This is a genomic window from Streptomyces polyasparticus (assembly GCF_014493765.1).
Lineage (GTDB): Bacteria > Actinomycetota > Actinomycetes > Streptomycetales > Streptomycetaceae > Streptomyces > Streptomyces polyasparticus.
Genome location: NZ_JACTVJ010000010.1, coordinates 276,965 through 391,028, shown reverse-complemented (window position 1 = coordinate 391,028; position 114,064 = coordinate 276,965). Strand labels below are relative to the sequence as shown.

96 protein-coding genes (2 of these 96 cut by a window edge) are annotated in these 114,064 nt (G+C 70.8%); 35 read left to right on the top strand and 61 right to left on the bottom strand.

Going from position 1 to position 114,064, the window contains the following annotated elements:
• Both H9Y04_RS21230 and H9Y04_RS21225 read left to right on the top strand, forming a co-directional pair.
• Positions 1-79, top strand: partial view of a hypothetical protein gene (locus H9Y04_RS21230; RefSeq protein ID WP_187815523.1) — the end only. Its footprint begins 1,088 nt before the window's first position; the window shows 79 of its 1,167 coding nt (coding positions 1,089-1,167); its start codon lies off the left edge, out of view; its stop codon occupies positions 77-79.
• 185 nt (positions 80-264) lie between these two features.
• Complete coding sequence (locus H9Y04_RS21225) at positions 265-2,331, top strand: MDR family MFS transporter (protein ID WP_308801054.1); 2,067 nt, start codon at positions 265-267, stop codon at positions 2,329-2,331.
• A gap of 26 nt (positions 2,332-2,357) precedes the next feature.
• On the opposite strand, the gene H9Y04_RS21220 is transcribed toward H9Y04_RS21225, so the two are convergent.
• On the bottom strand, positions 2,358-3,425 hold the full coding sequence (locus H9Y04_RS21220; protein WP_187815521.1) for a hypothetical protein: 1,068 nt from the start codon (positions 3,423-3,425) through the stop codon (positions 2,358-2,360).
• A 97-nt stretch (positions 3,426-3,522) separates the two neighbouring features.
• Entirely contained in the window at positions 3,523-4,410 is an 888-nt protein-coding gene (locus H9Y04_RS21215; protein ID WP_187815520.1) for a bifunctional helix-turn-helix transcriptional regulator/GNAT family N-acetyltransferase, read from the bottom strand.
• A 91-nt stretch (positions 4,411-4,501) separates the two neighbouring features.
• Between H9Y04_RS21215 and H9Y04_RS21210 the strand changes: the two genes are divergently transcribed.
• Positions 4,502-5,359, top strand: a complete 858-nt coding sequence (locus H9Y04_RS21210) for a hypothetical protein (protein ID WP_187815519.1) — start codon at positions 4,502-4,504, stop codon at positions 5,357-5,359.
• 62 nt (positions 5,360-5,421) lie between these two features.
• Here the strand turns inward: H9Y04_RS21210 and H9Y04_RS21205 are convergent, their stop codons facing one another.
• Both H9Y04_RS21205 and H9Y04_RS21200 read right to left on the bottom strand, forming a co-directional pair.
• Positions 5,422-6,069 (bottom strand): thioredoxin-like domain-containing protein, encoded by a 648-nt coding sequence (locus H9Y04_RS21205; protein ID WP_187815518.1) that lies wholly within the window; start codon positions 6,067-6,069, stop codon positions 5,422-5,424.
• 135 nt (positions 6,070-6,204) lie between these two features.
• Entirely contained in the window at positions 6,205-6,657 is a 453-nt protein-coding gene (locus tag H9Y04_RS21200) for a hypothetical protein (protein WP_187815517.1), read from the bottom strand.
• Between the two features lie 188 nt (positions 6,658-6,845).
• Here H9Y04_RS21200 and H9Y04_RS21195 point away from each other — a divergent pair, with 188 nt between their 5' ends.
• On the top strand, positions 6,846-7,976 hold the full coding sequence (locus tag H9Y04_RS21195; protein WP_187815516.1) for a PP2C family protein-serine/threonine phosphatase: 1,131 nt from the start codon (positions 6,846-6,848) through the stop codon (positions 7,974-7,976).
• 41 nt (positions 7,977-8,017) lie between these two features.
• Here the strand turns inward: H9Y04_RS21195 and H9Y04_RS21190 are convergent, their stop codons facing one another.
• Positions 8,018-8,380, bottom strand: coding sequence for an ArsR/SmtB family transcription factor (locus tag H9Y04_RS21190; RefSeq protein WP_187815515.1), 363 nt, complete (start codon positions 8,378-8,380; stop codon positions 8,018-8,020).
• An 80-nt stretch (positions 8,381-8,460) separates the two neighbouring features.
• On the opposite strand from H9Y04_RS21190, the gene H9Y04_RS21185 reads away from it, so the two are divergent.
• Positions 8,461-9,621: a cation diffusion facilitator family transporter gene (locus tag H9Y04_RS21185; RefSeq protein ID WP_187815514.1), complete on the top strand. Its 1,161-nt coding sequence runs from the start codon at positions 8,461-8,463 to the stop codon at positions 9,619-9,621.
• Between the two features lie 22 nt (positions 9,622-9,643).
• Here H9Y04_RS21185 and H9Y04_RS21180 read toward each other — a convergent pair whose 3' ends face one another.
• Complete coding sequence (locus tag H9Y04_RS21180; RefSeq protein ID WP_187815513.1) at positions 9,644-10,123, bottom strand: nitroreductase family deazaflavin-dependent oxidoreductase; 480 nt, start codon at positions 10,121-10,123, stop codon at positions 9,644-9,646.
• Between the two features lie 12 nt (positions 10,124-10,135).
• Positions 10,136-11,350 carry a cytochrome P450 gene (locus H9Y04_RS21175; RefSeq protein ID WP_187815512.1) on the bottom strand — a complete coding sequence of 405 codons (1,215 nt, stop codon included), beginning with the start codon at positions 11,348-11,350 and terminating at the stop codon, positions 10,136-10,138.
• A gap of 169 nt (positions 11,351-11,519) precedes the next feature.
• On the opposite strand from H9Y04_RS21175, the gene H9Y04_RS21170 reads away from it, so the two are divergent.
• Together H9Y04_RS21170 and H9Y04_RS21165 are read left to right on the top strand one after the other, a co-directional pair.
• A complete protein-coding gene (locus tag H9Y04_RS21170; protein WP_187815511.1) occupies positions 11,520-11,837 on the top strand; it encodes an ArsR/SmtB family transcription factor in 318 nt (105 codons plus the stop codon).
• The gene (locus tag H9Y04_RS21165; protein ID WP_187815510.1) at positions 11,834-12,673 is read left to right on the top strand and encodes an SRPBCC family protein; all 840 of its coding nucleotides are present in this window, start codon (positions 11,834-11,836) and stop codon (positions 12,671-12,673) included. Before H9Y04_RS21170 ends, H9Y04_RS21165 begins: the two co-directional genes overlap by 4 nt.
• A gap of 16 nt (positions 12,674-12,689) precedes the next feature.
• On the opposite strand, the gene H9Y04_RS21160 is transcribed toward H9Y04_RS21165, so the two are convergent.
• Positions 12,690-13,526 (bottom strand): helix-turn-helix transcriptional regulator, encoded by an 837-nt coding sequence (locus H9Y04_RS21160; RefSeq protein WP_187815509.1) that lies wholly within the window; start codon positions 13,524-13,526, stop codon positions 12,690-12,692.
• Between the two features lie 49 nt (positions 13,527-13,575).
• Between H9Y04_RS21160 and H9Y04_RS21155 the strand changes: the two genes are divergently transcribed.
• Entirely contained in the window at positions 13,576-14,010 is a 435-nt protein-coding gene (locus H9Y04_RS21155; RefSeq protein WP_236071139.1) for a DUF2000 domain-containing protein, read from the top strand.
• A 12-nt stretch (positions 14,011-14,022) separates the two neighbouring features.
• Here the strand turns inward: H9Y04_RS21155 and H9Y04_RS21150 are convergent, their stop codons facing one another.
• Together H9Y04_RS21150 and H9Y04_RS21145 are read right to left on the bottom strand one after the other, a co-directional pair.
• Positions 14,023-14,262, bottom strand: a complete 240-nt coding sequence (locus H9Y04_RS21150; protein WP_187815507.1) for a hypothetical protein — start codon at positions 14,260-14,262, stop codon at positions 14,023-14,025.
• Positions 14,263-14,558: 296 nt separating this feature from the next.
• Positions 14,559-15,098, bottom strand: coding sequence for a CchlQ (locus H9Y04_RS21145; protein WP_187815506.1), 540 nt, complete (start codon positions 15,096-15,098; stop codon positions 14,559-14,561).
• 196 nt (positions 15,099-15,294) lie between these two features.
• On the opposite strand from H9Y04_RS21145, the gene H9Y04_RS21140 reads away from it, so the two are divergent.
• Complete coding sequence (locus H9Y04_RS21140) at positions 15,295-16,245, top strand: esterase/lipase family protein (RefSeq protein WP_187815505.1); 951 nt, start codon at positions 15,295-15,297, stop codon at positions 16,243-16,245.
• 133 nt (positions 16,246-16,378) lie between these two features.
• Complete coding sequence (locus H9Y04_RS21135; RefSeq protein WP_187815504.1) at positions 16,379-17,422, top strand: hypothetical protein; 1,044 nt, start codon at positions 16,379-16,381, stop codon at positions 17,420-17,422.
• 46 nt (positions 17,423-17,468) lie between these two features.
• On the opposite strand, the gene H9Y04_RS21130 is transcribed toward H9Y04_RS21135, so the two are convergent.
• The 5 genes from H9Y04_RS21130 to H9Y04_RS21110 form a co-directional block, all read right to left on the bottom strand.
• Positions 17,469-19,424 (bottom strand): ABC transporter permease, encoded by a 1,956-nt coding sequence (locus tag H9Y04_RS21130; protein ID WP_187815503.1) that lies wholly within the window; start codon positions 19,422-19,424, stop codon positions 17,469-17,471.
• A complete protein-coding gene (gene modA / locus H9Y04_RS21125; protein ID WP_187815502.1) occupies positions 19,421-20,209 on the bottom strand; it encodes a molybdate ABC transporter substrate-binding protein in 789 nt (262 codons plus the stop codon). Before modA ends, H9Y04_RS21130 begins: the two co-directional genes overlap by 4 nt.
• 82 nt (positions 20,210-20,291) lie before the next feature.
• Complete coding sequence (locus H9Y04_RS21120) at positions 20,292-20,687, bottom strand: TOBE domain-containing protein (protein ID WP_187815501.1); 396 nt, start codon at positions 20,685-20,687, stop codon at positions 20,292-20,294.
• 125 nt (positions 20,688-20,812) lie between these two features.
• Entirely contained in the window at positions 20,813-21,316 is a 504-nt protein-coding gene (locus tag H9Y04_RS21115; RefSeq protein ID WP_187815500.1) for a DUF6328 family protein, read from the bottom strand.
• A gap of 88 nt (positions 21,317-21,404) precedes the next feature.
• Positions 21,405-22,292: a hypothetical protein gene (locus H9Y04_RS21110; RefSeq protein WP_187815499.1), complete on the bottom strand. Its 888-nt coding sequence runs from the start codon at positions 22,290-22,292 to the stop codon at positions 21,405-21,407.
• Between the two features lie 143 nt (positions 22,293-22,435).
• On the opposite strand from H9Y04_RS21110, the gene H9Y04_RS21105 reads away from it, so the two are divergent.
• Complete coding sequence (locus H9Y04_RS21105; RefSeq protein WP_187815498.1) at positions 22,436-22,831, top strand: hypothetical protein; 396 nt, start codon at positions 22,436-22,438, stop codon at positions 22,829-22,831.
• A gap of 7 nt (positions 22,832-22,838) precedes the next feature.
• On the opposite strand, the gene H9Y04_RS21100 is transcribed toward H9Y04_RS21105, so the two are convergent.
• From H9Y04_RS21100 to crcB, 4 genes are all read right to left on the bottom strand, one after another.
• Complete coding sequence (locus H9Y04_RS21100; RefSeq protein WP_187815497.1) at positions 22,839-24,170, bottom strand: M1 family metallopeptidase; 1,332 nt, start codon at positions 24,168-24,170, stop codon at positions 22,839-22,841.
• Between the two features lie 67 nt (positions 24,171-24,237).
• Positions 24,238-28,125 carry a Pls/PosA family non-ribosomal peptide synthetase gene (locus H9Y04_RS21095; RefSeq protein WP_187815496.1) on the bottom strand — a complete coding sequence of 1,296 codons (3,888 nt, stop codon included), beginning with the start codon at positions 28,123-28,125 and terminating at the stop codon, positions 24,238-24,240.
• 781 nt (positions 28,126-28,906) lie between these two features.
• Entirely contained in the window at positions 28,907-29,269 is a 363-nt protein-coding gene (locus H9Y04_RS21090; RefSeq protein WP_187815495.1) for a fluoride efflux transporter FluC, read from the bottom strand.
• Positions 29,266-29,703 (bottom strand): fluoride efflux transporter CrcB, encoded by a 438-nt coding sequence (crcB, locus tag H9Y04_RS21085; protein ID WP_214661448.1) that lies wholly within the window; start codon positions 29,701-29,703, stop codon positions 29,266-29,268. Before crcB ends, H9Y04_RS21090 begins: the two co-directional genes overlap by 4 nt.
• 257 nt (positions 29,704-29,960) lie before the next feature.
• Here crcB and H9Y04_RS21080 point away from each other — a divergent pair, with 257 nt between their 5' ends.
• From H9Y04_RS21080 to H9Y04_RS21070, 3 genes are all read left to right on the top strand, one after another.
• Positions 29,961-30,347, top strand: a complete 387-nt coding sequence (locus H9Y04_RS21080) for an STAS domain-containing protein (RefSeq protein WP_187815493.1) — start codon at positions 29,961-29,963, stop codon at positions 30,345-30,347.
• Positions 30,348-30,404: 57 nt separating this feature from the next.
• Positions 30,405-31,607 carry a low temperature requirement protein A gene (locus H9Y04_RS21075; protein ID WP_187815492.1) on the top strand — a complete coding sequence of 401 codons (1,203 nt, stop codon included), beginning with the start codon at positions 30,405-30,407 and terminating at the stop codon, positions 31,605-31,607.
• Between the two features lie 108 nt (positions 31,608-31,715).
• Complete coding sequence (locus H9Y04_RS21070; RefSeq protein ID WP_187815491.1) at positions 31,716-33,230, top strand: right-handed parallel beta-helix repeat-containing protein; 1,515 nt, start codon at positions 31,716-31,718, stop codon at positions 33,228-33,230.
• A gap of 83 nt (positions 33,231-33,313) precedes the next feature.
• Here H9Y04_RS21070 and H9Y04_RS21065 read toward each other — a convergent pair whose 3' ends face one another.
• The 8 genes from H9Y04_RS21065 to H9Y04_RS21030 all read right to left on the bottom strand — a co-directional run bounded on the left by H9Y04_RS21065 (position 33,314) and on the right by H9Y04_RS21030 (position 44,242).
• A complete protein-coding gene (locus tag H9Y04_RS21065) occupies positions 33,314-34,183 on the bottom strand; it encodes an alpha/beta fold hydrolase (RefSeq protein WP_187815490.1) in 870 nt (289 codons plus the stop codon).
• 73 nt (positions 34,184-34,256) lie between these two features.
• The gene (locus H9Y04_RS21060; RefSeq protein ID WP_187815489.1) at positions 34,257-35,879 is read right to left on the bottom strand and encodes a glycoside hydrolase family 13 protein; all 1,623 of its coding nucleotides are present in this window, start codon (positions 35,877-35,879) and stop codon (positions 34,257-34,259) included.
• Positions 35,880-35,948: 69 nt separating this feature from the next.
• Positions 35,949-38,462, bottom strand: coding sequence for a carbohydrate-binding protein (locus H9Y04_RS21055; protein ID WP_187815488.1), 2,514 nt, complete (start codon positions 38,460-38,462; stop codon positions 35,949-35,951).
• A 60-nt stretch (positions 38,463-38,522) separates the two neighbouring features.
• On the bottom strand, positions 38,523-39,407 hold the full coding sequence (locus H9Y04_RS21050) for a carbohydrate ABC transporter permease (protein WP_187815487.1): 885 nt from the start codon (positions 39,405-39,407) through the stop codon (positions 38,523-38,525).
• 11 nt (positions 39,408-39,418) lie between these two features.
• Positions 39,419-40,387 carry a carbohydrate ABC transporter permease gene (locus tag H9Y04_RS21045; protein WP_187815486.1) on the bottom strand — a complete coding sequence of 323 codons (969 nt, stop codon included), beginning with the start codon at positions 40,385-40,387 and terminating at the stop codon, positions 39,419-39,421.
• A gap of 3 nt (positions 40,388-40,390) precedes the next feature.
• The gene (locus H9Y04_RS21040) at positions 40,391-41,758 is read right to left on the bottom strand and encodes an ABC transporter substrate-binding protein (protein WP_187815485.1); all 1,368 of its coding nucleotides are present in this window, start codon (positions 41,756-41,758) and stop codon (positions 40,391-40,393) included.
• Positions 41,759-41,874: 116 nt separating this feature from the next.
• Complete coding sequence (locus H9Y04_RS21035) at positions 41,875-42,882, bottom strand: LacI family DNA-binding transcriptional regulator (protein ID WP_187815484.1); 1,008 nt, start codon at positions 42,880-42,882, stop codon at positions 41,875-41,877.
• Positions 42,883-43,024: 142 nt separating this feature from the next.
• Positions 43,025-44,242 (bottom strand): beta-ketoacyl-[acyl-carrier-protein] synthase family protein, encoded by a 1,218-nt coding sequence (locus tag H9Y04_RS21030; RefSeq protein WP_187815483.1) that lies wholly within the window; start codon positions 44,240-44,242, stop codon positions 43,025-43,027.
• A gap of 467 nt (positions 44,243-44,709) precedes the next feature.
• On the opposite strand from H9Y04_RS21030, the gene H9Y04_RS21025 reads away from it, so the two are divergent.
• Positions 44,710-46,149: a PP2C family protein-serine/threonine phosphatase gene (locus H9Y04_RS21025; protein ID WP_187815482.1), complete on the top strand. Its 1,440-nt coding sequence runs from the start codon at positions 44,710-44,712 to the stop codon at positions 46,147-46,149.
• A 117-nt stretch (positions 46,150-46,266) separates the two neighbouring features.
• On the opposite strand, the gene H9Y04_RS21020 is transcribed toward H9Y04_RS21025, so the two are convergent.
• Entirely contained in the window at positions 46,267-47,760 is a 1,494-nt protein-coding gene (locus tag H9Y04_RS21020) for a DNA-binding protein NsdB (protein ID WP_187815481.1), read from the bottom strand.
• Between the two features lie 232 nt (positions 47,761-47,992).
• On the opposite strand from H9Y04_RS21020, the gene H9Y04_RS21015 reads away from it, so the two are divergent.
• Entirely contained in the window at positions 47,993-49,147 is a 1,155-nt protein-coding gene (locus tag H9Y04_RS21015; protein WP_187815480.1) for an aminoglycoside phosphotransferase family protein, read from the top strand.
• Between the two features lie 138 nt (positions 49,148-49,285).
• Here H9Y04_RS21015 and H9Y04_RS21010 read toward each other — a convergent pair whose 3' ends face one another.
• The 6 genes from H9Y04_RS21010 to H9Y04_RS20985 all read right to left on the bottom strand — a co-directional run bounded on the left by H9Y04_RS21010 (position 49,286) and on the right by H9Y04_RS20985 (position 58,123).
• On the bottom strand, positions 49,286-52,417 hold the full coding sequence (locus H9Y04_RS21010; protein ID WP_187815479.1) for a ThuA domain-containing protein: 3,132 nt from the start codon (positions 52,415-52,417) through the stop codon (positions 49,286-49,288).
• A gap of 145 nt (positions 52,418-52,562) precedes the next feature.
• The gene (locus tag H9Y04_RS21005; protein ID WP_187815478.1) at positions 52,563-53,438 is read right to left on the bottom strand and encodes a sugar phosphate isomerase/epimerase family protein; all 876 of its coding nucleotides are present in this window, start codon (positions 53,436-53,438) and stop codon (positions 52,563-52,565) included.
• Entirely contained in the window at positions 53,435-54,634 is a 1,200-nt protein-coding gene (locus H9Y04_RS21000) for an ABC transporter substrate-binding protein (RefSeq protein ID WP_187815477.1), read from the bottom strand. Before H9Y04_RS21000 ends, H9Y04_RS21005 begins: the two co-directional genes overlap by 4 nt.
• Positions 54,631-55,641, bottom strand: coding sequence for an ABC transporter permease (locus H9Y04_RS20995; protein ID WP_187815476.1), 1,011 nt, complete (start codon positions 55,639-55,641; stop codon positions 54,631-54,633). Before H9Y04_RS20995 ends, H9Y04_RS21000 begins: the two co-directional genes overlap by 4 nt.
• Complete coding sequence (locus H9Y04_RS20990) at positions 55,638-56,636, bottom strand: ABC transporter permease (RefSeq protein WP_187815475.1); 999 nt, start codon at positions 56,634-56,636, stop codon at positions 55,638-55,640. The genes H9Y04_RS20995 and H9Y04_RS20990 overlap by 4 nt, the downstream gene beginning before the upstream one ends.
• Positions 56,633-58,123 (bottom strand): sugar ABC transporter ATP-binding protein, encoded by a 1,491-nt coding sequence (locus H9Y04_RS20985; protein ID WP_187815712.1) that lies wholly within the window; start codon positions 58,121-58,123, stop codon positions 56,633-56,635. Before H9Y04_RS20985 ends, H9Y04_RS20990 begins: the two co-directional genes overlap by 4 nt.
• Before the next feature lie 241 nt (positions 58,124-58,364).
• Here H9Y04_RS20985 and H9Y04_RS20980 point away from each other — a divergent pair, with 241 nt between their 5' ends.
• Entirely contained in the window at positions 58,365-59,552 is a 1,188-nt protein-coding gene (locus H9Y04_RS20980; RefSeq protein ID WP_187815474.1) for an ROK family transcriptional regulator, read from the top strand.
• A gap of 254 nt (positions 59,553-59,806) precedes the next feature.
• On the top strand, positions 59,807-61,786 hold the full coding sequence (locus H9Y04_RS20975; protein ID WP_438818125.1) for an N-acetylmuramoyl-L-alanine amidase: 1,980 nt from the start codon (positions 59,807-59,809) through the stop codon (positions 61,784-61,786).
• Positions 61,787-61,833: 47 nt separating this feature from the next.
• Here the strand turns inward: H9Y04_RS20975 and H9Y04_RS20970 are convergent, their stop codons facing one another.
• The 9 genes from H9Y04_RS20970 to H9Y04_RS20930 all read right to left on the bottom strand — a co-directional run bounded on the left by H9Y04_RS20970 (position 61,834) and on the right by H9Y04_RS20930 (position 73,823).
• Positions 61,834-64,176 carry a glycoside hydrolase family 95 protein gene (locus tag H9Y04_RS20970; protein ID WP_187815473.1) on the bottom strand — a complete coding sequence of 781 codons (2,343 nt, stop codon included), beginning with the start codon at positions 64,174-64,176 and terminating at the stop codon, positions 61,834-61,836.
• A gap of 221 nt (positions 64,177-64,397) precedes the next feature.
• Positions 64,398-64,898 (bottom strand): hypothetical protein, encoded by a 501-nt coding sequence (locus tag H9Y04_RS20965; RefSeq protein WP_187815472.1) that lies wholly within the window; start codon positions 64,896-64,898, stop codon positions 64,398-64,400.
• A 96-nt stretch (positions 64,899-64,994) separates the two neighbouring features.
• A complete protein-coding gene (locus H9Y04_RS20960) occupies positions 64,995-67,925 on the bottom strand; it encodes an ATP-binding protein (RefSeq protein WP_187815471.1) in 2,931 nt (976 codons plus the stop codon).
• 157 nt (positions 67,926-68,082) lie between these two features.
• Positions 68,083-70,074, bottom strand: a complete 1,992-nt coding sequence (locus tag H9Y04_RS20955) for an alkyl/aryl-sulfatase (protein ID WP_187815470.1) — start codon at positions 70,072-70,074, stop codon at positions 68,083-68,085.
• 161 nt (positions 70,075-70,235) lie between these two features.
• Entirely contained in the window at positions 70,236-70,805 is a 570-nt protein-coding gene (locus H9Y04_RS20950; protein WP_187815469.1) for a hypothetical protein, read from the bottom strand.
• A gap of 64 nt (positions 70,806-70,869) precedes the next feature.
• Positions 70,870-71,499 carry a TetR/AcrR family transcriptional regulator gene (locus tag H9Y04_RS20945; protein ID WP_187815468.1) on the bottom strand — a complete coding sequence of 210 codons (630 nt, stop codon included), beginning with the start codon at positions 71,497-71,499 and terminating at the stop codon, positions 70,870-70,872.
• Between the two features lie 133 nt (positions 71,500-71,632).
• Positions 71,633-72,235, bottom strand: coding sequence for a dihydrofolate reductase family protein (locus H9Y04_RS20940; protein ID WP_187815467.1), 603 nt, complete (start codon positions 72,233-72,235; stop codon positions 71,633-71,635).
• A gap of 20 nt (positions 72,236-72,255) precedes the next feature.
• Positions 72,256-73,104, bottom strand: a complete 849-nt coding sequence (locus H9Y04_RS20935; protein ID WP_187815466.1) for an SRPBCC domain-containing protein — start codon at positions 73,102-73,104, stop codon at positions 72,256-72,258.
• 140 nt (positions 73,105-73,244) lie between these two features.
• The gene (locus tag H9Y04_RS20930; RefSeq protein WP_187815465.1) at positions 73,245-73,823 is read right to left on the bottom strand and encodes a CGNR zinc finger domain-containing protein; all 579 of its coding nucleotides are present in this window, start codon (positions 73,821-73,823) and stop codon (positions 73,245-73,247) included.
• Positions 73,824-73,870: 47 nt separating this feature from the next.
• Between H9Y04_RS20930 and H9Y04_RS20925 the strand changes: the two genes are divergently transcribed.
• Positions 73,871-74,530, top strand: a complete 660-nt coding sequence (locus tag H9Y04_RS20925; protein ID WP_308801053.1) for a pyridoxine/pyridoxamine 5'-phosphate oxidase — start codon at positions 73,871-73,873, stop codon at positions 74,528-74,530.
• Between the two features lie 75 nt (positions 74,531-74,605).
• On the opposite strand, the gene H9Y04_RS20920 is transcribed toward H9Y04_RS20925, so the two are convergent.
• The 7 genes from H9Y04_RS20920 to H9Y04_RS20890 all read right to left on the bottom strand — a co-directional run bounded on the left by H9Y04_RS20920 (position 74,606) and on the right by H9Y04_RS20890 (position 80,532).
• Positions 74,606-75,067: a DUF6281 family protein gene (locus tag H9Y04_RS20920; RefSeq protein ID WP_308801052.1), complete on the bottom strand. Its 462-nt coding sequence runs from the start codon at positions 75,065-75,067 to the stop codon at positions 74,606-74,608.
• Between the two features lie 113 nt (positions 75,068-75,180).
• Positions 75,181-75,951, bottom strand: coding sequence for a class I SAM-dependent methyltransferase (locus H9Y04_RS20915; RefSeq protein WP_187815463.1), 771 nt, complete (start codon positions 75,949-75,951; stop codon positions 75,181-75,183).
• Positions 75,952-76,108: 157 nt separating this feature from the next.
• Positions 76,109-76,357, bottom strand: a complete 249-nt coding sequence (locus H9Y04_RS20910; RefSeq protein ID WP_187815462.1) for a DUF397 domain-containing protein — start codon at positions 76,355-76,357, stop codon at positions 76,109-76,111.
• 171 nt (positions 76,358-76,528) lie between these two features.
• A complete protein-coding gene (locus tag H9Y04_RS20905) occupies positions 76,529-77,701 on the bottom strand; it encodes a thiolase family protein (protein ID WP_187815461.1) in 1,173 nt (390 codons plus the stop codon).
• A complete protein-coding gene (locus tag H9Y04_RS20900) occupies positions 77,698-78,744 on the bottom strand; it encodes a thiolase family protein (protein ID WP_187815460.1) in 1,047 nt (348 codons plus the stop codon). The genes H9Y04_RS20905 and H9Y04_RS20900 overlap by 4 nt, the downstream gene beginning before the upstream one ends.
• Complete coding sequence (locus H9Y04_RS20895; protein WP_187815459.1) at positions 78,745-79,689, bottom strand: Zn-ribbon domain-containing OB-fold protein; 945 nt, start codon at positions 79,687-79,689, stop codon at positions 78,745-78,747.
• Positions 79,690-79,731: 42 nt separating this feature from the next.
• The gene (locus H9Y04_RS20890) at positions 79,732-80,532 is read right to left on the bottom strand and encodes a crotonase/enoyl-CoA hydratase family protein (RefSeq protein ID WP_187815458.1); all 801 of its coding nucleotides are present in this window, start codon (positions 80,530-80,532) and stop codon (positions 79,732-79,734) included.
• Between the two features lie 191 nt (positions 80,533-80,723).
• Between H9Y04_RS20890 and H9Y04_RS20885 the strand changes: the two genes are divergently transcribed.
• From H9Y04_RS20885 to H9Y04_RS20875, 3 genes are all read left to right on the top strand, one after another.
• The gene (locus H9Y04_RS20885; RefSeq protein WP_187815457.1) at positions 80,724-82,346 is read left to right on the top strand and encodes an acyl-CoA synthetase; all 1,623 of its coding nucleotides are present in this window, start codon (positions 80,724-80,726) and stop codon (positions 82,344-82,346) included.
• 98 nt (positions 82,347-82,444) lie between these two features.
• Positions 82,445-83,779: a HEAT repeat domain-containing protein gene (locus H9Y04_RS20880; RefSeq protein ID WP_187815456.1), complete on the top strand. Its 1,335-nt coding sequence runs from the start codon at positions 82,445-82,447 to the stop codon at positions 83,777-83,779.
• On the top strand, positions 83,761-84,525 hold the full coding sequence (locus tag H9Y04_RS20875) for an NAD(P)-binding domain-containing protein (RefSeq protein WP_187815455.1): 765 nt from the start codon (positions 83,761-83,763) through the stop codon (positions 84,523-84,525). The genes H9Y04_RS20880 and H9Y04_RS20875 overlap by 19 nt, the downstream gene beginning before the upstream one ends.
• A 99-nt stretch (positions 84,526-84,624) precedes the next feature.
• On the opposite strand, the gene H9Y04_RS20870 is transcribed toward H9Y04_RS20875, so the two are convergent.
• The 3 genes from H9Y04_RS20870 to H9Y04_RS20860 form a co-directional block, all read right to left on the bottom strand.
• On the bottom strand, positions 84,625-85,224 hold the full coding sequence (locus tag H9Y04_RS20870; RefSeq protein WP_187815454.1) for a hypothetical protein: 600 nt from the start codon (positions 85,222-85,224) through the stop codon (positions 84,625-84,627).
• 102 nt (positions 85,225-85,326) lie between these two features.
• Complete coding sequence (locus H9Y04_RS20865) at positions 85,327-86,757, bottom strand: MFS transporter (RefSeq protein ID WP_308801051.1); 1,431 nt, start codon at positions 86,755-86,757, stop codon at positions 85,327-85,329.
• A gap of 206 nt (positions 86,758-86,963) precedes the next feature.
• Positions 86,964-88,475, bottom strand: a complete 1,512-nt coding sequence (locus H9Y04_RS20860; RefSeq protein ID WP_187815453.1) for an alpha/beta fold hydrolase — start codon at positions 88,473-88,475, stop codon at positions 86,964-86,966.
• Between the two features lie 137 nt (positions 88,476-88,612).
• Here H9Y04_RS20860 and H9Y04_RS20855 point away from each other — a divergent pair, with 137 nt between their 5' ends.
• Both H9Y04_RS20855 and H9Y04_RS20850 read left to right on the top strand, forming a co-directional pair.
• Positions 88,613-89,113 carry a GNAT family N-acetyltransferase gene (locus H9Y04_RS20855; RefSeq protein ID WP_438818128.1) on the top strand — a complete coding sequence of 167 codons (501 nt, stop codon included), beginning with the start codon at positions 88,613-88,615 and terminating at the stop codon, positions 89,111-89,113.
• A 12-nt stretch (positions 89,114-89,125) separates the two neighbouring features.
• Entirely contained in the window at positions 89,126-89,749 is a 624-nt protein-coding gene (locus tag H9Y04_RS20850; RefSeq protein ID WP_187815452.1) for a hypothetical protein, read from the top strand.
• 10 nt (positions 89,750-89,759) lie between these two features.
• Here the strand turns inward: H9Y04_RS20850 and H9Y04_RS20845 are convergent, their stop codons facing one another.
• On the bottom strand, positions 89,760-90,488 hold the full coding sequence (locus H9Y04_RS20845) for a GntR family transcriptional regulator (RefSeq protein ID WP_187815451.1): 729 nt from the start codon (positions 90,486-90,488) through the stop codon (positions 89,760-89,762).
• A 338-nt stretch (positions 90,489-90,826) separates the two neighbouring features.
• On the opposite strand from H9Y04_RS20845, the gene H9Y04_RS20840 reads away from it, so the two are divergent.
• The 3 genes from H9Y04_RS20840 to paaK all read left to right on the top strand — a co-directional run bounded on the left by H9Y04_RS20840 (position 90,827) and on the right by paaK (position 94,427).
• Entirely contained in the window at positions 90,827-92,185 is a 1,359-nt protein-coding gene (locus H9Y04_RS20840; protein ID WP_236071136.1) for an NCS1 family nucleobase:cation symporter-1, read from the top strand.
• A gap of 4 nt (positions 92,186-92,189) precedes the next feature.
• Positions 92,190-92,906 (top strand): aspartate/glutamate racemase family protein, encoded by a 717-nt coding sequence (locus H9Y04_RS20835; RefSeq protein ID WP_187815450.1) that lies wholly within the window; start codon positions 92,190-92,192, stop codon positions 92,904-92,906.
• 216 nt (positions 92,907-93,122) lie between these two features.
• Complete coding sequence (gene paaK, locus H9Y04_RS20830; RefSeq protein WP_187815449.1) at positions 93,123-94,427, top strand: phenylacetate--CoA ligase PaaK; 1,305 nt, start codon at positions 93,123-93,125, stop codon at positions 94,425-94,427.
• Here paaK and H9Y04_RS20825 read toward each other — a convergent pair.
• Complete coding sequence (locus tag H9Y04_RS20825) at positions 94,378-95,460, bottom strand: LysR family transcriptional regulator (protein ID WP_187815448.1); 1,083 nt, start codon at positions 95,458-95,460, stop codon at positions 94,378-94,380. The two genes, paaK and H9Y04_RS20825, sit on opposite strands and share 50 nt — an antisense overlap.
• Before the next feature lie 148 nt (positions 95,461-95,608).
• On the opposite strand from H9Y04_RS20825, the gene H9Y04_RS20820 reads away from it, so the two are divergent.
• Both H9Y04_RS20820 and H9Y04_RS20815 read left to right on the top strand, forming a co-directional pair.
• Positions 95,609-97,096, top strand: coding sequence for an MFS transporter (locus H9Y04_RS20820; RefSeq protein WP_438818124.1), 1,488 nt, complete (start codon positions 95,609-95,611; stop codon positions 97,094-97,096).
• A 21-nt stretch (positions 97,097-97,117) separates the two neighbouring features.
• The gene (locus H9Y04_RS20815) at positions 97,118-97,636 is read left to right on the top strand and encodes a pyridoxamine 5'-phosphate oxidase family protein (RefSeq protein WP_187815447.1); all 519 of its coding nucleotides are present in this window, start codon (positions 97,118-97,120) and stop codon (positions 97,634-97,636) included.
• Positions 97,637-97,950: 314 nt separating this feature from the next.
• Here H9Y04_RS20815 and H9Y04_RS20810 read toward each other — a convergent pair whose 3' ends face one another.
• Positions 97,951-98,481 (bottom strand): SMI1/KNR4 family protein, encoded by a 531-nt coding sequence (locus tag H9Y04_RS20810; RefSeq protein WP_236071134.1) that lies wholly within the window; start codon positions 98,479-98,481, stop codon positions 97,951-97,953.
• Positions 98,482-98,591: 110 nt separating this feature from the next.
• Between H9Y04_RS20810 and H9Y04_RS20805 the strand changes: the two genes are divergently transcribed.
• Positions 98,592-99,194, top strand: a complete 603-nt coding sequence (locus tag H9Y04_RS20805) for a hypothetical protein (protein WP_187815446.1) — start codon at positions 98,592-98,594, stop codon at positions 99,192-99,194.
• Between the two features lie 115 nt (positions 99,195-99,309).
• Here the strand turns inward: H9Y04_RS20805 and H9Y04_RS20800 are convergent, their stop codons facing one another.
• Positions 99,310-100,005, bottom strand: coding sequence for a TetR/AcrR family transcriptional regulator (locus H9Y04_RS20800; RefSeq protein WP_187815445.1), 696 nt, complete (start codon positions 100,003-100,005; stop codon positions 99,310-99,312).
• 134 nt (positions 100,006-100,139) lie between these two features.
• Here H9Y04_RS20800 and H9Y04_RS20795 point away from each other — a divergent pair, with 134 nt between their 5' ends.
• Together H9Y04_RS20795 and H9Y04_RS20790 are read left to right on the top strand one after the other, a co-directional pair.
• Positions 100,140-101,618, top strand: a complete 1,479-nt coding sequence (locus H9Y04_RS20795) for an APC family permease (RefSeq protein WP_187815444.1) — start codon at positions 100,140-100,142, stop codon at positions 101,616-101,618.
• Between the two features lie 97 nt (positions 101,619-101,715).
• Entirely contained in the window at positions 101,716-103,353 is a 1,638-nt protein-coding gene (locus H9Y04_RS20790) for an amidohydrolase (RefSeq protein ID WP_187815443.1), read from the top strand.
• Positions 103,354-103,800: 447 nt separating this feature from the next.
• Here the strand turns inward: H9Y04_RS20790 and H9Y04_RS20785 are convergent, their stop codons facing one another.
• The gene (locus H9Y04_RS20785; RefSeq protein ID WP_187815442.1) at positions 103,801-104,787 is read right to left on the bottom strand and encodes an ArsR/SmtB family transcription factor; all 987 of its coding nucleotides are present in this window, start codon (positions 104,785-104,787) and stop codon (positions 103,801-103,803) included.
• Between the two features lie 131 nt (positions 104,788-104,918).
• Here H9Y04_RS20785 and H9Y04_RS20780 point away from each other — a divergent pair, with 131 nt between their 5' ends.
• On the top strand, positions 104,919-106,145 hold the full coding sequence (locus tag H9Y04_RS20780; protein ID WP_187815441.1) for an MFS transporter: 1,227 nt from the start codon (positions 104,919-104,921) through the stop codon (positions 106,143-106,145).
• 29 nt (positions 106,146-106,174) lie between these two features.
• Here H9Y04_RS20780 and H9Y04_RS20775 read toward each other — a convergent pair whose 3' ends face one another.
• The 3 genes from H9Y04_RS20775 to H9Y04_RS20765 form a co-directional block, all read right to left on the bottom strand.
• A complete protein-coding gene (locus H9Y04_RS20775; RefSeq protein ID WP_187815440.1) occupies positions 106,175-106,705 on the bottom strand; it encodes a GNAT family N-acetyltransferase in 531 nt (176 codons plus the stop codon).
• A 52-nt stretch (positions 106,706-106,757) separates the two neighbouring features.
• Positions 106,758-107,117, bottom strand: coding sequence for an SAV_915 family protein (locus H9Y04_RS20770; RefSeq protein ID WP_187815439.1), 360 nt, complete (start codon positions 107,115-107,117; stop codon positions 106,758-106,760).
• A gap of 185 nt (positions 107,118-107,302) precedes the next feature.
• Entirely contained in the window at positions 107,303-108,802 is a 1,500-nt protein-coding gene (locus H9Y04_RS20765) for an acyl-CoA synthetase (protein WP_187815438.1), read from the bottom strand.
• Between the two features lie 190 nt (positions 108,803-108,992).
• Here H9Y04_RS20765 and H9Y04_RS20760 point away from each other — a divergent pair, with 190 nt between their 5' ends.
• Together H9Y04_RS20760 and H9Y04_RS20755 are read left to right on the top strand one after the other, a co-directional pair.
• Entirely contained in the window at positions 108,993-111,407 is a 2,415-nt protein-coding gene (locus H9Y04_RS20760) for a penicillin acylase family protein (RefSeq protein ID WP_187815437.1), read from the top strand.
• Positions 111,408-111,638: 231 nt separating this feature from the next.
• Positions 111,639-114,064, top strand: partial view of a carbohydrate binding domain-containing protein gene (locus tag H9Y04_RS20755; protein ID WP_187815436.1) — the 5' portion only. It continues 574 nt past the right edge of the window; the window shows 2,426 of its 3,000 coding nt (coding positions 1-2,426); the start codon lies at positions 111,639-111,641; its stop codon lies beyond the right edge, outside the window.

Genomic DNA, 114,064 nt, shown 5'->3' with positions numbered 1-114,064 from the left:
CCTCGGCGGCGGCATGGCCGCGGCCGGGCTCGCGGGAGTCGGCTTCACGGTGATCCGCCGCAACCGCGCCAAGGACTGACGAAGCCGCCACGAGGGGCCGACGGGCGACCGACCCGCCGGCCCCTTCGCCGTATGCGCGCACGAACCCGTAGGCCCGCACGGACCCGGGTGCCCGCATGGACCCAGTTGCCGGCACGACCCCCGTATCGCCTGATCGGCCTACCACGCATGCACCCGCCTGCCGCCGCAACGACAGTGACAGGTGTGACCACAACGACCGAGACCCCGGCCCCCGCCCCGGCATCAGCGCCCCCGGTGCTCGACAACCGGACCAAGAACATCGTCTTCGTGACGATCATGCTGGGCGTCCTGCTCGCCGCGCTCGACCAGACCATCGTGGGCACCGCGCTGCCGACGATCGTCTCGGACCTCGGCGGCGGCGCGCACATGTCGTGGGTGGTCACCGCGTATCTGCTCGCGGAGACCGTCTCGACGGTCCTGGTCGGCAAGTTCGGCGATCTCTTCGGCCGCAAGATCGTCTTCCAGGTCTCGGCGATCGTCTTCATCCTCGGCTCGTTCCTGTGCGGCCTGGCCGGGAACATGCTGATGCTGGTGCTCTTCCGCGGCATCCAGGGCATCGGCGCGGGCGGCCTGATGGTGACCGCGATGGCGCTGATCGCCGATGTGATCCCGCTGCGCGAACGCGGCAAGTACCAGGGCGCGATCGGTGCGGTCTTCGGCGTCTCGACCGTCATCGGACCGCTGCTCGGCGGCCTGTTCACGGACCACCTGTCCTGGCGCTGGGCCTTCTACGTGAACGTCCCCATCGCGATCGCCGTGGTGGTCGCCGCCGCCCGCACCATCCCCAGCGTCCGCTCCGCGGCCAAACCGGCGATCGACTACCTCGGCATCGGCCTGGTCGCGGCCGGCGCGAGCGCGCTGATCCTGGCCACGAGCTGGGGCGGCAACGAGTACGCGTGGACCTCCGGCGTCATCATCGGCCTGTTCGTGGGCGGCGCGCTGGCGCTCGCGCTGTTCGCCGTGGTGGAGACGCGGGCGGCCGAACCGATGCTGCCCATGCGCCTGTTCGCGAATCCCGTCTTCACCGTCTGCTCGGTGCTCAGCTTCATCGTGGGCTTCGCGATGCTCGGCGCGATGACGTTCCTGCCGATCTATCTGCAGTACGTGGACGGGGATTCGGCGACCGTGTCGGGTGTGCGCACCCTGCCGCTCGTGCTCGGCCTGCTGATCGCGTCGATCTTCAGCGGCAACGTGGTGAGCAAGTCCGGCCGGTACCGGATCTTCCCCATCGTCGGCTCGGCGGTCATGTCGCTCGGCCTGTTCCTGATGTCACGGATGTCGGCCGACACCAGCGCGTGGCTGGAGTCCCTGTACATGTTCGTGCTCGGCGTCGGCATCGGTCTGTGCATGCAGGTCCTGACCATCGCGGTCCAGAACACGGTCGATTACGCGGACCTCGGCACCGCCACCTCGGGCGTGACCTTCTTCCGTACGCTCGGCAGCGCCTTCGGCACGGCGGTGTTCGGCACGATCTACGCCAACACCCTGGGCCCGAACCTCGAGGAAGGCATCACGACCGCGGCGCAGTTGGGCGCCGACCCCGCCGTGGCCGCCAAGGCGGCCGAGAGTCCACAGGGCCTGCACCGGCTGCCGCCCGACCAGGCGGCACCGATCATCCAGAGCTACGCGGAGACCGTGCAGTCGGTGTTCCTGTGGACCGTGCCGGTCGCGCTGCTCAGCTTCGTGGTCGCGCTGTTCCTCAAGGAGGTCAAGCTGCGGGACTCCGCACGCTCCTCCTCCGCCGACATGGGCGAGGGCTTCTCCTCCCCGGCCGCCAACGCGGACTCCCAACGGCTGCTCGAACTCGCCGTCGGCAAGGTCTTCAAGACGAAGGGCCTCGCGGACGCCCGCCAGGTCGTCGCCTCCTCGGACACCCGCCTCGACATGGCGGGCGCCTGGGCGGTCATGCAGGTGTCGCTGCTGCACCGGATGGTGGGCCACGCGAGCCTGGGCCTCATCGGCCGGACGAAGAAGGTGCCGCCGGAGGTGCTGCTCCCGGTGTACGACCGCATGGTCGACGAGGGATTCCTGACCCGCGACGGCAGTCTGCTCTCGCTCACCGCGGCCGGCGAACGCGAGGCCGAGACCATCGGCAAGGCCTGGTCGGACTGGCTCGGCGACCAGGTGGAGGCCGACATCGGCCGCCCGGCGGGCCCCGAACTGCGCGCCGCCGTCGACACGATCGCCAAGCGGATGCTCGCCGAGGACCTGCAGAAGGGCCTGATGGAGCAGCAGCCGGCGGCCCCCTAGGCCCGCCCGCCGGCACCCGCCGCACCTCACTGGATCAGGTCGGTGTGCGGATGCTCCGGTGATGCCGGGCAGACGTACAGCTGCATGGTGTCGGCGCTGCCCACTTGGATCCCCGTCGGCGCCGCGGGGTCCCACGCGCCGAAGCGCCCGGCGGATGCGACGCCTTGGTCCTCGTACGGTATCCAGCTGCCCGACTCGCCGTCCCATTCCGACGAGGCGATGGCCAGCAGAGGCGCCATCGGGGCATCGCACACGCTGCAGTAGCGCGGATTCGAGTCGGTACGGCCCCACGGGGGCCAGCCGCCGACCTTCCAGCCGGGCGCGTCGGCCAGCTCGGCGTCGTAGAACTCGTGGGGCCACTCCTCGTACGAGCTGTCCAGGCCGGCGTCGGCTGCCTGCCATCTGCTCCAGTCCTCGACGAGTGTCCTCAACTCCGGACTCAGATCGAAGGTGTTGGGGTATTCCGTGATCTGTTCCGGTGCCAGCACGCAGGGTTCCGGCACATAGCTGGCTCCCCAGTCCGCCTCATAGGGCTCCGGCGGCACAGCGAGAACATCGCCGACCTCCGCGGCGCACCGCCAGATCAGCGCGGCCGACGGTTTGGCTTCCGGCTCATGGTCGTACGGGCACCACAACACCTGGAGCACATCGGCCTGTCCGGGCGGCCGCAACAGCGGTACGTCACGCACATACAGCTGAGCCACGGGCAGCAGGGGCACAGGGCACTCCGCGGGCGCGGGACCCGAGTCGAGCCGCTCCCTGAGCATCGCGTCATTGCGCTTCTTGGCTGCCGCCTCCTCCTGTGTGTACGCGGGGCCGTCCGGGTCCTGCGCCAGGCGCACCAGTCTGCGTCTTTCGAGGCGAGCCGCTGCCGGGTACTCGCGGAAGCCACTGTCCCAGTGCCCTGTGCTCTCGCAGTGCGGCCACGGCTCGTCCGCGGGCCACAGCAACGGTCCCCCGACCGAACTGTCCCGTACCGACGGCGCCCCGGGACGCGGGTGCAGCCGTATCGCGGTGCGCGCCAGCGGAGCGATCTCGGGAAAGACCACGGCGACGTCCAACGGCCTTGGCGGAGTGGTGCGTACGAGATCCATGCCGCCGATCCTGTCACCCGCCACTGACAATTCCCCCGCGGGCCTCGGGCGTCGCAGCCCGCCGCACCCGAGGCGTCACGGCCGAGGCGGAGAGAATCTAGCCGTGCAGGCGTTTCTCGAACCAATGGTGGGCATAGTGCTCGTCGTTGAAGGCCGGGACCTCCTCGTAGCCCGCCGAGCGGTACAGCGTGATGGCCTCCGTCAACTCCCTGTTGGTCTCCAGGCGTACGCTCCGTGCGCCCGAGCGCACCGCGTGGTCCTCCAGTTCGGCCAGGAGCCGCCGGCCGAGCCCGAGGCCGCGCGCGGACTTCGCCACCCACATGCGCTTGATGTACGGCGGTTCGCCCTCGTGGAACTGAATGCCGCCGCAGCCCACGGGCTCGCCGTGCAGCCGGGCCACCACGAACACCCCGTGTGGGGGCCCGAGTTCCCCGGCGTCGGGCACCAGGCTGAGCGAGGCGTCGAAGCCCTCCTCGAAGCGGTCGCCGAGTTCGTCGAAGTACGCCTGCAGGCAGGCCGCGGAGTCCGGGTGGCGCGGGTCGAGCTCCTCCACGCTCACCGTGCCCGCGGTGAGCAGCCGGTCGACCTCGGACATGGCGGCGGTGAGCCGGGCGCGCTGCTTCTCGTTGAGCGAAGTGAGAATCAACTCGGCGAGCTCGTCGCTGCGTTCGTCGAGCAGAGCCCGCTCCTTGCGCCCGGCCGCCGTGAGCCGCACGGTGCGCACGCGCCGGTCGTGGCGCTGCGGCTCCACGGTGACAAGGCCGTCCCGTTCCAGTGAGCGCAGCAGCCGGCTCACATATCCGGAGTCCAGCCCGAGCCGGTCCCTCAGCCGCCGCACGTCCCGCCCTTCCTCGCCGACCTCCCACAGGAGCCGCGCCTCGCCGACGGGACGGTCCGTACCGAGGAAGTGGTCGTGCAGCACACCGATGCGTTCGCCGACGGTGCGGTTGAAGCGACGGACTTGGGCGATCGAATCTGCATCCATTCTCTGACTCTAGTCAGGCAATGCCGCGCACGGCAGCCCGATCACGGGAATCCGGGTCACACTTGGCCGACCGATCACAACGGGGTGGGGAATGGGACGACGTCTGCTGTGCGCTGCCGTGACGCTTCTGACGCTGGCACTCGCCTCGTGCGGTGCCGGCACGGACGACCTGGTCGTCGAGGGTTCGCCACCGCCCTCGCCGTATGACGGTCCGCTGAACCTGCTGCCCGACGACGTCACCGACGAGGACGAGGACGACGCGTTCACGCCGGTCGAGGCGCTCGGCTCGGCGGGCCGCGCGCTCGAGTGCGACTGGGAGGTCAGGTCGGGCGGCCGGGCCGAGACCTGGGGCGACGCCGGCGGCGACACCCCCGAGGAAGGGCTCGCCCTCTACTTCGAGATGGACCAGCCGGGCCTGCCGCAGACGGGATACCGGGTGGAACGCAAGGCACAGGGCCGCGTCCTGTACTCGTACGACGTGGAGGGCCGCACGAAGATCGCGGTGGTCGTCGCGAAGGACCAGCCGAAGCGTCCTGGCTGGGGTCCGGAGACGACGGCCCACTGCGATGTCGCCGAGCTCCCGGAGAGCTTCACCGACGGCCGGGGCGAGGAGATCTGGCAGGACCGCGACGGCCGGCGCGTCCCCCTCGCGTTCATCAGCAGCAGCAAGGGCGCGGAGCACTGCGACTGGCAGCGGGCTCACTTCCTGCAGCTGGACTCGGGCCAGAAGCGCTCCCTGTACATCCGCGATCCGCACCGCGTCCTGCCCGGGTCCATGCTCACCTCCCCGTACGACGGGGACACCGTGCTGCCGGCCGACGCGAAGGACAGCGGATACCGTCTGGACGACTGGCAGTTGTGGCGCACCGCCGACCCGTCCGCGGTGTACGTGCGCACGTCGGAGGGTGTGGAGCGGTGGCCGGCGGCCGGTCCCGAGGGTTGCCTGTAGGGCGCCTTCCCGCCCGCGGCGTGAGGCGCCCCGGCCGCATCCGCGACCGGGGCCACCGGCACTTACGCGGACTTCCCCCCAGTGCACGCGGCACCCGGCTCAGGAGTCTGTTCGCCCTGTACGTACCGGTCGAGGAACGTCCGTATCCGCGGATCGTCGGCCGAATCGACCTGCAGCTGCTTGCCCCAGGCGGACAGAGTGACCGGTGAGGCCTGGTCGGCGTAAGGGCTCATCAGCGTGTACGGGGTGTTCTCGACCATGCCCTCGAGGGCGCTGATGTCCTTGGGTGCGGCCTTGTCGTTGTAGGTGATCCAGACCGCGCCGTGCTCCAGGGAGTGGACCGCGTTCGCCTCGCCGATCTCCTGCGTGTAGACGTCGCCGTTGCAGTTCATCCACGCCTGGTCGTGGTCGCCGCCGACCGCCGGGGACATCTTGTAGGCGACCGGAGTGGTGACGTGGTTCCGGCTGAGGTCCTTGAAGGTCTTCTCGCCCTTCACCGGCTGGGCGGCCGCCCGCTCCTCGGCCCTGTCCTGTTCTTGCGCGGCGGTCACCATGTACCAGCCGCCGCCGATGAGCACGGCGACGACGACCCCGCTGAGGGTCACGGTGATGAGGCGGTTGCGGCGCTCGCGGGCCGCTTGGGCGCGGCGCAGTTCCTCGAGCTTGGCGCGACGGTCGGCGCGCTGCGCCTTGGCGTTGCTGGATCCCATGGCAAGTCCTTCTCCCCGCCGGGCATTTCGGGCACGGCGGTGGTGTCCTCCCACCGTCCGCCGAGGACAGCAGGAGCAATACGGATCGGAGGCACGGCGGTACGCGGCCGGGGCGTGGCACACGTACAGGGCCGTCTAGATCCGCTGGACCTGCAGCTGATGGATACCGGGAGTGGGCGCATCCGCTCCTGGCGAGCCGCGTACGGGATGGACGAGGAGGGCCTCGCCGGCCGGCAGCGCCACCGCGTCGTGGGCCGCTGCGGACGGGACCGGGGTGGCGGTGGTGGCGAGCGCCCCGGCCGACGCACGGCAGTGGGCGTCGCCGCCACCGTGCTCCAGGTCCGGGCAGACATGGCCGAGAGCCGGTACGGAGGTGCTCGGATCGACCGCGGAGCCCGGCATGCTCCCGGAGACGGAGACGGACATGGAGACGGACTCGGCCGCGGCCGCCTCACGGAGGGCATGAGCGGGATGCGCGCACAGAGGCAGCGCCCACAGCACCACCGCGAGCAACGCGGCGCACCGCAGCACGAACAGCGCGGACACCTGTCGTGCCGCGCAGCGCACCTCGTACCGCCGTTCGCTCATCGCGGGGATCGTAGCCGTGCCGACGCACGGCCTGGCACGGACCCCGGGCCCGGAGAAACGCAGCAGGCGTCCACCAGCTGGTGGACGCCTGCATCAACCCGCCCTCAAGAAGTCCCAACTCCCCTTACCGCAGATGGTGTTCTCGATACGATGCGCGCACTGCGTATACGCGAGGGAGGTGTGTGCAAGTGGCACCGCACCCCCCGACAGGCGGAGGCGATGTCAGAGGCCATCTCACCGCGGCGGCCGTGGCGATCACGGTCTGCACGCTCGGGGCACTCGATGTGAGATACAGCGGGACACACCGCGGCATCATGGTCGGCCTGGCCGTCATCCCCGCCTTCGGCCTGCTGCTCCCCCGGCGCGGGCTCTACCCTCTGCTCCCTGGCACGCTCGCCCTCTGCACCGCCCTGCTTCTCGGCATCGCCGAGTGGCACAGCCGGCCCCTCGTGGTGCTGTTCACCCTGGTGGACATCGTCGTTCTCACCTACGTCGTCCGGCGCATCGGTTCCTGGCAACTCGCGCGCCCCGCCGCAGACTCCGCGGACACATCCGAGCCCGGGAAGCGGGAGCGCAAACCGGCCGAGCCCGGGTCCTGGCAGGCGATCGGCCTGCGGGGCGAATACCGCCGCCTGCCGGATGCGTCCGCCGACCGGACGCCGACGGACTTCCACGATGTCCGGCAAAGCCCTTACGGCGTACGCCTGCTGGTGGCCGACCTCGCGGGCAAGTCGGACGAGACCCGGGCCGCCGCCGACGACCTCCGCCACGGCTGGCGGCGGCACGCGGTCGAGGCAGCAGGCCTCGCGGAGCTGGCGGCCCGCCTCGACGCGGAGTTCGCCGGGCACTCCGAGACGTTCGCCAAGGTCCTGCTGATGAACGTCTCGCACGACGGCAAGGAGGTGGACATCGTCTCCTGCGGACACGAGCCGCCGTACCTGCTGTCCGGAGGATCGGTGAACGCGGTCGAGTTCCTGTCGGCCGTGCCGCCGGTCGGACTGTTCTCGCTGGCCGCGGGCGGGGTGCCCGTCTACGTGACGAAGGTGTCGCTGACACCCGGCCGCCGGCTGCTCGTGCTCACCGACGGAGTGACCGGCGCGCTCGACCCGCAGGGCAGACCCTTCCCCCTCGCCGACCACGTGCTCGCCCTCGACGGCCGTGAACCGAGCACGTTCGTCGACGAGTTGACCGAGCGGCTGCACCGGCACAGGGGTGACGCGCCACGGGACGAGGCGCTGCTGCTCCTCGTGGAGAGCGACGAGGCCCTCGGCGGTCGGCACACCGATGCGCGGACACGTGAGGACGCTGCTGCGGCCTGACGCGCACGATGCAGCGGGAGGCGTGAGGCGTCCCGTAGGTCTCAGTCGTGGCTCGGCCGGTCGGTGAGGCGGTGGTCGGCCAGGCTCAGTGCCTCGTCGACGACGCGGCGCAGATGACCGTCGCGCAGGGTGTAGACAACGCGGCGGCCCTCCTTGCGGGTGGCGACAAGACCGGCAAGCCGCAGCCGCGCCAGGTGCTGGCTCACGGCGGGCCGGGCGGCGCCGCACCTCTCCGTCAGCGTGGTGACGTCGGCCTCGCCGTCCTGCGCCAGGTGGTGCAGCAGCGCCAGGCGGGTGCGGTCGCCGAGGAGTGCCAGGAGTTCGGCGGCGAGGGCGAACTGCTCCTCGCCCGGGGTGCGCGGATGCGCATCATGCGCAGATGACAGGTGCATGCGTGCGCTCATACGCACATAATGGTCCGCGGGCACCCCCGTGTCCACTTCGACCTCGCCGCAGCCGCGCACAGGAACCGGAAGGGACCGACGTGAGCGCACACGCACACGGCCACCCGCACGCATCCGACAACCATGGGCACGGGCACTCACACGGGCACGATCACGGCCATGATCACGTCGACACGGGCCCGCACGGTCACGGTCACGCAGCCGGCCACGCGCCCGCCCCGGGGGGCCGTCTCGCCCGCTCGCGCCACGCGCTCCGCCACCTGCTGAAGCCGCACTCGCACGCGACCGCGGACAAGGTGGACTCGGCGCTCGAGTCCTCCGCGCGGGGGATGCGGGCGCTGTGGACATCGCTGGCCGTGCTCGGGATCACGGCGGTGGTCCAGGCGGTGATCGTGGTGATCTCCGGTTCGGTCGCGCTGCTCGGCGACACGGTGCACAACGCGGCGGACGCACTGACGGCGGTGCCGCTCGGGATCGCGTTCGTCCTCGGGCGCCGCGCCGCCAACCGGCGCTTCACCTACGGCTTCGGGCGCGCCGAGGATCTGGCGGGCATCGTCATCCTGCTCACCATCGCCGGGTCCGCCGCGTTCGCCGCGTGGGCGGCCATCGACCGGTTCCTCCATCCGCGGGCGATGGATCACGTCGGAGTGGTCGCCGCCGCCGCGGTCATCGGTTTCCTCGGCAACGAGTGGGTGGCCCGCTACCGCATCCGCGTCGGCCGCGACATCGGCTCGGCCGCCCTCGTCGCCGACGGCCTGCACGCCCGCACCGACGGATTCACCTCGCTCGCCGTCCTGTTGAGCGCGGGAGGCGCGGCGCTCGGCTGGCAACTCGCCGACCCCGTCGTGGGGTTGGCGATCACCGCAGCGATCCTGATGGTGCTGCGGGACGCGGCTCGCGAGGTGTTCCGGCGCGTCATGGACGCCGTCGACCCGGCCGTGGTCGATACGGCGGAACAGGCCCTGCTCGCGGCCGACGGAGTACGCGCGGTGAGCGAGCTGCGGCTGCGCTGGATCGGGCACAGGCTGCGCGCGGAGGTGGCGGTCGTCGTGGACGGCGACCTGTCCGTACGCGAGGCGCATGACGTCGCGGTCAGGGCCGAACACGCGCTTCTGCACGCGGTACCGAAGCTGGTGGCCGCACTGGTGCACGCCGACCCGGCGCCGGTCGAGGGCGCCGACGACCCGCATCTGCCCCTGGCCCATCACCGCCCGAGCCTCGCCCGTCACCGGGCGGCGTGACCCGCCGCGCCGCGTCCAACCGTCAGGACCGCGGCCGCAGCCGTACGAACGGCAACTCCCTCCCCGGCGCCCGGTAGTCGGCGAGGGAGCCGTCCACACGGAAGCCCATGAACTTCGCCAGCTTCCGTGCGGCCCTCGGATGGCGGGCCGCATAGCCCGCCATGAACGCGCCGCCCTCCTCCGCGTCCAGCGGCTCGGCATGGACCGCCAGTCGGCGGGCGCCGACCTGAATGGTGACGTCGGGGTGGGCGCGCAGATTGCGGTACCACTGCGCACGCGGGCCGAAGCCCGAGCACACGATGTACGCACCGGTGGACCGCTCGTGCTCGACGACCTCGACGACCACCTGCCGCGCTTGCCCGGAGACACGGCCGATGTGGTTCAGGAGGAGCAGCCGGCCGGGCACCAGGGCGCCGAGTCCCATGCGGTACAGACGGATCGGGGCACGGAACAGGGCCCGGCGCAGCCCGGTCGGCGGCGCGGGACGGCGGACGGTCTCCATGGCGTACGGACCCTAATGCTGCCAGGCGACCGGCAAAGTCTCCGGTCCGCGGATCAAGGCGTTGCGACGCCAGGTGACCTCCTGCGGCGGGACCGCCAGGTGCAGCCCGGGCAGGCGGTCGAGGACCGTGTTCATCAGGAGGTCGATCTGGAGGCGGGCCAGGAGGCCGCCGGTGCAGTAGTGGGTGCCGAAGCCGAAGGAGATGTGCGGGTTGGGGCTGCGGTCGAAGTCGATCTCTTCGGGGTCGGGGAAGACATCCGGGTCCCGGTTCGCGGCCAGGTAGGAGACATAGACCGGGTCGCCGGCCTTGATGCGGTGGCCGCGCAGGTCCAGGTCCTCGGTGGCGATCCGGGCCAGACCGACCGCGCTGCGGTGCGGGATGTAGCGCAGGAGTTCGTCGAGGGCCGCCGGGCGCAGCGACGCGTCGTCGGCGAGACGGGCCAGCAAGGCCGGGCGGGTCATCAGGAGATAGAGCATCTGGCCGGTGTTGTTCGTGACGGCCTCCCCGCCGATCTGCAGCGGCCCGGCCACCCCCGCCGCCTCCTCGGCGGTGAGCTCCCCGCGGGCCACGGCGGCGCCGAGCAGGGACAGGATGTCCTCGCCTCCGGTGTCCTGGCGCGCACGGATGGCCTCGGCGAGCCAGGCGTACAGCTGCTCCTTTACCTGCCCGGTGGTACGGGGATCCGCGGACGGGAACACGATCCGGTCGGTCCACTCGGTGAGTTGGGCCCGGTCAGCCGGCGGCACCCCCATGGCCTCGCACACCACCGCGACGGGAAAGGGCCCGAGCACCCGTGCCACGAGGTCGGCGGGCGGGCCTTCGTCGAGCAGGGCGTCCATCAGTCCGTCGAGCATCGGCTGCGCCTTCAGCCGTACGCGCTCGACACCCGCCGCCGTGAACGCGGGCGCCACGACCCGGCGCAGCCGGTGGTGGTCGGCTCCGTCCGCGAACGCGAGCGATCCCGGCTTGGGCTTGAAGTGCGGGGCCAGCCGCGTGATCTGACGCTCGGTCACGGGCCCGCGGACGAACCGCGCGTCGTTGGTGACCATCCGCACGTCCTCGTACCGCGTCACGAGCCACGCCCAGCCCTCGCCGTGGGGCAGCCGGATGCGGTGCACGGGCCCGGCGTCCATGAGCTCCCCCAGCACCGGATCGAAGTCCATGCCGGTGAGGTTCTGCGCGGGCCACTCGCGTACCGGGGGTGCTGCGGGGGCGTCGTCGATCATGGCGGGCTCCGTCCGTTCAACCGTGGTCCCCTCACGCTCCCGCGCGCCCCGGGCCGCGCTCGCGCTGGATTACGCCGGATGGGCCTCGCGACGCCCGCCCGGATGGCGGGGGCCATGGGCCCTCGTACATACCGTTGCGGTTATATAACCCAAGAGGTACGTTCGATATATGCCCATACCGTTCGATGTGCTCGCCGAGCCCCAGCGCCGCCGCATTCTGGATCTGCTTCTGGAGCGGCCCCGGCTGGTCGGCGAACTGACCGCGGAGCTCGGCCTCAGCCAGCCCGGCACCTCCAAGCATCTACGGGTGCTGCGCGAGGCCGGCCTGGTGCGCGTACGGCAGGACGCGCAGCGCCGCTGGTACGAGCTGCGCCCCGAGCCGCTCGCCGAACTCGACGCCTGGCTCGCGCACTACCGGCACCTGTGGTCGGCGAGCTTCGACCGCCTCGAACACCATCTCGACCAGCTGAAGGACGATTCCTCATGAACCCCGAAGCCGACACCCTCACCACCGCCGACGGCCGCACCGCCCTGGTGATGCGGCGCAGGCTCGCCCATCCGCCGGCCGCGGTGTGGGCCGCGATCACGGAACCCAAGCAGCTCGCCCAGTGGTTCCCCTCCGAGGTCTCCGTGGAGCTGCGGCCCGGCGGCACGATGGGCTTCCACTTCCCCGGCGAGGAAGGCCCCGGCATGACGGGCCGCGTGACGGACGCCGACGCGCCGCATGTGTTCGCCTTCGCCTGGGGCGAGGACCATCTGCGCTGGGAGATCACCCCCGACGGCGACGGCTCGCTGCTCACCCTCACCCACACCTTCGGCGACCGCTTCGGCGGCGCGAGCTTCGCCTCCGGCTGGCATCTGTGCCTCACGGCGCTCGGTCAGCTCCTCGACGGGGAACGGATCGACGTCGAGGCGGACCGGGGCGAGCTGCACGAGGCCTATCTGGAGCAGTTCGACCTGGGCCGCGGCGAGATCGAGGGCACGACCGTGCGCTTCGAGCGCCAGCTGCTCCGCCCCGCGGATGCCGTGTGGTCCGAACTGGCCGGTGGCGCCTCGGTGTCGGAGGGGGCCACCGTTCCGCCGGGTTTCACGGCACCCTCGTACGAGGAAGGCTATGTGACCGAGGTGCGCGAGCCCGAGGTGCTCGCGTATCGGGCGCCGCTGGGTGAGCTCGTGCGCTGGAAGCTGGGCGAGGGCACGGGCCACGGGGCCCGACTCGTGCTCACCGTGGAGGGGTCCGGGGATCCCCGGCGCGCCCGTGACGCCTGGCACGAGCGGATCGAGCACCTCGCGGCCCGGATGCTCGAACTGGCCTCGTCCTGACGGGAGTACAGCCACTTCAGCGCGACCGCGCGTAGCGCCCCGGTGTCGTGCCCACCACCCGCTTGAAGTGGCGCGTGAGGTGGGGCTGGTCGTAGAAGCCGGCCGCCGCGGCCGTCTCGCCCGGCGGGTGCCCGGCGAGCAGCAGCCGGCGGGCGTGCTCGATCCGGCGGGACATCAGGTACTGATGCGGGGCGATACCGAACGCGCCGCTGAACGCCCGTATGAGATGCGTGGAGTGGACCCCGAACTGCCGCGCCGCCTCTTCCAGCGCGATGCCCTCCACCTGCCGGGCATCGAGGAGCTCGCGCAGCCGGTGGGCCAGCGTGCGATCGGCCGGAGCGGCGGCGGGCCCCAGCCGCGGGCGCAGCTGCTCGCGCAGGCGCTCACCGATCAGGGCGAGCCGGCTCGCGGCCTCCAGTTCGTCGCCAGGGTGCGCGAGCGCGGTGTGCAACTGGCCGATACGGCGGCGCAGTACGGGGTCGCGCAGGTCAGGACTGTCGACCGCGGCGCCGATCAGCGAGCGGTCCAGATGGGACTCGTCGAGGTAGAGGACCCTCTTGCGAAAGCCCTGCGGGGTGGCGGCGGAGCCGTTGTGCGGCACGTCGGGGGGCAGCAGCGAGACGGTGTCGCCGGGGGTGCCGTGCTCATGCCGGTCGAGGTCGTAGCGGACCGCGCCCTCGTCGACGATCAGGACGGTCCACGCGTCGTGCACATGCATCGGATACGCGTGCTCGGTGAAGCGCGCGTGAAAGACCTCGACCACGCCTGCGACCTGGGGGCGCCATGCGGTGATGTGCTGACCGGACGCCGCGCCTGGCCGCGGCGCCGCCGAGCGCTGCGGTTCGGACGCCATGCAAGGAACGTACAAGACCCGTCCAGCGGCTGTTCGGCAGTCTCACCGCATGGACAACAACACCGACGCCCCCGTGCGTTTCGACACGAAGATCGCCGTAGTGCTGCGGGACGACCTGGAGACCTGGCAGCGCCTGAACGTGACCGCGTTCCTGGTGAGCGGGCTCGGCACCGAGGCCGCCGAGGTGATCGGAGAGCCGTACGAGGACGCCGACGACACCGCGTATCTGCCGATGTTCCGCCAGCCGGTCATGGTCTTCGAGGGCAGCAAGGAGGTGGTGACCGCCGCGCCCGCCAAGGCGCTCGCGCGGGGTCTCAAGGTCGCGGTCTTCACCTCGGATCTGTTCGCCACCGGCAACGACGGCGACAATCGCGCGGCCGTCCGCGCCGTCCCGCGTGATCAGCTCGATCTGGTGGGGATCGCGGTGTACGGGCCGCGGGGTGCGGTGGACAAGGCCCTCAAGGGTGCGCGCATGCACCCTTGAGGGCGGATCCCGTCAGTCCTGCCGGTGCCACTCGGCCACCAGGTGGGGGCGGCCGTCGGCGCCGGTGACCGTGTGCCAGTGGGCGTGGGGCTTGCCGAAGCCGCGGCGGGTGGCCGCGGGCGCGGACCGTACGACGCTCTGCTCGAGCGGCGCATCGGCGAGCCGGGCGATGACGCGGGCCAGAGCACGCCGCCAGGCGCCGGTGGTGAACAGGGAGTTGACGCGGACGCTGGTGTGGAAGATGGCTGCCATGACGGCACCTCCGTGGGTACGTTCGGCTCACGGCCGGGCGCACGCGCAGGTGCTGTTGCTCAGGGGAGCTGCTCGGCCGGGAGCGGGGTGTTGAGGACGCTGGGGAGTCGATGCCGACTCGGACCGCTGGAGTCCATGACCGCCCCCTTTCCCGGGCCTGGCACGACGGGCTGTTTCTGCCGTGCGGGTACGTCGCTGCCGCCCGGCGGTGAGCGCCGGGCACTCCGCAATACTTGCACATCTACGCAATAAAGCGCAAAGAGCTGTGGTTGTGCCGGGCAGCACCCGCGCGGTGGCTACGCCTGCCCGGTGGCAGCGCACAGCTCGCAGCGGTCGCGCCCGTCCCAGCGCCGCCACCCGAACTCGGCCGGGGCGAGCGGCTTGCCGTCCAACTCGCCGCGGACCGCGACCCGGTAGTCCCAGACGGCGCCGATGTACGAGTGATACGCGTCGTGGTACGCCGCCGATTCCGGTGCGTGTCCCTCCCCCACCGTCCGCTGGAACCGGCGCAGTTGCTCGAACATGGCCTGCCCCGCGCTCGCCGCCCCGGTGCTCGCGTCGATGAAGAGCCGTTCGCGTGCCTCGTATATCCCCGAAGCGGCCAGCGCCGCGCGTGACTCCGCCGCCAGGTCGGTGTCCGCGCCGGCGTCGCGCAGGGCGCGCAGCCGGGTGTGGCAGACCTCGGCCGCCGCGATGAAGTCCAGGTAGATCGCCCGGCGCCGCTCCCCCAACCCCCGGTCCTGCTCGTGCCGGTGGCGCAGATGATCGGCCAGTACGGTGCCGGCCATGGCCAGCGAGCCGCCGCTGACGGCGGCGACGAGCGTGCCCCAGTCCACGTTTCCCCCCCCGCTTCGCGATCGCCGGATCCGTGCGTGGCGCGCGTGATCCGGGGGCCGAATCTACCGCCAGTCGGAGCAGCCCTGGGGGCCGGAGTGCGGCTGCCGCGGGCGACGCGGACATAGATGTGCGGTGATCACGCCGATGCCGGCTGGTCATGGTCACGTCCGTCCCCGCGCTGCACCTGGAGCTCTGATGCGACTCCCCCGGATCGCCACCGTCCTGCTCACCGCTCTCACCCTGTCCCTGCCGACTGCCGCACCCGCCGCCGTGTCCGGTCCCGACAGGGAGCCCGGCGCCGCCGCGGCACCGCTCAGGGAGCCCGCCGGTCAGCGGCTGGACGCGATCGCCGACGCCAAGAAGCTCGCGACCGTCGGCCTCTCCGGCGCCAACGACTGGGCCTGTCGCCCCTCCGCGGCCCATCCGCGGCCGCTGATCCTCGCGCACGGCACGCTCGCGAACGGTCATGTGTGGGCCAAGACCGCGCCCCAGTACAAGGCGGCCGGCTACTGCGTCTTCTCGCTCGACTACGGCAAGGGCGGCGGCCTGCTCACGCTGATCGGCGGCGGTACCGCCCCGGTCGCGCAGTCCGCCAAGCAGCTCGCGGTCTTCGTGAACGGGGTGCTCGCCGCCACCGGCGCCCAGCAGGTGGACATCGTGGGCCACTCGCAGGGCGGCATGATGCCGCGCCAGTACATGAGGTTCGAGGGCGGCCAGGCCAAGGTGCACACGCTGGTCGGCCTCGGCCCGTCCAACCACGGTTCGCAGTCCCCGATCGTCGAAGGCCTGCTCAGGGACCAGCCGTGGCTCGGCGCGCTGCTCAATCTGATCGGCGGGGTGGTCTCCGAGGTGACCTGCCCGGCGTGCGGGGACCAGATCGCCGGGTCGCCGTTCCTGCAGAAGCTGAACGCGGGCGGTGACACGCTGCCGGGTGTCTCGTACACGGTGATCGCCTCGCGCTACGACACCGGCGTCACCCCGTACAACGGGCAGTACCTGAAGGGTCCGGGTGTCTCCAACATCCTGATGCAGGACATCTGCCCGTGGAACTTCGCCTCGCACAGCAACCTGGACGAGGACCCGCTCGCGCTGCGGCTCGCGCTCAACGCACTGGATCCGGCGCACGCGGTGAAGCCCACCTGCTGAGCCGGTGGCCGGCTGAGCGGGGACGGGGCACGCGGCGCGGGCTGCGCTGTGTGCCCCGTCCGCCCGATATGCTGCGGGTTTGCCCGCCTCGACGGCGGGTGTCCGACCCTCGCGATCCTCAGGAGAAGCACCGGTGACCCTTGCCATTCCTGCCCCCGAAGTGCCCGCACAGACCGTCGAGGCCGCTGCCGTACCCGAGACGATCGCGCAGGACGCCCGGGAGTTCGGCGCCTATGCGCGGACCGGCGGCTGGACCTTCGCGCTGAAGGTGGCGCGCAGCGTGCGCCCGGGCGGTCAGAGCGCCGAGGAGAGCGAGAAGGTCTCGGCGAAGCGTTTCGCCGAGCTCGCGGGGTGCTCGCCGGAGCGGGTGATGCGGTTCTACAAGGCGTGGGACATCGCCGCGGACGACGGTCTCGTGCCGCAGTTCGAGGCGCTGGCGCCGGGTGTGGACGTGGAACTCCCGGAAGCCGATGTGTGGTTGAGCTACTACAGCTCCCGTTCCTCCGCGACCTCGGTGCGCGGTACCGCGATCACCGCGGCCGCGGAGGCCGAGGGCATCCGCCCCACGAAGGCCCTGGAGGTCGCCGAGAACCCGACCGCGCTGCGGGCCGCCATCCTCGCCGACCCGAGCACCGCGCAGGCCGCCCGCTCTGCGCTGCTCGACCGGATCGAGGAGGACGAGGAGCTGCGCGGCGCCCTGGCCCGCGATGTGGCCTCGCGCGAGGAGCTGAAGAAGGCCGTCGCCGGTGAGTCCAAGGTGTCGGACCGGATCGAGTTCGTGCGCCAGGTCGCCGAGACCGGCCAGGTCAAGACGCCCGCGGGCCAGGTCATCGATGCTCCGGCGCAGCTGCGCCAGGAGGCCGAGCGCCACCTGTCGCTGCTCGACGAGCTGGACGAGGGCGACGAGGCCGGCGAGTGGGCGGCCGAGGCGTACGGCACGGTGAAGACGCTGATCCAGGAGACCGTCGAGGCGGACCCGGAGCTGCGGGTGGCCGAGCGGCGTACGAAGTTCTACTCCAGCCTCAGCAAGGCGACGAAGGTGTTCGAGGAGCTCACCTTCGACGACGCCGACGCCGGTGAGTTCTACGAGGACGACATGGTGCAGCGTCTCGAGGAGCTGCAGGGTGCGCTCGCGGCGTGCATCGAGGCGCTGCGCAAGGCGGCGCCGACCAGCTGATTCCGCTGAAAGAGCGCGGGCCGGTGTGTCACCGGCCCGCGCTTTCTCACGTCGTGACGAGGGTGACCTCGGTGGCCTTCACGCTCGTGTAGACGGACACCCCGTCCGCGAGCCGCAGTTCGGCCGCGGCCTGGGGGGTGATCTCGGCGACCAGGTCCGGTGCCGGGCTCGCGTCGTCCTTGGCGAGGGAGCCGGTCCCCCGGTCCGCCCCGACGAGGACGCGCATCCGGCTGCCGACGACGGTGATCTCGCGGACGGTGCCGTGCCAGACGTTGCGGGGGCTGCCCTCGGGCCGCTCCCGGTGCAGGGAGACGGCCTCGGGGGCGATGATCGCAAGCGCCTCGGTGCCGGCCTCGGCCGGGTCGGCCAGGACAAGGCGGCCGCCGCCGGCCAGCGCGAGGCTGCCGTCCTCGGCGACGGTCCCGGCGAGCGCGTTGCGGCCGAGCATCCGCGCCACCCACGGCGAGCGCGGATGCCGGGAGACCTCGGCGGGCGGCGCGTCCTGCAGCGTGCGGCCCTCTTCCAGTACGAGGACACGGTCGGCCAACGAGACCGCCTCGACCGGATCGTGCGTGACGATCAGGCAGACGCCGCCGAAGCCGGACAGGTGGGTGCGCAGCGTGTGGCGGACGTGTGCGCGGGTGGTCTGGTCGAGTGCGGCCAGGGGTTCGTCGAGCAGCAGCAGCCGCGGGCTCGGCGCCAACGCCCGGGCGAGCGCGACCCGTTGGGCCTGCCCGCCGGAGAGCTGTCCTGGCTTGCGGTGGGCGAGGTGGCCGACGCCGAGGCGGTCGAGCCACTCCTGTGCGATGCGCCGCGCCTCACCGCGCCGCATGCCCTGGGCCCTGAGCCCGTACGCCGTGTTGGCGAGGGCGCTGAGGTGCGGGAAGAGCGCACCGTCCTGCGGCACCCAGGCCACGCCCCGCCGGTGCGGGGGCAGCCCGGTGACGTCGAGGTCGCCCAGACGCAGGTCGGCGCGGGCGCGCGGGGTGAGGCCGAGCAGGGCCCGAAGCAGGGTGGTCTTGCCGGCGCCGTTGGGGCCGACGACGGCGATGGTGGTGCCGGGCCCGGCGTCGAGGCTCAGCCGGGTGTAGCCGGTGACGTCCGCGTGCAGCGGCCACTTGGCCACCGGATCGGGCGGCAGGTCCAGGGGTGTCGGCTCGGCTGCCGCGTCCGGGGACACGGGCTTCCTGGTGCGACTCGACGGCTGCCCGGTGAACCGCCCCCGCAGCGAGACGAGCACGGCCATCGCGACGGCGAGCAGCAGCAGCGATACGGAGGTGGCCGCCTCGGGGTTGTCCTGGAGCAGCAGATACACCTGCAGGGGCAGGGTCTGGGTGGTGCCGGGCAGGTTCCCGGCGAAGGTGATGGTGGCGCCGAACTCGCCGAGCGCCCGCGCCCAGGTGAGGGCGGCGCCCGCGACCAGGCCGGGCGCGACCATCGGCAGGGTGACCGTCCAGAACACCTTCAGCGGTGAGGCGCCGAGCGAGGCCGCCGTCTCCTCGTACGAGGGACGCAGGCCCGCCAGGGCACCCTCCAGGCTGATGACGAGGAACGGCATGGAGACGAAGGTGGCCGCGACGACGGCGCCCGACGTGTGGAACGGCAGCGTGACCCCGAACCAGTCCTCCAGCCACGGTCCGAGCAGGCCGCGCCGGCCGAACCCGAGCAGCAGCGCCACACCGCCCACGGTCGGCGGCAGCACCATCGGCAGCAGCACCAGGGAGCGGACAAAGGCCTTGCCGCGGAAGTCGACCCGGGCGAGCAGCCAGGCCAGCGGAACACCCATGACGAGCGAGAGCGCGAGGGACCACAGGGAGACGACGAGCGAGAGCCGCAGCGCCTCGGTGACCCCGGGGCTGCTCAGGTGCGTGCCGAGGTCGCCCCACGAGGTGCGCACCAGGATCCCGATCAGCGGGATCAGCAGGAACGCGATCGCGAGCAGGGCGGGCACGGCGAGCGCCAGGGGGGCGCGGCGTCCGGGCATGGCGGTACGGCGGCTCATGGCTTCTGGAACCCGGCGTCCGCGAGGATCTTCTGGGCCTCGGCGCCGCCGAGCCACCGCACGAACGCGGCGGCCGCGTCCGCGTGTTCGGAGGTCTTGAGGGTGGCGGCCGGGTAGGCGGCGATGGCGTTCTGCGCGTCGGGGATGTCGATGCCCTCGGCCTTGCCGTCGGCGGCGGCGATATCGGTCTTGTAGACGATGCCGGCGTCGGCCTCGCCGAGTTCGACCTTGCTGAGGACCGCGCGAACGTTGGGCTCCTGCGACACCGGCTGCACGTCGACGTGCTGCTTGTCGAGGATCGCCTTGCTGTAGCGGCCGACGGGGACCTCGGGGGCGGCGAGCACCACCTTGAGATCGCTCTTCGCGAGGTCCCTGAGGTCCTTGATGTGCTGCGGGTTGCCCTTGCCGGTGGCGATGACCAAGCGGTTCTTCGCGATGACGGACGGGGTGCCGGTGTCGCCCTTCAGCCCGTCCATCGTCTTCTCGTCGGCGGTGACCAGGGCGTCGGCGGGGGCACCCTGCTTCACCTGGGCGGCCAGGTCCTGCGAACCGGCGAAGGAGAACGTGACCGTGGTGCCGGGGTGCGCCTTCTCGTACGCGGCTCCGGCGGTCCTGAACACATCGGTGAGCGAGGCCGCGGCGAGGACGGTCAGCTCGGTCTTCGTGCCTTCACCGCCCGCGTTCTTCGTCCCGCCGTCCTCGTCGCCGCACGCGGCGAGCGGGACGAGCAGCGCCGCGGTGAGGAGTCCGGCGGCTGCGCGGCGCGGGGTGAAGGCGATCGTCATGGGGTGTGGCTCTCCTTGTACGGCGGCAGGTGCTGCAGCTGATGCGAAAGCGGGGCGCGGCCGCGGGGCCGGCCCGGTGGGTTCAGGTCCGGTCGATATGAACGTTCGTCGACTTCACGCGGGCGGTGGCCTGCATGCCGACCTCGAGACCGAGTTCCTCGACGGCCTCACGGGTCAGCAGCGAGACGAGGCGATGGGGCCCGGCCTGGATCTCCACCTGCGCGGCGACATCGCCGAGCTTCACCGCGGTGACGATGCCGGGGAAGGCGTTGCGGGCCGAGGTGTACGAGGTCTCCTCGTCGCCGTGTGCGCCCTGGCCGACCTCGACCGAGAAGGCGGCCAGGGCCCGGCCCTCGATGAGCCTCCGCCCGGCCTCGTCGCGATGGGTCTCGACGCGTCCGGCGTCCGCCCAGCGGCGGACGGTGTCGGCGCTGACGCCGAGGAGGCGGGCCGCCTGACCGATGGTGTACGACTGCATGTGCGCCAAAGTAGGCCCGTACGAGTGGCATCTGCAAGCCACAAGCGGATCCCCGGGCCGCAGATGCGAGCTTCCTCCAGGAGTACGGGACGACGTTCTGGAGGATCACCCAATGGGTCGGCGGCTCAGTCCTGGGAGGACGTGTGGCGGCGACGGGCCCACAGCGGCAGGACGAACCAGCACACGAGGTACCAGGTGACGACGCCGGTCACGAGCCACGGGACGACGCCGTCGTGCAGCACCACGCGCAGGATCAGGAGCAGGGCGGCGGCGAGGGTGCCGAGCAGCAGGATCAGCCCGGTGAAGACGAGACGGGAGGCCCAGGTGACGGTCTGCGGCTTGATGCGGCGGCCGGAAACGATCCGGTGGAAGGAGACGGGGCCGATCAGGGCCCCGGTGGCGAGCGAACCGAGCAGGACGGTGGCGAGGTAGATCCCCCGGTCCGTGTCCCCCAGCTCGGCGAAGCGTGGTGTGAAGGCGACGGTCAGGAGGAAGCCGAAGAGGATCTGGACGCCGGTCTGGGCGACCCGTACTTCCTGGAGGAGTTCCGCCCACTGGCGGTCGGCTCGCTCCTCGGGTGTCTCGTTCCGGCCGTTGCGTATCTCCGTACCCTTCTCCTGCGTCGTCACGCTGTGCACTCCCTCCACCGGGTCCGCGGAGTCCCCGCGCGCCGGCTCTGCGAGTACCCTCACCGGCCGAAACGAGACCTGGCCCCGCTCACGGGGAGGACTGGCGGCCCTTCAGCTCCACCGGCACACCGGTGAACGCATCGAGCAGCACGCGCTTCCCCAGCGGCTGCTTCAGCTTCACCGTGACCTTCTCGATCAGCAACTGGTCGGTGCACGGTCCGTCGTTCCTGCCGCGCACCGATGCCGTGAGCACCACATTCTCGTCGGTCTCGAGCACCTGCACCACCGGGCCGTCGTCGCAGGCGCCGTGACCGGCGAGGACGACCAGGGAACGTCCGTCGCCGGAAACCGACCCGAGGCCATCGAGCGGCATCAGATCGTCGGTCTGCTCCTCGACCGGGCCGATCGGTGACCGCGTGATGGCGTCCGCCGCCACGGCCGCGCGGATCAGCGGCTGGTCGTAGCCCTGCACGGTGAAGTACCAGACGGGTACGGAGGCCGGACCGCGGCTGGTCGCCACCCGGTGCAGGTCGAGCTTCGCCTGCGTGATCGTCAGGCCCTGTCCCTCGCCGGACGGTTCCTGGGTCCGGAAGAGCTCTAAGGTCGCCTCGGCCGACAGCACCTGCACGCCGAGCGACTCCCCGCTGTCCTCCCAGCGGATCTTCCCCTGGGTCGCCTTGTCGGACAGCTCACCCGCGACGGTGAACCTGCCCTCCCCGTAGGCGATTTTGTCCTCGCTGCTGTGCCAGGCGTCCGCCGGCAGCCAGACCAGCTCTTCCAGCGGGAAGAAACCTTCGCGCCACTGCTGCGCGGCGTCCGATCCACGCCAGGCGTCCGAGACCTGCCGCGCACGGCCCTTGCCCTCGCCGTCCACGGCGGGGCCGCCCCCTGCGGAGCTCTCGTCCCCGCAGCCCGCGAGGCTCAGCATGCCCGCCAGCAACAGCACAAGGAGACCGGTCAGTTGACGAACGCGCATGCTGCCGCCCTTCGGCAAGGACCCGGTCACGGACGCCGTGTCGACGCTAGGACGCGCGAACGGGCCAGGCAGTTCCCCTCCCGGGATCGGTCCACCGGACCGCACGGCTTCCGCTACCGGTGCGGCTCCTGCATGATCGACCGGTGCTGATCGAGGTGGAGAAGATCGCGAAGTTCCCCTGGAGTCCGTGGCTGGCCCAGATCCAGACGTCCTTCGGGCGAACCGCGGTGCGCTGGTGCGGCGCCGAGGACGCCGCACCCGGTCCGTATCACGTCGAGTGGACGGTCGATGCGGAGATCGACTGGGGACGGAACGCGAAGCCCGCTGCCGGTTGCGGCCCGGGGGGGCGACCGGGCGGACACTGCGTGATCCTGCGCGGACGGCTGAACCCCACGCCGGACGGGGCCGCCGTGCTGGAACTGGGCGACAGCACGATCCTCCTGGACCTCACCGATCCGCTGCCCGAGGAGATCGCCGGTACCTGGGTGGAGCTGTTCCTGGAGCGCGAGAAAATCAGCCTCTACCCCTACACGCTCTGACCTGTGGTCAACGACCGGCCTGCGGCATGGGGGGAAGGCGGCCCTCGTAGAGCCAGGCGTGGAACAGTTCGTCCAGGGGGCGGTCCGCGTGGCGTTCCGCGTGGGAGACGAAGGTCTGCGTGGTGACGATGCCGCCGCGGTGGACGGAGGCCCAGGCGCGCAGCATCGTGAAGAAGGCCGCGTCGCCGAGCGCGCAGCGCACCGCGTGCACCGCGAGGCCGCCGCGTTCGTAAAGCCGGTCGTCGAACATCAGCTTGCGGCCGGGGTCGGCGAGCTTGAGGTCCTGGCTCTGGCCGGCGAGCAACCGGTGGGCGACCGCCGCCAGTTCGTGTGCGGTCCGGCCCCCGGAGCGCTCCGACCAGAGCCACTCCGCGTACTTCGCGAGGCCTTCGTTGAGCCAGATGTGCCGCCAGTCGGCGATGGTGACGCTGTTGCCGAACCACTGGTGGGCGAGCTCGTGCGCGACCAGGCGCTCCGAACCCCGGGCACCGTCCACGTGGTTGGTGCCGAACAGCGAGAGCCCCTGTGCCTCGACCGGTACGTCGAGTTCCTCGTCCGCCACGACCACGGCGTATTCGCCGAAGGGGTAGGCCCCGAAGAGCTCCTCGAAGAGCGCCATCATCTGCGGCTGGCGGGCGAAGTCGCGGGAGAAGTCCGTGAGCAGATGCGCCGGGAAGTGCCCGGTCTGCGGGACGCCGCCGAGGCCCGGGTCACCGAGCAGCGCGGTCTGGTACTTGCCGATGGACAGGCCGACCAGGTAGCTCGGGGTGGGCGCGGACTGCTCGTACACCCAGGTCGTGGTGGAGGACTTGGTGGTACGGGTGAGCAGCTTGCCGCCGACGACCACCTGGTACGCGGACGGCGTGGTGAGCGAGATCTGGTACGCGGCCTTGTCGGCGGGCCGGTCGTTGCACGGGTACCAGGACGGCGCGCCGACCGGCTGGCTGGCGACGAGCGCGCCGTCGGTCAGCTCCTCCCAGCCGATGCCGCCCCAGGGGCTGTTCACGGGCTTGGGGTTGCCCGAGTAGTGCACCTCGACGGTGAAGGCCTTGCCCGCGGGCAGTGCCTTCGCGGGTCTGACCCGCAGGCGGCCGCCGCGGTGCGTGTAGTGGGCGGCCCGGCCGTCGACGCGGATCCGGCCGATACGGAAGTCGCCCAGGTTGAGCTGGAACTCCGCCAGCGGCGCACGGCCCGCGATGGCGCTGATGCGGGCCGTGCCGGCCAGGCGGTTGGGTCCGGGTCGGTAGTCGAGGTCCAGCTCGTAGCGGTGCACCCGGTAGCGGAGGTCGCCGTTGTCCGGGAAGTAGGGGTCCGCTGCCGCCTTCTGGTGCCCGCTCACGTGTGGTCCGCTCCCTGCCCAGTTGCTTGTCCGCGGTGCCGCCCGGGCAGGCCCTTGAAGATCCGTCTCAGGGGCGCCAGGCCTCGATCGGGTTGCCGAGCCATCGGGTGTCCGCCGGCAGCGACTCGCCGGCCATCACCAGCGACGCGGGACCCAGGGTGCTCCGGGCACCGACCTCGCTGCCGGGCAGCACGATTCCGCCCGGGCCCAGGGTGGCGCCCTCGCGGAGGACCACAGTATCCGTCCTCAAGATCCGATCGTGGAAGAGGTGGGTCTGCAGTACACAGCCGCGGTTCACGCTGGTCGCGGCTTCGAGCGTGACCAGATCGGTCTCGGGCAGCCAGTAGCTCTCGCACCACACGCCCCGCCCGATGTGCGCGCCGAGGCCGCGCAGCCACACGTTCAGGACAGGGGTGCCGGGGACCGCTCCGGCCAGCCACGGCACGGCGAGCATCTCGACGAAGGTGTCGGCGAGTTCGTTGCGCCAGACGAAGCCGCACCACAGCGGGTGCTCCCCCGTGCGGTGGCGTCCGACGAGCGCCCACTTGGCGACGATCGACACCAGGCACGCGAGCGCGCCCGCGACGAGCAGCACGGCGCCGCTCAGCAGGGCGGCCAGCCACAGCCCGTACGAGGCGAGGAAGGCGAGCAGTCCGGCGGTGAGGACGAGGAGCGCGGCCGAGCAGAGGACGGGGACGATCCGGCAGGCTTCGACCAGCGCGCGGGCCAGCCGCAGCTTCAGCGGCGGCGCGTAGGTGCGGCTGTCGTCCGAGTCGGCGGCGGCGCGCGGCAGTTTCACCGGCGGCAGACCCAGATACGAGCTGCCCTTCTTGGCCTTCTTCGGCGTGGCGGACAGGACACCCACCAGGCCGTCGTCGGGGACGCTGCGGCCGGGCGCGGTCATGCCCGAGTTGCCGAGGAAGGCCCGCCGGCCGATCTCCGCGCGGCCGATCCGCACCCAGCCGCCGCCCAGTTCGTACGGTGCGGTCAGCGTGTCGTCGGCGAGGAACGCGCCCTCGCCCACCGTGGTCAGGCTGGGCAGCGCGAGGACGGTGGAGACCTCGGCGCCACGGCCGATGCGCATCCCGAGGAGCCGCATCCACACGGGCGTCACGAGCCCCGCGTAGAGCGGGAAGAGGGTCTGCCGGGACAGGTCCATCAGCTGCGTGACGGTCCAGGCCTGCCAGCCGATGCGGCTGTGCGTGGGGCGGGTGCCCGTGCGCAGGCCGAGGCTGAGCAGACGGACGCCGGTCAGGATCAGGACGGCATACGCGAGGCCGAAGGCGAGTGTCGCGGGGACGAGCGCGAGGGCCGCTCCCCGGGCGGCTTCGGCGAGCGAGGCGTCGGCGGGGACGAAGGCCTGGGCCACGCAGAGGGCGGGCACGGCTGCGGCCAGGGGAAGCAGGCTCAGCGCGATGCCGGTCAGGCCGTACATCGCGCGCCAGTGCACGGCACGCGGCGGCCGCTGCCCCGGCCAGTCCCGCTTCGCCTTGCCGAGCTTCTCGGCGGGCGAACCGGCCCAGCGCTGACCGGTGGGCACCTGCCCGCGTACGGCCGAACCCGGGGCGACCTCGGCGCGCTTGCCGATCCGCGCGCCCGGGAACAGGATGCTGCGCGTGCCGACCACCGCGCCGGCGCCGACCTTGACGGTGCCGATGTGCAGGCGGTCGCCGTCCAGCCAGTGTCCGGACAGGTCCACTTCGGTCTCCACGGCGCAGCCGCGGCCGAGCTTGAGCAGTCCGGTGACCGGCGGCAGCGAGTGCAGGTCCACATCGGAGCCGACCTTGGCGCCGAGTGCCCGTGCGTACCGCTCCAGCCAGGAGCCGGTCAGGGAGGTCGCGCCGCTGTACTCGGCGAGACGTTCGGCGGTCCACAGCCGCAGGTGCACGCTGCCGCCACGGGGATACGTGCCGGGCTGGACGCCCCGCAGCAGCAGGCGCGCTCCGCCGGCCGAGAGGAGCAGGCGGCCGGGCGGTGTGAACAGGACCAGGGTGCCGGCGCCAATCAGCCACCAGGAGGCGGTGGGCGCCCAGGGGTAGGCGCCGAACCAGTGCAGCGCATTGCCGAGGGCGGCGAGTGCAACCGTCCAGCGCAGGCCCATCAGGGTGAACAGCGGCAGGATCAGGAGCAGTTGGGCGATCTGCGCGCGGACCGGCACCGGCTTGATCTCGCGTGCCTTGCCGTCGTCCTGTACGGACTTCTCCAGGCGGCGGGCCAGCTTGCGCAGGACGGGCCGCTCGTAGATGTCGAGGACGGCGGCGCTCGGGTAGCGCTCGCGCAGCCGGGTGGTGAGCTGCGCCGCGGCGAGGCTGCTGCCGCCGATGGCGAAGAAGTCGTCGGACGCGCTGGTCACGGGGATGCCGAGGGTCTCGCTCCACTGCTCGGCGAGCCAGGCCTCGGTGCCGTACAACTGCTCGCCCGGGCCCGCGGACTCCACATCGGGCAGCGGCCACGGCAGGGCGTTGCGGTCGACCTTGCCGGAGGTACGGGTGGGCAGATCGGCGACCGGCGCGAGCAACGGGACGAGGGCCGCGGGCAGTTCGGCCCGCAGCTTCTCGACGGCCTTCGCGTGGTCGAAGTCCTCCTGCGTGACGATGTAGCCGACGAGCAGCTGGTTGCCGCTGCGTGCGGTGCGCACGGCGGCGGCCGCGCCCGCGACGCCGGGCAGCGCCTGCAGAGCGGTGTCCACCTCGCCGAGTTCGATACGGCGGCCGCCGAGCTTGATCTGCTCGTCGCCGCGGCCCAGGAAGATCAACCCCTCGGGGTCGGCCTTCACGAGGTCGCCGCTGCGGTAGGCGCGCTGCCAGCCCATCGATTCGAGCGGCGCGTACTTCTCGGCGTCCTTGTCGGGGTCGAGGTAACGGGCAAGGCCCACACCGCCGATGACGAGCTGACCGCTCTCGCCCATTGGTACGGGGCGGCCCTGCTCGTCGACGACCACGAGCTCCCAGCCGCCCAGCGGCAGTCCGATACGGATCGGCTCCTCGCCCGTCATCAGGGCGGCGCAGGCGACCACGGTCGCCTCGGTGGGGCCGTAGGTGTTCCACACCTCGCGGCCCTCGGTGACCAGGCGCTGAGCGAGTTCGGGCGGGCAGGCCTCGCCGCCGAAGATCAGCAGGCGGACGTCGTTGAGGGTTTCGGGCTCCCACAGGGCGGCGAGCGTGGGCACGGTGGAGACGACGCTGATCTCCTGCTCGACCAGCCAGGGGCCGAGGTCGGCGCCGCTGCGTACCTGGGAGCGGGGCACGGGGACGAGGCAGGCGCCGTAGCGCCACGCGAGCCACATCTCCTCGCAGGAGGCGTCGAACGCGACGGAGAGGCCCGCCATCACGCGGTCCCCGGGGCCGATCGGGTCCTCCGTGAGGAACAGGGCGGCCTCGGCGTCGACGAACGCGGCGGCGCTGCGGTGGGTGACGGCTACGCCCTTGGGCTTGCCGGTCGAACCGGATGTGAAGATGATCCACGCGTCGTCGTCGAGGCCGGGGCGGGCGGCGGGGACGTCGGCGGGCTTGTCGACGGTGAAGGTGTGGCCTGCGGTGATGACGGTGCGTACGCCGGCCTCGCCGAACACCAACTCGGCGCGTTCGTCGGGGTCTTCGGCGTCCACGGGCACGTAGGCGGCGCCCGCGGCGAGGACGGCGAGGATCGCGATGTAGAGGTCGTTCGTGCCGCTCGGCACGCGGACGCCCACGCGGTCGCCCAGGCCTACGCCCGCCTCGTCCAGCCGGCGCCGTAGCTGCTCCACCTCCGTGGCCAGGGTGCGGTACGTCAGGCGGCGGGTGCCGTCGTCCAGCGCGAGCTCGTCGGGGTGGGTCCGTGCGGTGGCGTCGAGGAGGTCGACGAGGGTGCGTGGTGGTGCGGCGGGGCCGGCCGTGAAGTGGGCCGGGGCCTCGAACTGTTCGCTCAGCTCCGCTTCGAGCAGGGTGAGCTCGGCGTTCGTACCGGTGGCTTCCATCGGGTCCCATCGTCGAGGCCTCGGCTGCGCAGGGGGATGGTGCCGACTCGGCCCCTGGTTTGCCCGGGGTTGTCCGGGGGTGGTCCGAACAACCGGCTTATCCTAGTCGGCTGCCGGTGGGTGGGCGCTCTGGAGCCGGGCGGTGGGGCCGTGATTGCGGCCACGTCCGGGTTCGACCCTGGGGGCTCTGCCCCCGGACCCCCGCTGGTGGCTTCGCCCCCAGGCCCCCTCTGCTCGGGTGCGGCTTCGTGTCCGGCTCCCCGTCTGCTCGGCTGCGCCTGCGGTTCGTCTCGGGTCGGTGCCGGGGTGGGATACCTGGTTTTCGGGCAATGTGGGCCGGTACCGAGGGACTCGCCTTGTCGTTACGAACCGCCCGAAAACCAGCCACCCCACCCCGTCCCCTCCCGCGACCACAGCCGGGTGGGGCTTCTGCACCAGCACTGCGCGGCTGCGGGCGTGCCGCCTCTGCCAACTGGTGCGTGGCTGCAGGCGGATGCCCCCCCCCGGCCGACCGATGCACGGTTGCGCCACTCCCGCTGCCTGCGCTGAACGGGGCGTCCAACCCCAGCCCGTCCGGCGTTTGAGGACGAGCGCCGTTCAGGCGTGAAAGGGGGCAAGGGGCGAAGCCCCCGTAGGCCCACCCACCGGGGGTCCGGGGGCGCAGCCCTCGGTTTCGGGAAGGGGCGGGTAGGGGAAAAGTTGGCCCGCCGCAGGCGCAGCCGGGCCGCACCCGGGGTGAGACCGAGGCGTTGGGACCGGCCGGGCCCTCGGAGGCCGGCCCTCAGCCGAGGAGTGACTGGGCCAGCGCAAGGCCCACGTATGCCGCGCCCAGGCCCGCCAGGACGCTGCCGAGTGCGTTGGCGATCGTGTGCACGCCCGCGCCGGTGCGGGACAGGGTGAGCGTCTCGTACGAGAACGTCGAGTACGTGGTGAGTGCGCCGCACAGGCCCGTGGCGAGGAACAGCATGGCGTGGGAGGAGAGGGCCGCGCCGGTCAGGAAGCCGAGCAGGAGCGAGCCGGTCATGTTGGCGGTGAACGTGCCCCAGGGGAAGCCCGTGGTGTGGCGGGACTGGACGGCGCGGTCGGTGAGGTAGCGCAGGGGGGCGCCGAGCATGCCGCCGGCGAGAACGAGGAGCCAGTTCACGCGGCGACTCCCAGGGCCTTGCGGGTGCCGGCGGAGGCCAGCCAGACGCCCGTGAGGGCTCCGGCGAGCGTGAGGGCCAGGTAGGTGAGGGCCGTGCCGGCGTGGGCGCGCTCGATGAGGCGCTGGATGTCGACGACGTACGTGGAGAAGGTGGTGAAGCCGCCGAGGACGCCCGTGCCGAGGAACGGGCGCAGGAGCGGGGGTGTGGCGCGGCCCGTCTCGGTGACCGCGACCATCAGGACGCCGATCAGGGCGCAGCCGATGACGTTGACCGTCAAGGTCGTCCACGGGAAGGCGTCGGGGCCGGTCGGCCAGGCGAGGGAGGCGGCATAGCGGGCGGTGGCGCCGAGGCCGCCGCCCAGGGCGACAGCCGCCAGGACGGGGGCCTGCCGGGGCCCGGGCCGGGGGGCGGTGTCCGCTTCTCGATCGTGCAGCACTGCGGCACCTTATCCGGGCTGCCCGCCGAAGCACGGAACCTAACGCACCGTCACCATCGGTTTTCAGGCAGGGTTTGGCCACAACCTTCGCTATTCATCGTACTGTTGGGGGTACAGACCGCCCTGAGCGGGGATGACACGAGTGGCGCCGCACCGCCACGCCTTCCGCTTGTGACGGCCGACGCCCGTACCGATGCAGCCCGCGGAGCGAATTCGTCACTCCGCGTCACAGGATGGGGGCCTCGGGAGTGGCCATGGGGACCGCGGACTTCACGTTCGGCCTGGAGCACCGCACAGCCGGAGCAACCCTCTTCCTGCTGCTCAGCGGAGAGCTCGACATCTGGGCCGATGAGGAACTGGCCCCCCGCGCGGCCCGGTTGATCGGCTCCGTCAGACCCGAGGTCGTCATCGACCTGCACCATGTGACCTTTCTCGACGCGGGCGGGCTGCGCCTGCTGCTCGGGATACGGCAGCGGGTGGCACGCCGTCAGGGCACGGTGCGTCTCATCCGCGCGAACGGCCAGCCGCATCGCGTGCTGCGACTGGCCGGTCTGGCCGGCGAGTTCGATGTGATCCGTGGCGAGCCGGACGACGGGGTGGGACAAGGCCCGGCCGTGCCCGCCGGAGGACCGGCGGCGTAGGGTTCCGGCAAGGCGGTGCGGCGGGGTGCCGCACCACGTGCCAACTGGGGGGAACCAGTGCCGGCGGGCAAGAGTTCATCGCGTCTGATACCGACCGGAGGCGACCACAAGGTCACCCCGGCCGAGCTGTTCTTCGATCTTGTCTTCGTCTATGCCATCACCCAGGTGACGGCGATGATGGCGGACCACACGACCGCGGCCCGTATCGCCGGTTCGCTGGTGGTGCTCGCGCTGTTGTGGTGGTGCTGGACCTGTTTCGCCTGGCTCGGCAATGTGGTGCGCGCCGATGCAGGCGGACTGTTCGCCGTGCTCGTGGCGGTGATGGCCGTGATGCTCGTCGTCTCCTTCGCGCTGCCCGAGGTGTACGCCGACAAGTCGGGCGGCGTGGACGCCCCGTTGGTGTTCGTGCTCTGTTACGGGACCGTACGGCTGCTGCATCTCGTGTCGTACTGGCTGTCCGCGCCCGACGACCCCGCACTGCGGGCCACCCTGGTGCGGATCGTTCTCACCTCGGTGACGCCGCCGTTCGTGCTGCTTCTGGTGGGTGCGGCCTTCGACGGGGCCACGCAGATGGTCATCTGGGGCGGGGCGGTGCTCCTCGACTACGCGATGGTGTTCCTGACCCGGGGCTCGGGGTGGCGGGTCTCCTCGCCGGGGCACTTCGCCGAACGGCACGGCCTGATCGTGATCATCGCGCTCGGCGAGTCGATCGTGGCGATGGGTGTCGGCGTGACCGGTTACCCGCTGACCCTTGCCATGATCGCGGCGGCCGCGCTCGGCATCACGATCTCTGCGGGCATGTGGTGGATGTACTTCCGCAAGGTCAGCGAGCCGGCCGAACACGGCATCTCCCGGGCGGAAGGCGATGAGCGCACCAAGCTCGCCAGCGATGTGTACACGTATCTGCATCTGCCGCTGATCGCGGGGATCGTGCTCGCCGCCCTCGGTATGAAGGTCGCGCTGCACCAGATCGCGGATGCCGAGCACTATGGCCTGTCCGAGCCGTTGCACGGCATCGTCGCGTGGGCGCTGCCGGGCGGGGTGGGGGTCTATCTGCTCGCCTCGGCCGCGATCCTCGCCCGGGTGTCGGGCCGGGGGTCGCTGGTCCTCCTGCTCGGCGGTGGACTCTGCCTGGTCGGCGGCCCGCTGGTGACCGTGGTGCCCGCACTGGTCGCGCTCGCCCTGCTCGGCGCGGCGGTCGCGGGGATGGCGGCGCTGCATTCACGGGTGGCGCGGCCGGCCTTGGGGACGGCCGCGTAGGCGAGGTGACGCACGCGTCGGGCTACGGGGCGCGCCCAGGATCATCCATCCAAGGCGCCCGCACGATAGTCCATGGCCGCGCCTTGGTTGCGCGTTCAAACTCCGTGCATGCCAACACAGTTGACCAAGAGAATCCTGGCCGTCGCCACGGCGGCCACGTTCCTGGCGGGTGTACTGCCGGCCGCCGCAGCTGCCGCGGATGCCCGTGCGGGCGCCGTCTACCACGTGGACTGCGCGGGCGGCAGTGACACGGCGGACGGCACCAGCCCCGCGCGTGCCTGGCGCTCGCTCGCCAAGGCGTCCCGCAGTTATGGACCCGGCGACCGGCTGCTCCTCAAGCGCGGCGTGACCTGCACCGGCAGCCTCGCGCTCAGCGGTGAGGGCAGCGCGGCCGAACCGATTCGCCTCGACGCGTACGGCCGCGGTGCGAAGCCGCATATCGAGGGTGCGGGAGCGCGGGCGGCGGTGCATGTCGCCAACGGCCAGGGCTGGGAGATCCGCAATCTCGACCTGTCCAACACGGGCGCGCCGACCACCACCGATCGCCGCGCGGGCCTCCTGGTGAGCCTGGAGGACTACGGCATCGGCCGGCACTACGTCGTCGAGGGCGTCGACGTCCACGACGTGAACGGCTCCGATCACAAGGATCCGAACCCGAGCGGCGGCATTCTGTTCGCGGTGTGGGGCGCGCAACAGCCGACGCGCTTCGACGGCGTCCGTATCACCGGAAACACGGTGCGGCACGTGGACCGCACCGGCATCGGCACCTCGTCGACGTGGGGACGGCGCGCGGAGCACCCGAACGGGCCGGGAGCGAGCTGGGAGCCGGTCACCGGCCTGCGGATCGCGCGCAACGAGGTCCACGACGCGGGCGGCGACGGGATCGTCGTCCAGACCGCGAAAGGCGCCCGAGTCGAGCACAACTACGTGAACGGCTTCAACCGCCGCTCGGCCGGCTACAACGCCGGGATCTGGGCGTGGAATTCGGACGATGTCCTGTACCAGTACAACGAGGTCACCGGCGGGCTCGGCCACCGCGACTCGATGGCGTTCGACTTCGACGGCGGCAACAACGGGAACGTCTACCAGTACAACTACAGCCACCACAACGACGGCGGCGCGCTGCTCGTCTGCAACGGCGCGGGCATGACCACGAACGGCAATGTCTTCCGGCACAACATCAGCGTCGACGACGGCAGTCCGAACTATCCGTACGGTGTGGTGTCGATCGTCTGCGCCGCGACCACGAACACCGAGGTGTACAGCAACACCTTCGTCACCGACGAACCCGGCCAGGCGATGGTCGTGAGCAACGGTCCGGACGGTGTGACCTTCCGTAACAACATCTTCGCGGCGGCGCCCGGCGGCTCCTCGTTCAAGGACGACCGGAGCCGCTACGAGGGGAACCTGTACTGGAACACCGAGCAGGCCAGGGACGCCTCCGCCGTCGTCGCCGACCCGCTGTTCACCGCGGCAGACCCCGGTGCGCCGCGGGATGTCCGGCTGCGTCCGGGCTCGCCCGCACTCGGCACCGGCATGTCCTTCGATGACGGTGTACGGGTCGACTTCTTCGGCAATCGGATCCCGGATCCCGCCAACAACGGCGCGTACCAGGGCAGTTGACCTCTGGCATCGCGGGCCCTCGGCCGGCCGGAAGCCCGGCGTCACGCGTGTCTGCGTGGCGCCGGGCAGGGTCCGAGGCCGGATTACGAGGCGCCCTCGAGGACCTCCCGCAGTCGCTGGGCGAACTCGTCCGGCTTGCCGGGGTAGCCGAACTCGCCGTCGAGGAAGCCGCCGTGGTGGCTCGGGAACACGGTCGCCTGCTGCCCGAGCAACTTCGCGATCGCGTCCGAGGTACGTCCCGTCTGCACGGTCAGGGACTCCTCCCCCACGGCGATCACCACGCGGGTGGGCGCGGCGACGAGGGCGTCGACATCCGGCTGGTAGCTGCTGATCGCCCAGGACCGGTCGGAAAGCAGCGGGTCCTCGCGTGAACCGTCGTCCTCCGTGGGCATGCCGAACGCGGCGGGGTCGGCGTCCGGCTGGGCGAAGTAGGCGTCCGTGAACTCGCCCTCCCACGAGGTCATGGCCACGAACGCCGCCATACCCGCGCCCCAGCCCCGCTTCTCGTAGGCGTCACGGACCGCGGCGCGCGCCCGTACGGCTGCCGGGCCGTCCGGCGTGAGGGTGATCAGCGGCGGCTCGTGCGCGACCAGGGTGGTCACGTCCTCGGGGTACTTCGCCACGACCGCGAGCGCGGTGACCGCTCCGCCGCTGCTGGCGAACATCTCCACCGGCCCGGCCCCGAGCGCCTCGATGACGGCGTGTACATCGTCGGCCTGGGTCTGCGGCGTGTGGTCGATACGCCCGTCCTTGCGCGTGCTGCGGCCGAGCCCGCGCGGGTCGTAGGTGACGGCGGTCCGGTCGGGGAAACGTGCGGCGAGCGCGGCGAAGCCGGTGGCGTCCATGGGCTGCCCGATCATGAGCAACGGCGGACGGCCGTCGGCGGTCGGCAGGGGGCCGCGGACGTCGTAGACGAGGTCTGCTTCGGCTGTCTTCAGCGTGTGGGTCTTCATACGGGTGCAGACCGCGCCCGGGCCGAAAACTCATCGCTCCCGACCGCTGCCGCGCTGCCACTGCCCACCGCGCTCACTCTCCGGGCGCCAGCCACACCGTCGTGTCCCCCGGCACCCCGTCCTCCTCCAGCGGCCCGCTGGCCAGTACCACCCGCATCCCCGCGGGCAGCGCGACCGGTTCGGTACCCGCATTGACCAGGCACTGCATCCCGGACGGCCGGGCGAAGCAGACGGTGTCCGGGCCGGCGTCGAGCCACTGGAGGGTTTCCGGCTGCGGCGCGAGGAGTGCGCCGCGCAGCCGGAGCGCCTCGCGGTAGAGCCGCAGGAACGAGTCGGGGTCGTCCTCCTGGCGTTGGGCGCTCCAATCGGCCCACTGCGGGGGCTGCGGCAGCCAGGACGCGCCGTTCGCCGAGAAGCCCAGGGACTCCCCTGTCGCCTTCCAGGGCAGCGGCACCCGGCAGCCGTCGCGTCCTCGGTCGCGGCCTTCGGAGCGTACGAAGGTGGGGTCCTGGATGAGGTGGTCGGGGATCGACTGGACCTCGGGCAGGCCGAGCTCGTCGCCTTGGTACAGATAGACGCCGCCGGGAAGGGCCAGCGTCAGGAGTGCGGCCGCCCGGGCACGGCGCCGTCCCAGGGTCACGTCGCTCGGGTCGGCGAGCCGCTTGTCGCCCATGTCGAAGGAGGTGTCGGCGCGGCCGTAGCGCGTCACATGGCGGATGGTGTCGTGGTTGGAGAGCACCCAGGTGGGCGGTGCGCCGACCGGCTCGTGCAGGGCGAACGTGGAGTCGATGACCTGCCGCAGGGCCGAGGCGTCCCAAGGGCAGCACAGGAAGTCGAAGTTGAAGGCGGAGTGGAGTTCGTCGGGGCGAAGGTAGCGCGCCGACTGTTCGGGGCTCGGCAGCCACACCTCGCCGACGAAGGTGCGCTCGCCCTCGTACGAGTCGAGGATCTTGCGCCAGGAGCGGTAGACGTCGTGGACCTCCTCCACGTCCTGGTACGGCAGGTCCGTCGGGTCCGGGTCGTGGCCGACGTCCGGCAGCCCGGGCTTCTTCGCCAGGCCGTGTGCCACGTCGATACGGAAGCCGTCGACGCCGCGGCGGAGCCAGAAGTGCAGGACGTCCTCGAACTCGGCTCGTACGTCCGGGTGTTCCCAGTTCAGGTCGGGCTGCTCGGGCGCGAACATGTGCAGATACCAGAGGCCCGGGGTGCCGTCGGCGTCGGTGACACGAGTCCAGGCGGGGCCGCCGAAGTACGACTGCCAGTCGTTGGGCGGCAGTTCGCCGCGCTCCCCCTTGCCGGGGAGGAACCAGAAGCGGTCGCGTGCCCCTGGTTCGTCCGCCAACGCCTGACGGAACCATGGGTGGTGGTCGGAGCAGTGGTTGGGCACCAGGTCGACGATGACGCGCAGCCCGTGCGCGTGCGCCTCGTCGATCAGCGACTCGGCTTCGGCGAGGGTGCCGAACAGCGGGTCGATGTCCCGGTAGTCGGCCACGTCGTAGCCGCCGTCCGCCATGGGTGAGACGTACCAGGGGTTGAACCACAGGGCGTCCACGCCGAGTTCACGGAGGTACGGCAGCTTCGCGCGCACTCCGGCCAGGTCGCCGATGCCGTCGCCGTTGCCGTCGGCGAAGCTGCGGACGTAGATCTGGTAGATCGCGGCGTGCCGCCACCAGGCGGGCACGGACGTCGAAGTCACAAGTGCTCCTCAGGAGGGGATGGTGCGGGTCCGGCCCGTCCGGCCGGACCCTTCGAGCGAGAAGGACGGCTACCAGCCGGAGTTGCCGGCGCCGCGGGTGATCCGGAAGCCGCCCGCGAGCGAGAGCCCGCCGTCCTTGGTGCCGCTGACGGCGACCCCGGAGAAGGTGCCGGCGCCGGCCGCGTTGATCTCGATGCCGTATGCGCCGGTCCTGTCGATCCTCGTGTCCTCGACGGTGAGATCGCCGACGGTCTTCTGCCAGGACACGAGCAGGCCGCTGTACGTGGAGTCGAGGATGTCGTTGCCGACGATGCGTACCGGTGTCGTGATGTCCGAGTGGTCGGCGTACACCCAGACGGCGCCGAGCTTCGCGCCCCAGTTGGCTTCGTAACCGCCGGTCCGCTCAAGGGTGTTGCGGGCCACGGTCGTGGGGCCGGAGAAGGGCAGCGGCGCGGGCGGGAAGTTGCGGGTGCTGATCGCGATGCCGGCGGAGGCGTTCACGGTGTCGGACAGGAGGTTGTCCTCGATCCGGTTGCCGCTGCCGCCGTAGATCGCGGCGGTGTTGGCGAGCATCGGCAGCTGCACGGTGTTGAAGCGGAACACGCAGTCGGTGACGGCCTGTTCCTCGGAGAACATCGCGAGTCCGTCGTCGCCGGTGCCGCGGACGCTGCTGTGGGACACCTCGCTGTTCTTCGTGCCCTTGTGCAGGTTCACGCCGTCGGCGAAGGTGTCGCGGATCCGCAGCCCGGTGGCGAGCAGCCCGTTGGTCGGGGCGTCGATCCACAGGCCGACCTTGGCGTGCTCGATCCAGACATTCTGCACGGTGGAGCCGTTGCCGAAGTCGCCCTCGATCGCCGTGTGTCCGCCCGCGTCGTCGCGGTGGGTGGCGTCACCGGCGAACATCAGGTCCTGGATCGTGCTGGTGCCGCCGCGGCCGAAGAAGCCGCCCTTGTTGTCCTTGCCGCGCACCACGGTGTGCCACTCCCCCGCGCCGCGGACCGTGGCGCCAATGAGGTCGAGATGGCCGGAGATGTTGTACGTACCCTTCGGCAGCCACAGGCCCTTGCCCTGCGAGGTGGCCGTGCTCACGGCGGAGTTGAGGGCGGCGGTGTCGTCGGTGCCGTCGTCCGCCGTGACACCGAGCCCGGTCGCCGAGACGAAGCCGGACGGCATCGTGTACGCGGCGGGCGCCGTCTCCGTCTCGATCAGGTCGAGGGTGTAGGAGGCCGCGGTGTCGCCGGCGTCCTTCTGCAGCCTGAGTTTCGTACCGGCCGGGAAGTCGCCGATGACGGCGCGCGTCTCGTCGAAGAAGCGGTGCGGGGAGCCGCCGGACGGGTCGTTGTCGTAGGGGTAGGCGCCGTACACCCAGCTGTACTTGGAGGTGAGGCCGAGGTCGCGCAGGTGGGTGCCGTCGGCGTACAGGCTCAGGGACCGGTCGATGCCGGCGCCGTCCGTACTGTCGGGGATCGAGTAGCGCAGGGTCAGGGCGCTGGCGGGCTTCGTGAGCGTGAACTCCACGTACTCGCCGGTCGCGTCGAGCACGACGGCCCTGCGGCCGGAAGCCTCGGAGGGCACTTGGAGGTAGGCGCGGTCGGGTCCGATGGTGGTGGCGTTCGTCGTCCCCGTCTCGGCCTCGTACGCGGTGTACGGAAGGGTCGCGCCGCGCGTGGCGTTGGCCGCGGCGGTCGGGATGTCGAGGCCGTCGAGCTGGAAGGCGCCGTTGTCGCCGGATTCGGTGCGCAGGGTCACGGTGTTGAGGCCGGCGCGCAGCGGCGTGCTGGTGGTGACGGTCTGCCAGGAACCGGAGGTGCCGGGCAGGGTGAGCTGCCGCAGCGGGGAGCCGTTGGCCGTCAGGGAGACGGTGGCATTGCCCGCGTCAGAGGTGCGGTAGCGGACCTGCACGTCGTGCTCGGTTGCCGCGGCGGAGCGTACGGAGAAGACCGCGCGGGAGCCGTTCGTGGTGAAGCGGTCGAGATAGCCGGAGCCTTGGTAGCCACTGGTGGAGGTGGACTTCTCCGGGCCGCCGGAGAAGAAAGCGTCTTCGGCCTCGTGGGTGAGGCTTCCGCCACCGCCCTCGGAGGGGGTGGTCGGGGTGAGGCTGTCCAGGTTGATGTTTCCGCTGTCGTCGGCGGTGAAGACGAGGGCGACGGTGTTGGCGCCCTGCCGGTAGTCGACGGGTGCGTCGAGCGTGGACCAGGTGGCCCAGTTCGCGGTGGCGGGCAGGCTCAGGCGGCCGGTCCTGGTGCCGTTCACGTACAGGCTGAGCGTCATGGTGGCGGTGGTGCCGTTGGCGTACCGGAGCTTGACGGAGCCGGATCCGGCGGTGGGTGCGGTGACGGCGAAGGCGGTGGTGGCGCTGCCCTTGTTGCCGTCGGTGTAGCCGCCGACGTAGCCGCTGCCGGTGTATCCGCTGTGCTCGCTCTCGGCGCGTGTGCCGCCCGTGAGCGTGGCCGCTTCGGCCTGGAGCGGGTCGGCGGCATGGGCCGCCGGAGTCCCGTACAGGAGGAGCGCGGCCATGAGGCTCAGGAGCAGTACGGGGACGAGAAGCAGTGATCTTGGTCGTGCCGGGGTGTTTTCGGGCATGGCGGAGCGTCCTTCCGTGTGGGGGTGCACAGGACGGCTGAGGGGTGGCGCTCGGTGGGCTCAGCCCTTGAGGCTGCCGGCGGTCAGGCCGGCGATGATGTGACGCTGGAAGATCAGGAAGAGCACGAGCAGCGGGATGCTGGCGATGACCATGCCCGCGAGCAGCTGGTTGGCCGGCAGGAACTCCGCGAGCCGGCTGAGTGCCACGGTGATCGGCTGTTTCGCCGGGTCGGGCAGCACGATCAGCGGCCAGAGGAAGTCCTTCCACACGCCGACCACCGCGAAGATCGACACCACGGCGAGCACCGGGCGCGACAGCGGCAGGATCACCGAGACGAGGACGCGGACGGGGCCGGCGCCGTCGATGCGCGCGGAGTCCATCAGCTCCTGCGGGATCTGGTCGAAGAAGCGCTTCAGGATGAAGATGTTGAAGGCGTTGGCGGCGGCCGGGAGCCAGATCGCCCAGGGCGTGTTGATCAGGTTCACATGAATCAACGGCACGTCCGTGACCGTCAGATACGTCGGGACGAGCAGCGCGGAGACCGGTAGCATCAGGGTCGCGAGCATCATGCCGAGCACGACATTGCCGAGAACGGGCCGCAGCTTCGACAGGGCGTAGGCGGCCGCGACGTCGACGATCAGCTGGATCAGCCAGGCGCCGAGCGCCAGGATCAGGGTGTTGAGGAAGTGCCGGCCGAGCCCGGTGTTCGTCCAAGCCTCGGAGTACGCCTCAGGGTGGAAGCTGTGCGGGACCAAGGTCGGGTTGGGGTCGGCCAGTTCGCGCGAGGACTTCAGGGCGCCGCTCGCCATCCAGTAGAGCGGGAAGACGAAGACGACCGTGAAGCCGATGAGGGTGGCGGTGAGCACGAACCGGTAGAGGATCTTTCCCGTACGGCGGTTCAGCTCGGTCGGCGCGATCAGCGTGCGTTCCGCGGTGTCGGACATGGTGGTTCCTCTCAGCCGTTGCTCCGGGTCAGCCGCAGATACACCAGCGAGAACGCTCCGAGCACGACGAAGAGCAGCATGCTCATGGCGCTGGCCAGGCCGAAGTCGTTGTAGACGAAGGCGTAGCGGAACAGGAGCAGAAGGACGGTGACGGTGGCGTCGTTCGGTCCGCCGCCGGTCAGGATGTACGGCTCGATGAACACCTGCATGGTGCCGAGCACTTGGAGCAGCAGCGTGATCATCAGGATGAAGCGCATCTGCGGCAGCGTGACGTGCCACAGGCGCTGCCTGATCGACGCTCCGTCCAGCTCGGCAGCCTCGTACAGCTGGCCGGGGATACCGCCGAGCGCCGCCAGGTAGATCAGCGTGGTGGTGCCCATGTTGGCCCAGGTGGAGACGAGGACCAGGGAGACCATCGCCAGGTGCTCCGACTCCAGCCACTGCTGTGCCGGCAGATGCAGCACTTCGAGCGCGTTGTTGAACAGGCCCGGGCCCGGATCGTAGAACCAGCGCCACAGCAGCATGGTGACGATCGGCGGCAGCATCACCGGCAGATAGACGGTCATCCGCAGATAGCCGCGGGCGCTGCGGAACTCGTTGAGGACGACGGCCGTCGCGAGCGGCGCCGCGAAGCCGAAGACCAGGGCGAGCGCCGTGAACCAGGCGGTGTTCTGCCAGGCGGTGACGAACAGCGGATCGGCGAAGAGGCGGCGGAAGTTGTCCAGGCCCACCCACTGCGCGGGCTGGGCGAAGGTCACCTGCTGGAAGCCGAGCAGCCAGCCCCGGACGATCGGGTACCAGGAGAAGGCGGCGAAGACCGCGATTCCGGCGCCGAGGAAGGCGTAGGCGACGAGGTTCTCGCGGACGCGGCGGGCGAGGCGGGAGCGTGGCGGTGTCCGCCCGGGCTTCCCGGAGGAGGCCGCCGCCTTGACGACGGTGTCCTCCGGGAGTGGCTGGGCCCTCATGTCGGTGGTGGCCATCGGCTACTTGACCGTCGCGAGCAGCGCATCGACCTTCTTGGACGCATCCGCGAGCAGCTGGTCGATGTCCGCGTCCTTCTTGGTCAGCACGGACTGCATCACCCCGTCGAGCACGGTGTAGATCTGCTGGGCGTTCGGCGGCTCGACCTTCTGCTCGAGCGTGCCGTTGCGCTCGACGAACGGACGGAAGTTCTCGGTGGGCACATTGGCGTACTTCGCATGCACCGCATCGACCTTGGCCTGCACATCGTCGGTGTACAGGCGGTCGAGCGGCAGCCCGATGGGAACGTCGTTGCTCGCGATGCGCTTGTCGTTGAACTCGGTGCGGTCCGGGTTGAGGTACTTGAACTGCAGCCACTTCAGACCGGCCTTGATCTTCTCCGGGGAGGCCTTCGGGTTGAACATGAACCCGTTGCCGCCGCCGAGCGTGGCCTGGCCGGGCAGCGCGGCGACCCCGTACTCCTTGCACGCGCGCTCGAACTGCTTGACGATCGTGGGCACGTTGTCGGGCCCGGCCATGTACATCCCGAGCTTGCCGGCGCCCATCATCTTCTGGACGTCGGGGATCTCCAGGAGCTGGCGGCTGCCCATGCTGTTGTCGGTCCAGCGCATGTCGTGCAGCATCCGCAGCGAGTTGCGGGCGGCGTCGCTGTCGATCGCCGACTTCCACTTCCCGCCGTCCTTGACCGCCACGTCCCCGCCCATGGAGTAGATCCATGAGGTGAGGTGCCAGCCGCCCTGGTTGTTCTTGCTGTACTCGGCGTAGCCGGTGGTGCCGTCACCGAGTGCGCTGATCTTCTTGGCGGCGCTGCGGACCTCGTCCCAGGTCGTGGGCGGCTTGTCGGGGTCGAGTCCGGCCTTGGCGAACAGGTCGCGGTTGTAGACCAGGCCGAGCGAGTACTGGCCGTTGGGCAGCCCGTAGATCTTGCCGTCCTTGCCCTTGAACACATCGAGGAACTCGGGCCGGATCTTGTCGAGATACGGGATGTCCTTCATGTACGGGGTGATGTCGGCGCCCTGACGCCGCTCGATGAGTCCGGCGGGGTCGGTGAAGTAGACGTAGTAGACGTCCTCGAGCTGGCCGCCCGCGAGCTTGGCCGCGAAGGTCTTCGGGTCCATCTGGCCTTCGCGCGGATCGATCTTGATCTTGGGGTTGGCCTTCTCGAAGGCCTTCACGTCCTCCTCGAAGATCTTGCGGTCCACCGGCTGGGTCTTGGGCGGCATGTCGTTCACCGTGATGGTGACGACACCGTCCGCGCCCTCCCCTTCACCGGTCGAGGAGCCTCCGCAGGCGGTCAGGCCGAGCGCCATCACGCCCGCCAGGGCTATACCGGCGTGCCGACGCGATCTGGTGCCAGACGTGCGAGTCATGGGTGTGCTGCCTTCCTGCTGCCTGTCGCGGGGAGAGCGGTCCTGCCGGCGGTCCTGGCCGGCGCCCCAGCGTTGACGCAGAACGTAGAACCGCTGCACGCAAGAAGTCAACGTCTCTACGCAATATTTGAAGCAGTGGAGCCTCTGACGATCAACTCGGTCTCGAAGAGGATGGGTTCGTCGTCCACGACATGGCCGTCCATCTGCGCGACAAGCGCGGTCACGGCCGCGTCCGCCATGGCCTGCACGGGCTGGCGCAGGGTGGTCAGCGGCGGATCGGTGGCGACCATGAACAGCGAGTCGTCGAAGCCGACGACCGAGAAGTCCCTGGGCACGGCGAGGCCTTGGCGCCGCGCGCCGCGGATCGCCCCGAGCGCGAGGGTGTCGCTCGCGCACACGACCGCGGTGACGCCCGCATCGACCAGGCGCGGTACGGCAGTCGCCCCGCCTTCCATGGAGAACATGGCGTGCGCCACCCACGGCCGCCAGGTTTTCTGGGGGACGTCCTTTGCTTCCCAGAACGCCGCGTAGCCCGCGAGTTTGCGGGCGCTCGGCACGTGTCCGACGGGGCCGATCAGCAGGCCGATGCGCTCGTGCCCGAGGGCTTCGAGGTGCCGGGCCGCCTGGAGGGCGGCATGGGTGTCGTCGGCGGCGACCTGAGCTACTCCCCTGTTCTCGTCGGCGGCGTTCACGAGCACCATCGGCATCCGACGTTCGCGCAGCTCACTGCCTTGTTCCGCTCCGGCGTCGGCATAGCTGGAGCCGACGAAGACGATGCCGCCGGTGTTCTGTCCGAGCAGCATGTCGATGTAGTGCGATTCGGAGACGCCGTCGGCGGTACGGGTGCACAGAACGGGTATCAGTCCGCGCTTGTTGAGCCGCCCGGCGAGGGCTTCGGCGAAGGCGGGGAAGACCGGGTTCTGCAGCTCGGGCACCACCAGGCCGATCAGCGGTGCGCGCTCCTTGCGGCTGACGGCGGGGCGCTCGAACCCGAACACGTCCAGGGCCGTGAGCACGATGTCCCTGGTGGCCGGTGAAACTTCGGTGCTGCCGTTCAGCACACGGCTGACGGTCACTTCGCTGACGCCGGCGAACGCGGCCACCTTGGCAAGTCGTTTCGTCATGCGCTGACCGTACAGGTTGCTCCGCAAGACTGAATCAGTAGAACGCAAATTTCTTACAAGCGACTTGCCGCGAGGGGGCGCCGTTGGGTGACGCGGGGGCGGCCCCCACATGAGGAGCGCCCCCGCAAGCCCCCTGCGTGCGTCAGTCCCCGCGCGTGAAGACCAGGCTCACGTTGTGCCCGCCGAAGCCGAACGCGTTGGTCAGGGCCGCCTCCCAACCGCCTTCGCGTGGGCCGCCCTTGACGAGGTCGAGGGCGACGGCCGGATCCGGGGTGTCCAGGTTGCGGATGGCGGGGACGAGGCCGTCGCGCAGCCCGAGCACCGTCGCGACCGCGGCCACGGCACCCGACGCCCCGCACAGGTGGCCGATCATCGACTTGGCCGCAGTGACGGCAACGCCGTCGCCGAGCACGGCCGCGACGGCCTCGGCCTCCACCACATCACCGGAGGGCGTGGAGGTGGCATGGGCCTGCACGACGCCGATGTCGGCGGGAGCGAGCCGCGCCGAGCCGAGCGCGGCGCGCATCGCCTGCGCCTGCCCCGCGGCGTCCGACGCCGTGATGTGCGCGGCGCTGGACGAGACCCCCGCGCCGGCCAGCCAGCCGTGCACGCGCGCCGCGCGGGCCCTGGCGAACGAGGCCCGTTCGAGGACGACGATGCCGGCGCCCTCTCCCATCACGAAGCCGCTGCGCGCGGCGTCGAAGGGTCGCGAGACCGCTTCGGGCTCCGCGTCCTGCACCGACAGCGCCTTCATCTGCGCGAAGGCCGACAGGGTGAACGGGTGCAGACAGGTCTCGGCCCCGCCGGCCACCACCACGTCCGCGCGGCCCGACCGGATCAGGTCGAGCCCCTGCGCGATGGCCTCCGAGCCGGAGGCGCACGCGCTCACCGGCGTATGCGCGCCGGCCTTGGCGCCGAGCTCCATGCTCACCCAGGCCGCGGGACCGTTGGGCATCAGCATCGGCACGGCATACGGGGAAAGGCGCCGCGCGCCGGAACGCTCATAGGTGTCGTCCTGGCCGAGCGTGGTGAGTACGCCTCCCGTACCCGTGCCGATGACCACCGCGAGGCGGGTGCCCTCGACCTCGGGCGCGCCCGCGTGCTGCCAGGCCTCGCGGGCGGCGAGCAGGGCGACCTGCTCACAGCGGTCGAGCTTGCGCGCCTGGACCCGCCCGACCAGTTCGGCGGGGTCACCGGGCAGGGGCGCCGCGACCCCGACGGGCACGTCGGCGGCCCACTCCTCCTCGATCCGCCGCACGCCCGAGGCGCCCGCGAGCAGGCCCTGCCAGGTCGTATCGGCGTCCATGCCCAGCGGAGTCAGCGCTCCGAGCCCCGTGACGGCCACCGCGTCCTCGTACATATCGCGCCCCTTGTCGTCTTGAGTAGGAAGTCCACAAGACCCGGCCGCCCGGCGGCGCGGGATCTCGATCACCTGAACTCGACACTTCCAGACAACAAGGGCGCCGAAGGATGCTGTCAGGCGCAGAGCCTCCCGAAGGGATCTTGTAGAGTTACGACAAGTCCACAGGGGCAGACGGGTGGCTTGGGGCGCACGCGCGAAGAGGGATCCGAACCGGCCAGATATGCGGCACGCAGAAGGCGCCACCCCACATACCGGGAGCGGCGCCTTTCAATTCCCTTAAGGAAGAGGCTGATTGACTTTCGGCCACCTGGAAGTCGAGGCCTCCGGGTGGACTTTGACATATGCCAGAAGCACCACCGTATCGTGTCTTGCCAAATCCCTTACGGGGCCCACTGACCTGTGCGAGAGTCATAACCGGCCCTTCCGTCAGACTTGGTCGTACCGCGCCTGTATCGGAGTACGAGATGCCGTCCCATATCTTCGCGGACCGCCCCGCCGCTCAGCCGCCTGAGCGCGGCACGGTCGACGCGCTGATTCAGCAGACGCGCCGGCTCCGCGGAGAGGTCGACGCGGTGCGCAGGGACACGCTGACGGACGAGGACGACCCGCAGGGCCGCTGGCAGCGCGCCCTGTGCGAGCTGGCCGTGCACCAACTCGACGACCTGGACGAGCACTTGGCGCAGCTGCGCGACGGCGCGCCCATGAACGCCGACGAGCAGGAGCTGCTCGAAGGCCTGGAGGCGGAGCTCGTCCCGGGGCCCGAACACGGTTCGCTCCTGAGCAGGGTGGGCAGCGCGGAGTGGAATCTGCTCACCGACGAGGTCGTCTGGTCCGGTGAGCTCTACCAGATCTTCGGCCGCTCCCCCGAGCAGCCGCCGCTCACCCTGGACGAGCTGCCGACCTTCGTGTTCGCGGAGGACAAGGATCTGCTGACGCAGATGGTCACGGACTGTCTGATCGACGGCCGCCCCATCGACGGCGAGTTCCGCATCGTGCGCGACGACGGCAGTGTGCGCACCCTCCACATGATGGGCGAGCCCGTGCTCGACGCCGACGGCAGCACCGCCTCCATGTGGGCGGTGCTCAGAGACGTCAGCGAGCTGCGCCGCAGCCAATTGGCCCTGCGCGAGACCCGTGACTCTCTGCAGCGCCAGCGGCAGATCGCGCAGACCGAGCACCGGCTTGCGGTCGAGCTGCAGGAGGCCGTGCTGCCGCCGTGGCGCGGCCCTCTGCGGTTCCCGCACAGCTCGCCCGACGCACTCGCCCTGGCGGCGCACTACCTGCCCTCCGCGAGCAGCGCCCTCATCGGCGGCGACTGGTACGACGCGCTCGAACTTCCCGACGGCGACACCCTGTTGAGCGTCGGCGACCTCACGGGCCACGGCGTCACCGTCACCTCGGGCATGGCGATGCTGCTCGGCGCGCTGCGCGGCATGGCCGTGGCGGGCGCGGAGCCCGGCAAGCTGATGGGCTGGCTGAACCAGCTCCTCGACGCCTCCGTCCAGCCGGCCCTGGGCAGCGCGGTGTGCTGCCGCTACAACCCGCACAGCCGCGTGCTGACGTGGTCGCAGGCCGGCCACCCGGCGCCCCTGCTCTTCCGCGACGGTACGGGCCGCGCCCTGGACGCCCCCGACGGCGTCCTGCTCGGCGCGACGACGGGCGCGGTGTACGAGCAGGCCAGTGAACAGCTGCTGCCCGGTGACCTGTTGATCCTGCACACCGACGGCCTCGCACCCCACCGCGACGGAGAGGCCTCCCGCAACCGTCTCCTCTCCCTGGCCCCCCGCTTCGCCACCGCCCGTACGGCGCAGGACTGCGTCCGGGCCGTGATGGAGGAGTTCGGGGAGCGCAGGGAACGGGAGGACGACGCTTGCGTGCTGGTGGGGTTGGTGGGCAGCGGCTGAGACCGCCCGCCACGGCTGATTGATTGACTGGGCAGGGGCAGGGACGGCTGGGGACTCACATCCCTGAGCCATCGGCCGAGACCGAGGGCCCCGCCCGACGACGTATCGCCGGGCGCCTCAAGCCCTGGCAGTCCCCCCGCTCCCCTTGACCACCTTCGGCAGTGCCAGCTGGATCTCTTCCCGGAGGTCCTGGATCTTCGGGTACCCCGAGTACTGAGCCGTCAGCCGGTACATCTCGCGCAGCCGGTCCCACGTACGGTGGGACGAGGTCTCGCCCATCGACATGAGCGCCAACCGGGCATAGCGGTCGGCCTGTTCGGGGTCGTCGGCGATGAAGCAGGCCGATGCGAGCGAGATGTAGTCGAAGATCTGGGAGCGCTGACGGCCCTTGGCCCGCAGTTCCAGCGCTTCCTTCGCATGGCGTTGCGCGATCGGCGCGGCGGCCGGATCGTGGTCGGCCAGCGTCCGGTACGCCAGGGCCTGCATCCCGTGCATGTCCGCCTCGTCGAACATCTGCATCCAGCTCGGCGGCGGCACATCGCCCTTGTCCGAGACGAAGAGGTCCTCCGCCTCCCCGAGGGTGCGGCGCATGGCCTGCCCCTTGCCCATGGACGCCTGCGCCCAGGCCTCGATGGTGTAGAGCATCGCCTTCGTGCGCGGCAGGACTTCCTCACCCGAGCCGGACTTCGCCAGCTTCATCAGGTCGAGGGCGTCGTCGGGCCGGCCCAGATGCACCATCTGGCGGGCCGCACGGGACAGCGCCTCGCCGGCGCGTGGCTTGTCCCCGCCCTCGCGGGCCGCATGGGCCGCGATGACGAAGTACTTCTGGGCCGTGGGTTCCAGGCCGACGTCATGCGACATCCAGCCCGCGAGTACGGCGAGATTGGCGGCGACGCCCCACAGGCGGCGCTGCAGATGGTCGGGGTGGCGGTAGGAGAGCATGCCTCCCACCTCGTTGAGCTGCCCCACCACGGCCTTGCGCTGGAGCCCGCCGCCGCGGGCAGCGTCCCAGGCGCGGAATACCTCCACCGAACGTTCCAGCTCTTCGATCTCCTGGGACCCGATGGGGGCGGCCTCGTAGCGGTCGTACCCAGCGGGGTCGGCGTGCAGGGGGTCGTTGAAGCGGGGAGCGTCGTCGGAGAGGGCCGGATCGGTGTGCAGCCAGTCGTGCATGGCGCTGCTGAGTGCGGAGCCCGCGGCAAGCGCGGCGCCCGCGCCCACCAAGCCGCGTCGGTTGAGCATGAGGTCCATTCCCGTGAATTCGGTGAGGACCGCGGCAGTCCGCTCGGGCGCCCACGGCAGTGAGTCGGGATGTTCGACCTCCCGGCCACCCTGCCGCTTCCCCATGCGCCCGTGCCGGACCAGACCGAGATCCTCGATGGTCACGACACGGCCGAGGCGCTCGGTGAACAGTGCCGCAAGTACCCGCGGCACGGGATCGCGCGGGATCTCTCCCATGTCGATCCAGCGACGCACACGCGAGGTGTCGGTCGCCAGCTGCGGATGGCCCATGGCCGCCGCCTGCCGGTTGACCAGCCTCGCGAGCTCACCCTTGGACCAGCCGGCCAGGCCGAACAGGTCGCTGAGTCGGGCGTTTGGTTCGCTGCTCACGTCAAGCCCCCAGGTTCTCGGCTGAGTTGACAGTAACCCTCTGTCAGTTGCTGAGCGACTATTCGCCAGGGTTCGCCAGGGTGCGCTCAATGGTTCGCCATGAGCGCGCGGGTGTCAGGTAGATATGCGCCACCCCGACCCGGCGGCCGACCGCATTCCCCAGGGTGCGAACGGCAGTCGGGCCGGGCCGGCGCACGTGACTCGTCGGCGCACGAAGGGATCTGTCTCGCCCATGTACACAGCATCGTCCTCCGTGTCCGCCCCGCCCCGGCCGTCCACCGCCCGGCAGGCCGGGGGCCCTTATCTCGCCCCCTCCCGCCCGGCGGCCCCCGTCTTGGGCACCGGTCGGACGCGGCGGGCTCCGGGGGCCGCAGGCTCAGCGGGGTTCGGCACCCAACCGCTCAGCGGGAGACTCGACTTGTCCGGCCCCCAGGGCGCCCAGTTGCGTACGGCTGTCGCGTCGGTTCACCGCATCTGCCCGGAGTTCAACCCCGTACAGGTGCTGCGCCGCAGCGGCCGCTCGGTACTGCTCGTCGGTACGACGGGACGCATGACCGCGGTCGCGAAGTGCTTAGTGGACCACTCTCCTGCGTGGTCCGAGCGCAGCCGCCATGAAATAGCCACGTATCGCTCGTTTGTCAGGCACCGTCCTCCGGTACGCGTGCCACGGCTGATCGCCGCCGATCCCGAAAATGGCACTTTGGTGATCGAGCGGATGCCCGGCCGGGTGGCGGCCCTGCAACGCCATCCGGCCGAGGCGCCGCCGCGCGCCGACATAAGGGCCGCGCTCGGGGCGATCTGCCGGCTCAACGCATGGCGGCCGCCGGCCGGCATGTTCGACGCTCCGCTCGACTACGGTGCGCGGATCAACCGCTACCACGAGCTGGGGCTGCTCACCGACCGGGATCTGGGCGATCTGCAGAAGCTGATGCACGGCATCGCGCAGTCCGCGGGCAGCGGCTCGATGGGCCAGTTCTGCCACGGCGACGCGCTGTTGTCGAACGTCCTGCTCTCCCCCGCGGGCCCGGTGCTCGTCGACTGGGAGCACGCCGGCTGGTATCTGCCCGGCTACGACCTCGCCACGCTGTGGGCGGTGCTCGCCGACGCACCGGTCGCGCGGCGCCAGATCAGCCAGCTCGCGCAGTCCGCGGGCCCTGCGGCCCGGGACGCCTTCCTCGTCAACCTGATGCTGGTCCTGACGCGGGAGATAAGGACGTACGAGATGGCCGTGCAGCGCACGATGCGCGAAGCGACCCCGGCGGCACCCGGCCCGGCCCATCCCGGTGCCGCACCGTCCGGCGAGGAACAGCGGCTGCTGCTCAGGCGGTTGCACGACGACTGCGCCCTGGCCCGCAGGGCCGTGAGGGCCGCGGTCGGCACTCGCTGACGGGGAGCGCGAAGGCCCCGCGGCGTGCCAAGGGTTGGGCACACCGCGGGGCTTTCGCCTGCGGTCCCGGCTCCCCTGATGATCAGGGGGAAGCAGGGGAGCCGGGACTGCGCGTCTCCACGCCGATTCGCGGGGGTGCTAATCGGTGTGGAAGGTCACCGAGTCCAGGTCGTACGGACTGGACTGGGGTGAGGTGAACACCAGGTAGAGCTTGTGGGTGCCGCCCAGGGCTGCCACCGGGACCTTGGCCGTGTCCTGGTAGGTGTCCCAACCGCCCGTGTTCTGTACGGGGGTTGTGGCGAGCAGTTGGCCGTCGGGGGCGTCCGCGCGGAGTTCGATCGCGCCGACTCCGTACGGTGAGGACACCTTGTAGGTGACCGAGGCGATGCCCTCGACGCTCATCGGCTCGAAGGCCACCCAGTCGCCATTGCCGATGTCCCCGATGCGCTTGCCGTTCTCGGCGCCGGCCTGCGAGACGACGCGCGTCCCGGACTGGTCGTCGTAGTACTCGGCCTGCTTGTGCTTCGGGTGCATCACCGAACGGCCGTAACCGGTCAGCGCGCTCGCCCCGTTGCCGCCCTTGTCCGTGTACTTGGCGTTGAGGACGTACGTGAGGTCCGCGCCCTCCGGGTGGCCGCCGAGGTCTCCGGTGTCCACGGTGCCTTCGCAGCCGGGGATGTCGGTGGTCGGGTGCTCGTGGTCGTCGTGGCCGAGTGCCGGGTTGACGGTGACCTTGGAGCAGTCGATCTCGCCGTCCTCCGGGTCGGTGACGGTGACCTTGTACGGGATCTGGTCGCCGAACTGGATGAGCTTGCCGTTCACCGGCGTCTCGATCTTCACGACGGGCGCGGTGTTGCCGGCCGTGATCGGGATGTTGGCGAAACCCTCCTTGCCGGTGGAGTCGGTGACCTTCAGCTGGGCGTTGAAGTCACCCGCCTCCGTATAGGTGTACGTGGGGTTCTGGTCGGTGGAGTCGGTGGTGCCGTCGCCGTTGAAGTCCCAGGCAAAACTGAGCGCGTCGCCGTCGGGGTCGTTGGTGCCCGCACTGGAGAAGTCCACCTTCAGCGGAGTGGGTCCATTGGTGACGGAGGCGGTGGCCTTCGCGACAGGGCTGCGCTTGCCCTGCGCGTAGTCGATACGGAAGAGACCGGAGTCGTTGTTGCCGCCGCCGAACTCCGAACCCCATTCGAGGACATAGAGCGAGCCGTCAGGTCCGAACGTCATGTCCATCGGCTTGGCGAACTTCATCGACGAGAACAAGTCGTTGATCTTGAGGAGCTTCTCGTCCCGGTCGAAGCGCATCTCCTTGATGTCGTTGCGCGCCCACTCGTAGAAGAAGCTCGCCCCGTCGTAGTACGCGGGGAACTTGGTCTCGGACTTGCTGTCCGGGTCATAGCGGTAAACGGGGCCGCTCATGGGCGCGGAGCCGCCGGTGCCCATCTCGGGGAACTCGGGGGACGCGCCGTATCCGTACCAGACTTCGGGCAGCTGGATCGGCGGCAGGTCTTTCAGTCCGGTGTTGTTCGGGGACGGGTTGGTGGGCTTGGTGCAGTCGAACTTGGCGCCGACTTCCTGGGTGTCCGGGTTATAGGGCGCGTAGGCCTGGTTGTTGCCGTGACAGAACGGCCAGCCGAAGTTGCCGGGCTTCTTGATGACGTTGTACTCGACGAGGCCCTCGGGCCCGCGCTCCGTGGTGGGGCCGCCGCGGTCGGGGCCGTAGTCGGAGACGTGGACGTAGCCGGTCCTGTGGTCGACGGTGAAGCGGAAGGGGTTGCGGAAACCCATCGCGTAGATCTCGGGGCGGGTCTTGTCGGTGCCCTGCGCGAAGAGGTTGCCCTTGGGGATGGAGTAGCCGCCGCCGTCCTTGGGCTTGATCCGCAGGATCTTGCCGCGCAGGTCGTTGGTGTTGGCGGAGGTGCGTGCGGCGTCCAGGCGCTCCTTGCCGGGCCGCCAGTCGATGGGCGAGTAGCCCTGCCAGTCCGGGTCGAGGTTCGGCGGTACGTCGTCGCCGGTGGACAGGTAGAGCGTGCGGTTCGGGCCGAACTCGACCGCGCCGCCGGTGTGTCCGGGCTCCGGGAAGGAGCGGTCGCGGTACGCGGGGACGTCGAGCAGCTTCTTCTCGCTGGCCGGGTCGAGCTTGCCGTCCTTGACGGTGAAGCGGGAGAGGCGGTTGATGTCCTCGGTGGCCGCGGCGGGTGCGTAGTAGAGGTAGATCCAGTGGTTGGTGGCGAAGGCCGGGTCGAGTTCGAGGCCGACCAGGCCGTCCTCGCCGCCGGTGTAGACGTCGAGCTTGCCGGCCTCGGTGGTGGCGTGGGTGGCCGGGTCGAAGATCTTCACCTCGCCGCTGCGCTGGGCGTAGAAGACCTTGCCGTCCTTGGCGACGTCGAGCTCCATGGGGTCGGCGGTGTTGTCGTCGAGGGTGACCTTCTCGTACCCGTTCCAGACGGTGCCGCCGCAGTCGCCCGCCGCGGTGCCGGAGGCCCACTCGAGGCCGCCGATCACGTGGTCGCGGAAGTACTCCTCGGTGTAGGAGGCCTTGTCGTGGCCCATGGCGGTGGCCCAGACGCGCCCGCCTTCGGTGCCGCGGCACCAGGAGATCGGGTGGTCGGCGCCCATCGCGTCGCCACCGGGGTTGTACGTGGTCTCGTCGGCCGTGACGAGGACATGGACGTCACCGCGGGGGTTCTTGTCGAAGTTGTACCACTCCTCCGGGCGCTCCCAGCGCTCGGGAAGTCCCTTGGTGGAGGGGTGCACGCGGTCGGCGACCTTGGCCGTGCCCTGCAGCACGCCCGGTGAGTGGGAGGGCATGTGCGCACCGGCGTTGATGGTCTCGTCCCACCACGGGAACTCGTTCTCGACACCCATGTCGAGGGTGTTGTGGATGGCGACGATGCCCTTGCCGGAGCGTACGAACTTCTGCAGGCCCTCCTTCTCGGCGTCGGTGTCCCAGACCATGCCGGAGTTCTGCAGCATGACGATCGCATCGAAGTCGTTCAGGGCCGGATCGGCGAAGATCTTGGAGTCGGCGCTCTTGACGAGCTCGAAGTTGTTCTCGGCCGCCTCCTCCTCGAACATCTTGATCCCGTCGGGGATCGAGCCGTGGACATAGCCCACGGCCTCGGTGAACAGGAGGGCGCGGAAGGCGGGGGCTTTCGCGTCCACGATCTCGGCGGCGGCCGCCGGCAGGACGCCGCCGACCAGGAGCAATCCGCTGAGCCCTGCGATCAGGCCGCGGCGGATTCTTCGGGTGTCACGTACATGACATCCCATGAGGGGTCCTCTCTGTCGTATCGGCTGTGCGGTGGGGGTGCCGGATTTCAGAGCGGTGGTGCGATGCCGGATGTCAGGGCGGTGGTGCGATGCCGGATGTCAGGGCGGTGGTGCGGTGCCGGATGTCGGGGCGTGGGGGGGCGGTTCAGGAGCGCTCGGCCAGGAGTCCGCGCAGGAAGCCGAGTCCGTCGGTGGCGATGGTGTCCTGGGTGGGGGCGAGCGGCCGCCACACGGAGGCGGCGACCGCGATGGTCGCGTTGTGCGCGGTGAACGACTCGATGCAGAGCGGACCGTGGAAGTCCACCTCGTCGAGCGCGTCGAGGAAGCCGCCCCAGTCCAGATGGTCGGCGCCGGGCGCGCCCCGGTCGTTGGCGCACACCTGGACGTGGACGATGCGCCCGGCCGAAGTACGGACGGCAGAGGCGAGGGAGCGTTCCTCGATGTTCTGGTGGTACGTGTCGAGCGCGACCCCGATGGACTGCGCCGGAAGTCCCTCGAGGCCCTCCAGGGTCTGCTCGACAGTGTTGAACAGGCTGGTCTCGTACCGGTTCAGCGGTTCGACGCCGATCCGGACCCCGGCCCGCTGGGCGTACTCGACGACGGGTGCGATGTTCTCGCGCCACTCGGCGTATGCGGCGTCGCGTTCGCAGCGGTCCATGCGCCAGGTCCTGCCGACCGCCGCGTAGACGGGCCCGGCCACCACGGGGGCGCTGATGGCGTGGGCCGCGTCGATGCAGCGGCGCAGGTAGTCCTGGGTGGCGCGGACCGTTTCGGCGCTCGCGCGCACGAGGTCGCGGTCGGGCGGCATGACGGCGATCACCGCGGCCGGGCGCAGGCCGGTGGCCTCCAGGAGCTTGACGGCCGCGGCGGGCTCCCAGTCGTCGGCCTGTTCCAGGGGCAGTTCGACGCAGTCGAAGCCCCAGCCGGCCAGGCGGGGCAGCACTTCGGCGAGTGCTGCCTGCCCGACCGGCGAGTGCCAGATCCACGGGTTGGCGCCGATCCTCCGTACAGCGTGCGTCACTTGCCGCCCCACTCCTTCGGGAAGCCGGGCAGGTCCTCGCAGCCGCACATGGCGTAGTGCAGCGGCGGCATGCCCTCCTGGAGGTAGTCGTCCAGGTTCTCCTCGGTGACGGTGGGCTGCGGGAGCTTCCACTCCTTGGGCACCTGCTTGCCCGCGAGGATGTCCAGGGCCGCGATCACCGGGGTGCGCCACTGGAAGGTGGGGTAGGTCGGGGCGATCGCGGTGAGCTTCTTGTCCTTCCATGCCTTGAGGAAGTCCTGCTGGTCCTCGCCGGTGATCGGCGGTACGTCGGCGCCGGCGTCCTCGAAGGCCTCGATGGCGGCGACGGAGGTGGCGCCCGCGTCCATCCAGACGCCGTCGATCTGTCCGTGCCGGGCGATGGCGTCGGCGACGATCGACTTGGTCTTGGCGGTGTCGCCCTCGGTGAACTTGATGTCCACGACGTCGAGTTCGCTCTTGTCGAAGGCGACCTTGGCGGCCGACCAGCGGTTCTCCAGGACATCCACGCCGGGTGAGATGCGCAGGGCAAGGATCTTGCCCTTGGGCTTGACCTTCTCGACGAGGAAGTCGGCGGCGACCGAGCCGTATCCGTATCCGCCGATGGGGTTGATGAAGGTGACGGGGCAGTCGGTCTGCACGCCGCGGTCGAAGACGATCACCGGGACCTTGGTGCAGGCGGCCTCGACGGCGGGGGTGAGGGTGGCGGTGGTGTTGGGCGAGACGATCAGGGCGTCGCAGCCCTTCCCGGTGAGCTCCTCGATGTCGGAGATCTGCTTGTCGTCCTTGCCCTGGGCGTCCAGGACCGTGAACTTGGTGATCTCCTTGTGCAGCTTCACCTCGGCCTGCATGTTCTTCAGACCGACCTGGCGCCACGGGTTGAAGACACCGGCGTTGGAGAAGCACAGGTGCGTGCCGGCGAGGCCGCCTTTCTTCTTGAACTCGGCGGTGTCGCGCATCTCCGGTTCGAGCATCTGTACCCAGGGTTTGTCCGCCGGGCCTTCGGGGGTGACGTCGGCGAGCTTGATCTGCCGGTCGTACTCGGCCTGTTCGAAGAACTTCGACTCCTCGGTCGCCTTGCCGTCCGGACTGTCCGAAGCGGAGGCGCCGGGCGACTCGGGCGGGGCGTCGCTGGAGCAGGACGCGAGCAGCACGCCGGCGAAGACGGCGGCGCCCGATGCCAGGAGCTTGCGTTTCATGAGGGAGTCCCTCCCGAGGAGTGGGAACGGCGGCGGATACGGGACCAGTTGGCGGCGCCGAGACCGACGGCGGCGATGACGATCACGCCCTGGACGGTGGACTCCAGGGCGCCGGAGACGCCCTGGAGGTTGAGCAGGGTGAACAGCGCCTGCAGCGAGAACGCGCCGGCCATCGCGGCGATCACGGAGCCGCGGCCGCCGCCGAGCACCACACCGCCGAGCACGACGGCGGTGATGGCCTCGAACTCCAGGCCGCGGCCGGCCTGCGCGGACACTCCGGAGAAGCCGCCGACGAGGATCGCGGCGAGCGCGGCGGCCACCCCGGAGAGCACGAAGGCGAGGACCCGGACGCGGTGCACCCGTACACCGGAGAGAGCCGCCGTGCGCTCGCTGTCGCCGGTGGCGATGAGGGTGCGGCCGAAGTCGCGGCGCATCAGCCAGACCGCGAACGCACCGACGGCGAGGCAGACGAGCACGGCCCAGGGCAGCCAGCCGAAGGCGGAGTTGCGGCCGAGGGCACGGAAGTCCTCGGGCAGCACGCCCTTCGGGGAGCCGCCGGTCCAGTAGAAGACGGCGCCTTCGAGGATCAGCATCATGCCGAGCGTGGTGATGAACGACGGCACGCGCAGGGCCGTGGTGATCAGCCCGTTGGCCAGGCCCACGATCGCGCCGCCGAGCACCAGGGCGAGGCTGATGACGAGCCAGTGCGCGTCGGCGAAGGAGCCGTACAGTTCGGCCGCGACCACCACACCGGCGGTGACGATGGCGCCGACGGACAGGTCGAACTCGCCGCTGACGATGACGAGATACTGTCCGGCCGCGAGGATCACCAGCGGGGCCGCGCGCTTGACGAAGGCGAGGAACCGGTCGAGCTCGTAGAAGCTCGGGTCGGTGACGGCGAGGGCCACGAGCAGCACCACGAGCAGCGCGTAGACGGGGATGCCGGTGCCGAGCGCGGCGGTGAGGCGCTTGTACGGGGCGGGGGTAGGGGCCGTGGTGGTGGTCATGCGGACCTCCTGCCGCGCCGGGCGTACAGGGCGACCGCGGCGATGATCACGACGCCGCGTACGACGTTCTTGAAGAACGGGTCCACGGAGAGCTGGTTGAAGACGCTGTCCAGGACGGCGAGGATCAGCACGCCGCCGAGGGTGCCCGCCACTCCCCCGCGTCCGCCCGCGAGCGCCGTGCCGCCGAGGACCACGGCGGCGATCGACTCGAGGTCGTAGCGCGCCTCGGTGCCGGCCCAGGGAGCGCCCGCGCCGAGCCGTGAGGCGAGGAACAGGGCGGCGGCGCCCACGCACAGGGAGCAGATGATGTGCGCGATGATCACGGTGCGGCGGGTGCGGACGCCGGACAGGCGGGCCGCGTGTTCGTCGCCGCCGGTCGCGTACATGTGGTGGCCAAGCCGGGTGCGTTTGGTCAGGAACCATGCGGCCGCGGCCACGGCGGCGAGCAGGAAGATCGATACGGGGATGGGTCCGATGCGGTCGTAGCCGAGGTGCCGGAAGGATGCGGGCACCTGTCCGGCCGGTCCGGTGTAGTTGTCCTCGATATAGCCGCGCAGGATGAACGCCGTGCCCAGGGTGGCGATGAAGGCGTTGACCTTGAGCCCTGTGACGATCAGTCCGTTGGCAAGCCCGACGGCGACGGACAGGGCGAGTACGGCGAGGATGCCCGTGATCACGCTGCCGTCCTGCATCGTCTCGGCGGCCACCAGCGTGCCGAGGCTGATCAGGTACGCGACGGACAGGTCGAGCGAGCCGGTGAGGATCACCGCGCTCTGGCCGACGGCGACGAGGCCGAGGGCCACGCAGTTGGACAGGATCGTGGTGAGGTTGGCGCGGGCGAAGAAGCTGCCGCCGTCGATCGTGACGATCAGCCAGCCGAGCACGATCACCACGGCGGCCGCGAGCCATACGCCCACCGCGGGATCGGTGAGCTTCGAGCGGCGCCGGACCGGTTCGGTCGCCCGTACGGGCGGGGCGAGAGCCGTCGGGGTCATGCGGCGTCGCTCCCTTCGACGGCGGGCCCCGTGGCGAGGCGCATGATGTCCTCTTCCGAGGCGCCGGCGGGCAGTTCACCGGCGAGGTGTCCGTCGCTCATGACGAGGATGCGGTCGCTCATGCCGATGAGTTCGGGCAGTTCGGAGGAGATGATCAGGACGGCGAGTCCTTCCTTGGCGAGGTCCCGTACGAGGGTGTGGATCGCGGCCTTGGCCCCGACGTCGACTCCTCGGGTGGGTTCGTCGAAGAGCAGCACCTTGGGGGCGGCGGCCAGCCATTTGGCGATGACGACCTTCTGCTGGTTGCCGCCGGACAGGAACTGCACCTGCTGGTCGGGGCCGCCGCGCGCCTGGAGCCGTACGCGTTCCAGGAGGTCGGCGAGGGCGCGTGCGGCGGTGGCGCGCTGCTGTCCGGGGACGGCGCGGGTGACGAGCAGGGCGTTGTCCCGTACGGACTGGCGCAGCGCGAGCCCTTCGCCCTTGCGGTCCTCGGTGACGAGCGCGATGCCGGCGCGGATGGCTTCACGGGGGCTGCGGGGCCTCAACTTCCGTCCCCCGACGGTCATCTCGCCCTCGCTGAACGGGGCGGCGCCGAACAGGGCGCGGGCCAGTGAGGTCCGCCCCGAGCCCTGCAGCCCGGCGATGCCGGTGATCTCGCCCGCGCGCAGGTCGAGGTCGATGCCCTTGAGCCGCCGGTTGCGGCCGCCGCGCAGCGCGAGCGCGATCTCGCCGCCCTGGTCCGCGGTGGCGCGCGGCGGGTAGTACGCGCTGAGGTCGCGGCCGACCATGGCGCGCACGATCGCGTCCGTGTCGGTGGCGGCGGTGGCGACCGTGGTGATGTGCCGTCCGTCCTTCAACACCGTGATACGGCCGGAGAGTTCGAAGACCTCGCGCAGCCGGTGGGAGATGTACAGGATGCCGAGACCGCGGTCTGCGAGCCGGCGCACCAGGTCGTGCAGGAGGCGGGCCTCGTGGTCGGCGAGCGGGGCGGTGGGCTCGTCCATCACCAGGACGCGGACGTCCGAGGCGAGCGCCTTGACGATCTCGACGGTCTGGCGGCGGGCCACGGACAGCTCGCGTACGTACGTCCGCGGCGAGATACCGGTTTCTCCGAGTTCGGCGAGGAGCTGTCCGGTGCGCCGTTCCATGGCGCGGCGGTCGACCATGCCGTAGCGGGTGGGTTCCCGGCCGAGGAAGACGTTCTCGGCGACGGTGCGGTGCTCCAGGAGCGCGAACTCCTGGTGGATGATGCCGATTCCGGCGGCCTGCGCCTGCTTGGGGTGGGTGAACGCGTGGGCGGTGCCGTCGAGTTCGATCGTGCCGCTGTCCGGGACGTGCTCCCCCGCGAGGACCTTCATGAGCGTGGACTTGCCGGCGCCGTTCTCGCCCACGAGGGCGTGCACCTCTCCGGCGACGAGATCGAGGCCCACGTCGTGCAGCACCCGGACACCGAGAAAGCTCTTCGACACGTTCCGCATGGTCAGCAGCGGTGCTGCTTCCCCTGGTGACTCCTGCGGTGACTCCGGTGGTGCGGGCGTGGCCGGCATTCGCGGGCTCCTTCGGCAGGCAGCGTTTTCTGCACACCATCGCGGAGCAATGTCCTGGCACCGCTTTTTCCTGTCAAGGGTCCAAGCATCGTTCTCTGCAAGGTTTTTGATGGTGACTTATGTCGACGGCCGAACACAGGCGGCCTTGTAACCAGCGGAAGTGGACCTCTATGGTGACCGCATGCCGACGGCCCCCGATGTCTCCTCCGCCTCCGCGGGCGAAGTGCTCGCGCTGATCCGTTCCGGCACGGTGGAGACCCGGGCCGATATCGCCCGGCTCACGGGCCTGGCACGCTCCACGGTCTCGCAGCGCGTGGACGCCCTGATCGCCCATGGCTTCGTCGACGAGGACAACGCGGACGGCGGCTCCACCGGCGGACGCCCGCCGCGCCGCCTTCAGCTGCGCACCGGTGAGCACGCCGTCGCGGGCGTGGACCTCGGCGCCTCCCACTGCCGGGTCGCCCTGCTCGACCTGACCGGCACGACGCTCGCCCAGCGCGAGGACCCGCTGTCCATCGCGGACGGACCGCAGGCGGTGCTCGGCCATGTCGACAAGACCCTGCACGCCCTGCTGAAGGAGGCGGACCACGCCCCGCAGAGCCTGCAGGCGATCGGGGTCGGCGTGCCGGGGCCGGTCGAGTTCACCACGGGCCGGCCGGTGGATCCGCCGATCATGCCGGGCTGGCACCAGTACCCGATCCCGGAGTTCTTCGCCGACCGCTTCGGCGTGCGCGCCCTCGTCGACAACGACGTGAACGTGATGGCGCTCGCCGAGCAGCGCCTCGCCTTCCCCGAGACGCGCTATCTGCTCTACATCAAGGTCGGTACGGGCATCGGCTGCGGCATCATCGCCGACGGCCGGCTGCACCGCGGCGCCCAGGGCAGCGCGGGCGACATCGGCCATATCCGCGTGGCCGACGACACCGAGCCCTGCCGCTGCGGCAATTCCGGCTGCCTGGAGGCCGTCGCGGGCGGCGCCGCGCTCGCCCGCAGACTCGCCGAGCTCGGCCTGGACGCGGCGAGCGGCAGCGATGTCGTGCGCCTGGTGAAGTCCGGCAACCGCGATGCCGTACGGATGGTCCGCGAGGCAGGACGGGCCGTCGGAGAGGTCCTTGCCGGACTGGTGAACTTCTTCAACCCGGACACCGTCGTGGTCGGCGGCGCGCTCGCTGCCGTGCACGACCAGCTGCTCGCCGGGGTGCGCGAGGCGGTCTACCGGCGTTCGCATCCGCTGGCCACTCATGTGCTGCGGATCGAGCCGAGCCGTACGGGTGAGAACGCGGCCGCGGTCGGTGCGGGCATCCTTGCGATCGAACACGCCCTCTCACCCGATCAGGTGGACCGGGCACTCGCCGCCACCGCCGGCTGACCACATGCCGAGACACTGACGGGACCTCGAAGCCCGTCATCACGCCTGCTCACCCGGGTGCATTGGTCCATTCCACTGACGCACCGCAGGCCGCCGTGCCACCGCGCCGGAAACCGCCGAACCCCGCGCTGACATGGGAAATCCCCTGCGCTGTCGCATGATTGACGGATCGTCGGGCAAGCGATACCACTGTCCTCGCCCGGCCCCGTACGCCCCACGCGCGCCCTTGGCGCCCCACCGTCCCGGAGGCTGCTTTGCGACGACGACCCGATGCTGTCCAGGCTTCTGCCGTACGCAGACGACTGACCGGAAGGACGACGGGTGCCTTCGCAACGGCGGCACTGCTGCTGCCGCTCGTGGCGGCGGCACCGTCCGAGACGCAGGCGCCGACCGCGCAGTTGCAAACCGCGTTCTCGGCGGCGGCCGCCGAGTACCAGGTGCCGCAGAGCGTGCTGCTCGGCGTGTCGTATCTGCAGTCCCGCTGGGACGGACACGCCGGAGCGCCGAGCGTGACCGGTGGCTACGGTCCGATGCACCTCACGGACGCCGCCACCGCTCTCAAGGCGGAGGCCCCGCATCACAGCCACGGCGCGGAGGACGCGCGCGGCGACTCCTCCCGGTCGCCGCGCATCCCCGACGCGGAGATCCCCGAGGCCTCCGAACTGCCGGACCGGCTCAAGACCTTGACCCGCGCCGCCGAACTGACCGGCCTGTCCCCCGAGCACCTGCGCACCGACCCGGCCGCCAATCTGCGCGGCGGCGCGGCGCTGCTCGCCGAGGCACAGAAGAAGGCGGGACGGCCGCTCAGCAAGGACCCCGCCGACTGGTACGCGGCCGTCGCGGCCTACTCCGGCGCCGACGACCAGGCCACGGCCGCCTCGTATGCGAACGAGGTCTTCGCAGTGATCCGTGACGGCGCAACGCGCACCACGGACGCCGGCCAGCGCGTCGCCCTGGACGCGACGCCCGCCGCCACACCCGACGCCGAGCAGCTCGAGGCCCTGGGGCTCCGGCGCGCCGCGAAGGGCGAGACCGACTGTCCGCCGACCGTGTCCTGCGAGTGGATCCCGGCCCCGTACGAGGAGTTCGGCGACAACGACTACGGCAACCACGACAAGGCCAACCGGCCGGTGGACCAGTCCATCGACTACATCGTGGTGCACGACACCGAGGGACGCTGGGACGGCGTCCTCAAGCTGGTCCAGGACCCCACGTATGTCTCCTGGCAGTACTCGCTGCGCGCCACCGACGGCCATATCGCGCAGCATCTGAAGCTCAAGGACGTGGGCTGGCACGCGGGTAACTGGTACATCAACAGCAAGTCCATCGGCCTGGAGCACGAGGGTTTCCTGACCAAGCCCGACACCTGGTACACGGAGGCGATGTACCGCAGCTCGGCGCACCTGGTGAAGTACCTGTCCAAGCGTTACGGCATCCCGCTCGACCGCCAGCACATCCTCGGCCACGACACGGTGCCCGGGCCGACCGCGTCCACGATCCCCTCGATGCACACCGACCCCGGCCCGTACTGGGACTGGCAGCACTACTTCACGCTGCTCGGCAAGCCGTTCCACCGCAGCGCGTCGCCGTCCGGCGGTCTGGTGACGATCCTGCCCGAGTACGACGAGCACAGCCCGGAGTTCACCGGCTGCACCAAGGCCGGCGAGACCTGTCCCGCACACGGCTCCAGCGCCGTGCGGGTGTACACGGAACCGCGCGAGGACGCGCCGCTGGTCAAGGACATCGGTCTGCGCCCGGGCGGCGGCCCGTCGACGATCGGCGTGAACGACCTCGGCTCGCGGGTCTCCACCGGTCAGCGCTACGCGGTCGCGGAGCGCAAGGGCGACTGGACGGCGATCTGGTACCTGGGCCAGAAGGCCTGGTTCAAGAACCCGAAGAAGCAGCCGACCGCGGTGGACGCGGAGGGTCGGGTGATCACGCCGAAGGCGGGGCGCGCGGAGGTGCCGGTGTACGGGCGCGCCTACCCGGAGGCGGCGGCCTACGCGGGGACGGGCATCACCCCGCAGCCGGTCTCGGCGCTGCCGTACAAGCTGCTCGCGGGGCAGGAGTACGCGGCGGGCGAGAAGAAGCCCGGCGAGTACTACTTCGCGCCGGTCTTCGACACCAGCGGCCACAAGGTGGTGCGTGGCAAGGACGAGTACTACGAGATCCAGTTCGGGCACCGGGTGGCGTATGTGCGGGCTGCCGATGTGGATGTGAAGTCCAGCAACTGACCTTGCCCGAGGGGGCCGTGGCGTGCGCGCCGCGGCCCCCTTCGCTGTCAGTCCAGTACGTAACGCTGCCCGGCCTGCGCCTTGAAGGTCCGCTCTCCGCCCGCCAACAGGGAGCTGCGGACGGTCAGTTCGCGGGTGCGCGCGGTGTGCAGCACGATGCGGGTCGCCTTGCCGCCCGCCCAGGTGATGTCGACCGTGACGCCGCCGCGTGCCCGCAGGCCCCGTACGGAGCCGTCCGGCCAGGCGGCGGGCAGGGCGGGAAGGATCTCGATCACGTCGTGCTGGCTCTGCAGCAGCATCTCCACCACACCCGAGGTCGCCCCGAAGTTCCCGTCGATCTGGAACGGCGGATGGGTGTCCCAGAGGTTGGGCAGGGTGGAGAGCTTGAGCTGCTCGGCGAGCATGGTGTGCGCGTGGTCGCCGTCCCGCAGCCGCGCCCAAAAGTTGATCTTCCAGGCCTTGGACCAGCCCGTTCCGCCGTCGCCGCGCGCCGTCAGGGACACCTTCGCGGCCTCGGCCCACGCGCTGCCCAGTTCGATCTGGCGGCCGGGGTGCAGGGCGTACAGGTGGGAGACGTGGCGGTGCTGGTCGGCCGGGTCGTCCAGGTCCGTCTTCCACTCCTGCAGCTGCCCCCAGGAGCCGATCCGCAAGCCGGGGTCCAACGCGGCGAGCGCGGCGGTCAGTTCGTCGCGGAAGGCGCGGTCGTCGCCGAGGGTGCGGGCGGCTTCGAGGGTGTTGGTGAACAGCTCGTAGACGATCTGCTGCGACATCGAGGCGCCGGCGGTGAAGTCCCCGTGCTCGGGCGAGTAACTGGGCGACACGACCAGGGTGTTGTCCCGCGGATCGGTGTGCAGATTGGCCAGCCAGAACCGCGCGGCTTCCTTGAGCAGCGGGTAGGCGGTGGTGCGCAGATAGTCGGTGGATCCGCTGAAGCGGTAGTGCTCGTAGAGTTGCGCGGTCAGCCAGGCCGCGGCCTCCGGGAACCAGAAGGAGGTGGCCCAGTCGTGCACGCCCGTGAAGCCGTACGTGTTGGTCTCGTTGTGCACCACCCAGCCTTCCGAGCCGAACATGCTGCGCGCGGTGTTCCGGCCGGGCGGCACGAGCGCCTGCACGAAGCGGTCGTAGGGGGCGGTGGTCTCGGCGAGGTTGGCGGCCTCGGCCGGCCAGTAGTTCATCTGAAGGTTGATGTTGACGTGGTAGTCGGCGTTCCAGGGCGGTGTGGTGCTGTGGTTCCAGACGCCCTGCAGGTTCGCGGGCAGCGAGCCGGGCCGTGAGGACGCGATGAGCAGGTAGCGCCCGTACTGGAAGAACAGCGTCTCCAGGGCGCGGTCGTCCGCCGTGGTGCCGCCCGTGTACTGGCGCAGGAGTTCGTCGGTGGGCCGGTCGGGCAGCGCGGTCGCGAGGTCGAGGGCGACCCGGCCGAAGAGGCCGCGGTGGTCGTCGATGTGGCGGGAGCGCAGGGACGCATGGCCACGGCCGGCCGCACGGTCGACGGTGCGGCGCACGCGCGGCGCCGGGTCCTCGCCGCGGTAGGTGGGGTGCACGTCCGCGTAGTCGGTGCCGGCCGCGAGCACGAACCAGGCGCTGTCCGCGCCCGCGACCGTGATCTTGCCGTCGCTCGTCGCGGTGACGGTGCCGCCCGTCGTACGGACGGTGAGGCGGGCTTCGAACTTCAGGCCGTTGTCCGCGAGCGCGCCGCGCACGGTGAGCGTGCCGCCGGCGGCGCTCGCCGTGTAGTCGGCTCGCGGGGAGGTGTAGCGCAAGGTGAAGCCGACCTCGCCCGGCTGGTCGGCGGCGAGACGTCCGACGATCACTCCGTCGGGGTACGAGGCGAAGAACTCCCGCTCGTGGCGCACCCCTTGATGCGTGTACGTGACGGTCGCCAGGCCCGTGTCCAGGTCGAGCGTCCTGCGGTACGAGGCGTCGGGCGCCGTGGGCGCTTCGGGGAAGTCGAGGTACAGGTCGCCGAAGGTCTGGTAGGCGCCGAAACCCCGGCGCGGCTGCCCCAGCTTCGCGGTGACGGTGTCCGGGTCGAGCCGGCCCTGTGCGTCGAGCAGCCGCTGCACTTCGTCGAGGGCTCCGGGGCGCGGCTCGCGCCAGTCGCCGTGGTCGTATCCCTGGCGGGAGCCGGGGCCGCCGGTCCACAGGGTCTTCTCGTTGAACTGGAGCCGCTCGCTCGCGAGGGTGCCGAAGACCATCGCGCCCAGGGCGCCGTTCCCGATGGGCAGCGCCTCGCGTTCCCAGTCGGCGGCGGATGCCGCATACCAGAGCCGCAATTGATCGGACGAGTGCTCGGCAGCGTGGGCCGCGCCGCCCAGCGCGCCGGTGGCCACCGTCGCCGCCACGCTGCCCAGCGCTAAGGCTCCGGCGCCGCCGATGGCCGACTTCATGGTGGTTCTTCGGGATATGCCGGAGGACGCCGATGAGGACGGGTCAGGAGACGCTGAAGGTGATGCAGGCATGGAAGACATGCCCCCGGACGCTAGAGGTCCGATGACTCGTCTACAAGAGTGCGTGCAGAATCAGCTGAAGGGCACGAACGGATCCGGTCGGAGGGCGGGCCCGGATCCGACCGGACGGCACACCCGGACCGGCCGCGGGCGCGAGGGGCTCAGCCCTGCTGGAACAGCTCCGCGGGCAGCGGCTTGAGCAGCGCGTACAGATCGTCGGTGATGGGGCGGTCCCAGGCGGCGATCGTCACCAGGACGTTGTCGCTGCGGTCGAACTGCACGCAGGAGATACGGCTCTCGGAGAGCTTGAGGCGGCGCACGATCAGGAGGTTGTCCCCCTGCATCACCGGCATGTCCTCGGTCGAGACGACCTCGACCTCCTCCTCGTTCTCCAGCGCGAGCAGCAGCTGGGCGACCTCGAAGGGCACCTGCTTCTCGGCGAGGTCACGGGCCGGGGAGCCCTCGGGGAGATTGCCGATCACCATCGCGGGGCCGCGGCCGCCGAACAGGTCGTAGCGCAGGAACACACCCTGGCAGCTGCCGTCGGGAGCGGGCAGCAGGCCCGCGCCGAGATTGCCCGGCCAGTCCCCCGGGTCCATGGCGAGGACATCGAAGTCCGGCCCGGCGGGAGTGGGAGCGCTGCGGCGGCGGAGGAAGGACATGCGCCCATGGTACGTGGCCGCGCGGCGTTCCCGACGCCGGGTTCCGGGCCGCAGCGGAGCCGGCGAGCGGGTGCCGCCGAACGATCTTGCGCCTGCTCACGGCCGGTCCGGGGACACCTCCCCGAGCGCGGCGCCGAGGCCGCCGAGGTCCGTGCCGACCTTGCGGAACACGGCGGACAGGAGGCGGGTGACAGCGGGCTCGTCCAGACCGAGCTCCTTGGCGATGGACGCGGCCGGCTCGCCCCGGGCGGCCAGTGCGGCGGCCGTGCGCTCGCGGGCGGTGAGGGTGTCGGTCCCGGTGCTGTGCAGCCGCCGGGGCCGCTGTCCCATCGCGGCCAGTTCATCGCGGGCCTGCTCGGCCAGGCCGTCGGCGCCGCAGTGGGCGGCGGCGTCCAGGCCCCGGTAGAGGTGGTCGGCGGCTTCCGCGGGCCGCCCGGTGCGGCGCAGCTCCGCGCCGAGGGCGACGAGCGAGCAGGCGAGTTCGTGTCCTGCCGGTGACCGGTCGAGGTACGCGACGGACTCCTCGAGGAGTTTGGCGCGCTCGGCGGGGAGGCCGACCTCGGCCCGGATGCGCAGCGCATGGCCGACGGCGGACGGAGTCCCGTACTGGCGTGCGCGCTGCACGGCCTCCTGAGCGAGAGCGACGGCGCGGGCCGGCGCCTCATGGGATTCGGCGCGGGCGAGGTGCAGGAGCCAGGGGCACCAGGCGGGGTTGCGCATCCCGCGCGGGTCCAGGCGCCGTCCGGCGGCGGAGAGTTCGACGGCCGCTTCGCGCACCTTGCCGCGCGCGAGCAGCAGTTCACCGAAGACGGTCTGCGAGTCGGGGAAGGTGACGGCGGCCGGGAACGGCGGCCCGAATCCGTGCTCCTCGCCGAGGAGCGCCGCCTCGGTGACCCGGCCGCGCGCGAGCAGCACCTCGATGAGGATGCTGACCGCGTACCAGTGCGCGGGGGTGCGCCGTCCGACGCGTTCGGCGAGCCGCAGTCCGGCGCGGGCGAAGTCCTCGGCCTCGGCCAGCCGGCCGCGGCGCCGGCGGACGTATCCGAGCAGGGTGTAGCCGAAGGAGAGATGGCCGCCGCGCCAGCCCTGCTGCTCGAAGTCGGCGATGCCCGCCGCGAAGAGTTCCTCGGCGCGGCCCGGCCGGTCGGCGTAGAGGAACGCGAGGGCCACGAGGACCGGTACCTCGAAGCCGCGGTCCGCCTCGGCCCAGCCGAGGCCGCCGGCCAGGGCTCTTTCGGCGTGCTGCACGGCGACTTCGGCGGGTTCGCCGCGCAAGGTGGCGTCCCAGGCGCGCAGCCCGATGATGTAGCGCTCGGTCAGGTCGCGGCCGCTCAGCCGGTCGGCGAGCCGGGCCAGTCGCCGGGAGCGGGCCGGTGAGTCGGGTTCGTCGGAGCGGAAGGCGTCCCACATGAACTGCTCGGCCTGCATCCGCAGCCGTACCCGAGCGTCCTGGGTGAGCCGCATCTCGTGGCCGAGTGTCTCGGAGGCCTCGGCGAGGCGGTCGGAGTGGGCGAGGACCTGGGAGAGGCGGTACACGATGCCGTGGCGCATCTCCGGGTCGGCGATCGGTTCGGCGAGGGCGGCTCGCAGGTGGTTGACGGTGCTGGCGGGTTCGGTGAGCAGCGAGGCGCAGCCCAACTCGTAGAGCACACCGGCCCGTTCCTCGCACGGCGGCGGCTCGCGCAGGGCGCGGCCGAGATAGCGGCGGGCGGCGTCGGGGGCGCCGGCGCGCTGTACTTCGCGGGCGGCGGCGCGCAGTTGCTCCACGACCCAGCCGTCGCCGTCGGGGTGGGTCTCCATCAGGTGGCGGGCCGCGACAGCAGCGCCGAGCCCTTCGTTGATCACGGCCCACGCGGCCTGCCCGTGCAGGGCGACGCGGACTCCGCCCGGGATGGCGCGGTAGACGGCGGTGGCGATCAGAGGGTGGACGAATTCGAGGGTGTCGGCGCCGGTGAGGATACGGGCGCCGCGCAGCCGGTCGGCGCAGTCGCCGGCCTCTTCGCCGCCGAGTCCGGCGACGGTGGCGGCCAGGTGCGGGGAGATCTCGGTGCCGAGGACGGCGCAGGCCCAGGCGAAGCGCACGGTGGAGGTGCCGAGCCGCTCCAGGCGGGCGATCAGACCGCTGCCCTTGACGGTGGCGGCGAGGTCGCGCAGCAGATGGGCGCCGGCCTCGTTGGGTTCCAGGCCGCGGTCGCGCACCTTCGCGGTCACCTCGACCGCTTCGAACGGGTTGCCCGCGGTGACGGCCCAGCATTCGCGGCAGAAGGCGTCGTCGGCGTGCGCGCCCACGGACTCGCGCACAAGACCGGCGATCGCGGGTGCGCTGAGCGGTTCGAGATCGATGGGCCGCTGTCCGGCGCGCCCGGGCAGACCCCTGAACTGCTCCGCGTAGTCCGGGAGTTCCTCCGGCCGGTAGGCGACCACGAGCAGCAGCGGCAGCTGTTCGGCGCGCGGCGCGAAGGCGGCGAGCCAGCTCAGGGACTCCCGGTCGGCCCAGTGCGCGTCGTCGAGCACGAGAACCATCGGCGCACGCTGTACGGCGAGGTGGGTGAGCACCCAGTCGAGACCGTCGCGCAGACCCTGAGGGTCGGGCGGTGCGCCCTCGGCGGGGGCGCACAGGCCGAGCGCGGGGCCGACGATGTCGTACCAGCTGCCGAGCGCGGAGCGGATCTCCTCCTGCGAGGCGCCCGCGAGCACCGGCTGCACGAGCTGACGGGCGACGTGGAAGGCCACATGCTGCTCCTGGTCGCCGCCGCGTGCGGCGAGGACGGTGCAGCCCTTGGCGTGCGCACGCCGGCGCACTTCGGTGAGCAGGGTGGTCTTGCCGAGCCCGGCACGCCCGGAGAAGGCGAGCAGGGCGCCGCTGGGACGGTCCAGCGGGTCGATGCCCTCGGGCGCGAGACCGGCGAGTTCACTCAACGCCTCGTCCACGGCGGCGAGTTCGTCCTCGCGCTCGAACAGCCTGCGCCGCTGCCGCGGGACACCGGGCCTGAAGCCCGATGTCTCCGGCGTTTTGTCCTCGTTCATACCGCACCCCCTGCCACGGTGGTACGCGGGCGCGGGGAGCCGGTGCACACCATGGCCTTCAGGCACCTCAGCGTACGCCTGGGCGAGTGCAGGAAACCCTGCGATTACGGGAGTTGTGACGGGACAGGAAGGTGATCGGTGAGGGCCGCCCCGGTGGTCAGGGCGTCACGATCGGAAAGACCGGATCCGGTGCGTCCAGGACGGACAGGAGCTTCTTCAGGAGCGCGGGGTCGCCCGTCATCGTGATGCCGTCCGTGCCCTTCCCCGCGAGCAGGGTGAGGAGTTGCGGTCTGGTCATCGTCATGGTCAGGCCGGCGTCCTTCGCCTGGGCGGAGGATGTGGTCCAGGTGAGCAGGCCGTTCGCGAGGCGCAGGTGCCAGTAGGTGTCGCCGATGCGCCAGTCCACGGCGAGGCGCAGGTCCCAGGCCTTCGGGCCGTTGACGCGTACCGCCATCGAGTCGATCAACTGGCCCACGGTCAGCGCCATATACATGTCCGGGCCGAGGGTGGCGCTGGTGGCGGGCTTGATCCCGTCCCTCAGTTCCTGTGCGGCCATGAGGTAGAAGTTGCGCCACACGGCGTTCTCCATGCCCTCGCCGAGGCGCATGTACAGGCCGGCCAGGTCGCGCTTGGCCGCGCGGTCGTCCGGGTCGTTGAAGACCGCGTGGTTGAGCAGGGTGACGGCGAAGCGCAGGTCGCCGCGTTCGGCATAGCGGCGGGCCTGCCGGCGCACCGCGCGCTGTCCGCCGAGGCACTCCACCCAGCGTCGCGCCTCCTCGACGGGCGGGTGCTGCCACAGGTGGGCGGGATTGGCGTCGAACCAGCCCATGTACCGCTGGTAGATCCCCTTGACGTTGTGGCTGACCGAGCCGTAGTACCCGCGGTTGGCCCACACCTGGTCCAGCTGCGGCGGCAGTTGGAGCGTTTCGGCGATCTCACTGCCGGTCCGCCCCTGATTGATCAGCCGTACGGTCTGGTCGTGCAGGTATCCGTACAGGTCACGCTGGTGGGTGAGGAGTCCGACGATCGCCTCGTTGCCCCAGGTCGGCCAGTGGTGCGAGGCGAAGGCGACCTCGGCCTTCCCCTCGTACAGGCCGATGGACTCGGTGAGATAGCCGGCCCAGGCGTGGGCGTCGCGGACCTGGGCGCCGCGCAGCGTGATGATGTTGTGCATGGTGTGGGTGGCGTTCTCCGCCATGCACACGGCGCGCAGCTCGGGGAAGAGGAAGTTCATCTCCGCCTGGCTCTCGGTGCCGGGCGTCATCTGGAACTCGATCCGCACACCGTCGAGGGTGACTTCCTGACCGGTGGCGGTGATGTAGCGGGTCGGCGGGATCAGACCCACCGTGCCGAGCGAGACGTTGAGGCCTAGTCCGCAGCCCACCTGCGCCTTGACACCGGTGGGGAGTTGGGCCCCGTACATGTACGCCGAGCGGCGGGCCATCGCGGGACCCGCGTACACGTTCTCGCTGACCGCGTGCTCCATGAAGCCCTCCGGGGCGAGGATCTCCACGCCCTCGGTGCTGCCGGGCAGCACACCGCGGCAGCCGCCGAAGTGGTCCACGTGCGGATGGGTGTAGATCATCGCCTTGACCGGGCGCTTGCCCTCGGGATCGCGGTGCTCGCGGTAGAGCCCGAGTGCGGCGGCCGCGGTCTCGGCGGAGATCAGGGGATCGATGACGATGAGACCGGTGTCGCCTTCGACGAGGGTCATGTTGGACAGGTCGAGTCCGCGCACCTGGTAGATCCGGTCCGTCACCCGGTACAGGCCCTGGCGCGAGAGCAGCCGGGCCTGGCGCCACAGGCTCGGGTCGACGGACCGCGGTGTGCCCTTCTGCTCGCCGATGAAGGCGTACGCCTCCGGGTCCCACGCGACCTTTCCCGCCGCGGTCTTGATCGGGCCTCCGGTGAAGGCCGCGATGAATCCGCGGTCGGCGTCGGCGAAGTCGCCCTCGTCCTCGTACGGCAGGTCGCCGGTGTCCGTCGCGGAGGACCCCCGCACGCCCGGGCCGGAAGCCGCCTCCGTCTGCGTGCTGAGCGCGGCCTGCGTCTGCGTGCTGAGCGCTGTGGCGGTCTGCGGGTTGAGTGCGACGGCGGCCGCGGCGGCACCCGCGGTGGCGACGAAACCGCGCCGGTCCATGGGCGTCATGGCGCCTCACCTCTGCTGGTCGGATCGGTGCAGGACGCAGCGGTCGGCGCCCTCGATGTCACTATTGCAGTCGGACTGCAATAGGAGTCAAGGGGTGTGCGGCAGCAGGGAAGGAGGCGACGGGCGAGTCCGGTGGCGCGACCGCCCGTGGCGTCACCGGCTCATATCGCTCTCGGCTCGCCGCTGCGGGCTCGGTTGCGCGCGATGTTGCGTGTCTTCTTCCTGTTGCCCGAGTCGGCGATCAGGGCGAGCACCGCCGGCGATGTCGAACCCTTGGCAAGGACGCGCTGCATCCAGTCCGTGACCTGCGCCAACTCGGCCGGTGTCGGCACATGGCCGGCCTCGACGGACAGATGGAACAGCCAGTCGTCGATGCGGCGGCGGATGAACTCGCGGTGGGCCGCGGTCCCGAGCCGGCCGACCTCCGGCAGCAGCTCCGCCGACCACTGCCCGAACTCGGCTCGACAGGTCGCCTGCCTCGCGACGGCGTCCACGAGAGCGACCACCGCGGTCTTGGCCACCGACTCCAGGGGATCGCGCAGCATCGCGGCCACGGTCGCGCGATCCCCGTCGCGGCTCTGCGAGGCAGCCGCCACCAGGACGACGCGCTGGTACGCGCGGGCGCGCACGTGCTCGTCCGCGACGGCCTGGTCGACGTCCACGTCTACGATGCCTGCTCCCGCGAGCAACTCGGCGACGTCCGCGTGCAACTCGGTGGGCGACTTCGGCATTTCACACCTTCTCGAAGTGACTGGCTGCCGACGGCCTCGCGCACGCCGAGCCGGACGCAGCCGCCTAGGGTTCCAGGAGTGCGCGAAGCGTGCGGGTCAGCGCGCTGCGGGCCGCGGCCGGGGCAAGGCCGCGGCGCGTCCGCAGGTGGTCCCAGGCGGCCCAGCTGGACGCGACCTCCAGTGCGTCGAGGAGTCCGCCCGGGCGGCGCGCCGCGGAGGTCTGCGCCAGTTCGGGGGCGAACACGCGGGCCAGGTCCGTACGGAACCAGTCGTCGCCCTCGGCCATCACCCGGCGCAACCCCGGTGATTCCGGCTCCAGTTGGAGCCCGACCTTGCGGATGGGCGACATCACTTCGTACATCGCGCCGCGCTGGTCGAGCAGGGCCCGCACCTTGCGCTGCACCGGCCACTCCGATGGCACGTGCGCGGCGAGGGCGCGCCAGCGTTCGGCCTGCTGCTCGGCGGCGGTGACATACAGCGCCTCACGGTCCGCGAAGTGCACGAAGACGGTCCGCTCCGAGACACCCGCGCGCTCGGCGATGGCTTTGCGGGTGGGCTCCCGCTCCCCCTCGGCGACGAGGTCGAGCAGGGCCTCCACCAGTACGGCGCGCGTGCGTTCCGGGTCGCGCCACCGGCGTCGCCCGGCGGGCGACGAGCCACCCTTGCTGTCGGCCTCCGCTGCGGTCCCGGGCACCCTGCCCTCTCCTGCGGTCACGAGCCCGTCACCCTCTCCTTCGGCCACGAGTCCCTCGCCTTCTCCCACGGTCACGGCCCATCGTGGCACGCGACCGCGGAACGGCTCCCGGCAGCCGCCACCGGTGCGGGGGTCAGCGGACCCGGTCGTAGACCAGGGCGAGCTCACCGAGCTTTCCGGTCTCCTGATGGGTGAGCGTCCACTGCGAGGCGGGCAGACCGTCCTCGAAGAGGCGCTCGCCGCCGCCCGTGATCTCGGGGGTGATCATCAGGTAGAGCCGGTCGACGAGGTCGGCGGCGAGCAGGGGCTTGAGGACGCTGGGGGCCGTGTTGACGAGGATGTCCCCTTCGCCCGCTTCGGACTTGAGCTCGCGGATGACCTCCTCGGTCGGCCCGTTCACCACGCGGCTCCGCTCCCACGGCGCCTCGGTCAGCGTGGTCGAGAAGACCACCTTCTCCGCCCCGACCAGCCACTGCGCGTACCCACGGTCGCGCGGATCGGCGTGCTCGTCCTCGGCGACCGCCGACCAGTAGCCGACGAAACCGAGGGCGTTGCCGCGCCCGAAGACGGCCGTGCTCTTGCCCTGCCAGATGCGGGCGAGGTGGTCGCGGGCCGTGTCCGTCACGGCGTACGGGACGATCGCGCCCATGTCGCCGGGCCCCGCGGCCCCGTGGTAGCGCCCGTCGAGCGTGAGGCTGATGTTGGCGGTCACCTTGCGTGCGGTCGGGTTGTTCATGAGGTGGTTCCCTTCCCTGGTCACTGTTCGGTGGTGGCGCGTTCCTCGGCGACTCCGGCCCCCGTACGGGGAGTTGAGCCGACGACACGTTCGAGCTGGTCGAGCACCTGACCCCAGCCGGTCTCGATGCCGGCGACGAAGGGCGCCGCATCGACGGCGGTTCCACTGAGGCCGAGGACAAGGCGCAGCCGGGTCCCGCCGTCCGTCGCATCGAGGGTCAGGTCGTAGTGGCCGGTGAACGAGACCGCTCCGTGGGCGTCGTACACCGAGAGGTCGAAGACGAGGCGTTCGTGTTCCCGCGCGGTGTGCACCTGGCCGGCCGAGCGATAAGTCCCCTCGGCATCGCGGAGGTTGAGGACCGCGCGGCCGCCCGCCCGGGGTTCGATGACGCAGTCGGCGACCGCCATGGACGGCGGGGCCCACCACGAGGCGAGCAGCGCGGGTTCGGTCCAGTGCCGCCAGATCCGGGCGGGGTCCGCGGCGAGCCGGCGCTCCAAGACGAAGGTCCGCCCGTCCGCCCAGCGCTCCCCGCCCCGCGCGGCGGCAGCCGACTCCGCCTCGATGGCGGCGCGGTAGCGCGCGAGGACGTCCAGGTCGCCCTGCTGTCCGGCCGCCGCCTCGGCCAGCGACTGGATCCGCTGCCCGAACGCGGCGAGCGGCCCGGCCTCGATCGCGTACACGCGCCGCTGACCGAGCGGATGGACGGAGGCGAGCCCCGCCCGCACGAGGGTCTGCAGGTGCTTGGTGGTCTGCGGTTGGCGCAGCCCGGTCAGCTCGGCCAGTTCACCGACGGACCGGGGACGCCCGGCAAGCAGCTCGACGAGGTGCCAGCGTGCGGCGTCGCCGAGTGCGGATGCGATCTGCTCCATGCCGAGAAGTATTCTCCTACCCGAATATCCTCGTCAAGGAATATTTCTGGAGCGGCATGCGACCGCTCCCGACGAGCCGCGAGCGCCGCGGCGGAGTGCGAGCGGGACGCGGGCGCGCCCGGGCGCCCGAACAGCGACGTTCAGGCGCCCGGACGGTGGCGTTCATGGTGCCTGGCCACCCGCGCGCGGTTGCCGCAGGAGGGTTTGCACCACTCCTGGCGCGGGTGCTCCTTGAGGAAGTAGCGCACGCAGCGCGGGGCGTGGCACGCACGGAGCTTGGCGCGGTCGGGTCCGGCGAGAAAGCCGATCGCCGCGCGCGCCAGAATGGCGGTCAGCAGCACGGCGGGATCGGCCGGGGCCGCGGGACGCAGCTCGGCCACCGGTTCGTCGCCCCAGGTGAAAACCGGCACGACCGGAACCCCGGCCGCCGCCGCGTTCAGGCGGGCCAACGCCTCGGGCTCCGGCAGCAGCCGGCGCGCGTCGGCGGGGCTGGGCTCTCCCGGCCGCACCGCCTTGGCGAAGAGCGCGCGAACGGCCGCCCGCAGTTCCCGTACGGAGGTGAGGGCAGCCTCGCCCGCAGCGAACTCCCCCATTTCCGGAAGGCGTTCACGCACCCACACGGTCAGTCCGGCGGGCTCGGCGAGGTCGTCGGCGACACCGCCGTGTCCGTCGTGGCGGATGGTGAGCGCGAGGTCGAGGACCAGCTGGGAGTCCGGCATGAGGCTAATGCTAGCGTCCGTATAAACCGTTAGGGCTGGAGGTAGGAGTGGCGGAGGATCTGCGCCGGCTGCTGCGAGGCATCGAGGTGTTCGGGGGCGAGATCCCCGCCTTCGACCCCTCGACCGCGCCGCCGGCACCCGAGGAACTCTTCACCGAGTGGCTGCTGCACGCCCTGGACGCGGGGGTGCGCGAGCCACACGCGATGACCCTGTCGACGGCGGGCGCGGACGGCAATCCGACGGCGCGGGTGCTGATTCTGAAGAACGTGGACGCCGAGGGCTGGCAGTTCGCCTCGGACAGCGGGGGCGTCAAGGGCCGCGATCTGGCCGAGCGCCCCTATGCGGCGCTCACCTTCTACTGGCCTCAGCTGGCCCGTCAGGTGCGGGTGCGCGGTCCGGTGGTACCGGCCGGGACGGCTGCCTCCCGCGTGGACTTCCTGGCCCGCGGCATCGGCGCCCGCGCCGAGTCCCTCCTGGGCCGCCAGTCCGAGCCGCTGACGGACCTCGCCGAGCGGGACGCCGCGGTGGCACAGTCCCTGACGCGCGTCGAGCAGGACCCCGGCCTCGTACCCGAGGGCTGGCAACTGCTCACCGTACGGGCGGAGTCGGTGGAGTTCTGGCAGGGCGACAAGGGACGGCGTCACACGCGGCTCACGTATCTGCCGGAGCCGGACGGCAGCTGGCGGCGTCAGCTGCTGTGGCCCTGAACCGGCAGCGCGAGCGAGGCCCCGGACTCTGAGCGCGAGGCCCCGGCCCTCGCGGACCGAAGGGGCGGGGCCTTCTCAGCGGGCTGCTCCCGTCGACGGCCGATCCGCCGTCCGCGCCTCGATCCGCTTCCTCAGCTCCGGCAGGCCCTTCTCGGAGTTCCGCTCGATGTAGAGCGTGCCGCCCGCCGGGTGGTCCACGGTCACCGCGTGGACGGGGTCCACACCGTCGATCGCGTACACGGGCAGCGACCGCGCAGGCACGCCGTCGCCCGCGTCGTTCGGGGTGTCGTCACACCCGGGCTGGATGCCCGTTCCGAGCCGCTTGCCCGCCTTGACGCCCAGACCCTCGCCTTCATCGTCGGGATAGAGCCCATGTCCCAGGTAGGTGTGGCCCCGGTATTCGAGCCGGGCCGCGCACGAGCCCTGCGCCCCACCCTGCGTGGCGGCATCCGTCCCGGCGCAGGCCGTGGACGATCCGATCAACGCGGCCGCGAGCGCCACCCGTACGCCTGCCGCCCGGGCCTTTCGCGCTTTCACGGACCGTTCGACCCTCCGTCTGCCCGACATGCACCGACCTCCCCCAGGTGCCGGCACCTCCGACACCCGCGCCTTGGACGTACGAGTGCCCCAGAAGGTTCGCTCAGCGGCACTTACGCACGGCAGCGCAACAGTTCAAGCGGCGGGTTCACGAACAGGTCGGTCCAGAACTCCTCGCCGTACTCGCTGATTCCGGCCTCCGAGATGTGCAGCGGCACCCACTCCAGATCCGTGAATCCGGCGGCCGTCAGTGCGTTCTCATACACCTCGCGGCGCGGGCGCGGCGTGACGAAGCTGACGGGATGGCCCGGCAGGTGCGCGGTCAAACGGGCGAGCGGACCGGTCTCGGCCTCCTCGCCGGTCAGTTCGCTGCGGAATCCGTACTTGTCGATGGAAGGGCCGTCGAAGCGGAAGTCGGGTGACTGATTGAGGATGAAGAACTCACCGCCGGGCTTGAGGCTCCGGTGGATGTTGCGGCACATGCGCTCCATGGCCGCGATGTCCGGGGCATAGCTGAGCAGCTGCACACCGACACCGATGTCGAACTGCCGCTCCAGCTCCCGGAGTTCAGCGGCGTCGCCCACTTCGTAGCGCACGCCGAGCGGTGCGGCCTCCTCCATGCGCCGGGCCACGGCGACCATCTCGGACGAGATGTCGATGCCGAGGACGTCCGCGGCGCCGCGCCGCTTGAACTCCCGGCTGTAGAAGCCGGTCCCGGACGCGAGGTCCAGGACCGACTTGCCCCGCACGTCACCGACCAGGGCCAGGATGCTCGGCACCTCTCCGTAGCGCGCCAGCGGAAGCGCCTTGAAACCTTCGAAGGCCTCGCCGATCTCGTCGTACAGCTGCGTTCCCTGCGTGCCCTGCGTCCTCTGCGTGCTCATCGCGTTGTGCCCCCGCACATCGTCGTTTCGCGGCGAAGTGCCGCGCGGTGTGAGGAGTACATCGCCCGCCGAGGGCGCTCAGCCAGGAGTCGAAGGCATGAAGAGGGTGGTGGACCCGGATCCGGTATTCGTAGGGATCTACAAGAGGCGGGGCAACCTACGTGAGGTCGAACTCGCCGTCCCGCGCCCCCAGTACGAACGCCCGCCATTCGGCGGGCGTGAAGATCAGGGAGGGGCTCTCCGGGCGGCCGCCGTTGCGCATCGCGATGAAGCCCTCGACGAAGGCGATCTGCACATCTCCCTGATTGCGGGTGCCCGACTGCCAGTCCGCCCGGCTCAAGTCGAGGTCCGGCTTCTCCCAGCCCTCGAAGGGGTGCTGTCGGGTGGTGGTGGTGCTCTCGGCCACGTCCCTGCTCCTCCCGGTATGTCGTCCGCCCGCCAGACTAGCTTTCGGCGGAGGTGCCGGACAGGCCACGGAAGGAGTACGGCCCGTCCGGCACTTCGAGAGTCGGTTCTGCGGCACGGCGAATGTCAGTTCTGCGGCATTGCAGGACTCAGTTCTACGGGATTGCAGGACTCAGCTCTGCGGCGGCTCCGACCCCACCAGCCACATCGCGAAGAACTGCGAACCGCCCCCGTACGCATGGCCGAGCGCCTTGCGCGCACCGTCGACCTGGTGCTCGCCGGCCTGGCCGCGCACCTGGAGCGCGGCCTCGGCGAAGCGGATCATCCCGGAAGCACCGATCGGGTTCGTCGAAAGGACGCCGCCCGACGGGTTGATGGGCAGATCGCCGTCGAGTTCGGTGGCACCGGCCTCGGTGAGCTTCCAGCCCTCGCCCTCGGCGGCGAAGCCCAGGTTTTCCAGCCACATCGGCTCGTACCAGGAGAACGGCACATAGATCTCGGCCAGGTCGATCTCCCGGCGCGGGTCCTTGATGCCGGCCTGCCGGTAGACATCGGCCGCGCAGTCCTTGCCCGCCCGGGGCGAGACGAAGTCCTTGCCGGCGAACATCGTCGGCTCCGACCGCATGGCCCCGCCGTGCATCCACGCCGGCGGCCTCGGCGAACGGGCCGCACCTTCCCGGCCGGTGAGGACCATCGCGCACGCGCCGTCGGAGGACGGGCAGGTCTCGGAGTAGCGGACCGGGTCCCACAGCATCGGGGACGCCTGCACCTTCTCCAGGGTGATGTCCTTCTCATGCAGATGCGCGTACGGGTTCTTCAGGGCGTTGCGCCGGTCCTTGTACGCCACGAGGGAGCCGATGTGGTCCGGTGCTCCCGTACGGCGCATGTAGGCGCGTACGTGCGGGGCGAAGAAGCCGCCGGCGCCCGCGAGCAGCGGCTGCTGGAAGGGGACGGGCAGCGACAGGCCCCACATCGCGTTGGACTCGGACTGCTTCTCGAACGCGAGGGTGAGGACCGTCTTGTGCACACGGGACGCGACGAGGTTGGAGGCGACCAGCGCGGTCGAGCCGCCGACCGACCCGGCCGTGTGCACCCGGAGCATGGGCTTGCCGACCGCGCCGAGCGCGTCGGCGAGGTAGAGCTCCGGCATCATGACGCCCTCGAAGAAGTCGGGCGCCTTGCCTATGACGACGGCGTCGATGTCGGCCCAGGTCAACTCGGCGTCGGCGAGGGCCCGTTTGGCCGCCTCGCGGACGAGTCCGGCGATGGAGACGTCCTTGCGGGCGGCGACGTGCTTGGTCTGGCCGATGCCGACAACGGCCACCGGCTCCTTCGCGACACTCACTGGGCGTCCCCTTCCAGTACGGCGACCAGGTTCTGCTGCAGACAGGGACCGGAGGTCGCGTGGGCGAGCGCGCGGTCGGACTCGCCGCGGTGGATACGGGCCGCGGCCTCGCCGATCCGGAGGAGGCCCGCGGCCATCATCGTGTTGGCGGCGAGCGGGCCGCCCGACGGGTTGACCTTCACCTCGTCGCCGAGCTTCAGCGCCTTGCGGAGCACGACCTCCTGCGAGGTGAACGGAGCGTGCAACTCGGCTGTGTCCACGGGCCGTTCGAAGGCTCCGGCCCGCTCGGCGGCGAGCCGCGCCGACGGTGAGTCGGTGAGATCCCGTACGCCGAGGCTGTGCGCTTCGATGCGGTGGTCCATGCCGCGGATCCACGCGGGCCGCGCGCACAGTTCGCGCGCCTTGTCCCCGGCGGCGAGCACCACGGCCACGGCGCCGTCGCTGATGGGCGGGCAGTCGCCCTTGCGCAGCGGCTGGACCACGTAATCGCCTTGCGGGACCGCGCCCTTGACCTGCGCGCGCGGGTTGTCCGCCGCCGCCTCGCGGCTGCGGGCGGCGATCCCCGCCAGCGCCGGCTCGTCGGTCTCTCCGGAGTCGATGAGCGCCTGCGCCTGAAGTGCGGCGAGGGCTACGGCGTCCGGCCACAGCGGGGCCACGTAGTACGGGTCCAGCTGCCGGGTCAGGACATCGCGGACGGATCCGGGCGAGGACTTCCCGTACGAGTAGACGAGCGCGGTGTCGACCTCGCCGGTGAGGATCTTCACCCAGGCCTCGTACATGGCCCAGGCGCCGTCCATCTCCACATGCGACTCGGAGATGGGCGGCCAGGCTCCGACGCCGTCGAGGGTCATCGTGAAGGAGAAGGCGCGGCCCGCGAGGTAGTCGGAGGAGCCGGAGCAGGTGAAGCCGATGTCGCTGGTCTTCAGGCCCGTCTGCTCCATCACCGAGTGCAGCACGGGCATGAGCATCTCGACCTCGGACTGCTCGTCCGAGCGGCGCACCTGGTCGCTCTGCGCGAAGGCGACGATCGCGACCTCTCGCATCTACACCAGCTCCTTGTACGTGTCGTAGTCGGCGTCCGGCTCGCCGGTGGGCCGGTAGTGGTCGGGGTAGCGCCCGCCCTCGGTCCAGACGGGTTCGACCCGCAGGCCCATGCGCACCTGGTCGTACGGGATGCCGGCGATCCGGCCGTGCAGGGCGAGGTCGGCGCCGTCGAGTGCGATGTGCGCGTAGACGTAGGGCAGTTCGATGTCGAGGTTCTTGGCCTTGACGTTGACGATGCAGAAGGTGGTGACCGTGCCGTACGGACCGACCTCCACCGCCTCACGGGTGGCGACTCCGCAGGTGGGGCAGGCGCCGCGGGGCGGGATGTACACCTTGGAGCAGGAGGGGCAGCGCTCGCCGACCATCTTCCGCTCGGCGACCGAGGTGATGTAGGCGGACTGGGCGCGGCCCGGCGAGTAGGTGTAGTCGAGGCGGGCCTCGGCGACGATGCCGGTCACCGCGTCCTCGAACTGCCCGTCGTGCGGGCTCGTTTCGGAGCTCTCGTCGCCGTCGTACGGTTCGAAGCAGGCGATGTCCGTGATCGCGCCGGACCGTTCCTCGGCCCAGCGGATCCGTACTCGCATGCCGGTGCGGACGGCGTCGGGGCCCTCGACGTCGAGGGCGTGCAGGAGGGCGGTGTCGGCGCCGTCCAGCTTGACCAGGACCCAGGCGAAGGGCTTGCCGAGCGGTTGCCCCCTGCGGTGTTCGGGGTTCCAGGCCCAGGTGGTGACGGTGCCGGTGGTGGCGACCTCGACCATGTCGCGCAGTTCGTCGGCGGTCACCGGGTCGTATTCGACGGGCGGCACGAGGATCTTGTCGTCGGCGGTCTTCACGCCCAGGACGGTGCGCTCGCGCAGTCCGGTGAGGAAGGCGCTCTGCACGGGGCCGAGGGAGCGGGTGAAGGGGAACTCGACGACGAGGGGGGCTTTGAGGAGTTCGGGCACGTGCGTGTCTCCTTGGCTGCGGGGAAGGGGGACGGCCGCCGGTCAGGCGCGCTTGTAGACGGGCGGGCGCTTCTCGGCGAAGGCCTTCGGCCCTTCCTTGGCGTCCTCGGTCGCGAAGATCGGCCAGCCGCGCTCGAGTTCGGACTTGAGGCCCTCGGTCTCGGTCATCTCGGCGGTCTCGTACACAGAGGCCTTGACCGCCTCGACGGCGAGCGGGCCGCAGGCGTTGACCATGTCGGCGATCTCGAGGGCCTTGTCGAGGGCCTTGCCCTCGGGCACGACATTGCCGATCAGGCCGATGGACAGGGCCTCCTGCGCGCTGTAGTGACGGCCGGTGAGCAGCATCTCCAGGGCGTGGGTGCGCGGAATCTGCCGCTGCAGCCGGACCGTGGAGCCGCCGATCGGGAACAGCGCCCGCTTGACCTCGCTCAGGCCGAAGGTCGCGGTCTCGCCCGCCACCCGGATGTCGGTGCCCTGCAGGATCTCCGTACCGCCTGCGACGCAGTAGCCCTCGACGGCGGCGATCACGGGCTTGCGGGGGCGGTGGTGGCGCAGCATCGCCTTCCAGTGCAGATCCGGGTCCTCCTTCATGCGCTCCCGGTACTGCTGGCCGTCCATGCCCTTGCCCGCGAGGGCCTTGAGGTCCATGCCCGCGCAGAAGTCGCCGCCGGCGCCGGTCAGCACGATGGAGCGGATCGAGTCGTCCGCGTCGGCTTCGAGCCATCCGTCGTACAGGCCGACGAGCAGCGGCAGCGACAGTGCGTTCTTGGCCTCGGGCCGGTTCAGCGTGAGCACCAGCGTCGCGCCCTTGCGCTCCACGGTGAGGTGTTCGGTCCCGCCCATGTGCTGCCTCCCATTGCCATGTCGACCTCAAGACCTAGAACAGGTTGCAGTAGGCGGAGGTCCAGTTCAATAGTTTTCTGACAGCCAGTCAGATTTCTTGGTCGGCACCCCTTCCCACTTGTCCGGCGCGAGGGTCTAATGACCGCCGAATCCACAAAATGCCAGGGCGCTTTCCGGGGTCAGGAGGAACGGTGGAGTACAACCTTGCCGACCTGTTCGAGTCGATCGTCGACGTGGTCCCGGACCGCGAGGCGCTGGTCTACGTCGACCACCCCGGCACGGGGGCCGAACGCCGGCTCACGTACCGCGAGCTCGACGACGCGGCGAACCGCATCGCCCACCACTTGATCGCCTCGGGCCTGAAGCCCGGCGAGCACCTGGGTCTGCACCTCTACAACGGCATCGAGTACGTGCAGACCATGCTCGCCGCACTCAAGGCTCGCCTCGTACCGGTGAATGTCAACTACCGCTACGTGGAAGAGGAGTTGGTCTACCTCTACCGGGACGCCGACCTCGCGGCCCTGGTCTTCGACGCGGAGTTCACCGAGCGGGTGGCGGCGGCGCTCCCCAAGGCGGAGAAGCTGCGACACCTCATACGGGTCGGTGCGGCACCCTCGGATGCCCCGGCGCTCGACCTCGTCGAGTTCACGGACGCTGAGGCATCCGGCTCGACCGAGCGGGGCTTCGGTCCGCGCTCGGCGGACGACCTCTTCATCATCTACACCGGCGGCACCACCGGAATGCCCAAGGGCGTGATGTGGCGCCAGGAGGACCTGTTCTTCGCGGGCCTCTTCGGCGGGGCGCCCTCCGGCGAGCCGGTCAAGCGGCCCGAGGAACTGGCCGAGCGGGTGGCGGCCGGCAGCGCGGGCCTGACCTTCTTCCCCACCCCTCCCCTCATGCACGGCACCTCCACGCTCACCACCTTCGTGGCCTTCGACTACGGCCAACGGGTCGTGCTGCACCGCAAGTACGCGCCCGAGGAAGTCCTGCGCACCATCGAGAAGGAGAAGGTCTTCTCCGTCTCCCTCGTCGGCGACGCGATGCTCCGCCCGCTGGTGGACGCGCTGCGCGGCCCGTGCAAGGGCGTGGACATGTCCTCCCTGTTCAGCCTCTCCTCCTCCGGCGCGATCATGTCGGACACGGTGCGCGCGGAGTTCCAGGAGCTGGTCCCGAACGTCATGCTCCTCAACAACTTCGGCTCGTCGGAGTCCGGCTCCAACGGCCGCGCGACCGCCGACTCGGGCCCCGAGAAGGGCTTCCGTATCGAGGTCAACGAGCGCACCCAGGTGGTCGATCCGGCCACGTACGAGCCGGTGGCGGTGGGCGAGGTGGGCCGTCTGGCTCAGCGCGGCCACGTGCCGCTCGGCTACTACAACGACCCGGTGAAGACCGCCGAGACCTTCTTCCAGCGCGAGGGCCAGCGCTGGGTGCTGCTCGGCGACATGGCCACGGTCGACGAGAGCGGCATCGTCACGGTCCTCGGCCGCGGCTCGCAGTGCATCAACACCGGCGGCGAAAAGGTCTATCCGGAAGAGGTCGAGCAGGCCCTCAAGTCCCACCCGGACGTCTACGACGCCCTGGTCGCGGGCGTCCCCGACCCGAAGTGGGGCAACCACGTGGCGGCCGTGGTCCAACTCCGCGAAGGCGCCCAGGCCTTGACCCTGGACGCGATCCAGTCCCACTGCCGCACCCACGTCGCGGGCTACAAGATCCCCCGCCAGCTCGTGGTGACGGACCACATCCAGCGCTCCCCCAGCGGCAAGGCGGACTACCGCTGGGCGAAGGCCCTGGCCGAGAAGGACGCGGGGTTGTAAAGGACGGACGCGGTCGTACGAAGAGGGGGTCCGCCGGGCGGGCTCCCTCTTTCGTGTGCGAAGGTCGTTCCCGGTCCCATGAGACGGGGAGGGCGTGGGTGGACTGGCCGGCTTTCGAGGACGAGCTGACCGCGGGTGTCGTCGCGAAGGTGACGCAGGCCGCGGGCGTCGGGGACCGGCTGTACGCGGCCGTGCTCGGTGAGTTCTACGCCGAGACCGACGGGGTGATCAGGCTGCCGATGCTGGGTGCCAACTCCGAAGAGGCGCTGGCGGCCGACGTGGACGCGCGCTGGAGCCTGCCCGACTGGGACACCGTGTGGCACCCCTGGCTGCCCGAGGCCCGCTGGGAGTTCTGGGAGCGGAGCCTGACCGAGGAGGCCTGCCGAGGCTCGGTTCGGCACTGGGAGCGGACCTTCGACCGCTACCTGACCTCGCTGGTCCACGTGTGCAAGCGTGCCCGCAAGCAGCTGCGTACAGAGGGCGTGACGGATCAGGGCTTCGTCGTGGTCGTGCTGACCGACGACGACACCGAGGACGGGCTGCTGCGACGGATCCTCGGCGTCCGGGAAATGCGCCGGCTGTTTCCCGCGTACGAGGAGGCCGCGGCCTGGACGGCTGAAGTCGGGGCGCTCGATCCGGGCGAGCGCGCCGTGCGTTACGTACAGGTGCTCAGCACGCGGTTCGGAGCAATAGGGCCCGAGGACGCCGAGAAGGCCCTGTGCGTACTGGGGCGCGACGCGGTGCCGGCTCTGCTCGCCGCCTTGTCCCACGGCCCTGACCGATGGTGGGCGGCGAAGCTGCTCGCGGACATCGGGGACGCTTCCGTCGAGGTGATCGCGGCTCTTTCCGCCGCCCTGGAGAACTGCGCGGGGCCCGACCAGAGCTGGAACGCGGCGGCGCTGTCCCGGCTCGGACGTCTCGATGTCGTCCTGTCCGCCGATGCCTTGGCGAATGAGATCGTCGTGTCGGCAGTGGCGGCCCCTTTCACCTCCTTCCGTGACCAGGCCGTCTCGCCACCACCGCTCGACTACCGGCCGCTGGAACGCTTCCTGTCCGACCGGCCCGAGTTGAGCGATGCGTTGCTCGCCGAACTCCGTCCGGGCTCCAGCTACTGCACCCTGCGGGCCGAGGAAGTAAGCACGGCCGTCGACGCCTTGGCCTCACCCCACACGGTGGTGCGCCGTCATGCCGTCTGCGTCCTGGGCGATCGCTCGTTGGGCGCCGCCGTCGGCCGACGCGTCGTTCCGCGTCTGGCCGAGGTCATGACCCAGGATCCGGACGCCACCACACGCCGCCTGGCGGTTCTGTCCCTGCGCTGGTGGAAGCAGCACGCGGCCCTCCGGCCGGCCGTGCACGATCCCCATCCCGAGGTGCGGGCCGCCGCTCAGCACTGTCTCGACGAGAAGGAGCCGTCGTGCAACGCATCGGAGTGATCGGGGTCGGGGAGATCGGGCGGGCCCTCGTCGAGGGGTTGTGCGAGGGTGGCGGTGAGGCGCCCGAGGTGTTTCTGTCGCCGCGTGGCGCCCGTACGGCAGCGGAGCTGGCCGGGCGGTACGCGAGCGTGCGGGTGTGCGCCGACAACCAGGCGGTGGTGGACAGTTCGCAGATCGTCCTGATCGCCGTGCGCCGCGATCAGCGGCACGAAGCCCTGTCCGGGCTGCGGGTGGGCGGGGACAGGATCGTGGTCAACGTGATGGCCGGGGTACGGAACGAGACGCTGCGCGCCACGCTCGACGGCGACTTCCCGGTCGTACGGGCCATTCCGCTGCCCACCGTACGAGAGCGGCGCTCCGTCACCGTGACCTGTCCGTCGCATCCTGTGGTGGACGACCTGTTCGAGCAGTTGGGCGGTGCGCTTCCCGTCCCCGACGAGGCGGCGTTCGACGTCTTCTCCGCACTGACGGGGACGCTCACCGCCCACTACTCCTACCTCGCGACCCTCACGGCCTGGGCCGGCCGTCAGGGCGTTCCGCCGTCCGAGGCCGAACGCTATGTGCGCAGCCTCTTCCAGGGGGTCGGCCGTTCGCTCGGCGACGAGGCCCGGGCGCTGCAGCAGCTCGCAGCCGATCACGAGACACCCGGCGGCAACAACGAGCGCATCCGCACCACTTGGTTCGACGCAGCCAACGCCGATGCCCTGGGCAAGGCGCTGGACGGGCTGCTCGCCGATCTCGGCTGAGGTTCGTGTCGCGGGTGCCCGGAAGTGTTCCGGCGCGCTCTGGGTGCTCGGGGGTGGTTGTCGGGCCGCCCGACCGGCTCCGCGGCTCAGTGCCGCCGCTCAGTCGCCGTCGAAACCGCCGGAGTCCACGGCGGCGCTGTCCCCGCTGTCCCCCGGGCCGGACACACCCTCCGGCCCGGGCGCTTCGCGGCGCGTCTCCTTCACCTTGTCGGCGATGGCCGTCGCGGTGATCAGGCCTGCGATGCAGGCCAGCATGAGTGCGGTCCCTGAGAGGAACACGGCGGACCACGGCGGGCTGTCGACGTCCACGCCGAAGAACGTGAGCAGGAACAAGCCCGGGCACACACCGAAGATCCACGAACCGCAGACGGTGGCCACCGTCAGGCCCTGGTGAGAATCGGCGAATTCGCCGACATCCCGTGCCGTCGCCGTCCTCCCCGGCCATACGACCGGGATCATGGCGACCGCCTGCGAAAACAGACAGGCGAGCTGGACGACTCCATACGCGGCCCACGAGAACGGGCGCGACCAGAGGTACACCGCCCCGGCGAGCGCGCTGAGGAACGTGCCCGCGTTGCCCAGCAGGACCCACGTCGAGCGGGACCACAGGACGCCGGACACCACCTCGAACGCGTACTCCCAGAACCACCTCTGGGTGATCTCCTTCAGCCAAGGGTTGCGCCTGATCCCGTCGAACATGCCCCGCCCCCGCACGTCGTCATGGCCCGCCCACCTGGAACCATGCCCAAGCCGAAGAGACCGCAAAGGGCCGGCTGACGGCGGAACGGAGTACCCCCACCATCAGAGTTCCTGCACGGGCTCCGCTCCGGCCTCACGCGTTGACGCCGGCCCCTTCTCCCCCACGGGCACCACTCCCTGCTTCCCCACAGGCACTGCTCCCGCCTCATGCGCAGGCACCGTTCCCGCCCCGTCCGCAGATACCGCACCCGGATCCTCCGGCACCCTCGCCGCCCACAGCGCCGCCGCGAGGAGCAGCGCCACCGCCCCCACCAGCCACGGCAGCGGCCCCGGTGGCAAGGCGCCGGCGACGAGGGCGGCCAGGGCGCCGACTAGTTGGAGGGCCAGGGACTGCACGGACAGGGCCGTGGCGCGGCGCTCGTTGGTGACGCGGCGGTGCAGGAGGTCGTTCTGGTTCGGGCTCGCCGCGCCCAGGCCTATGTAGACCAGGCAGTACCCGAGGATGGCCAGCACCACGGGGAACGCACCGCTCGCCGCGGCCGTCGCGGCGAGCGCCACGAGCCCGCCGCCCGCAACGGCCAGGCAGAACAGCACGGCTCGCGAACCACTGCCGGCGAGCCGTGCCGCGAGCGGGGCGCACTGGCTGCCGAGACCCGAGCAGACGAACCCCGTACAGGCCAGCGCCGCGAACAGCACGGCGCCCGACTCGGCCGCCCCGGTCACCTCGGCGGCACGGCCCGGCATGAGCAGCTCGATCGCGCACAGGGCCGCACCCACGGCGGCCGCGGTGAGCAGCACGCGGCGGACGATGCGGTCGCTGCCGCCGAGCCGCAGCCCGCCGACGACGGTGGCGGGCACCCCGCGCAGCGTGGCGCCCAGCGTCGTGCGCGGCCGCGGCTTCTCGGGCAGCGCCGTCATCACGTAGACGGCGAAGACCAGCGACATCACGGACGCGAGCAACGCCGGTACGGACAGCGCCACGATCTGTCCGCCGGTCGACTCGCTCAGCCGGTCGCCGAGGTCCGGGCCGAGCCCGAGCAGCCACGGCAGCGCGCCGCCGAGCAGCGTGGCCACCGCGAGCGCGGCCGAGGTCGCAAAGGAGCCGCGGGCGAGTCCGGTGCGCAGATCGGCGTCGGGTCCGGAGTGGGCCTGCACGGTCTCCACGTACCAGGCCTCGGCCGGCCCGCTGTGCAGCGCACGGCCGACCCCCTTGAGCGCCATGCCGAGCGCGAGCATCCACGCACTCGTGCCCAGGCCTATGAGTGCGAACGCCAGGCAGTCGAAGACACCGGCGGCCGCGAGCACGGTACGGCGGCCGATGACGTCGGACAGTCCGCCGGTGGGGAGTTCGAGCAGCGCGACGGTCAGCGAGTGCGCGGCGAAGAAGCCCGCGATCGCGGCGAGACTCATCCCCCGCTCGGTGAACAGCAGGATCCCCGGCGCGATGGCCAGCCCGGCGGGCAGCCAGAACAGCACGCAGACGGTGACGTACCGGCGGCGCGCCGCGGCCGGGCTGAGCAGTTCGGTTGGCACGAGCGTCCCCCGTCGGACTTCGAAGGCGCGCGGGCGCTGTGCGGCGCCCCCGTCGCCGGTGAACGGCAAGGCTAAGCCGGACCGGCCGACCTGGGAAGACGGGGACGCCGGTCGTCTTCCGACGCAACCAGGAAGCTGGCCTGCTTCCCATCAACCGGGACGTCGGCCGTTTCCCGGTTCAGCCTCAACACCTGCCGTCTCCCGGTTCAAACCCCGAACTCCCGCACCGCCGCAAGGAATTCCCGCGGGCGCTCCTCGTGTACGAGATGTCCGGCCTCGATCGTCACCAGGCGGGCATCAGGCATCCGGGCGGCCATCGCGGCGATCTGGTCCTGCGGGACATGGCTCTTGGAGCCGCCCGCGATCACGAGCGTGGGTGTCGTGATGAGTTCGTACGCCGCGCGCCAGGACGGATCGGGGTCGTTGAGGTCGCGGTTGGTGTCCGGGACGACGGGCCAGTCGAAGCCGAGCTCGCCCGGCGGGCGTTCGGCCGGTCCGCGGCGGGGTTCGAGCGGCACCATGGCCGGGGCTTCCTCGATGATCAGGCGCCCGACCAGGTCCGGCCGCTGCTGCGCGAGCAGCCAGGCCGCCGCGCCGCCCATCGAGTGGCCGATCACCGTGGCGCCCGCGAGGCCGCGGTCCTCGATGAACGCCCGCAGGTCGTCACGGAAGCCGGCGAAAGAATACGTACCGGGCCAGTCGCTCAGACCGTGCCCGGTGAGGTCCACCGCGTACACCCGGTGATCGGTGGCCAGTGCGGCGGCGATGCCCGTCCAGTCGCGGCGGTCGGCGCCCCGGCCGTGGACGAGGACGACGGGCGGCGCGCTCTCCGGGCCGCTCACGCTGTACGCGAGCCGGCCGCGCGCAGTACGGGCACTGTGCACCGCGGGGTCGAGAAAAGCGGCCAGCGTCCGGCGGAACGCGCCCGGGTCGTCCAGCCACGGGAAGTGCCCGGCACCGGCCTGTACGTCGAACTGCGCCGCGGGCAGCACCTCGCCCAGCTCGCGGGCGGCCTGCGGGCGCGGCACGCCGTCCAACTCACCGCTCAGAACGAGGACTTCCGCGTCCAGCGCGGAGAGGTCGGCTCGGGTCGCCGGCGGGTCGAAGGCGCCTTCCGAGGTATACAGCCGCGCCGCCTCCATGTTGATCTGCAGCGGGCTTTCGGCCGCGTGCGCCTGGGCCTGCGCGTCCCACCGGCCGTAGAAGAAGGCCTGGAACGGGCCCTCGGCCTCCTCGCCTCGCAGCCGCGCCTCGAAGACGGGCCATGCCTCGTCGAACCACGGCTCACCGCCGCGCAGCAGCGCCGCTTCGCGCCGCTGCTCCGGCGTGACGCGGATGCCCACGGCCCACAGCGTCGGCGTGATCAGCGCGAGCCGCCGGACCCGCGCCGGGTGGGCGGCCGCGTACAGGAGCGCGAGGTTGGCGCCCGCCGAGTGCGCGAGCAGATCGACACGGTCGAGGCCGAGGTGCTCCCGTAGCGCCTCGATGTCCGCCACCTGACGGTCGCAGCGGTACGTGGCCGGGTCGGCGGGCACGTCCGAGGCTCCCGTGCCGCGCAGATCCAGGAACACGAGCTGCCGGTGCGCACCGAGACCGCCGAGGTCACCGAAGTAAGCACTGGCACGCATCGCCCCGCCGGGCACACACAGCAGGGGCTCGCCGGTACCTGTCGTGCGATAGGCGAGGCGGGTTCCGTCCGGGGCGGTGAAGGTGGGCATGGCGTGATCTTCACAGCGGGCTCGGCGCCCCGGCAAGACAATTCTCCATTGGTGAACGCCCCGCCCGCAGCCGCCGCGAGGCCTGCTGGCACACTGCCGCCGTGGATGCATCGACGCAGGTGGACGCGCACATAGCGCTGCGTGCCGCCGAACCGGGGGACCTTGAGACCATCGCCGAGCTGCGGGCCGTCGTGATGCGCCCGGATCTCCAGCGCCTGGGCGTCTTCGATCCCCACCGCGTACGCCAGCGCTTCCGCGAGGCCTACGTCCCCGAGCACACCTTCGTCGTCCTCGCCGACGGCACGTTCGCCGGCTCGGTGGCGATGCGCCCCGCAGAGGACTGCCACTGGCTGGAGCACTTCTACCTCCGCCCGGACCTGCAGGGCCGCGGCCTCGGCTCCGCCGTCCTGCGCACCCTCCTCGCCCGGGCCGACGCGGCGGGCGACACGGTTCGCCTCAACGTGTTGCAGGACAGCCCCGCGCGGCGGTTGTACGAGCGGCACGGGTTCGAGCTGGAGTCCGAGGACCCGGTGGACATCTTCATGATCCGCCGCCCCGGCGCGAGCGACGCCGGACGAAAGCCGACCGATGCCGGACACAAGCCGAGCGACGCCCACCCCAAGCCGAGCGACGCCTGACACGAGGCCGTGATGACCCGAGCACAGGAGCAGCGGCAGGCCGCCGCACTGGACCTGTGGCGATGGCGCGCGCCGCTGTTCGCCTTCGAGACGGATGCGGCCTGGGGCCTGGACCCCTCAGTGCTGCGGTCGCTGTTCCATGTGGCAGCACAGGCTCCGGGCGAACGGTCGGACGGGGCCTGCCGACAGGCCGTCTCCGCGCTGTCCACCGCCGAGTTGTTCTCGTCCGAAGTGCATCCGGATACGGTCCAGCTCGTCCAGCTCGAGACGATCGCCGGCCTGCTCACCTTCGCCGAGTCGGCCGACAGCTCCTATGCCGCCGCCCGAGTGAGCGAGACCTCGACCCGCCTGGCGAGCTACCTCGACGGGCTGATCGAGGACTCGCTCCACTCCCACCCGTCGGAGGAGGCCCACCGCGCGTACCTCGCCGCCCGGGCGGACGGACCCAACGACGTGGGCTACTTCGCCGCCCGGCACGCGGCCGTCGAATCGGCCCGTCTCGGCGCGCTGCGACTCCTGCCGCCCGATGCCGGCTTGCTCGACTCCGCTGCCGGTCGCGCGCTGCTCGCGCAGTGCGAGGAGTTCGGCGCGGAAGCCGTCACCACACTGCGCTGGCTACGCGAGACGGGGTACTAGCAGCCGGGACTTACGCCTCCTTGCCCTGCCCGTCACCCTCGCCCTCGCCCTTCCCCTCGCCCTTCCCCTCACCCTCGCCCTTCCCCTCCCCGAACAACTGCCGCACCGTAGTCCGGTAGTTGGTCCGCACATGCGCCAGCGCACTCGCGCGTGCGCGGTCCCGGTCGCCCGAGGCGAGGGCCTCGTACAGCTCGTGATGTTCCTCCAGGAGCGTGAGCCACTCCTCATTGCGCCGCGTCATCCACCGCATCCGCCCGTCGACCGGCTCCATCACCGACATCAGCAGGCCATTGCCGGCCATCGCGAGGATCCGGTCGTGGAACAGCGTGTTCACGTCCGTGATGGTCTCGGCGTCCTGGGCCTCGGTGGCGACGGCCGCCCGGTCGAGGAGCTCCGCGAGATCGGCCAGCGCCTCCGGTGTGGCGCGCTCGGCCGCGAGGCCCGCGGCGTAGACCTCCAACGCCTCGCGCAGCTCGAAGAGTTCCTGTACGTCGGTGGCGTCCAGGCGCCGCACCAGCGCGCGCCGCGGGGTGTCGAAGTACACGAAGCCCTCGGCGACCAAGGCGCGCACCGCCTCCCGTACGGGCACCCGCGACACCCCGAAGCGCTCGGCGAGCTCCCGTTCGACCAGGCGGTCGCCGGGGCGCAGCCGGCCGGCGACTATGTCCTGCCGCAGCTCGGCGAGCACCTTTTCGCGCACGGCGCCGAGCGCGCGTTCAGCAGTGGTCATACAGCTCATTTAACCTGCCGCAGCCCCAGTTCAGGGCGTCGGGGCGGGAGTTCGGGCCGCCGGGGCCGAACTCCCGCCGGGCACCGCCGACCGCCGTGCGTTTTACCTACTCGTAACCGCCGGGACATTGCCGCGCGTGGGTGGCGGCGGGACGATGACCGCGTCGCGCTTGGTATACCAAACGCGCCGCTCCCTCCTGTCCCCCTTCCCATGGAGGCTCCACGTCCGTCATCGACGGCACGCGCCCTCCGGGTGCCCCCACCACCCCGGACCCCCGCCTCACCAACGAGGACCTCGCGCCCGCCAAGGAGCGCAAGTGGAAGGTCTTCGACCTGTTCGCGCTGTGGATGTCCGACGTCCACAACCTCGGCAACTACACGTTCGCCGCAGGCCTGTTGGTCATCGGCATGAGCGTCTGGCAGGTCTTCACCTCCCTGCTCGTCGGCTTCATCCTGATCTACCTCGGGATGAACCTGATGGGGAAGATGGGCCAGCAGCACGGCGTACCGTTCCCCGTCATCAGCCGGATCAGCTTCGGCGTCTGGGGCGCGAACATCCCCGCCCTGATCCGCGCGGTGATCGCCATCGCCTGGTATGGCATCCAGACCTATCTGGCCTCGGTCGCGGTGAACGTGATGCTGCTCGCCGCCTGGCCCGGCCTGGAGTCCTGGACCGAGCACTCGTTCCTGGGACTTGACGCGCTCGGCTGGGTGTCGTTCCTGTCGCTGTGGGTGCTGCAGGCGCTGATCATGACGCAGGGCATGGAGTCCATCCGCAAGTTCCAGGACTTCTGCGGCCCCGCGATCTGGGTCGTGATGATCGCGCTGGCCATCTGGATCCTCGCCGAGGCCGACTGGACCATCTCGCTCACCGACAGCTTCCACCCGGTGGACACCGGCGAGCAGGTACGGCTCTGGTTCGGGGCGATCGGCCTGATCCTGGCCACCTACGGCACCCTGATGCTCAACTTCTGCGACTTCTCCCGCTTCGCCCCCGACTACCGCACCGTCAAGCGCGGCAACTTCTGGGGACTGCCCATCAACTCCACTGCGTTCGTGGTGCTTTCGGTCGTGGTCACGGCCGGCAGCATGGAGGTGTACGGCGAGGCCATCACCGACCCCGCGCTGCTCGTCGCGAAGGTCGACAACACCCTGGTGCTCTTCCTCGGCGCGCTGACCTTCGCCATCGCCACGATGGGCGTGAACATCGTCGCCAACTTCGTCTCCCCCGCGTACGACCTGGCGAACGTCTGGCCGCAGAAGATCAGCTTCAAGGTCGGCGGATTCATCTCGACCGTCGCGGCACTGCTCGTCACGCCGTGGAACCTGTATTCCAACCCGACCGTCGTGAACTACTTCCTCGGCGGGCTCGGCGCCTTCCTCGGACCGCTGTTCGGCGTGATCATGGTCGACTACTTCTGGGTCAAGCGCGGCCGCATCGACGTGGACCAGCTCTTCAACGCCGGCCCGGACTCGCCGTATCACTACCGCAAGGGCTTCAACCCCAAGGCCCTGTGGGCGTTCGCGCCGAGTGCGGCGATCGCCGCGGTGCTCGCCCTCGTCCCGGCCTTCGACGCTGCGGCCCCGTACTCCTGGTTCATCGGTGTCGCGATCTCGGCGGTCCTGTACGCGGCGATCTGCCGCAGCGAGCGCGCCGCCGCACCAGTGGTGGTCCCGGCGCAGCGGACCGAGCAGCCGGAGGGCTGAACGGATGCGGCTGCTCGTCACCAACTGCAACACCACGGCGGCCATGACCGAGGAGATCGTGGCGGGCGCCCGCGCCGCCGCGAGCCCGGGCACCACGGTCACCGGGCTCACACCCGACTGGGGCCCGGAGTCGGCCGAGGGCTGGCTGGACAGCTACCTTTCTGCGGCCGCGGTACTCGACAGCCTGCGACGGTACGAGGGCGACTGCGACGCCGTGGTCATGGCGGGGTTCGGTGAGCACGGGCGCGAGGGCGCACGCGAACTGCTCGGCGTACCCGTCGTCGACATCACGGAGGCGGCCGCACATCTGGCCTGTCTCATCGGTCGGCGCTACGCGGTGATCACCACCCTCGACCGGGCCCGCGGCCAGATCGAGGACAGCCTTCATGCGGCGGGGGTGCTCGCCAACTGCGCGGCGGTGATCGGCACCGGGCTCGGCGTCCTCGAAATGGGCGATCCCCAGCGGACGACGGAGGCTTTCCTGCAAGCGGCCGAGCGCGCCAAGGGGAAGGGCGCCGAGGTCCTGGTGCTCGGCTGCGCCGGGATGACCGGACTGCAGCAGACCGTGGGCGACAAACTCGGCGTGCCGGTGGTGGACGGCGTCGCGGCCGCGGTGAAACTCGCCGAGTCCCTGGTCGCGCTCGGGCTCACCACCAGCAAGGCGGGCGGATACGCCGATCCGCTGCCGAAGCGGCGCATGTGGGGTCCGCCCCGGCGCTGATCCGCGCGTGCGGACATGGCGACCCGTCCCTGCCATGTCCGCACCGCGCATCCCAACTGCCCGCCGCACACCCCTTGTCCGCGGCCCCCGCCTCCTGAATTACTGATCCCGGGAAGCTCAACCGAATGATCGGTCGTCCGCTACGGGCGTCCGTGGACGGTACGAGCGCCCGCGGACGGTACGGGACAGCAGACGGCACGGACAGGGGTACGGCGGATGGCGGACATGCTCGACGCGGGTGAGCGGCTCAACGCGCAGGAGCTGCGGGAGCTCCAACTGGCGCGGCTGCGCGACGCGTTGGAGCACGCGTACCGCAATGTGCCGCACTACCAGGCCGCCTTCGACAAGGCCGGAGTGCGCCCCGAGGACTGCCGCTCGCTCGCGGATCTGGCCCGGTTCCCCTTCACCACCAAGGCCGATCTGCGGGAGAACTACCCCTTCGGGATGTTCGCCGTCGACCGCTCACAGATCCGCCGGATCCACGCGTCCAGCGGCACGACCGGGCGGCCGACCGTGGTCGGCTACACCGAGGGCGATCTGGACGTCTGGGCCGATGTGGTCGCCCGGTCCATACGGGCGGCGGGCGGGCGCCCGGGGCAGATCGTCCATGTGGCGTACGGATACGGCCTGTTCACAGGCGGGCTCGGCGCGCATTACGGCGCCGAACGGCTCGGCTGCACGGTCGTGCCCGCGTCCGGCGGCATGACCGCACGGCAGGTCCAGCTGATCCAGGACTTCCGCCCCGAGATCATCATGGTGACGCCCTCGTACATGCTCACGCTCCTCGACGAGTTCGAGCGCCAGGGCATCGACCCGCGAAGCACCTCTCTGAAGACGGGCATCTTCGGGGCCGAGCCGTGGACCGAGCAGATGCGCGCGGAGATCGAGGAGCGGTTCGCGATCGACGCCGTGGACATCTACGGGCTCTCCGAGGTGATGGGCCCGGGCGTGGCGCAGGAGTGCGTGGAGACCAAGGACGGGCTGCACATCTGGGAGGACCACTTCTACCCGGAGGTCGTGGACCCGCTCACCGGTGAGGTGCTGCCGGACGGCGAGCAGGGCGAGCTGGTGTTCACCTCGCTCACCAAGCAGGCGATGCCCGTGATCCGTTACCGGACACGGGACTTGACGCGACTGCTCCCGGGGACGGCCCGGAACTTCCGGCGGATGGAGAAGATCACCGGACGCAGCGACGACATGATCATCCTGCGTGGCGTGAACCTCTTCCCGACCCAGATCGAGGAGATCGTGCTGCGCACGCCCGGCGTCGCCCCGCACTTCCAACTGCGGCTCACACGCGAGGGCCGCCTAGACGCACTGACCGTACGGGCGGAGGCACGCGCCGATGCCACCGGCGAGGAGCGGGCCGCTGCGGCTCAGGCCATCGGGCGGGCGGTGAAGGACGGCGTGGGCGTGTCCGTCGGGGTCGAGATCGTGGACCCGGAGACGCTGGAGCGCTCCGTGGGCAAGATCAGGCGGATCGTGGACGAGCGGGCCCGAACGCAGGTGCGGGAGGGCTGAGTGCGGCGCGCGCGGGAGAGCTGCGCTTCGCGCCCGCAGGACGGCTGAGCTCGGGGCGCGCGGGAGAGCCGAGCTCCGGGCCCACCACCCCCGGCACGGAACCGCGCACATCCCCCGGCACCGAACTGCGCGGATCCCCCGCCGACATCTCCCGCGCCACCTCCCGCGCGGTCCTGGCGAAGGCCTCGACCGGCCCGTCCCCCTGCCCCGCCCGCCAGACCAGCGCATACGTGACCGGCGCGGCGTCGGTGAACGGCACATAGGCGACACCGGGCCGGGCGAAGTACGTCGCCGTGTGCGCGGGAGCGAGCAGCGCGCCCTTGCCGCCCGCGATGAGCATCAGGGCTTCTTGCATGTTGGTGACGCCGGGCCCCTGGGCGATCGGGCGGCCGGCCGGGGTGCGGCTCGGGACGTGGTGCTCGCGCCAGTAGTCCGGCAGCTCACCTTCGAACTGGAGCAGCGGCACATCCGCCAGATCCTCCAGGGACACACCGTCCCGCGCAGAGAGCGGATGCGCCGAACCGATCACGAGCACACGCTCCTCGGCGAGCAGCGCGGGCCCACCGCCCAAGTCCTCCTCCTCTACGGGGAGTTCCTGCAGCTGCACGTCGAAGTCTCCCTTGCGCAGCTGCCCGTAGGGGTCGGTGAGCGGCACCTCGCAGATCTCCACCGCAAGGCCGGGGTGGCTGGCCCGCAGCGCCTCCGTGGCCTTCAGAGCGATCTCCCCGGTCAGCGGATTGGCGAAGCCGACATGCAGCACCGCATCGATCCCGCGTGCGGTGGCGGCCGCCCGCGCGAGCGCTTCCTCGATGCCCTGGTGGTGCGGTGCGAGGTCGTCGCGCAACTGACGGCCGAGAGAGGTGAGGGCGACCCGGCGGCTGGTACGGGTGAACAGCGGGGCACCGACGCGGCGTTCGAGCCGCTGCACCAGCTGGCTCACACGGGCCCGCGAGAGGCGCAGCTTGTCGGCGGTGCGGCCGAAGTGCAGCTCGTCGGCGAGCAGCAGAAAGCACTCCAGTTCATCGCGTTCCATCGCGGTCTCCCAGGTCGAGCCGATCGGTAAGCCTGGTTGAACGAACGTTGCGATCATCGCCGTTGTTCCGCCCCCTCGCTCTGACCGAAGGTGAAGGGGCCGCCGGACGGCGGCCCCTTCACCACCCCACTCCCCTTGAGGAATCGTCATGAGCACGCAGGTCACAAACCATCCCAAATCTCCAGGATCGCTGAGCGGCAGAGAGTGGGGCGTCCTGCTCGTCCTGTGCGGTGCGATCTTCCTGGAGGGCATCGACGTGGCGATGCTCAACGTCGCCCTGCCCTCCATCCGCGCGGACCTGGGCCTGTCCACCGGATCGCTGCAGTGGGTGATGAGCGCGTACGTCCTGGGCTACGGCGGCTTCATGCTGCTCGGCGGACGCGCGGCCGATCTCTTCGGACGCCGGCAGATGTTCGTCTTCTGGCTGACGGTCTTCCTGCTCTTCTCCGGGCTCGGCGGGCTCGCCTCGGAAGGCTGGATGCTGATCGTGGCCCGGTTCGTGACCGGTGTCGCGGCCGCCTTCATGACCCCGGCGGGCCTGTCCATCATCACGACCACCTTCGCCGAGGGCCCGCAGCGCAACAAGGCGCTGCTCGTCTACTCCGGCACCGGGGCCGGCGGCTTCTCCACCGGTCTGGTCGTCGGCGGTCTGCTGACCTCGGCCGGCTGGCGCTGGGTCTTCTTCGCCCCGGTGGTGCTCTCCGCGCTGATCCTGCTCGCCGCGCTCGCCTTCGTACCGAAGGCGCCGCGCCCCGAACGCACCGGCGGGAGCGTCGACTTGGCGGGCGGCCTCACGGTCACCGCCTCGATCGTGCTGATCGTCCTCGGCGTGGAGCGCGCCTCGCACACGAGCCTCGCCCAGACCCTGCTCACCCTGGGCGCCGGTCTCGCCGCGCTGCTCGCGTTCCTCGCCATCGAGGCACACTCCGCCAACCCGCTGGTCCGGCTCGGCATCTTCCGCAGCGGTGCCCTCGTCCGCGCCAATCTCGCCGGGCTGCTGTTCGCCGCGGGCTTCTTCGGCTTCCAGTTCCTGGTCGTGCTCTACCTCCAGGAGCTGCGCGGCTGGTCCACCCTGGAGACCAGCTTCGCGATGATCGTCATCGGCATCGACGCGATCCTCTCGCCGCTGCTCGTGCCTGCCCTGGTGGCCCGGTTCGGCAACGCCCGCCTCATCCTGGGCGGCCTGCTCACCGCGTCCCTGGCGTACGCGCTGTTCCTACCGGTCGGCGCCGACTGGGCGTATCTGACAATGCTGCCGAGCCTGCTCCTGCTCGGCATTGCGTTCGCCCTCGCATACGGCCCGCTGACCATCGTCGCCACCGAGGGCGTCAAGGAGGAGGAGCAGGGTCTGGCCGGCGGACTGCTGTACACCTCCTTCCAGTTCGGCGCGGCGCTCGGCCTGTCGGCCACCACGGCCGTGAACGTCGCCGCCACCGCCTCCGACGCTCCGTCCGCACTGCTCGACGGCTACCGGTCCGCGCTGTGGGTGCCGCTCGCCGCGGCCCTGCTCGCCGCACTGATCAGCGCGTTCGGCGTACGGGCCCGTACGCGGGGCCGCACGGTGACCGCCTCCGGCGAGCCGGCCGCCGACACCGCCCCTCGAAGCGGGCAGACCGAACTCCCCGCCTCCCACTGACCGCAGGAAGGAACCTCCACCATGCCCACGACCAAAGTCGACTCCTTCACCGACCTGCAGGACATGTTCTTCACCTACCTTCGCGACATCAGATACGCCACGATGATCACCGTCGACCGGCTGGGCCGCCCCCGCGCCCGCGTACTGCTCCCGGTCTGGGAGGTCGTCGACGGCCGCCCGGTGGGCTGGCTCGCGGTGTACAAGACTCCGGTCAAGACAGCCCACTTGGCCCACAGCCCGCACACCACGTACTCGTACTGGAATCCGCGCCAGAACACCGTCCATGTCGACGCCCTGTCCACCTGGGCCGAGGAAGAGGCCGACCGGCGCCACGCCTGGGACCTCTACCTCAAGGGCGGTCCACCGGGGGTGGGATACGACCCGGTCCACTACTGGCGGGGCGGCCCCGACGACCCGGAGTACCACGTGATCCGTATCGACCCCTGGCGAATCCAGCTCGTACGGGGCTCCGACCTGCGCAGCACGATGTGGCAGCAGGACACGGCACTCATGCCGGGCGCCCAGAGCGTGCCCGCTTGATCTGCTGGTGGGCCGACCGAACGCGTCTGTCCAGCGTGTGATCACTGATGCGAAGCGGGACCGGATCGAGCCGTTGCCGCCGGCCGATCCGGTCCGAGGTCAGCGAGGGGCAACCCATCGTCACACTTCCTCCGTCACATTTCCTCGCACGCCTCCTCCGCCCCGTCCGGCGCGCCGAGCCGGGTCGTGAGCTCACGCGTATTCGCTCCCGTGTGGTGATTTCGGCGAGGCACAGCACCCTTCTCCCCCACGAAGACGTTGCCGTCGGGGCCAGACTGGGTTCGTCCGCGGGAGACGACGGCTTGCGGCGGCGACTACAGGTATCCAGGCTCACCCGTGTCGATAGACCGTGCCACAGACCGCCCGAGCAGCTCCAGGAACTGCCGCAGGCTGTCCGCTGCCCGGTCGAATTCCGGCTCGTCCAGCGTTGCCGTTCGGGTCCGGAACACGGCGCCGTCAGGTTCGATGACGAAGAGCAGGCCGCCACCGTCGGAGGCGATCACCAAGCCCGAAGGATCACGTCCGTCATCAACGCCGACCGGTCCGTACTCCCGGAGATGATCGAGGACCGTTTCAGCCGAGTGAACCCAGTAGCCGTTGCCGACGTCAGCAAGATCGATCTCGCCGATGTGCTCGTAGAAGGTGAGCAGATCGACGTGGGGCAGGCCGGTGTCCGACAGGGTGCTCACCGCATCGGCGTCGTCCTCACCGGCCGACCGGATCTCATTGGGGCCGGGCGGGAATCCGTGCTTGGCCTCGAAGCCCGCCACGAGTTCGCTCAGCAGCGGTGACAGGTTGCTCGCCCACGACGACAGCCAGCCGGACGACAGCGCATGCCCACTCATGACGCCGGATCTTGTCACGGTGAGCCAAGTCCGACCGCACCGGAACAACGCCCTCTCATTGCCGCAGAAAATCGATCTTCGACTGCTGCTCGTTGTGCCAGGGTGCACGCATGTCCAATGACGTCGCGTATCCCGTCTTCCACACTCCCGATCCCGCACTCGCACTGGCTGTGGCACGTCAGCTCCTCAGCGTGGGGGACCAGGAGTACGTGCAGGTGAGCGTGGATGTCGAGCTCCCCCGAGTGCAGGACGTCCTGCATGTCTCGCGGGCCTTGCCCGACGCATGGTTCAGAAAGGAGGGCGACGACTGGGAAAGCGACCCGACTGGACTGAACGCCGGGGTTCACGCTCCCCAACTGCCCTCCGAGGCCGCTTTCCTGTCCGAGCATCTGCCGCTGTGGGCTTCGATGCTGGACCAACCGGCAGGAAGCATCGAGGACACCTTCACAGCGGTCGCCGGCAAGTACGTGGCAGAGATCCGCTGGGACTCCCTGGGGTGGCCAGAAGTTCCAGAGCGTGGCCTGGGCGCGGAGTACAGCCACGCTGTAGTCACCGTGCTGTTCAACACCGGCACCCGCGAGATGGACGAGTGGTCCCACGGGCATACCGTCCTGGTCCACGTTCGCCGGAGCGGTGGTGGGTACGACGAGCGGCATGCGTCTTGGCTGGCCGAGCAGGTTGGCCAAACCGTCATCGGCCCACCGCAGTTCTAGGTCTGGTTCGCCGGGGCAAAGGAGCCAGGAGCCACCGAGAAGCAGGCGGCCGTGCCCCACGCGTTGTCGACCCGGCATGCGGCGCCCCGCGCACAGCGCTTCCAAGGGACAGGCTCTAGCCGGCCCGCGCCTGGCTCTCCAGAGCCGAAAGGAGCAGGTCGAGGGCGTTCTCGAACGAGCTGTGCGCCATGAGGGGCAACTCATGGCGCACTTCGGCCAGTTGAGGGTATGCGGCGTCCGGAAGGTCCTGGTACGCCTCCGTCCACGCCCGGGTGTCCCCGCCCCGCCGCTCGGGCGCGAGGGCCAGGTGCGCCGCGTCCAGGGCGGCGTGGCCGAGGACCGTGTCGATGAACGCCGCGTAGTGCCGTACCGCCGCCTCCTTGCCGAAGCCGCCGCGCCGCATCAGACCGATGCCGATCTCCACCGCGCGGAACTCGTGCGCGCGGCGCGTGACGCGGTACGCGGCCATCGCGGCGATCCGCGGATGGCGGCTGTAGCCGGAGTAGACCCGGTGGGCCATCTCGCGCAGCCCTGACAGCCAGTCCCCTTCGGGCGCGAAGTCGTGCATGGTCTCGCCGATGATCCGGTCGGCCACGGCGAGCAGCAGATCGTCGGTGTCGTGGAAGTACCGGTAGAGCGCGCTCGGATCGCAGCCGAGCGCCGCGCCGAGGCGGCGCACGCTGAGCGCCTCCGCGCCGTGCTCGCCCGCGAGGCGCAGCGCGCAGTCGACGATCAGCTCCTCGGTCAGCACGGTGCCCGTCTTGGTCGGCCGGCGCCTGCGGCGCTCGACCGGAACCCGCCCTGTAGCCATGGCATTCCCTCCCACGCCCCGCCCTCGGCCGTCCTTATGTCAACACCATTGACGCAACTTTGGCAAGGCTGTTTGCTCATCGCCTCCGCTCGGCTCGTGCATCACTCCTTGTCCCCGGCCTGAGGAGCTCAACGATGAACAGCACCACCACCTCCGGCACGCCGCCACGGCTGCGCCGTTCTCTCGGCGTCGTCGACGGCGTCGCCCTCGCGGCGTCCAGCACCGCCGCGACCACCAGCATCGGCATCGGCATGGGCGCGCTCGCCGCGACCGTCGGCCTGCAGGCCCCGGCGATCCTGCTCGTCGCCTTCCTGCCGATCCTCGGCATCGCCACCGCGTACGCCCGCCTCAACCGCTCCGAGCCCAACATGGGCAGCGGCTATGTGTGGGTCGGCAAGTCGATCGGCCCCTGGCTCGGCTTCCTGACCGGCTGGGTGACGCTCGTCGGCACCATCATCTTCATGGCGTACACGAGCGCGGTGACCGGCTCCGTGGTCCTGATCTTCGCGAACAAGGCCGGACTGCACGAGCTCCTCGGACTGCAGCTCGACCCCAACTCCACCGCTCTCAGTACGGTGCTGGGCCTGTTCGTGCTGGCCGCCGTGACGGTCACGGCGATCACCGGCGTCCGGCACGCGACCCGCTTCCAGACCTGGCTGCTCGTCTTCGAGTACGGGGTGCTCCTGGCCTTCTGCGGCTGGGCGATCGTCGGCGGTACGCAGGGCTTCGACTGGTCCTGGTTCGACCCGTTCGCGATCGGGGACGGCACCGCCTTCGCACAGGGTCTGGTGCTCGCGGTGTTCTTCTTCTGGGGCTGGGACGCGGCGTTCAGCGTCACCGAGGAGACCAAGGACACCCGCGACGTGGGACGCGGCGGGTTCATCGCCCTGTTCACGATGCTGGCGATGTTCCTGTACGGATCGGTCGCCTTCCAGCGCGAGATGTCGCTGCCCGAACTGATCGAGCAGGGTCCGCAGGGCCTGACGTATCTCGGCGAGAAGCTGGCCTCCGAACCCTGGGCGACGCTCCCTCTGCTCGCGCTGATGTGCTCGGCCGTGGCCTCCCTGCAGTCCAGCGTCATCCCGACCGCGCGCGGCCTGCACGCGATGGGGCGCGACCGCACGATGGGACCGCTGTGGACGAAGATCAGCCCGCGGTACGGGTCCCCGGCCGCCGGCACCGTCGCGGTGATGACCGTCGCCGCCGGAGTCTCCCTGCTTGCCCTCGCGATCCCGAAGCTCAACGAGATGATCCTCGCGGCCGTCAACTCCATCGGCCTGATCGTGGCCCTCTACTACGGCCTGACCGCACTCGCCTGCGCCGTCCGTTTCCGCTCCGATCTGCGCACCGCACCCAGGCAGGCCGTCCGCTCGGTGCTCGCGCCCGCCCTGTCCGGCATCGCGCTGATCGGCATCGGCTGCTATCTCGGGCACGATTACTACACGATGAGCGATCACTTCGAACTCAGCCCGGACAACGGCTGGTTCATGCTCGCCGTGCCCTCCGCGATCATTGTGTCCGGCTTCGTGATGGCCGCCGTGGCGAAGTACGGGCGGCGCTCTCCCTACTTCCAGAAGCAGGGCTTCTCGCTCGCCGCGCCCGAGACCGACTGAACCTCCGGCTGATCCACCGGCCGAACCGATGGCCGGTCCACCGACCGACCACCGACTTGATCCACCGTTTGCTGTCACCACCGCAAGGAGCACATGAATGCACGCCGATCTGGTCTTCACCGGCGGCCCTGTCCACACCGTCTCCCCCGCCCGTACGAGGGCCACGTCCGTGGCGGTACGCGGGGAGCGCATCGTGGCCGTGGGCCATGACGAAGTACGCGAACTGATCGGGCCGCGTACCGAAGTCGTGGATCTCAAGGGCAAGTTGCTGATACCGGGCTTCCAGGACGCCCATGTGCACCCGGTCGGCGGCGGGATCGAGCTCGGCCAGTGCGATCTGAGCGGTGCGACCACGCTCGACGAGTACCGGCTGCGGATCCGCGCGTACGCCGACGCGCACCCGGAGGCCGAGTGGATCACGGGCGGCGGCTGGTCGATGGAGTCCTTCCCCGGCGGGCTGCCGACGGCCGCCGAGCTGGACTCCCTCGTCCCCGACCGGCCCGTCTACCTCACCAACCGGGACCACCACGGCGCGTGGGTCAACTCCCTCGCGCTGCGGCATGCGGGGCTCGACGCACACACCCCCGACCCGGCCGACGGCCGCATCGAGCGGGACGCCGACGGAGCGCCCACGGGCATGCTGCAGGAGGGCGCGGCGAACCTGGTCGGCAGACTGCTGCCCGAACTCACCCTGGCCGAGACCGTCGAGGGCCTGCTGCGCGCGCAGGAGCTGCTGCACTCGCTCGGCATCACGGCCTGGCAGGACGCGCTGCTCGGCGAACTCGGCAACCTCAAGGACCCGACGGCCGCCTATCTCGCCGCGGCCGGCGACGGCCGCCTGACCGCACGCGTCGTGGGCGCACTGTGGTGGGACCGGGCGCGCGGCACCGAGCAGATCGACGAACTCCTCGCGCGGCGCGAGGCGGGCAGCGTGGGCCGGCTGCGCTGCACGAGCGTCAAGATCATGCAGGACGGTATCGCCGAGAACCACACGGCAGCCCTGCTCACCCCGTATCTGGACGCCTGTGGCTGCACCTCGGACAACAGCGGCATCAGCTTCGTGCCGCCCGAGGACCTGCGGAAGTACGTGACCGCGCTGGACTCGCACGGGTTCCAGGTGCACTTCCACGCGCTCGGCGACCGGGCCGTGCGCGAGGCGCTGGACGCGGTGCAGGCGGCCCGGCGCGCGAACGGATTCTCCGATACGCGGCCGCACCTGGCCCACCTGCAGGTCGTCCACCCCGATGACATCGGCCGCTTCCGTGCGCTCGGCGCGAGCGCGAACCTCCAGGCACTGTGGGCCGCGCACGAACCGCAGATGGACGACCTGACGATCCCGTTCCTCGGCACCGAGCGCTCGGCGACGCAATATCCGTTCGGCGCGCTGCTGCGGGCCGGCGCCACGCTCGCGGCGGGCAGCGACTGGCCGGTCAGCAGCCCGGACCCGGTCCAGGCGCTGCACGTGGCGGTGAACCGCCGGCTCCCCGAAGCGCCGGAGGGGACGGAGGTGTTCCTGCCGGAGCAGCGCATCGACCTGGGGGCCGCGCTGGCCGCGTACACGGCGGGCAGCGCCCATGTGAACCATCTCGACGACGAGACGGGGACGATCGCGCCCGGATATCTGGCGGATCTGGCGGTCCTCGACCGCGATCCGTTCGACGGCCCCGCGGAGGAGATCTGCTCGACGGGGGTGGAGCAGACGTTCGTCGGGGGTGTGCGGGTGTTCGCCAGGTAGGGGCACGGTCGCACGCGCGGCGGCCCGTCCTTCCGGAGCTTCCGGACGGACGGGCCGCAGGCATTTCGTGACACGTCCCCGAGCAGGACGCCTCGCGCACCGGCCGCTCCTCGACTCCGGTCGCCCTCACCCGGTGAGGACAGCGGCGTGACCGGAGCCCACGCCTATCTCCTGCTGGTACATCCGCTCCTCCACGGGCCACGGGGCGGAGCCTTCTCCGCAACATAGGCAGCACCATGTCCCGCCCACGAGCAGAACCCCGCCGCAGCCGCACCGCCGCCCGACGGGGTCCAATCGGATGACGCACCGTCAGCCAGCTCCGCCGAATGTTTGACATTGCGTCAGGATCCGGCGGAACAGGCGCCAGGGCGGCATCCCGGTCCGCGATCTTGACACAGCGTCAGGGCGGGTGGCCCGACCGTCAGAAACCCATCCGGGACGGCGGGTTCACCCCGCCCCGGTGTCACCGGCAGCGGCGCTGACCAGCACCTCGCCCGCGGCCGACCGGAGGTAGAGCACGGAACGGCCCGCTCTGCGGCGCACCGCGAGACCCGAGTCGAGCAGCACCTTCAGATGGCGGCCGACCGAGCCGAGCGCCTGACCGGTGAGGGCCACGAGCTGCGTGGTGCTCTTCGGCGTGTCGAGCAGCACCAGAATCCGCGCCCGGGCCGGACCGAGCAGCGCCCCGAGCGACTCCGGCACATGGGCCCGACCGGCCTCCGCCAGCACACCGGAGCATGTGTAGACCAGCGCGTACCGGCTGCCGTCATCGCGCCAGGCGACCCATCCGCTCTTCATGGTCACGGGCACGAACAACAGCTGGGCATCGCCGAGTTGGCGCGGCGGATACTCGTACGCGTTGATCCGCAGCCGGCCGTCGCCGAGCCAACGCGTCCCGGGTCGGAGCCCGTCGAGCGCGGCGCTCCAGCCGCCCCGGCCGAGCTGCGCGGTGCGGGCGGCGATATCGGCCTCGAGGATCCGGCGCCGGCGTTCCCAGTACGGCCGCACGGTGTGGGTCCAGACCCACGCGAGCAGGTCGGCGGTGCGCTCGGGCAGATCGTCGCGTTCGAGGGCGGACGGCAACGGGCCGCCGAGCGAGACCGTCAGATGCCGGCGGGCTTCCGCGGGCGGAGTGGCGCGCAGCTCGGCGAGTTCCTGGTCGAAGGACTGCCCGCCCTCGGGGTCCGGGGGGCGGGTCAGATAGTCGGCGGTCCAGGTGGCGCCGAAGGCGGCTTTGACCGTCTGTGCGGTGAGCGGGTCGGCGGCGAGGCGTTCGCGGTAGGCGGGCAGATGGGTGGCGAGCCAGGGTTGTTCGCCGGGGTGGTGCGGCGTGCCGCGTTCGAGGGCCCTGAGTGCGGCGGTGGTCTCGGCGAGCGGGGAGATCACGAACCGGCTGTCGGCGAGCGTGTCGGTACTGATCAGCCACAGACCCATGACCTGCTCCCCTCGTACGGCCCTCGTACGGCGTCTGTACGGCCCTCGACCAGGCGTCCGTCCGGCCCTCGATGTTTCGCGTGTCCGCGAAACATTAACGCCCGTCGCGCGCGCCCTGCGAGAACTCCCCCATGCGCACCTATCGCGAGCTCTTCGCAGCCCCGGAGTTCACACCCCTCTTCCTCGCCTCCGCCGGCCATGTCGCCGGCCAGACCATGAGCGGTCTGGCGCTCGGCACCCTCGTCCACGCGGCGACGGGCTCGCCGCTGCTGACCGCCCTCGCCATGTTCGGCCCCTCGCTCGCCCAGGTGCTCGGCGCGACGCTGCTGCTCTCGGCGGCCGACCGGCTGCCGCCGCGGGCGGCGATGACGGGCCTGGCCGTGCTGTTCGCGGCGGGCACCGCCGTGCAGGCCCTGCCCGGGATGCCGGTGTGGGGGACCTTCGCCGTGCTTCTGGTCCTCGGGACGGTGGGCGCGCTCGGCGGAGGGGTGCGCTACGGACTGGTCAACGAGGTGCTTCCCAAGGACGGTTACGTACTCGGCCGCTCCCTCCTCAACACCTGCGCGGGCTCGATGCAGATCGCCGGCTTCGCACTCGGCGGCCTCCTGGTGGTGACGCTCTCCGCCCGCGGAACGCTTCTGGTGGGCGCGGGCCTCTATCTGCTCGCCGCCTGCGCCGCCCGCTTCGGTCTCTCCCGCCGGCCCGCCCGCGCCCAGGGCCGGCCCTCCGTGGCACAGACCTGGCGTACGAACTCCCTTCTGTGGTCGGACCGTTCACGCCGCCGGGTCTACCTCGCGCTCTGGCTGCCCAACGGCCTGGTGGTCGGCGCCGAATCCCTCTTCGTCTCGTACGCGCCGTCGCAGGCGGGCGCACTGTTCGCGAGCGCCGCGGGCGGCATGCTGCTCGGTGACATCCTCATCGGCCGCTTCGTGCCGCCCGCCGTCCGTCGACGGCTCGGCGTACCCCTGCTGCTCCTCCTCGCCACCCCGTACCTGCTGTTCGCCCTGAATCCGTCCGTGCCGCTCGCTCCCGCCCTGGCCGCCCTCGCGTCGGTGGGCTTCGCCGCGAGCCTCGTCCAGCAGGAACGTCTCATGTCCCTCACGCCACCGGAGCTCAGCGGCCAAGCCCTCGGCCTGCACAGCTCCGGCATGCTCACGATGCAGGGCGTGGCGGCCACGCTGGCCGGTTCCCTCGCCCAACTCACCTCGCCCGCTGCGGCGATCACGGTCATGGCGGTGCTGTCCCTGACGGTGACCACGGTGCTGGCTCCGGGGCTGCGTACGGCGGCGGGACGACGGGGCGGCGACCCGGGTCCGCGACCGGGGCTGGGCGTCGCCCCTGTGTCCGACAAGGCCTGAGCCGTCCGAGTAGGTGGGCCCGAACGCCGCTACCGGGCCTGCTTGCGGTACAGCACGCACGCCCGCAAGGGCCCCTCGGGCACGCTCGGGTCCTCGAAGTCGTCGGCGGGGTCGCGGGTCATGCCGATACGGCGCATCACGGCCTGGGAGCGGACGTTGCGTACGGTCGTGGACGCGACGACCTCCTCCAGTGCGAGCTCGTCGAAGGCGAAGGCCAGACAGGCCAGTGCGGCCTCGGTCGCGTATCCGTTCCCCCACGCCGAACGCCGCAGCCGCCACCCGACGTCCACCCCGGTATATGGCAGGTCCGCGCCCACCACGTCCAGGCCCGCGCGGCCGACGAACTCACCGGTCGCCCGCACTTGAAGGGCCCACCAGCCGAAGCCCCGCGCGTCGAAGTCGGCTCGCATACCGGCCACGACCGCATCGCTCTGCTCACGGGTCAGCAGCTCTCCCAGCTGGGCACGGACCTCGGGGTCGGCATTCATCGCCGCCCACGGTTCGAGGTCGGACTCGCGCCAGGGGCGCAGCAGGAGACGGTCGGTCAGGAGATCCGGCATGCCGCCCAGCCAACCGGCACGGGGCCGCCGATGTCGAGCGGTTTTGCGCCCGCTACCGCACCGCATGCCCCATGGGCCGGGCGGCGACCGGACGGGTGAGGGGCGCCCAGGTCGTGCGGCTGCCCGCGCGGGGCGCCGAGAACAGCGGGTCGACGGTGACCATCCGGATGCCGAGCGGTGCGGCCAGGGCGCGCAGGGCCGGTTCGGCGAGCCGGATGTGGGGGTGGCGGGCGCCCAGGAGTGTGGTGAGGCGCGCTTCGGAGGTGAAGGCGACGGCGGTACGGAAGCCGAGCGGCGTACGGAAGAAGCGGGGGCTCATGCCCGTGAGTCCCGGCCGGACGGGGACGAACAGGGGTCCGGCCGGGCCCTGTTCACAAGGCTCGGCGTCCTCGGCGAGAGCGGCTGACGACATGACGTACTCCTCGAAGCGGGCGCGCGCCCGGACGGCGATCGCGACTGGAACGACGATAGGCCCGCACCCGGGGGACGTGCGCAGCCGTCTCACGACACTGACGTCGGCTTGACACAACGGCCCGGATCCCGCGCGTACATCAGCCCTGGTTCCACGCGGACCTCCCCCCTGATCCGGCGCGGACCTCAGCCCCGATCCGCGAACCTGTCCCGCAGCTCCCGCTTCAGAATCTTCCCGCTCGCATTGCGCGGCAGCTCATCCACGAACAGCACGCGCTTGGGAGCCTTGAACGCCGCGAGCTGCTCCTTCGCGTGGGCGATCAGCTCCGCCTCGGTGACCTCGCCGCGCGCCACCACCACCGCGGTCACCGCCTCGATCCAGCGCTCGTCGGGAAGTCCGACGACGGCCGCCTCCGCGACCGCCTCGTGGGTGTACAACGCATCCTCGACCTGACGCGAAGCCACCAAGACCCCCCCGGAGTTGATCACATCCTTCACCCGGTCCACGACGGTGAAGTACCCTTCGGCATCCCGCACCGCGAGGTCCCCCGAACGGAACCAGCCGTCGCGGAACGCCTCCGCGGTCTCCTCCGGCTTGTCCCAGTAGCCCTCGCACAGCTGAGGGGAGCGGTAGACGACCTCGCCGGGCGTGCCGTCCGGCACCTCCTTGCCGGACTCGTCCACGACCCGCGCCTCGACGAACAGCACCGGACGACCGCACGAGTCCATCCGGCCCTCGTGCTCCTCGGGCCCGAGCACCGTGGCAAGGGGCCCGATCTCGCTCTGTCCGAAGCAGTTGTAGAAGCCGAGCCCGGGCAGCCGGGCCCGCAGCCGCTCGAGGACGGGGACCGGCATGATCGACGCACCGTAGAAGGCCTTGCGCAAGGCGCTGAGGTCGCGGTGGGCGAACTCGGGGTGGTTGGCCAGCGCGATCCACACCGTCGGCGGGGCGAAGAGGCTGTCGTGTCCGGCCTCGACCAGGTCGAAGACCGCGTCCGCCGCGGGGGCGTCGATGACGGTGTTCTCCGCGCCGACCGCGAGATACGGCAGCAGGAACACATGCATCTGGGCGGAGTGGTAGAGCGGCAGCGAGTGCACGGGCCGGTCCGTCTCCGCCAGACCGAGCGCGTGTATCGCGCTCACGTACTCGTGCACCAGGGCGCGGTGCGTCATCATCGCGCCCTTGGGCAGCGCCGTCGTGCCCGAGGTGTAGAGCAGTTGCACCAGGTCCTCGGGGGAAGGCTCGGGACCGTCGTACGCGGGGGCCGCCGCGAGCCGCCCGAGCAGCGAGTCCTCCTGGTCCCGCAGCGCCAGCACCCGTACGCCCTCGGGAAGCCGGCCGGCGAGCGCCGGGTCGGCGAGGACCAGGGTGCTGCCGGACTGGCCGATGATGTACGCGAGATCCTCGCCGGTGAGGTGATGGTTGACCGGTACGTGCACCAGGCCCGCACGCGAGCAGCCGAGGAAGCCGATCACATACGCGTCGGAGTTGTGGCCGTAGGCGCCCACTCGGTCTCCGGGTGTCAGGCCCGCGTCGCTCAGGACGCGCGCCGCCCGCGAGACCGCGTCGTCCAGTTCGGCATACGTCCATGTGCGGTCCGCATAGCGCAGGGCGACCCGTTCGGGGGTGCGCCGGGCGCTGCGGCGGAGCATGGCGTCGACCGTGTTGCTGCGTACACCCGTCATGCCCGTGATCCTGTGCCGGAGCGTGGACGAAGGTCAAGAGCCGCGTTCCGGGCCACGGGCGCAGCTCAAGGCCTGTGTGCCCGCACAGCCGCCCTGTGGCACGGCACAACCCCTCTGCACGGACGACGACAGAAGACCGACCGGTGGGTACGCTCAACTGCCCCTGCCCGCACATCCGTTGGGAGGACCCATGCGCCAGCGCGCGAGACGCCTGGTACTGCTCACCACCGCGCTGTTCACCGCGGCCGCCACCGCGGCGCCCGCGCCGGCGGCCGACCATGTCCGCGGCGAACGGCACCCGTCGCACGGCGGCCTTTCGGCCACCATCCGCTACACCGAGTACGGGATTCCGCACATCCTCGCGAAGGACTACACGAACCTGGGCTTCGGCACCGGCTGGGCGCAGGCCCAGGACAACGTCTGTGTCCTCGCGGAGGGTTTCGTCACGCTGCGCGGCGAGCGATCCAAGTACTTCGGCGAGGACAGAAAGCCCGACGGCTCGCTCTCCTCGGCCTCGACGAACGCGTCCAGCGACCTGTTCTTCCGCGGGATCAGGGAAGCGGGCACGGTGGAGAAGCTCGCCGAGCTCCCGCCGCCGCTGGGCAACCGTCCCGAGCAGAAGAAGCTGGTCAAGGGATTCGCGGCGGGCTACAACGCCTGGCTGCGGCAGAACCGCATCACGGACCCGGCATGCAAGGGCGCCGACTGGGTGCGCCCGGTCAGCGAACTCGACATGTCCCGGCTCGCGTTCGCGCTCTCCGTGCTCGGCGGCCAGGGCCGCGCGGCGGACGCGATCACCAGTGCACGGCCGCCGGCCGCGACCGGGCAGAAGGCCGAGGACACCTCCGCCGAGGCGAAGGCCGAGGCCGCCCGCGAGCTGTTCGCCACGGACGACGCCGCGATGGGCTCCAACGCCGTCGCCTTCCACGGCAGCACGACGGCCAACGGCCGGGGCCTGCTGCTCGGCAACCCGCACTACCCCTGGCAGGGCGGCCGCCGCTTCTGGCAGGTGCAGCAGACCATCCCCGGCGAGCTCAACGTCTCGGGCGGTTCGCTGATCGGTGCGGTCACCCCGTCCATCGGCTTCACGCCGTATGTCGCCTGGAGTCACACCGTGGCCACCGGCGTCCCGATGAACCTGCACCAGCTGACCCTGGACCCGGCCGATCCGACGACGTATCTGGTCGACGGAAAGCCGCGCAAGATGACCAAGCGGACGGTCACCGTCGACGTGAAGGGCGGCGCGCCCGTCACCCGTGACCAGTGGTGGACGGAGTACGGACCGGTGGTGACCTCGCTCGGCGCCGAGCTGCCACTGCCGTGGACGACCACCACCGCGTACGCCCTGAACGACCCCAACTCGGCGAATCTGCGCGCCTCCGACACCGCACTCGGCTTCGCGCGGGCACGCAGCGTGCAGGGCATCCAGGAAGTGCTGCGCGGCACGCAGGGCCTGCCGTGGGTGAACACCATCGCCGCCGATTCGCGCGGGCACTCGCTGTACACGCAGTCGCAGGTCCTGCCGCGGATCACCGACGACATCGCCGCGCGCTGCTCGACGCTGCTCGGCAAGGTCACCTATCCGACGGCCGGCCTCGCGGTGCTCGACGGTTCGCGTTCGGACTGCGGTCTCGGCCGCGACCAGGACGCGCTGCAGCCGGGGATCCTCGGCCCGTCGCGGATGCCGACCCTGGTGGACGCGCCGTACGCGGAGAACTCCAACGACAGCGCCTGGCTGGCCAATGCCGACCGGCCGCTGCGCGGCTACGAGCGGGTCTTCGGCAACATCGACACGCCCCGCTCGATGCGTACCCGCGGGGCGATCGAGGACGTGGCCGCGATGGCCGAGCGCGGCAAGCTGACGGTCGCGGATCTGCAGGCGCAGCAGTTCGCCAACCGGGCACCCGCCGGAACCTTGGGCGCGGCCCGGGCGGCCGAGGCCTGCGCCCAGCTGCCGGGAGGCATGGCAACCGGCAGCGACGGCAAGGCCGTAGACGTGACCCGGGCGTGCACGGTCTTGAAGAACTGGGACCGGACCATGGACGCGGACAGCCGGGGCGCACTGCTCTACGACCGGTTCTGGCGCGGCATGCGCTCCGCGCTCGGGCCGCAGGGCGTGTGGACGGCACCGTTCGATCCGGCTGACCCGGTGCGCACCCCGCACACCCTGAACACCGCCTCTCCCGCCTTCGCCCGCGCGCTGGCCGATGCCGTCACCCAGCTGACGACGGCCGGTATCGCCCTGGACGCCCGCCTGGGCGAGCACCAGTACGTGGTGCGGGACGGCAAGCGCATCCAGGTGCCGGGCGGCACCGAGTCCCTGGGGGTATGGAACAAGATCGAACCGATCTGGAACCCCGCCGCCGGCTACACCGAGGTGAGCACGGGCTCCAGCCATATCCAGGCGGTGGGCTGGGACGGCTCGCGCTGCCCGGTGGCGCGCACTCTCCTGACGTACTCGCAGTCGCAGAACCCGCACTCGCCGCACTTCAGCGACCAGACGCGGCTGTTCGCCCAGGAGAAGTGGGTGACCTCGCGCTTCTGCGAGAAGGACATCATGCGGTCGCCCGCCCTGAAGGTGGTGAAGGTCAAGGAGCGCCGCTGACCTGCCGCGCACGGTGAAGGCCCGAGGGGTTCGCCCCTCGGGCCTTCACCGTTTCCGGGCACTCCACAGCCACCGGGGCGATCCGGGCTCGACTCGGCGCTGCGCGAGCTCTTTACGCGCCTGTCGTGTACCTGTAACTTCCGCGCTGCAATAACTTGCAGGAATTTTCCGGTTGTCCTTGCAGCCGCGCACCGAACTCCCCACCCGGCAGCCCGCATCGGAGCGACGCCCATGAGACAAAGACCCTTCTGCCTGCCGCGACGTCGGCCACCCCGTCTGCCGCGCCGTCTGCTCGCGTCGTTCACGGCTACGGCCGGACTTCTGACCCTGCTCTCCGGCACCCCTGCCGCCGGAGCGCCCCCGGAGGCTACGGCGGCCGGCGCGAACACGGCGACCGTCTTCTACTACACGAAGACCAAGAACTGGACCTCCGCCTATCTCCACTACGCGCCGGACGGCGGCTCCTGGACGGCCGTGCCCGGTACGCGGATGGAGGCGGCGTGCACGGACTGGGTGAAGAAGACCGTGGACCTGGGCTCGGCCACGGGCCTGGCCGCCACGTTCAACAACGGCAGCGGCACCTGGGACAACAACGGCGGCGCCAATTACGCGCTCGGCACGGGTGTGATCACCGTCAAGGACGGCGTCGTGGCCCACAGCGACCCGTGCGCCGGCACCGATCCGGTCGAGCCCGGCAACGAGGCCACCGTCTACTACTCCACCGCGACCTCCGGCTGGACCACCGCCAACCTGCACTACGCCCCCACCGGCGGATCCTGGACGACAGCCCCGGGCATCGGGATGGCAGCCGCCTGCACCGGCTGGTGGAAGAAGACCGTGGACCTCGGCACGGCCACGACATGGCAGGCCACGTTCAACAACGGCAACGGCATCTGGGACAACAACAACGGCGCCAACTACGCACTCGCAGCCGGAATCACCACAGTGAAGTCCGGTGCGGTCACCAAGGACGCCAAGGACCCCTGCGCCGCACAGGAGCCGGACACCCAGGCTCCGACGGCACCCACCAAGGTCACCGCGAGCGCCACCCACACCTCCGTCGTGCTCACCTGGGAGGCCGCGACCGACGACACGGCCGTGACCAAGTACCAGGTCACCCGCACCGGAGGCACGAAGGGCACGGTCGTCACCGATGTCGGCTCAACTGTCCTCTCGGACACGGGACTCGAGGCGAAGACCGTCTACACGTATACGGTGAAGGCCGTGGACGCGGCCGGAAACGTGTCCCCCGCCTCCGACGAGGCGAAGGCGACCACCGGCGAGGCGGCGCCCGAGCCGGACCCCGGCGCCCCGCTGGGCACCGATCCGCGCAAGGACCCGATCTACTTCGTCCTCACGGCCCGATTCAACGACGGTGACCCGACCAACAACCGCGGCGGCAGCCAGCATGTGAAGTCCGGGAACGCGGCCAACGACGACCCGATGTTCCGGGGGGACTTCAAGGGCCTGGTCGCCAAGCTCGACTACATCAAGGCGCTCGGCTTCTCCGCGGTCTGGGTCACCCCGGTCGTCCTCAACCGCTCGGACTACGACTACCACGGGTACCACGGGTACGACTTCTACAAGGTCGACCCGCGCCTGGAGTCCGCCGGCGCCTCGTACCAGGACCTGATCAACGCCGCGCACGCCAAGGGCATGAAGATCTACCAGGACGTGGTCTACAACCACAGCTCCCGCTGGGGCGCCAAGGGCCTGGCCACGCCGAAGGTGTACGGCGTGCGCGACGCGCAGTGGAGCTGGTACTACGACGAGAAGAACGAGGGCTTCGAGTACGACGGCCTGACGGTCGAGCCCAAGTCGGGGAAGTCGTACTACAACGGCGACCTGTGGTCGACCGCCGAGCCGTCCGGGAACACCTGCCTCAACTGGGGCAAGCCCACCGGCGGCAAGAGCCCGGAGGGCTACACACTCTACAACTGCCAGTGGCCGAGCCCCACTTCGGGCATGTTCCCCAAGGCGCTCTACCACCAGTGCTGGATCGGCAACTGGGAGGGCGAGGACTCCCGCTCGTGCTGGCTGCACGAGGACCTCGCCGACTTCAACACCGAGAACACCGCCGTCCAGAACCATCTCATCGGCGCGTACAGCAAGTACATCGACATGGGCGTGGACGGCTTCCGCGTGGACACGGCCGTGCACATCCCGCGCACCACCTGGAACCGCCGCTTCCTGCCCGCCATCAACGAGCGGGTCACGCAGCGGTTCGGTGCCGAGAAGGCCAGGAACTTCTTCGTCTTCGGCGAGGTCGCGGCCTTCGTCAACGACAAGTGGAACCGCGGGTCCGTGAACCACTCCGCGCAGTTCTACACCTGGAAGGAGCGCAAGGAGTACGCCGCCGACGATGCCGCGGCCGCCCTGGAGATGTACGACTACGAGCAGCAGTTGGGCACCGGCAATCAGCCGACCTCCACCAACGCCTTCCTGAACGGCAACAGCTACCACGCCCCGGACCACAGCAAGTTCTCCGGGATGCACATCATCGACATGCGGATGCACATGAACTTCGGTGATGCGCCGAATGCCTTCGGCAACGGCAAGGACTCCGACGACTCCGTCAACGACGCCACGTACAACGTCGTCTACGTGGACAGCCATGACTACGGGCCGAACAAGAGCAGCGAGCGCTATGCGGGCGG

Bases quoted from the DNA above. Each gene is read 5' to 3' on its own strand.
- H9Y04_RS20860 (WP_187815453.1), bottom strand. From the start codon at position 88,475: ATGCCCACCTTCACCGCCCCGGACGGAACCCGCCTCGCCTATCGCACG.
- H9Y04_RS20980 (WP_187815474.1), top strand. From the start codon at position 58,365: ATGCCGACGGCCCCCGATGTCTCCTCCGCCTCCGCGGGCGAAGTGCTC.
- H9Y04_RS20935 (WP_187815466.1), bottom strand. From the start codon at position 73,104: ATGGAGCAGATCGCATCCGCACTCGGCGACGCCGCACGCTGGCACCTC.
- H9Y04_RS21220 (WP_187815521.1), bottom strand. From the start codon at position 3,425: ATGGATCTCGTACGCACCACTCCGCCAAGGCCGTTGGACGTCGCCGTG.
- H9Y04_RS21210 (WP_187815519.1), top strand. From the start codon at position 4,502: ATGGGACGACGTCTGCTGTGCGCTGCCGTGACGCTTCTGACGCTGGCA.
- H9Y04_RS21155 (WP_236071139.1), top strand. From the start codon at position 13,576: ATGGACAACAACACCGACGCCCCCGTGCGTTTCGACACGAAGATCGCC.
- H9Y04_RS21050 (WP_187815487.1), bottom strand. From the start codon at position 39,407: ATGTCCGACACCGCGGAACGCACGCTGATCGCGCCGACCGAGCTGAAC.
- H9Y04_RS21000 (WP_187815477.1), bottom strand. From the start codon at position 54,634: ATGAAACGCAAGCTCCTGGCATCGGGCGCCGCCGTCTTCGCCGGCGTG.
- H9Y04_RS20845 (WP_187815451.1), bottom strand. From the start codon at position 90,488: ATGAGCTGTATGACCACTGCTGAACGCGCGCTCGGCGCCGTGCGCGAA.
- H9Y04_RS21160 (WP_187815509.1), bottom strand. From the start codon at position 13,526: ATGGCGTCCGAACCGCAGCGCTCGGCGGCGCCGCGGCCAGGCGCGGCG.
- H9Y04_RS20900 (WP_187815460.1), bottom strand. From the start codon at position 78,744: ATGCGAGAGGTCGCGATCGTCGCCTTCGCGCAGAGCGACCAGGTGCGC.
- H9Y04_RS20940 (WP_187815467.1), bottom strand. From the start codon at position 72,235: ATGAACAACCCGACCGCACGCAAGGTGACCGCCAACATCAGCCTCACG.
- H9Y04_RS20915 (WP_187815463.1), bottom strand. From the start codon at position 75,951: ATGAGCACGCAGAGGACGCAGGGCACGCAGGGAACGCAGCTGTACGAC.
- H9Y04_RS21030 (WP_187815483.1), bottom strand. From the start codon at position 44,242: ATGTACGAGGACGCGGTGGCCGTCACGGGGCTCGGAGCGCTGACTCCG.
- H9Y04_RS21080 (WP_187815493.1), top strand. From the start codon at position 29,961: ATGGGGACCGCGGACTTCACGTTCGGCCTGGAGCACCGCACAGCCGGA.
- H9Y04_RS20815 (WP_187815447.1), top strand. From the start codon at position 97,118: ATGCCCACGACCAAAGTCGACTCCTTCACCGACCTGCAGGACATGTTC.
- H9Y04_RS21215 (WP_187815520.1), bottom strand. From the start codon at position 4,410: ATGGATGCAGATTCGATCGCCCAAGTCCGTCGCTTCAACCGCACCGTC.
- H9Y04_RS21165 (WP_187815510.1), top strand. From the start codon at position 11,834: ATGAACCCCGAAGCCGACACCCTCACCACCGCCGACGGCCGCACCGCC.
- H9Y04_RS21150 (WP_187815507.1), bottom strand. From the start codon at position 14,262: ATGGCAGCCATCTTCCACACCAGCGTCCGCGTCAACTCCCTGTTCACC.
- H9Y04_RS21055 (WP_187815488.1), bottom strand. From the start codon at position 38,462: ATGCCCGAAAACACCCCGGCACGACCAAGATCACTGCTTCTCGTCCCC.
- H9Y04_RS20995 (WP_187815476.1), bottom strand. From the start codon at position 55,641: ATGACCACCACCACGGCCCCTACCCCCGCCCCGTACAAGCGCCTCACC.
- H9Y04_RS20795 (WP_187815444.1), top strand. From the start codon at position 100,140: ATGAACAGCACCACCACCTCCGGCACGCCGCCACGGCTGCGCCGTTCT.
- H9Y04_RS20950 (WP_187815469.1), bottom strand. From the start codon at position 70,805: ATGCCGAAGTCGCCCACCGAGTTGCACGCGGACGTCGCCGAGTTGCTC.
- H9Y04_RS21200 (WP_187815517.1), bottom strand. From the start codon at position 6,657: ATGAGCGAACGGCGGTACGAGGTGCGCTGCGCGGCACGACAGGTGTCC.
- H9Y04_RS20840 (WP_236071136.1), top strand. From the start codon at position 90,827: ATGTCCGACGTCCACAACCTCGGCAACTACACGTTCGCCGCAGGCCTG.
- H9Y04_RS20870 (WP_187815454.1), bottom strand. From the start codon at position 85,224: ATGTTCGACGGGATCAGGCGCAACCCTTGGCTGAAGGAGATCACCCAG.
- H9Y04_RS21015 (WP_187815480.1), top strand. From the start codon at position 47,993: ATGTACACAGCATCGTCCTCCGTGTCCGCCCCGCCCCGGCCGTCCACC.
- H9Y04_RS21130 (WP_187815503.1), bottom strand. From the start codon at position 19,424: ATGAGCCGCCGTACCGCCATGCCCGGACGCCGCGCCCCCCTGGCGCTC.
- H9Y04_RS21175 (WP_187815512.1), bottom strand. From the start codon at position 11,350: ATGATCGACGACGCCCCCGCAGCACCCCCGGTACGCGAGTGGCCCGCG.
- H9Y04_RS21065 (WP_187815490.1), bottom strand. From the start codon at position 34,183: ATGAAGACCCACACGCTGAAGACAGCCGAAGCAGACCTCGTCTACGAC.
- H9Y04_RS21010 (WP_187815479.1), bottom strand. From the start codon at position 52,417: ATGGGATGTCATGTACGTGACACCCGAAGAATCCGCCGCGGCCTGATC.
- H9Y04_RS21120 (WP_187815501.1), bottom strand. From the start codon at position 20,687: ATGCAGTCGTACACCATCGGTCAGGCGGCCCGCCTCCTCGGCGTCAGC.
- H9Y04_RS21170 (WP_187815511.1), top strand. From the start codon at position 11,520: ATGCCCATACCGTTCGATGTGCTCGCCGAGCCCCAGCGCCGCCGCATT.
- H9Y04_RS21140 (WP_187815505.1), top strand. From the start codon at position 15,295: ATGCGACTCCCCCGGATCGCCACCGTCCTGCTCACCGCTCTCACCCTG.
- H9Y04_RS21190 (WP_187815515.1), bottom strand. From the start codon at position 8,380: ATGAGCGCACGCATGCACCTGTCATCTGCGCATGATGCGCATCCGCGC.
- H9Y04_RS20760 (WP_187815437.1), top strand. From the start codon at position 108,993: ATGCGCCAGCGCGCGAGACGCCTGGTACTGCTCACCACCGCGCTGTTC.
- H9Y04_RS20800 (WP_187815445.1), bottom strand. From the start codon at position 100,005: ATGGCTACAGGGCGGGTTCCGGTCGAGCGCCGCAGGCGCCGGCCGACC.
- H9Y04_RS20790 (WP_187815443.1), top strand. From the start codon at position 101,716: ATGCACGCCGATCTGGTCTTCACCGGCGGCCCTGTCCACACCGTCTCC.
- H9Y04_RS20820 (WP_438818124.1), top strand. From the start codon at position 95,609: ATGAGCACGCAGGTCACAAACCATCCCAAATCTCCAGGATCGCTGAGC.
- H9Y04_RS20825 (WP_187815448.1), bottom strand. From the start codon at position 95,460: ATGGAACGCGATGAACTGGAGTGCTTTCTGCTGCTCGCCGACGAGCTG.
- H9Y04_RS20990 (WP_187815475.1), bottom strand. From the start codon at position 56,636: ATGACCCCGACGGCTCTCGCCCCGCCCGTACGGGCGACCGAACCGGTC.
- H9Y04_RS20775 (WP_187815440.1), bottom strand. From the start codon at position 106,705: ATGCCGGATCTCCTGACCGACCGTCTCCTGCTGCGCCCCTGGCGCGAG.
- H9Y04_RS21205 (WP_187815518.1), bottom strand. From the start codon at position 6,069: ATGGGATCCAGCAACGCCAAGGCGCAGCGCGCCGACCGTCGCGCCAAG.
- H9Y04_RS21180 (WP_187815513.1), bottom strand. From the start codon at position 10,123: ATGGAGACCGTCCGCCGTCCCGCGCCGCCGACCGGGCTGCGCCGGGCC.
- H9Y04_RS20810 (WP_236071134.1), bottom strand. From the start codon at position 98,481: ATGAGTGGGCATGCGCTGTCGTCCGGCTGGCTGTCGTCGTGGGCGAGC.
- H9Y04_RS20765 (WP_187815438.1), bottom strand. From the start codon at position 108,802: ATGACGGGTGTACGCAGCAACACGGTCGACGCCATGCTCCGCCGCAGC.
- H9Y04_RS20965 (WP_187815472.1), bottom strand. From the start codon at position 64,898: ATGTCCTTCCTCCGCCGCCGCAGCGCTCCCACTCCCGCCGGGCCGGAC.
- H9Y04_RS20955 (WP_187815470.1), bottom strand. From the start codon at position 70,074: ATGACGCCCATGGACCGGCGCGGTTTCGTCGCCACCGCGGGTGCCGCC.
- H9Y04_RS20890 (WP_187815458.1), bottom strand. From the start codon at position 80,532: ATGGGCGGGACCGAACACCTCACCGTGGAGCGCAAGGGCGCGACGCTG.
- H9Y04_RS20785 (WP_187815442.1), bottom strand. From the start codon at position 104,787: ATGGGTCTGTGGCTGATCAGTACCGACACGCTCGCCGACAGCCGGTTC.
- H9Y04_RS20780 (WP_187815441.1), top strand. From the start codon at position 104,919: ATGCGCACCTATCGCGAGCTCTTCGCAGCCCCGGAGTTCACACCCCTC.
- H9Y04_RS21110 (WP_187815499.1), bottom strand. From the start codon at position 22,292: ATGCGCGTTCGTCAACTGACCGGTCTCCTTGTGCTGTTGCTGGCGGGC.
- H9Y04_RS20970 (WP_187815473.1), bottom strand. From the start codon at position 64,176: ATGAAGTCGGCCATCGGCGGCGCCGGAGCCTTAGCGCTGGGCAGCGTG.
- H9Y04_RS21070 (WP_187815491.1), top strand. From the start codon at position 31,716: ATGCCAACACAGTTGACCAAGAGAATCCTGGCCGTCGCCACGGCGGCC.
- H9Y04_RS21095 (WP_187815496.1), bottom strand. From the start codon at position 28,125: ATGGAAGCCACCGGTACGAACGCCGAGCTCACCCTGCTCGAAGCGGAG.
- H9Y04_RS20960 (WP_187815471.1), bottom strand. From the start codon at position 67,925: ATGAACGAGGACAAAACGCCGGAGACATCGGGCTTCAGGCCCGGTGTC.
- H9Y04_RS21035 (WP_187815484.1), bottom strand. From the start codon at position 42,882: ATGACGAAACGACTTGCCAAGGTGGCCGCGTTCGCCGGCGTCAGCGAA.
- modA (WP_187815502.1), bottom strand. From the start codon at position 20,209: ATGACGATCGCCTTCACCCCGCGCCGCGCAGCCGCCGGACTCCTCACC.
- H9Y04_RS21025 (WP_187815482.1), top strand. From the start codon at position 44,710: ATGCCGTCCCATATCTTCGCGGACCGCCCCGCCGCTCAGCCGCCTGAG.
- H9Y04_RS20850 (WP_187815452.1), top strand. From the start codon at position 89,126: ATGACCCGAGCACAGGAGCAGCGGCAGGCCGCCGCACTGGACCTGTGG.
- H9Y04_RS20835 (WP_187815450.1), top strand. From the start codon at position 92,190: ATGCGGCTGCTCGTCACCAACTGCAACACCACGGCGGCCATGACCGAG.
- H9Y04_RS20770 (WP_187815439.1), bottom strand. From the start codon at position 107,117: ATGTCGTCAGCCGCTCTCGCCGAGGACGCCGAGCCTTGTGAACAGGGC.
- H9Y04_RS20930 (WP_187815465.1), bottom strand. From the start codon at position 73,823: ATGCCGGACTCCCAGCTGGTCCTCGACCTCGCGCTCACCATCCGCCAC.
- H9Y04_RS21045 (WP_187815486.1), bottom strand. From the start codon at position 40,387: ATGGCCACCACCGACATGAGGGCCCAGCCACTCCCGGAGGACACCGTC.
- H9Y04_RS20805 (WP_187815446.1), top strand. From the start codon at position 98,592: ATGTCCAATGACGTCGCGTATCCCGTCTTCCACACTCCCGATCCCGCA.
- paaK (WP_187815449.1), top strand. From the start codon at position 93,123: ATGGCGGACATGCTCGACGCGGGTGAGCGGCTCAACGCGCAGGAGCTG.
- H9Y04_RS21040 (WP_187815485.1), bottom strand. From the start codon at position 41,758: ATGACTCGCACGTCTGGCACCAGATCGCGTCGGCACGCCGGTATAGCC.